Origin of the sequence: Deinococcus sp. QL22, assembly GCF_023370075.1 — a bacterium.
Classification (GTDB): Bacteria; Deinococcota; Deinococci; order Deinococcales; family Deinococcaceae; genus Deinococcus.
The window spans coordinates 1,512,501-1,624,921 of the sequence record NZ_CP097149.1 but is presented as its reverse complement, the minus strand read 5'-3'; the positions used below and the strand labels follow the sequence as shown (position 1 = coordinate 1,624,921).

The 112,421-nt window shown below is 63.1% G+C and carries 113 protein-coding genes, 4 tRNA genes, 1 pseudogene and 1 riboswitch (2 of these 119 cut by a window edge); of the genes and pseudogenes, 61 read left to right on the top strand and 57 right to left on the bottom strand.

The features are described from left to right. Together M1R55_RS07910 and M1R55_RS07905 are read left to right on the top strand one after the other, a co-directional pair. Window positions 1-241 carry the 3' portion of a hypothetical protein gene (locus M1R55_RS07910; protein ID WP_249391279.1) on the top strand. 38 nt of this gene lie to the left of the window's left edge, so only the last 241 of its 279 coding nucleotides appear in the window; its start codon lies beyond the left edge, outside the window; it ends in the stop codon at window positions 239-241. 512 nt (window positions 242-753) lie between these two features. Further along, window positions 754-1,101 carry a hypothetical protein gene (locus M1R55_RS07905; protein ID WP_249391278.1) on the top strand — a complete coding sequence of 116 codons (348 nt, stop codon included), beginning with the start codon at window positions 754-756 and terminating at the stop codon, window positions 1,099-1,101. Window positions 1,102-1,313: 212 nt separating this feature from the next. Here M1R55_RS07905 and M1R55_RS07900 read toward each other — a convergent pair whose 3' ends face one another. After that, entirely contained in the window at window positions 1,314-1,550 is a 237-nt protein-coding gene (locus tag M1R55_RS07900) for a hypothetical protein (protein ID WP_249391277.1), read from the bottom strand. A 258-nt stretch (window positions 1,551-1,808) separates the two neighbouring features. Here M1R55_RS07900 and M1R55_RS07895 point away from each other — a divergent pair, with 258 nt between their 5' ends. The 3 genes from M1R55_RS07895 (at window position 1,809) to M1R55_RS07885 (ending at window position 2,848) form a co-directional block, all read left to right on the top strand. Next, window positions 1,809-1,979, top strand: coding sequence for a hypothetical protein (locus M1R55_RS07895; protein WP_249391276.1), 171 nt, complete (start codon window positions 1,809-1,811; stop codon window positions 1,977-1,979). 113 nt (window positions 1,980-2,092) lie between these two features. After that, on the top strand, window positions 2,093-2,431 hold the full coding sequence (locus M1R55_RS07890; protein ID WP_249391275.1) for a hypothetical protein: 339 nt from the start codon (window positions 2,093-2,095) through the stop codon (window positions 2,429-2,431). Window positions 2,432-2,569: 138 nt separating this feature from the next. Then, on the top strand, window positions 2,570-2,848 hold the full coding sequence (locus M1R55_RS07885) for a kinetochore protein SPC24 (protein WP_249391274.1): 279 nt from the start codon (window positions 2,570-2,572) through the stop codon (window positions 2,846-2,848). Window positions 2,849-2,983: 135 nt separating this feature from the next. Here M1R55_RS07885 and M1R55_RS07880 read toward each other — a convergent pair whose 3' ends face one another. From M1R55_RS07880 to M1R55_RS07865, 4 genes and pseudogenes are all read right to left on the bottom strand, one after another. After that, window positions 2,984-3,205, bottom strand: a complete 222-nt coding sequence (locus M1R55_RS07880) for a hypothetical protein (RefSeq protein WP_249391273.1) — start codon at window positions 3,203-3,205, stop codon at window positions 2,984-2,986. Between the two features lie 533 nt (window positions 3,206-3,738). Further along, window positions 3,739-3,818, bottom strand: a tRNA-Trp gene (locus tag M1R55_RS07875). Window positions 3,819-4,082: 264 nt separating this feature from the next. After that, window positions 4,083-4,892 (bottom strand): annotated as a pseudogene (locus tag M1R55_RS07870) (IS5 family transposase). A gap of 226 nt (window positions 4,893-5,118) precedes the next feature. Further along, window positions 5,119-5,676: a hypothetical protein gene (locus M1R55_RS07865; protein WP_249391272.1), complete on the bottom strand. Its 558-nt coding sequence runs from the start codon at window positions 5,674-5,676 to the stop codon at window positions 5,119-5,121. A 119-nt stretch (window positions 5,677-5,795) separates the two neighbouring features. On the opposite strand from M1R55_RS07865, the gene M1R55_RS07860 reads away from it, so the two are divergent. Further along, complete coding sequence (locus M1R55_RS07860; RefSeq protein WP_249391271.1) at window positions 5,796-5,954, top strand: hypothetical protein; 159 nt, start codon at window positions 5,796-5,798, stop codon at window positions 5,952-5,954. Window positions 5,955-6,052: 98 nt separating this feature from the next. Next, window positions 6,053-6,289, top strand: a complete 237-nt coding sequence (locus M1R55_RS07855; protein ID WP_249391270.1) for a hypothetical protein — start codon at window positions 6,053-6,055, stop codon at window positions 6,287-6,289. Window positions 6,290-6,422: 133 nt separating this feature from the next. On the opposite strand, the gene M1R55_RS07850 is transcribed toward M1R55_RS07855, so the two are convergent. Next, the gene (locus M1R55_RS07850) at window positions 6,423-7,004 is read right to left on the bottom strand and encodes a RusA family crossover junction endodeoxyribonuclease (protein WP_249391269.1); all 582 of its coding nucleotides are present in this window, start codon (window positions 7,002-7,004) and stop codon (window positions 6,423-6,425) included. Window positions 7,005-7,039: 35 nt separating this feature from the next. On the opposite strand from M1R55_RS07850, the gene M1R55_RS07845 reads away from it, so the two are divergent. Further along, window positions 7,040-7,273 (top strand): hypothetical protein, encoded by a 234-nt coding sequence (locus tag M1R55_RS07845; RefSeq protein WP_249391268.1) that lies wholly within the window; start codon window positions 7,040-7,042, stop codon window positions 7,271-7,273. A 2-nt stretch (window positions 7,274-7,275) separates the two neighbouring features. Here the strand turns inward: M1R55_RS07845 and M1R55_RS07840 are convergent, their stop codons facing one another. From M1R55_RS07840 to M1R55_RS07805, 8 genes are all read right to left on the bottom strand, one after another. Continuing rightward, entirely contained in the window at window positions 7,276-7,419 is a 144-nt protein-coding gene (locus tag M1R55_RS07840; RefSeq protein WP_249391267.1) for a hypothetical protein, read from the bottom strand. A 125-nt stretch (window positions 7,420-7,544) separates the two neighbouring features. Continuing rightward, entirely contained in the window at window positions 7,545-8,090 is a 546-nt protein-coding gene (locus tag M1R55_RS07835; protein ID WP_249391266.1) for a hypothetical protein, read from the bottom strand. Between the two features lie 44 nt (window positions 8,091-8,134). Next, entirely contained in the window at window positions 8,135-8,497 is a 363-nt protein-coding gene (locus M1R55_RS07830; protein WP_249391265.1) for a hypothetical protein, read from the bottom strand. An 18-nt stretch (window positions 8,498-8,515) separates the two neighbouring features. After that, window positions 8,516-8,728 carry a hypothetical protein gene (locus tag M1R55_RS07825; RefSeq protein ID WP_249391264.1) on the bottom strand — a complete coding sequence of 71 codons (213 nt, stop codon included), beginning with the start codon at window positions 8,726-8,728 and terminating at the stop codon, window positions 8,516-8,518. A 20-nt stretch (window positions 8,729-8,748) separates the two neighbouring features. Beyond that, entirely contained in the window at window positions 8,749-8,961 is a 213-nt protein-coding gene (locus M1R55_RS07820; RefSeq protein WP_249391263.1) for a hypothetical protein, read from the bottom strand. Continuing rightward, window positions 8,948-9,430 carry a hypothetical protein gene (locus M1R55_RS07815; RefSeq protein WP_249391262.1) on the bottom strand — a complete coding sequence of 161 codons (483 nt, stop codon included), beginning with the start codon at window positions 9,428-9,430 and terminating at the stop codon, window positions 8,948-8,950. The genes M1R55_RS07820 and M1R55_RS07815 overlap by 14 nt, the downstream gene beginning before the upstream one ends. Beyond that, complete coding sequence (locus M1R55_RS07810; protein ID WP_249391261.1) at window positions 9,417-9,812, bottom strand: hypothetical protein; 396 nt, start codon at window positions 9,810-9,812, stop codon at window positions 9,417-9,419. Before M1R55_RS07810 ends, M1R55_RS07815 begins: the two co-directional genes overlap by 14 nt. Before the next feature lie 588 nt (window positions 9,813-10,400). Further along, a complete protein-coding gene (locus tag M1R55_RS07805; RefSeq protein ID WP_249391260.1) occupies window positions 10,401-10,559 on the bottom strand; it encodes a hypothetical protein in 159 nt (52 codons plus the stop codon). Between M1R55_RS07805 and M1R55_RS07800 the strand changes: the two genes are divergently transcribed. Then, on the top strand, window positions 10,560-10,943 hold the full coding sequence (locus M1R55_RS07800) for a hypothetical protein (RefSeq protein WP_249391259.1): 384 nt from the start codon (window positions 10,560-10,562) through the stop codon (window positions 10,941-10,943). It begins immediately after the preceding gene. A gap of 109 nt (window positions 10,944-11,052) precedes the next feature. On the opposite strand, the gene M1R55_RS07795 is transcribed toward M1R55_RS07800, so the two are convergent. Beyond that, window positions 11,053-11,505, bottom strand: a complete 453-nt coding sequence (locus M1R55_RS07795) for a hypothetical protein (RefSeq protein ID WP_249391258.1) — start codon at window positions 11,503-11,505, stop codon at window positions 11,053-11,055. A 16-nt stretch (window positions 11,506-11,521) separates the two neighbouring features. On the opposite strand from M1R55_RS07795, the gene M1R55_RS07790 reads away from it, so the two are divergent. Then, window positions 11,522-11,848, top strand: a complete 327-nt coding sequence (locus M1R55_RS07790; RefSeq protein ID WP_249391257.1) for a hypothetical protein — start codon at window positions 11,522-11,524, stop codon at window positions 11,846-11,848. A 36-nt stretch (window positions 11,849-11,884) separates the two neighbouring features. Beyond that, window positions 11,885-12,490, top strand: a complete 606-nt coding sequence (locus M1R55_RS07785; RefSeq protein ID WP_249391256.1) for a site-specific integrase — start codon at window positions 11,885-11,887, stop codon at window positions 12,488-12,490. A gap of 28 nt (window positions 12,491-12,518) precedes the next feature. Here M1R55_RS07785 and M1R55_RS07780 read toward each other — a convergent pair. Beyond that, window positions 12,519-12,593: transfer RNA gene (locus tag M1R55_RS07780), tRNA-Val, on the bottom strand. Window positions 12,594-12,634: 41 nt separating this feature from the next. Further along, window positions 12,635-12,710: transfer RNA gene (locus tag M1R55_RS07775), tRNA-Ile, on the bottom strand. Window positions 12,711-12,874: 164 nt separating this feature from the next. Between M1R55_RS07775 and M1R55_RS07770 the strand changes: the two genes are divergently transcribed. From M1R55_RS07770 to M1R55_RS07720, 12 genes are all read left to right on the top strand, one after another. Next, the gene (locus tag M1R55_RS07770) at window positions 12,875-14,239 is read left to right on the top strand and encodes a glycogen synthase (RefSeq protein WP_249391255.1); all 1,365 of its coding nucleotides are present in this window, start codon (window positions 12,875-12,877) and stop codon (window positions 14,237-14,239) included. Continuing rightward, window positions 14,236-15,063 carry a hypothetical protein gene (locus M1R55_RS07765; protein WP_249394087.1) on the top strand — a complete coding sequence of 276 codons (828 nt, stop codon included), beginning with the start codon at window positions 14,236-14,238 and terminating at the stop codon, window positions 15,061-15,063. The genes M1R55_RS07770 and M1R55_RS07765 overlap by 4 nt, the downstream gene beginning before the upstream one ends. A gap of 381 nt (window positions 15,064-15,444) precedes the next feature. Continuing rightward, window positions 15,445-15,645 carry a transposase gene (locus tag M1R55_RS07760; protein ID WP_249393569.1) on the top strand — a complete coding sequence of 67 codons (201 nt, stop codon included), beginning with the start codon at window positions 15,445-15,447 and terminating at the stop codon, window positions 15,643-15,645. A gap of 57 nt (window positions 15,646-15,702) precedes the next feature. After that, complete coding sequence (locus tag M1R55_RS32070; protein WP_371827157.1) at window positions 15,703-16,242, top strand: transposase; 540 nt, start codon at window positions 15,703-15,705, stop codon at window positions 16,240-16,242. 156 nt (window positions 16,243-16,398) lie between these two features. Continuing rightward, entirely contained in the window at window positions 16,399-17,151 is a 753-nt protein-coding gene (locus M1R55_RS07755) for an RNA methyltransferase (RefSeq protein WP_249394169.1), read from the top strand. Between the two features lie 106 nt (window positions 17,152-17,257). Beyond that, window positions 17,258-18,967 (top strand): GAF domain-containing sensor histidine kinase, encoded by a 1,710-nt coding sequence (locus M1R55_RS07750; protein ID WP_249394168.1) that lies wholly within the window; start codon window positions 17,258-17,260, stop codon window positions 18,965-18,967. 178 nt (window positions 18,968-19,145) lie between these two features. Further along, on the top strand, window positions 19,146-19,700 hold the full coding sequence (locus M1R55_RS07745) for an SRPBCC family protein (protein ID WP_249394086.1): 555 nt from the start codon (window positions 19,146-19,148) through the stop codon (window positions 19,698-19,700). A gap of 138 nt (window positions 19,701-19,838) precedes the next feature. Next, window positions 19,839-20,918, top strand: a complete 1,080-nt coding sequence (gene gnd / locus M1R55_RS07740; protein ID WP_249394085.1) for a phosphogluconate dehydrogenase (NAD(+)-dependent, decarboxylating) — start codon at window positions 19,839-19,841, stop codon at window positions 20,916-20,918. A 68-nt stretch (window positions 20,919-20,986) separates the two neighbouring features. Next, entirely contained in the window at window positions 20,987-22,618 is a 1,632-nt protein-coding gene (gene zwf / locus M1R55_RS07735) for a glucose-6-phosphate dehydrogenase (RefSeq protein WP_249394167.1), read from the top strand. Window positions 22,619-22,778: 160 nt separating this feature from the next. Continuing rightward, on the top strand, window positions 22,779-23,723 hold the full coding sequence (locus M1R55_RS07730) for a glucose-6-phosphate dehydrogenase assembly protein OpcA (protein ID WP_249394084.1): 945 nt from the start codon (window positions 22,779-22,781) through the stop codon (window positions 23,721-23,723). 82 nt (window positions 23,724-23,805) lie between these two features. Beyond that, complete coding sequence (pgl, locus tag M1R55_RS07725; RefSeq protein ID WP_249394083.1) at window positions 23,806-24,483, top strand: 6-phosphogluconolactonase; 678 nt, start codon at window positions 23,806-23,808, stop codon at window positions 24,481-24,483. 266 nt (window positions 24,484-24,749) lie between these two features. Further along, window positions 24,750-27,542 carry a pitrilysin family protein gene (locus tag M1R55_RS07720; protein WP_249394082.1) on the top strand — a complete coding sequence of 931 codons (2,793 nt, stop codon included), beginning with the start codon at window positions 24,750-24,752 and terminating at the stop codon, window positions 27,540-27,542. Between the two features lie 203 nt (window positions 27,543-27,745). On the opposite strand, the gene M1R55_RS07715 is transcribed toward M1R55_RS07720, so the two are convergent. From M1R55_RS07715 to minD, 3 genes are all read right to left on the bottom strand, one after another. Further along, on the bottom strand, window positions 27,746-28,813 hold the full coding sequence (locus M1R55_RS07715; RefSeq protein ID WP_249394081.1) for an FtsW/RodA/SpoVE family cell cycle protein: 1,068 nt from the start codon (window positions 28,811-28,813) through the stop codon (window positions 27,746-27,748). Window positions 28,814-28,924: 111 nt separating this feature from the next. Further along, window positions 28,925-29,185, bottom strand: coding sequence for a cell division topological specificity factor MinE (minE, locus tag M1R55_RS07710; protein ID WP_064015608.1), 261 nt, complete (start codon window positions 29,183-29,185; stop codon window positions 28,925-28,927). Window position 29,186: 1 nt separating this feature from the next. Continuing rightward, window positions 29,187-29,987: a septum site-determining protein MinD gene (minD, locus tag M1R55_RS07705; protein ID WP_136367606.1), complete on the bottom strand. Its 801-nt coding sequence runs from the start codon at window positions 29,985-29,987 to the stop codon at window positions 29,187-29,189. 277 nt (window positions 29,988-30,264) lie between these two features. On the opposite strand from minD, the gene rimO reads away from it, so the two are divergent. Next, complete coding sequence (gene rimO / locus M1R55_RS07700; RefSeq protein WP_249394080.1) at window positions 30,265-31,767, top strand: 30S ribosomal protein S12 methylthiotransferase RimO; 1,503 nt, start codon at window positions 30,265-30,267, stop codon at window positions 31,765-31,767. A 99-nt stretch (window positions 31,768-31,866) separates the two neighbouring features. Here rimO and M1R55_RS07695 read toward each other — a convergent pair whose 3' ends face one another. Together M1R55_RS07695 and M1R55_RS07690 are read right to left on the bottom strand one after the other, a co-directional pair. Continuing rightward, window positions 31,867-32,865, bottom strand: a complete 999-nt coding sequence (locus M1R55_RS07695; RefSeq protein ID WP_249394079.1) for an RIO1 family regulatory kinase/ATPase — start codon at window positions 32,863-32,865, stop codon at window positions 31,867-31,869. A 375-nt stretch (window positions 32,866-33,240) separates the two neighbouring features. Then, window positions 33,241-34,212 carry an ABC transporter substrate-binding protein gene (locus M1R55_RS07690; RefSeq protein WP_249394078.1) on the bottom strand — a complete coding sequence of 324 codons (972 nt, stop codon included), beginning with the start codon at window positions 34,210-34,212 and terminating at the stop codon, window positions 33,241-33,243. Between the two features lie 121 nt (window positions 34,213-34,333). On the opposite strand from M1R55_RS07690, the gene M1R55_RS07685 reads away from it, so the two are divergent. Further along, a complete protein-coding gene (locus M1R55_RS07685; RefSeq protein ID WP_249394077.1) occupies window positions 34,334-34,537 on the top strand; it encodes a hypothetical protein in 204 nt (67 codons plus the stop codon). A gap of 123 nt (window positions 34,538-34,660) precedes the next feature. Further along, entirely contained in the window at window positions 34,661-35,677 is a 1,017-nt protein-coding gene (locus M1R55_RS07680; RefSeq protein ID WP_249394076.1) for a hypothetical protein, read from the top strand. A gap of 210 nt (window positions 35,678-35,887) precedes the next feature. On the opposite strand, the gene M1R55_RS07675 is transcribed toward M1R55_RS07680, so the two are convergent. Beyond that, window positions 35,888-37,891 (bottom strand): S9 family peptidase, encoded by a 2,004-nt coding sequence (locus tag M1R55_RS07675; protein ID WP_249394075.1) that lies wholly within the window; start codon window positions 37,889-37,891, stop codon window positions 35,888-35,890. 431 nt (window positions 37,892-38,322) lie between these two features. Here M1R55_RS07675 and M1R55_RS07670 point away from each other — a divergent pair, with 431 nt between their 5' ends. The 3 genes from M1R55_RS07670 to M1R55_RS07660 all read left to right on the top strand — a co-directional run bounded on the left by M1R55_RS07670 (window position 38,323) and on the right by M1R55_RS07660 (window position 40,093). Continuing rightward, entirely contained in the window at window positions 38,323-38,514 is a 192-nt protein-coding gene (locus M1R55_RS07670) for a hypothetical protein (RefSeq protein WP_249394074.1), read from the top strand. Window positions 38,515-38,591: 77 nt separating this feature from the next. After that, the gene (locus M1R55_RS07665; protein WP_249394073.1) at window positions 38,592-39,701 is read left to right on the top strand and encodes a M20 family metallopeptidase; all 1,110 of its coding nucleotides are present in this window, start codon (window positions 38,592-38,594) and stop codon (window positions 39,699-39,701) included. A 92-nt stretch (window positions 39,702-39,793) separates the two neighbouring features. Further along, window positions 39,794-40,093 carry a hypothetical protein gene (locus tag M1R55_RS07660; protein WP_249394072.1) on the top strand — a complete coding sequence of 100 codons (300 nt, stop codon included), beginning with the start codon at window positions 39,794-39,796 and terminating at the stop codon, window positions 40,091-40,093. A gap of 73 nt (window positions 40,094-40,166) precedes the next feature. Here the strand turns inward: M1R55_RS07660 and M1R55_RS07655 are convergent, their stop codons facing one another. Next, entirely contained in the window at window positions 40,167-40,856 is a 690-nt protein-coding gene (locus M1R55_RS07655) for a PIG-L deacetylase family protein (protein ID WP_249394071.1), read from the bottom strand. Between the two features lie 187 nt (window positions 40,857-41,043). Here M1R55_RS07655 and M1R55_RS07650 point away from each other — a divergent pair, with 187 nt between their 5' ends. The 7 genes from M1R55_RS07650 to M1R55_RS07620 all read left to right on the top strand — a co-directional run bounded on the left by M1R55_RS07650 (window position 41,044) and on the right by M1R55_RS07620 (window position 46,588). Next, window positions 41,044-42,096: a GNAT family N-acetyltransferase gene (locus tag M1R55_RS07650; protein ID WP_249394070.1), complete on the top strand. Its 1,053-nt coding sequence runs from the start codon at window positions 41,044-41,046 to the stop codon at window positions 42,094-42,096. Continuing rightward, window positions 42,093-43,115 carry a GNAT family N-acetyltransferase gene (locus tag M1R55_RS07645; RefSeq protein WP_249394069.1) on the top strand — a complete coding sequence of 341 codons (1,023 nt, stop codon included), beginning with the start codon at window positions 42,093-42,095 and terminating at the stop codon, window positions 43,113-43,115. The genes M1R55_RS07650 and M1R55_RS07645 overlap by 4 nt, the downstream gene beginning before the upstream one ends. Next, the gene (locus tag M1R55_RS07640; protein WP_249394068.1) at window positions 43,112-44,164 is read left to right on the top strand and encodes a GNAT family N-acetyltransferase; all 1,053 of its coding nucleotides are present in this window, start codon (window positions 43,112-43,114) and stop codon (window positions 44,162-44,164) included. Before M1R55_RS07645 ends, M1R55_RS07640 begins: the two co-directional genes overlap by 4 nt. Then, a complete protein-coding gene (locus M1R55_RS07635) occupies window positions 44,155-44,880 on the top strand; it encodes an arginase (RefSeq protein ID WP_249394067.1) in 726 nt (241 codons plus the stop codon). Before M1R55_RS07640 ends, M1R55_RS07635 begins: the two co-directional genes overlap by 10 nt. A gap of 84 nt (window positions 44,881-44,964) precedes the next feature. Next, a complete protein-coding gene (locus M1R55_RS07630; RefSeq protein ID WP_249394066.1) occupies window positions 44,965-45,459 on the top strand; it encodes an NUDIX hydrolase in 495 nt (164 codons plus the stop codon). 176 nt (window positions 45,460-45,635) lie between these two features. Then, window positions 45,636-46,193, top strand: coding sequence for a VUT family protein (locus tag M1R55_RS07625; protein WP_249394065.1), 558 nt, complete (start codon window positions 45,636-45,638; stop codon window positions 46,191-46,193). Continuing rightward, window positions 46,190-46,588 (top strand): hypothetical protein, encoded by a 399-nt coding sequence (locus tag M1R55_RS07620; protein WP_249394064.1) that lies wholly within the window; start codon window positions 46,190-46,192, stop codon window positions 46,586-46,588. Before M1R55_RS07625 ends, M1R55_RS07620 begins: the two co-directional genes overlap by 4 nt. Window positions 46,589-46,662: 74 nt before the next feature. Here the strand turns inward: M1R55_RS07620 and M1R55_RS07615 are convergent, their stop codons facing one another. Further along, window positions 46,663-47,820 carry an A24 family peptidase gene (locus M1R55_RS07615; RefSeq protein ID WP_249394063.1) on the bottom strand — a complete coding sequence of 386 codons (1,158 nt, stop codon included), beginning with the start codon at window positions 47,818-47,820 and terminating at the stop codon, window positions 46,663-46,665. A 326-nt stretch (window positions 47,821-48,146) separates the two neighbouring features. Between M1R55_RS07615 and M1R55_RS07610 the strand changes: the two genes are divergently transcribed. After that, the gene (locus M1R55_RS07610; RefSeq protein ID WP_249394062.1) at window positions 48,147-48,992 is read left to right on the top strand and encodes a CoA ester lyase; all 846 of its coding nucleotides are present in this window, start codon (window positions 48,147-48,149) and stop codon (window positions 48,990-48,992) included. Continuing rightward, window positions 48,956-49,939, top strand: coding sequence for a carbohydrate kinase family protein (locus M1R55_RS07605; RefSeq protein WP_249394061.1), 984 nt, complete (start codon window positions 48,956-48,958; stop codon window positions 49,937-49,939). The genes M1R55_RS07610 and M1R55_RS07605 overlap by 37 nt, the downstream gene beginning before the upstream one ends. 102 nt (window positions 49,940-50,041) lie before the next feature. Here the strand turns inward: M1R55_RS07605 and M1R55_RS07600 are convergent, their stop codons facing one another. After that, window positions 50,042-50,740 carry a DNA-3-methyladenine glycosylase gene (locus M1R55_RS07600; RefSeq protein WP_249394060.1) on the bottom strand — a complete coding sequence of 233 codons (699 nt, stop codon included), beginning with the start codon at window positions 50,738-50,740 and terminating at the stop codon, window positions 50,042-50,044. Between the two features lie 109 nt (window positions 50,741-50,849). Between M1R55_RS07600 and M1R55_RS07595 the strand changes: the two genes are divergently transcribed. Then, window positions 50,850-51,344, top strand: a complete 495-nt coding sequence (locus M1R55_RS07595; protein ID WP_249394059.1) for a YbaY family lipoprotein — start codon at window positions 50,850-50,852, stop codon at window positions 51,342-51,344. 22 nt (window positions 51,345-51,366) lie between these two features. On the opposite strand, the gene M1R55_RS07590 is transcribed toward M1R55_RS07595, so the two are convergent. The 9 genes from M1R55_RS07590 to cdaA all read right to left on the bottom strand — a co-directional run bounded on the left by M1R55_RS07590 (window position 51,367) and on the right by cdaA (window position 60,679). Then, window positions 51,367-52,701 (bottom strand): GH1 family beta-glucosidase, encoded by a 1,335-nt coding sequence (locus tag M1R55_RS07590; protein ID WP_249394058.1) that lies wholly within the window; start codon window positions 52,699-52,701, stop codon window positions 51,367-51,369. A gap of 199 nt (window positions 52,702-52,900) precedes the next feature. Beyond that, window positions 52,901-53,545 (bottom strand): phosphate signaling complex protein PhoU, encoded by a 645-nt coding sequence (phoU, locus tag M1R55_RS07585; RefSeq protein ID WP_064015657.1) that lies wholly within the window; start codon window positions 53,543-53,545, stop codon window positions 52,901-52,903. A gap of 178 nt (window positions 53,546-53,723) precedes the next feature. Continuing rightward, on the bottom strand, window positions 53,724-54,707 hold the full coding sequence (locus M1R55_RS07580) for a cell wall metabolism sensor histidine kinase WalK (protein WP_249394166.1): 984 nt from the start codon (window positions 54,705-54,707) through the stop codon (window positions 53,724-53,726). Further along, entirely contained in the window at window positions 54,704-55,393 is a 690-nt protein-coding gene (locus M1R55_RS07575) for a winged helix-turn-helix domain-containing protein (protein ID WP_249394057.1), read from the bottom strand. Before M1R55_RS07575 ends, M1R55_RS07580 begins: the two co-directional genes overlap by 4 nt. Window positions 55,394-55,885: 492 nt before the next feature. Beyond that, window positions 55,886-56,329: a ribosome silencing factor gene (gene rsfS / locus M1R55_RS07570; protein ID WP_249394056.1), complete on the bottom strand. Its 444-nt coding sequence runs from the start codon at window positions 56,327-56,329 to the stop codon at window positions 55,886-55,888. A 63-nt stretch (window positions 56,330-56,392) separates the two neighbouring features. Continuing rightward, window positions 56,393-57,760: an LCP family protein gene (locus tag M1R55_RS07565; protein WP_249394055.1), complete on the bottom strand. Its 1,368-nt coding sequence runs from the start codon at window positions 57,758-57,760 to the stop codon at window positions 56,393-56,395. An 86-nt stretch (window positions 57,761-57,846) separates the two neighbouring features. Continuing rightward, the gene (yqeK, locus tag M1R55_RS07560; protein ID WP_249394054.1) at window positions 57,847-58,530 is read right to left on the bottom strand and encodes a bis(5'-nucleosyl)-tetraphosphatase (symmetrical) YqeK; all 684 of its coding nucleotides are present in this window, start codon (window positions 58,528-58,530) and stop codon (window positions 57,847-57,849) included. Between the two features lie 297 nt (window positions 58,531-58,827). Beyond that, window positions 58,828-59,850 carry a YbbR-like domain-containing protein gene (locus M1R55_RS07555; protein ID WP_249394053.1) on the bottom strand — a complete coding sequence of 341 codons (1,023 nt, stop codon included), beginning with the start codon at window positions 59,848-59,850 and terminating at the stop codon, window positions 58,828-58,830. A gap of 13 nt (window positions 59,851-59,863) precedes the next feature. Beyond that, window positions 59,864-60,679, bottom strand: coding sequence for a diadenylate cyclase CdaA (cdaA, locus tag M1R55_RS07550; protein ID WP_249394052.1), 816 nt, complete (start codon window positions 60,677-60,679; stop codon window positions 59,864-59,866). Window positions 60,680-61,085: 406 nt separating this feature from the next. Here cdaA and M1R55_RS07545 point away from each other — a divergent pair, with 406 nt between their 5' ends. Next, entirely contained in the window at window positions 61,086-61,820 is a 735-nt protein-coding gene (locus tag M1R55_RS07545) for a metallophosphoesterase (protein ID WP_249394051.1), read from the top strand. Window positions 61,821-61,879: 59 nt separating this feature from the next. On the opposite strand, the gene M1R55_RS07540 is transcribed toward M1R55_RS07545, so the two are convergent. The 5 genes from M1R55_RS07540 to M1R55_RS07520 all read right to left on the bottom strand — a co-directional run bounded on the left by M1R55_RS07540 (window position 61,880) and on the right by M1R55_RS07520 (window position 66,995). After that, a complete protein-coding gene (locus M1R55_RS07540; protein ID WP_249394050.1) occupies window positions 61,880-62,680 on the bottom strand; it encodes a VC0807 family protein in 801 nt (266 codons plus the stop codon). A 326-nt stretch (window positions 62,681-63,006) separates the two neighbouring features. Continuing rightward, the gene (locus M1R55_RS07535) at window positions 63,007-63,429 is read right to left on the bottom strand and encodes a hypothetical protein (protein ID WP_249394049.1); all 423 of its coding nucleotides are present in this window, start codon (window positions 63,427-63,429) and stop codon (window positions 63,007-63,009) included. Between the two features lie 245 nt (window positions 63,430-63,674). Then, the gene (locus tag M1R55_RS07530; protein WP_371827172.1) at window positions 63,675-65,057 is read right to left on the bottom strand and encodes a S41 family peptidase; all 1,383 of its coding nucleotides are present in this window, start codon (window positions 65,055-65,057) and stop codon (window positions 63,675-63,677) included. Between the two features lie 155 nt (window positions 65,058-65,212). Then, the gene (locus M1R55_RS07525; protein ID WP_249394048.1) at window positions 65,213-66,298 is read right to left on the bottom strand and encodes a M20/M25/M40 family metallo-hydrolase; all 1,086 of its coding nucleotides are present in this window, start codon (window positions 66,296-66,298) and stop codon (window positions 65,213-65,215) included. A 271-nt stretch (window positions 66,299-66,569) separates the two neighbouring features. Continuing rightward, window positions 66,570-66,995, bottom strand: a complete 426-nt coding sequence (locus M1R55_RS07520; RefSeq protein ID WP_249394047.1) for a hypothetical protein — start codon at window positions 66,993-66,995, stop codon at window positions 66,570-66,572. Between the two features lie 377 nt (window positions 66,996-67,372). Here M1R55_RS07520 and M1R55_RS07515 point away from each other — a divergent pair, with 377 nt between their 5' ends. Next, a complete protein-coding gene (locus tag M1R55_RS07515) occupies window positions 67,373-68,794 on the top strand; it encodes a DR2241 family protein (protein ID WP_249394046.1) in 1,422 nt (473 codons plus the stop codon). A 75-nt stretch (window positions 68,795-68,869) separates the two neighbouring features. Here M1R55_RS07515 and M1R55_RS07510 read toward each other — a convergent pair whose 3' ends face one another. Continuing rightward, the gene (locus M1R55_RS07510) at window positions 68,870-69,367 is read right to left on the bottom strand and encodes a flavin reductase family protein (protein ID WP_249394045.1); all 498 of its coding nucleotides are present in this window, start codon (window positions 69,365-69,367) and stop codon (window positions 68,870-68,872) included. 46 nt (window positions 69,368-69,413) lie between these two features. Continuing rightward, window positions 69,414-71,099, bottom strand: coding sequence for a family 10 glycosylhydrolase (locus tag M1R55_RS07505; RefSeq protein WP_249394044.1), 1,686 nt, complete (start codon window positions 71,097-71,099; stop codon window positions 69,414-69,416). 159 nt (window positions 71,100-71,258) lie between these two features. Between M1R55_RS07505 and M1R55_RS07500 the strand changes: the two genes are divergently transcribed. Continuing rightward, window positions 71,259-71,714 (top strand): hypothetical protein, encoded by a 456-nt coding sequence (locus M1R55_RS07500; RefSeq protein ID WP_249394043.1) that lies wholly within the window; start codon window positions 71,259-71,261, stop codon window positions 71,712-71,714. A gap of 74 nt (window positions 71,715-71,788) precedes the next feature. On the opposite strand, the gene dnaX is transcribed toward M1R55_RS07500, so the two are convergent. Then, on the bottom strand, window positions 71,789-74,284 hold the full coding sequence (gene dnaX / locus M1R55_RS07495; protein WP_249394042.1) for a DNA polymerase III subunit gamma/tau: 2,496 nt from the start codon (window positions 74,282-74,284) through the stop codon (window positions 71,789-71,791). A 349-nt stretch (window positions 74,285-74,633) separates the two neighbouring features. On the opposite strand from dnaX, the gene mutY reads away from it, so the two are divergent. After that, window positions 74,634-75,629, top strand: coding sequence for an A/G-specific adenine glycosylase (gene mutY / locus M1R55_RS07490; RefSeq protein WP_249394164.1), 996 nt, complete (start codon window positions 74,634-74,636; stop codon window positions 75,627-75,629). A gap of 73 nt (window positions 75,630-75,702) precedes the next feature. Here the strand turns inward: mutY and M1R55_RS07485 are convergent, their stop codons facing one another. The 3 genes from M1R55_RS07485 to M1R55_RS07475 form a co-directional block, all read right to left on the bottom strand. Further along, a complete protein-coding gene (locus M1R55_RS07485; RefSeq protein WP_249394041.1) occupies window positions 75,703-77,646 on the bottom strand; it encodes a hypothetical protein in 1,944 nt (647 codons plus the stop codon). A 133-nt stretch (window positions 77,647-77,779) separates the two neighbouring features. Next, window positions 77,780-79,402, bottom strand: a complete 1,623-nt coding sequence (locus tag M1R55_RS07480; protein ID WP_249394040.1) for a hypothetical protein — start codon at window positions 79,400-79,402, stop codon at window positions 77,780-77,782. 2 nt (window positions 79,403-79,404) lie between these two features. Continuing rightward, entirely contained in the window at window positions 79,405-80,139 is a 735-nt protein-coding gene (locus M1R55_RS07475; protein WP_249394039.1) for a roadblock/LC7 domain-containing protein, read from the bottom strand. Window positions 80,140-80,531: 392 nt separating this feature from the next. Here M1R55_RS07475 and M1R55_RS07470 point away from each other — a divergent pair, with 392 nt between their 5' ends. The 5 genes from M1R55_RS07470 to rdgB all read left to right on the top strand — a co-directional run bounded on the left by M1R55_RS07470 (window position 80,532) and on the right by rdgB (window position 87,648). Further along, window positions 80,532-81,722 carry a glycine C-acetyltransferase gene (locus M1R55_RS07470; protein ID WP_249394038.1) on the top strand — a complete coding sequence of 397 codons (1,191 nt, stop codon included), beginning with the start codon at window positions 80,532-80,534 and terminating at the stop codon, window positions 81,720-81,722. Further along, window positions 81,719-82,135, top strand: a complete 417-nt coding sequence (locus M1R55_RS07465; protein WP_249394037.1) for a GNAT family N-acetyltransferase — start codon at window positions 81,719-81,721, stop codon at window positions 82,133-82,135. The genes M1R55_RS07470 and M1R55_RS07465 overlap by 4 nt, the downstream gene beginning before the upstream one ends. A 91-nt stretch (window positions 82,136-82,226) precedes the next feature. Continuing rightward, window positions 82,227-82,970 carry a bifunctional demethylmenaquinone methyltransferase/2-methoxy-6-polyprenyl-1,4-benzoquinol methylase UbiE gene (gene ubiE, locus M1R55_RS07460; protein WP_249394036.1) on the top strand — a complete coding sequence of 248 codons (744 nt, stop codon included), beginning with the start codon at window positions 82,227-82,229 and terminating at the stop codon, window positions 82,968-82,970. A 527-nt stretch (window positions 82,971-83,497) separates the two neighbouring features. Next, window positions 83,498-86,095, top strand: a complete 2,598-nt coding sequence (locus tag M1R55_RS07455) for a polynucleotide kinase-phosphatase (RefSeq protein ID WP_249394035.1) — start codon at window positions 83,498-83,500, stop codon at window positions 86,093-86,095. Between the two features lie 917 nt (window positions 86,096-87,012). Further along, a complete protein-coding gene (gene rdgB / locus M1R55_RS07450) occupies window positions 87,013-87,648 on the top strand; it encodes an RdgB/HAM1 family non-canonical purine NTP pyrophosphatase (RefSeq protein WP_249394163.1) in 636 nt (211 codons plus the stop codon). A 248-nt stretch (window positions 87,649-87,896) separates the two neighbouring features. Here rdgB and M1R55_RS07445 read toward each other — a convergent pair whose 3' ends face one another. The 5 genes from M1R55_RS07445 to M1R55_RS07425 form a co-directional block, all read right to left on the bottom strand. Continuing rightward, the gene (locus tag M1R55_RS07445) at window positions 87,897-88,487 is read right to left on the bottom strand and encodes an HNH endonuclease (RefSeq protein ID WP_019010573.1); all 591 of its coding nucleotides are present in this window, start codon (window positions 88,485-88,487) and stop codon (window positions 87,897-87,899) included. A gap of 103 nt (window positions 88,488-88,590) precedes the next feature. Further along, the gene (locus M1R55_RS07440) at window positions 88,591-89,268 is read right to left on the bottom strand and encodes a MarC family protein (protein ID WP_249394034.1); all 678 of its coding nucleotides are present in this window, start codon (window positions 89,266-89,268) and stop codon (window positions 88,591-88,593) included. A 66-nt stretch (window positions 89,269-89,334) separates the two neighbouring features. Further along, on the bottom strand, window positions 89,335-90,024 hold the full coding sequence (locus M1R55_RS07435) for a hypothetical protein (RefSeq protein ID WP_249394033.1): 690 nt from the start codon (window positions 90,022-90,024) through the stop codon (window positions 89,335-89,337). 198 nt (window positions 90,025-90,222) lie between these two features. Then, window positions 90,223-90,627, bottom strand: coding sequence for a Fur family transcriptional regulator (locus tag M1R55_RS07430; RefSeq protein WP_249394032.1), 405 nt, complete (start codon window positions 90,625-90,627; stop codon window positions 90,223-90,225). 201 nt (window positions 90,628-90,828) lie between these two features. Next, window positions 90,829-91,185, bottom strand: coding sequence for an NAD(P)H-dependent oxidoreductase subunit E (locus tag M1R55_RS07425; RefSeq protein WP_249394031.1), 357 nt, complete (start codon window positions 91,183-91,185; stop codon window positions 90,829-90,831). 223 nt (window positions 91,186-91,408) lie between these two features. On the opposite strand from M1R55_RS07425, the gene M1R55_RS07420 reads away from it, so the two are divergent. The 3 genes from M1R55_RS07420 (at window position 91,409) to M1R55_RS07410 (ending at window position 93,936) form a co-directional block, all read left to right on the top strand. Next, entirely contained in the window at window positions 91,409-92,293 is an 885-nt protein-coding gene (locus M1R55_RS07420) for an EamA family transporter (protein ID WP_249394030.1), read from the top strand. A gap of 451 nt (window positions 92,294-92,744) precedes the next feature. Beyond that, on the top strand, window positions 92,745-93,284 hold the full coding sequence (locus M1R55_RS07415; protein ID WP_249394029.1) for a hypothetical protein: 540 nt from the start codon (window positions 92,745-92,747) through the stop codon (window positions 93,282-93,284). Then, on the top strand, window positions 93,268-93,936 hold the full coding sequence (locus tag M1R55_RS07410) for a hypothetical protein (protein WP_249394028.1): 669 nt from the start codon (window positions 93,268-93,270) through the stop codon (window positions 93,934-93,936). The genes M1R55_RS07415 and M1R55_RS07410 overlap by 17 nt, the downstream gene beginning before the upstream one ends. A gap of 161 nt (window positions 93,937-94,097) precedes the next feature. Here M1R55_RS07410 and M1R55_RS07405 read toward each other — a convergent pair whose 3' ends face one another. Continuing rightward, a complete protein-coding gene (locus tag M1R55_RS07405) occupies window positions 94,098-94,823 on the bottom strand; it encodes an ABC transporter ATP-binding protein (protein ID WP_249394027.1) in 726 nt (241 codons plus the stop codon). A 461-nt stretch (window positions 94,824-95,284) separates the two neighbouring features. After that, window positions 95,285-95,381, top strand: a riboswitch (cobalamin riboswitch). A gap of 203 nt (window positions 95,382-95,584) precedes the next feature. On the opposite strand from M1R55_RS07405, the gene M1R55_RS07400 reads away from it, so the two are divergent. The 9 genes from M1R55_RS07400 to M1R55_RS07360 all read left to right on the top strand — a co-directional run bounded on the left by M1R55_RS07400 (window position 95,585) and on the right by M1R55_RS07360 (window position 104,262). Further along, window positions 95,585-96,457: an ABC transporter substrate-binding protein gene (locus M1R55_RS07400; RefSeq protein WP_249394026.1), complete on the top strand. Its 873-nt coding sequence runs from the start codon at window positions 95,585-95,587 to the stop codon at window positions 96,455-96,457. Between the two features lie 122 nt (window positions 96,458-96,579). Next, on the top strand, window positions 96,580-97,548 hold the full coding sequence (locus M1R55_RS07395; protein WP_249394162.1) for an iron ABC transporter permease: 969 nt from the start codon (window positions 96,580-96,582) through the stop codon (window positions 97,546-97,548). 179 nt (window positions 97,549-97,727) lie between these two features. After that, window positions 97,728-99,134: a dihydrolipoyl dehydrogenase gene (gene lpdA / locus M1R55_RS07390; RefSeq protein WP_249394025.1), complete on the top strand. Its 1,407-nt coding sequence runs from the start codon at window positions 97,728-97,730 to the stop codon at window positions 99,132-99,134. Between the two features lie 239 nt (window positions 99,135-99,373). Beyond that, window positions 99,374-99,448 (top strand) — tRNA-Glu (locus tag M1R55_RS07385). A 153-nt stretch (window positions 99,449-99,601) separates the two neighbouring features. After that, window positions 99,602-100,663 (top strand): glucose-1-phosphate thymidylyltransferase, encoded by a 1,062-nt coding sequence (locus M1R55_RS07380; protein WP_249394024.1) that lies wholly within the window; start codon window positions 99,602-99,604, stop codon window positions 100,661-100,663. Between the two features lie 135 nt (window positions 100,664-100,798). After that, complete coding sequence (locus M1R55_RS07375) at window positions 100,799-101,215, top strand: peroxiredoxin (protein WP_249394023.1); 417 nt, start codon at window positions 100,799-100,801, stop codon at window positions 101,213-101,215. 101 nt (window positions 101,216-101,316) lie between these two features. Continuing rightward, a complete protein-coding gene (locus M1R55_RS07370; protein ID WP_249394022.1) occupies window positions 101,317-101,919 on the top strand; it encodes a DUF177 domain-containing protein in 603 nt (200 codons plus the stop codon). Continuing rightward, window positions 101,919-102,428: a cyclic pyranopterin monophosphate synthase MoaC gene (moaC, locus tag M1R55_RS07365; RefSeq protein ID WP_249394021.1), complete on the top strand. Its 510-nt coding sequence runs from the start codon at window positions 101,919-101,921 to the stop codon at window positions 102,426-102,428. Before M1R55_RS07370 ends, moaC begins: the two co-directional genes overlap by 1 nt. A gap of 79 nt (window positions 102,429-102,507) precedes the next feature. After that, window positions 102,508-104,262 carry a polymer-forming cytoskeletal protein gene (locus M1R55_RS07360; protein ID WP_249394020.1) on the top strand — a complete coding sequence of 585 codons (1,755 nt, stop codon included), beginning with the start codon at window positions 102,508-102,510 and terminating at the stop codon, window positions 104,260-104,262. A 288-nt stretch (window positions 104,263-104,550) separates the two neighbouring features. Here the strand turns inward: M1R55_RS07360 and M1R55_RS07355 are convergent, their stop codons facing one another. Beyond that, window positions 104,551-104,940, bottom strand: coding sequence for a helix-turn-helix domain-containing protein (locus tag M1R55_RS07355; protein WP_019010554.1), 390 nt, complete (start codon window positions 104,938-104,940; stop codon window positions 104,551-104,553). A 313-nt stretch (window positions 104,941-105,253) separates the two neighbouring features. Between M1R55_RS07355 and M1R55_RS07350 the strand changes: the two genes are divergently transcribed. Next, window positions 105,254-105,505, top strand: coding sequence for a hypothetical protein (locus M1R55_RS07350; protein WP_249394019.1), 252 nt, complete (start codon window positions 105,254-105,256; stop codon window positions 105,503-105,505). A gap of 210 nt (window positions 105,506-105,715) precedes the next feature. On the opposite strand, the gene M1R55_RS07345 is transcribed toward M1R55_RS07350, so the two are convergent. The 4 genes from M1R55_RS07345 to M1R55_RS07330 form a co-directional block, all read right to left on the bottom strand. Then, window positions 105,716-107,272 (bottom strand): carboxypeptidase M32, encoded by a 1,557-nt coding sequence (locus M1R55_RS07345; protein ID WP_249394018.1) that lies wholly within the window; start codon window positions 107,270-107,272, stop codon window positions 105,716-105,718. A 75-nt stretch (window positions 107,273-107,347) separates the two neighbouring features. Beyond that, entirely contained in the window at window positions 107,348-108,640 is a 1,293-nt protein-coding gene (locus M1R55_RS07340; RefSeq protein ID WP_371827171.1) for a folylpolyglutamate synthase/dihydrofolate synthase family protein, read from the bottom strand. Then, window positions 108,615-109,577: a manganese-dependent inorganic pyrophosphatase gene (locus M1R55_RS07335; RefSeq protein WP_249394017.1), complete on the bottom strand. Its 963-nt coding sequence runs from the start codon at window positions 109,575-109,577 to the stop codon at window positions 108,615-108,617. The genes M1R55_RS07340 and M1R55_RS07335 overlap by 26 nt, the downstream gene beginning before the upstream one ends. A gap of 112 nt (window positions 109,578-109,689) precedes the next feature. Next, on the bottom strand, window positions 109,690-112,421 hold the 3' portion of the coding sequence (locus M1R55_RS07330) for an S-layer homology domain-containing protein (RefSeq protein ID WP_249394016.1). It continues 118 nt past the right edge of the window; only the last 2,732 of its 2,850 coding nucleotides appear in the window; its start codon lies off the right edge, out of view; it ends in the stop codon at window positions 109,690-109,692.

Sequence of the window (112,421 nt, the reverse complement as noted above, 5' to 3'; positions counted from 1 at the left end):
TTTCCTTCCCACGCGGGCTTGGGCGACCGTCACTGCACTGCAGCAGCAGGGGGTCGAGGTGACGTGCTGGAGGGAAGATGGACGCTGGATCCTCCAGGGCCATCTGGAAGGCCGCACGGCCCGAACTCGGCCTGCGCAGGTGCTTACGGGGCGGAGCTTGGATGACCTCTGGCAACGGATGAAACCCGCCCTTGAAGAACGCCACCTCTTCCTCCACAAGCGTCAGCACTGGGGGTATTGAGCCATTGATCGGTGCCGTGTCCAGTAGGGCTCTTGCAGGGAGAGCCCGCATGGGTCTTGGCTCCACAGGAGGGCAGCTTCACACGCTCAATCCGGGGGGGTGGGCTGTTCGCGAGGCTGGCGTTTTGGTGCATCCTTCATGGGGTATGGGCATCGCGGGTCACCTCCTTGGTAGGGTGGGGAATGGTTCTTAAACCTGAGATCTACAGAGGCAAGACCATTGAAATTCGTGCTGTCCCCTCACACCAAACGGAAGGCGTCGGGAGTCCTGTTGTCGGACCCATGGTTGAAGTGTGTATAGACGGGCAAGCCATCGCGAAGCCGCAGCCACTCCCCACACCTGAGGTCATGGACATATACCTGCAGGGTGCGCGGAATCATATCGATCACACCCAATAAGATTTTTGGTGGATCAGGCAGGAGTCGAACCTGCAACCATTCAGCCGCATCCGGCGGCTGGTGTGAGTTCGGGCTGGGTCATACGGTTCACCTCCTCAGGTGTAGGGTGGCGGGATGGCAACGACCGAAAGAAGCTCAAACCCCCACGAGATTGACTTGGGGCTGAACGACAATAGTTACCCCCTGACCGGGGTCAGACAAATCGGGATGGAGTTGAGCCAAGGGGATGTGCTCTTCAATGCGGCTCTTCAGGAGGCCCGTGAACTTGGGGCGGATGACGTCGGCCTATACATCGTCGGCGGAGGGAGTGATCCTCAATTCGTTCTGGCTGGCTGGCTCGGAGATCAGGTGGTGAAATCACACCCGTCGTCTCAAATTTCGGATGAAATGGCCCGCGAACTTATTCAGGCTATCCAGGACGTTCAGAACAAAGAGCGGCAGGACACCGCCGCTTCCGAATAATCACCCCTGCCTGATATCTCGGCACGAGTCCCATGAACGGCTCGCACTCCAGCTCTAACTCTGGCAGGTACCAGGGCGCGGGGTCACGTTGCTTCCACTGTTTCGGCGTGGTCTGGACGTGGCCCCGCGCTTCCTGCTCCATCAGCCAGTCACGTCGCTCATCGGCAATCGGCTGGAGGTGGGCACGGCGGGCCGCACGGTTCAGTGACTTCTTAGCCACTGGCGAACTCAGCTGGGATCGGCTGGTCGATCACCTGTACCGTGGTGAGGCCCTCGTGACCATGCAGGAAAATCAGGTCATCAATGCTGGCGTAGAAAGCCGTAGAGCAAGGTGGCCTGTTCCAGCGCATGGCCGCTGAGCCGTCGCTGAAAATGACGCCTTCAGCCACTGCCCCGGTACCGCTGCAACCGCTGACATCCTCAGTCCTGATCAGTTGGAACCGTTGCATGAACATGGAGCCTCCGGGCAAGAAAAACCCACCGCCGTGGTGGGGATCATTGCTCTGAACTGAGATAAATCTTAATCACCACTCGCTTTCTGCCTCTCTGTCATGAGAGCTGACCCACATAAATCACCTTCCTGAGTGTGGTGAATAATGTCGAGATACCCCCATGGAATAGAGAAGGCGTGGTACGTCGCTTTAAGTCCAGAAAATCGGGAGCTCTTGGGTCATCTGAAGCGCCATGGGCTCTCCGTACAAGTTCAGGTGAAAGACGGTGAGCCCCAACCCCTGGGCGAACACCTGGTGACCGAACTGATGAATGGCGACACCTTGGTGTCCACCCATGTTGGGCAGGATGTAGAACAGCTCTTTGAGGCGGCCTACGAAAGTGCCTTGCCCTTGTTGACAAAGATAGATGCACTCCCGGAAGAGTAAAAAACCCGCCACAGTCGGCGGGCACAACTTGAATTGTTTGGGATGAAGAAAGCCTACTGAGAAGTCGTCACAGGAATGTCACCTATTCTGGTCAGATCTCGGGAGGTTGAACTATGACGCTTTTGGAGGAATTCAATGCCAGGTGGGAAATGTCCCTCACTGGCCTTACCGCTGAGGTCTGGCAGAAGATGAAAGCTCTCGGCGTCACAGCCCACTGGATTGATCCCTTGAATAGAGACCCCCGCCTCCTTCAACAGCAAATGAGCTTAATGGGGTGGAATGTCCAGGCCAGCGAGTTCTACACCTTTGCCGTGTACCACAACGATGAAATCTTGGTGGAGTACAGGCGGTACAGCACAGATGAAGCGGCGGTGGTGGTCACGGCCCTCAGTGATGCCGCCACCCAACTGGAAATGTATGGCCTCCAAGTGATTCCAAGCCTCAACTCTTGATGACCGGCTGGACGAGGACGGGGGCAAGAAAAAAACCGCCACAGTCGGCGGGCACAACTTGAATTGTTTGGGATACGGAGAGTCTAGCGAGAGAACGTCAGGGGAATGTCTCAGATGCTGTGATTGGTAGGCTGAGGGATGGAAGAAAAATCGTTGGCGCAGTTGGGGCAGGAGCTGGCTGAACTGGTGAAGGAATATGAGATAATTTCCGCCCGCATCTTGTCTCACCCCGTCTTTCCGTCTATGCCAAATCCAACAGGGGTAGAAGCTGTGTTGGGGAAGGGAGCAGATTCGATTCGCGCTGACCTTCAAGAAAGTGCAGAGCGCCTGAGCGCTGAGCTTGAAAAATTGAGGCAAGCACTCCAGACGATGGAGAACCGTTCTGAACAAGTGCCTTCAGATCCGTTGATGAACTGACACACTGGATCAGCAAAAAGCCCCGCGATCATCTGCGAGGCTGCCCACCGACTTCACCTGGTCGGCATAAGTTGTTGGGGATGCGCCTACTGTAGAGGTGAACCCGTCACAGGAACGTTATCCCTGCGATCACCATCAGCTGTCTGTCTCATCCTCTTGGTCATCGTGCTCTTGCGACAGCTCCAACCGAATGATGTGGCTGCCAGAGAGATGGTGCACCCACCCATTCTTCTCAAAGATCAAGACCCCCTTCTGGGTACTCAAGGCCTTCTGGGCTTCAGCAACGAATTCTTCGCTGGGGGATTTGACTACGAGCTGTTCGCCGTTCGTTTGGATGATGCGCAGTTTCGGTGTCATGACATGAGTTTAAGCTCACGGCGTGTGAGGAATGGCACTCCGTGAACGCTGGCTCCTACGACAAACAGCCCAGTGAGGGAGAGCCACCCGTCCAAAAAGGATTGCCTCGCAATCTTTAGCACGGACAACGCGCACTCTGAAGGAATGACATCTCTTGAGATTCCCTTAAAAGAAGCACTGGCTTCCCTGCCGCCATGGGCCCACCCCACCGTCGTCGCTCTACAGCAACAAGGGGTCGAGGTCACGTGCTGGACAGAACACGGGCAGTGGACTTTACAGGGACGTTTCGAGTGGATGGTGCGTCAGACGGAGCCCGCCGAGCTGCTCACTCGAGAGACAGTCGATGATTTGTGGCACCTGATGACGCCGTTGATTGCTCAACGAAACCGAACGAATGCTCGGGACAGGCGCAGGTAACGCTCAAAAAGCCCCGCTGGTGGCGAGGCTGCCCGCCGACTTCACCCGGTCGGCCTAAGTTGTGGAGTAAACCCACTGTATAACGCAATGGTCTCGTCACCATCAGCCGAAAGGTTTGGCAGGCCGTGGGAGATTCGAACCCGATCCGTCATCCAGTTTTGGAGATTGGCACTCTACCGAGCTGAGTTAACGGCCTATGCTCGGAGAGATGTTCTAACGCGCCCTCTCGTTCAGCACTCCGGCTTGATCCGCAGAGATAGCGCACCCCACTTCCGTCAACAGGAGTGAAATCTACGTAGAACTCTTTGCCCGGCTCAAAGTTCTTAGCCGCATCAGGCTCGCTGATATTCATGGTGATCTCACCAGCGGGCGTGTGGTTCCGGAACTCTTTGTTCTCCTCAGAGCCGCTCGTGATGGGGTGAAGCTTGACCGACTTCCCCAAATGCCGGATCACTAGAAGCTATCCGGCAAGCGAACCGAAAATCGGATGACGTGTGTTCAGGAGCAGAAGGCAGCCTGCAACGAAGTGAAAGCCGATGAGGGTGGAAGACAACGGTTCCAAATCTCTTCCAAGACGTCGAAACCGGGATGTCCAAGCAAACGAGCGTTCGACCATCCAGCGTTGGGGGAGCAAGATAACTCCCGTTTTCCCGCTGGGCCGTTGGATGACTTGTCGTTCAACCCCTCGCTCTGCGGCATCCAGAGCGGTTTGATCGCCCGTATACCCTTGATCGGCGTAGACCACTTCGACGTTCGTTCCGGTCACGTCCTGAACGTGGCGGCACAGGTCACGGACCTGTGCCCGGTCTTGTTCATTGGCTGGGGTTGCCAGCACCGTGATGAGGTTGCCCAGCGTATCGACAGCCCTATGAATTTTGGTGCCGTGACGCTTCTTGCCACCATCATATCCGGCTCGGTGGCCGCTCTCTGGCGTGCTTTGCAACGTTCGGCTGTCGATGATCGCCACCGTGGGTTCGTTGTTCTTCAGTGCCTCCTGACGCGTCAGGAGGCGCAAATCATGGCGCAGCGTCTCAAAACACCCCCGCTCAAACCAACGCATCGCCTGCTCATGGACGATCTTGTACGGTGGAACATCATGTGGCAAATAGGCCCACTGACTCCCCGTCCGGGCCATCCAAAACAGCGCATTCAACCCCTCACGTAGCGGATACTTTCGCTGCGCCGCATGTTCTGGCTTTCACACCAAATACGGCACCCTGAAGTGATACATGTCTTCGTCAATGTCACTGGGGGAAGCACGGCGGGTCACCCAACTATTCTGCTGGGATCAAACTCCGATAGCCAAACTACGTTCGCTTAACGGACAGCTTCTAGAGGCGAGCGTGACAGAGCTGCAATAGAACTTAGCGCGGGTCTTAGGCATGGTGATTCCTCCGAGAGTGAATGGCGGATCAGAACGGCAACAAAAAACGCCCCGAAGGGCGATCTGGACGTTTGAATTGAGTCAAGAATTTGAGACTACACATACACTAGCGTCAAGTAGGTATTTCTGCAACATCTGATCCGAAGGCGAGGCGGCAGGCCCGCAGGTATTCCGTTAACTGCGCGTGCGGATCCCCCAAGCGTGCAGCGAGCGACAGTGCTGCCACAGCGTAGGCGGCGCTCCGGGCACGCGGCCAAGCCCACCCGCCACGTGGGTGACTCAAACTGACAGGCGTGGGCTTGCTGCGGCTGTACCGCTCCAGAAAGCCCGCCAGTACGACCTGATCTGGCACCCCACTCAGCTGCATCTGGGCAATGTGCGCCACTGCTTCCCCCTCGCGCACCTCTCCCATCGGCGTGATGAGCGCGGTCTTCTGATCCGGCAGGAATTCTCCCAGCGTGCTGATGGGATCCAGCCCACCCCTGCTATAAGGCAAAGTGGGGCGCAAGATCACCGGCACGCGCACGCGCCACAGTCTCAAGGCCTGATGCCACGCCTCGGCATACTGGCGGGCGGCCTGCTGCTGGGTGCGCTCGGCCAAGAAGCGGTCAATCTCAGGGCGTTCACCCTGTACCCGGAAGGCGCGGGCGCGTTTGGTTGAGTTCGTCAAGTGCGCCTCCTGTAGGCGGGAAAGGATAAGGGTCATTGCAGCACCTGCCAACGCCCGAACGCCAGAAGGGCAGGTAAAACCAGGCGGCACTCATGCCTGCGAGGTGTAAGCTCGGCCTTATGAAGACAAAGCGAGAAGCGTTTACGTTGTGGTTGGCCATCGGTGTGGCGATCGGAACAAGTCTGGGCGTCGTCTTTGACAACATCGGAATGGGTGTGGCTCTCGGGGTCAGTCTGGGAGCAGCTCTTGGCGCAGTGACAAGTAAAAAGCTGCCCTAGCTTTGTCGCCTGATGCCCACTCACGGAGCCTACTTCCGTCAAGCTCATAGAGATCCCTGACTGCGTCACTGGCCCACCGGCTGAGGCACAATACAGGGATGATGTGCCGTGATGAAATTCTTGCTGTGGCTCGCAAGCTGAGCAAACAACAAGCAGACGGAACGTTTTCCGCTCAAGACGTGGTAGCCGCCATGCGCGCCAAGGGCACCCAACACCTCGACACCACCATTCGGCGTCATGTGGCCAGCGAGATGTGCCAGAACGCAGTGGGCCAGGGTGCGGGCAAATATCCAGACTTTGAACGGGTGGCGCGGGGCCGTTACCGCTTGCTGTAGCCTCATCCTCTTGCCTCGCTCATGTGGGCCAGCACGACCGCAACGATCTTAGGAGCGCTCGAGTTGATGTCAGTTGCTGTCACGTCAAGTTGTGACTGTTCGGCATTGTTCGGCATCCGCTCCCTCCTGAGTTTCACGCGCCACCGGCAAAGAGCGTGGTGGTCAACGGTGTGATCTGCACCATGGCCCGCCCACCGGGATGCACCGGGGCACGCCGCACGGTCAGCACATCGATCAGCGAGTCATCCGCCCAGACGCCTGCATGGGTCAGGGCATCTTCCAAGGCTTTGGGGATGTTGCTGAGGTCGCGTTTCCGCAGATCTGGCGGCGAGACGATCAGCAGCAGGGCCAGCCGCGCACCGGGTGGGGTCGTGGGCTGCCCATCGTTCTGCACGCACGAGATGACGGCTTTACGGTAGTTGCGACCCTCCTCGCTCAGCAGGACTTTGACCCGGTACGGGACGGCGTTCGGATTCTTCGGCGTGAAGCGCACGAGGATCGAACGCCAGATGCTATTCAGAGAAGGCGGGTAAGGCAGGGTGAAGGTCAAGGTTGCGGGTGGACTCGTTTCGAGTACTGGCTGGAGCGCTTCCAGCAGGCCCAACTTCAGCCGGGTGTTGGCCCGCACCGTCGGGTCAGCAATGCTGCTCAGATAGCGCTCGACGTGCGCGAGGCTCGGAAAACGTGCCTGCCAAGCGAGAGAGGTTTTGACCACGATTACTGACCCACCAATCGGATCAAATTACGCCCATGACCTGCCGCGACGAAGCCCTCAAAACCGCCAAGGCGTTGGTGGAAGACCGGACGTCCAAAACGTTTCATGTCAGCGAATTGCTGGATGCGATGCGTGCCAACCGCACCAAATACTCCGTCTCGACGATTCGGACGCAGGTGAGTTCGAAGATGTGTCGAAATGCTCCGAACCACACATCGGGCTATGACGATTTTGAACGGGTGGGCTATGCCCTGTACCGCTTGCTTTAGCGTCACCCCTTGACCTCTTCGACCAAGTTCATCACGGCTTTCTTCAGGTAGGGGGCCATATCTCCATATGCGACAGTGGCATGTGATTCCGAATCGAAGATCAAGGCCTGCACCTGAACGTTCCCGCTGGTGTCCTTCTTGACCACGATCCGCAGCTCCTGGGTGTCTGTCAGTTGCTGCTGGGCATAGTTCGGGCACCAATCCGCCCAGCCCCCTTTCCCGGTGCTGTTGGTCTGTTGGATGCTGGTTTGGATGTGGCCTTCCTGCCGCTTCAGCCGTTCATACGTTCCAGTGGTGCAGTCGCCCGCTGTTCCCCGGTCAGAGCATAGAAGGGCACCTCTGTGCCGGTATCTGGATGCGCCACCGTGCCGTGTGCATCAATGGCCGCTGCCACCTCTGCCGCTGCTTTCACTTGACTCGTGCTGGGCCGCTCGCTGCCGGTGGCCGTCTTCAAATACGTGGCCACAGCCACCTGCAGTTCGGGTTCCAGAGTCGCCACCACTTTGGCCGCGTCCTTGTACTCGCGGGCCTGCCGTTCGTTCTCTGAGCGTAAACCAATGGTTGTCAGCGTGTGGCTGGTTTCCGCTGCGTCCATCAACTGCTGCGCCCGCTGGCGAGACCAACTCCACACCTGTTCGGAATAGTCACCAAACGTCTTGTACTCGGCACGGTAGAGGCGAGCATCCCGGATGCTCAGCAGGGCTTTTCCGACACTGATAAACCCCGCCCAGCCTTGCCGCACCACAGCTTCAAGCCGCATGAGGGTCTCTTGTTCTTCCGGGGCCAGTGGCGTCACGCCTTGCTCAGTCATCGTCATAGGGATCTCCAACAGGGCGGGCCTTCGTGCCCGCCCCAGTTTGTTCAGGCGCTGGGTCTGGGGCCGAAGTCGTCGCCGCCATCGGTGGGGAAAGGCATGTCCTCTTCCAGATCCGGGCCAAGCGGAATGTAAGGGGCAGGTGTCTCAGGCTTCTCGAACAGCGCCTTCGTGTCTTTCAGCACGTCAGCCACGTCCTCTTTGACCTGCGCTTCTGCCTTCAGCTCAGTTCGGATCTGCTCGTCTAGCGTTGGCTGATTGCTCACCGTGCATTCCAGGCAGCAGCTGGCGGTGAGCAAGGCATCCACGCCCAGGCCCGCGTTCTCCAACTCAGAGAACTGCACCCGCAAGTTGACCAGCACGTCTCCGGCTTCATCACTCGTGATGTTCCCGCGCAGGATCACCGGCACATCGACGGCGGGGAAGGCCTAGCCGTCCATCATGGGGGTCACTTCCAGGCGCAGCTTGCCGCCGTCCTGTTCCGCACCCTTGAGGACAGGCACATGCTCCAGCATGAATCGGCACTCAGCCCGAACCCCAGTAGCGAACTTGTATTTGGCATCCAGCACGCGTCCTGCGTCGTTGTCGGTTTTGATGGTGGCGGTTTTGAAGGTCAGGCCAAAAATTCCGTAGGTTTGCATGGTGGTTCCCCCGATGGCGGTTAGAATAGGGCGGAGCAAGAGTGGATGGCGGGAATCCAAACCGTCACATCACGGCCCTTGGGAGAAACGTGGTGATACAGGCGGGGTTCTTCGCCGCAGCGGGCACACGTGGCGGCTTGCATGGTGTTCAGTTCCAACGCCTCGCCTTCCTTCGCTCCCACCGCCTCACCAAACGTCACAGGACGGTTCATGCGCTCGTTACTGGAGAACACGGGCCACCTCCGGCATAGGGGTCAGGGCAGGTGTGTTCGTACGGGCTTCGGTCAGCGGCTGCTGGGCGTGCCGCTCCACAAATTCTTTTTTCAGGAACGGGAAGTGCTTCATGTCAACGATGCCCAGGGCTTGGCCATTGCACACGCTGTTGAGCAGGCTCCGGACGGGGCCGGGTTCAGTGGTCGCCTGCTCCCCACGGGCCACCCGCTCGACGAGTCCATCCCAGACACTGAGCGCACGCGCTTGGAAATCGCCTGCACCGAGGCCGTAATCAATCAACTTCTGCGGGCTGGGCATGAACTGCTCGAACCGGAACGCCGCGCGGCACGCCTCGGCAAACTGATCGGCCGTGAGTTCAGCCGCCAAGATGTCGTGGTAGATCTTGACGGTCTGCGCGTTGTGCTTCCGGTTGAACCGGTCTTCGAGCACCGTCCAGGCAGCGGCAAAGTGTTGATCAGAAAACGGCATGGGTTCCCTCCTGCAAGGTGGCATAGATGTCATTGGCCCGGTCTGCGGCCTGCTGGTTGGCCTGCTCCGTGGTCTGTGGGCGGGGGGTGAACTTGACGACGTGGGCGGCCTTCACGGGTCGGGCTGGAAGTGACCCCCTGAGGACAGCCCGCCATGCTGGGGCGCGTTTTTCGAGCACCTGGGGCGTCACGGCGTCCCGCCAGCTTTCGGTCTGGTGCAGCCAGGCCACCAGTTGCGGGATGTCGCTGGCCACGAATTTGGCTTTGTCGAAGCTCTTGGCAGCGCTGGCCAGACGGACGCTGGCGCTGTTGGTCAGGTCTTCCTGACCCCCATAGCAAGCCAGCGCAAGGGCGGCAAAGAGTTCCTGAAACGGCGTGGCCACCTCGGCGCGGCGCGGAACAGTTGGCTTGTCGGTGGCTTGCTATGGGGGTATGGCGTGCCGGGCCTTGAACTTCATCCTGAACAGGAGCAGCAGGATCTTCACCCCACGGCGCAGCGTCTTCCTGCGCCTGTGGTTTTAAATTCTTGTCTTCCTTTCTTCCTTTCTTCAGGGGTTGTTTTTCTTCGTCCTGTACGCCATATTCAGCGTTTTGGGCGGGGTATATTTGCACGGGCGTTGCAGCAGGCTTGCGCGAGGCTTGCACCGGCGTTGCCGCCGCCTTGATCTGGCTCGGGGTCAATCGGCTGTGGGCATCCACCGAACAATGCAGCCCATCGATGCTCAAGATGTGCCCGGCCTCGCGCAATCTGACCAGTCCATCTCGCACCGTTCTGGGATCAAGCTCCAAAGCAATCGCCAGCTGCTTGGTGCTGTAACTGTTGGCGCGGTACTGGCGGTGGCGGGTGAGCCAGCCCAGCAACTTGGCGTCACTCATCAGGGTCAAGGTGTCGAAGGCTTCAAGTGCCCAGTTGGGCATGACGGTGTCCTGACCACGCTTGAGAGCCGTATGCACGCCGGGAATAGGGGCGCTCATCGCTGGGCCTGCATTTTCGGGAAGATGCTGTAGAACTGGTGGTCGCCGTCAGGGATGAGCGTTGACCCCAGTTCTGCCCGTGGCGTTACCCTCGCCGCGCCTTCGCCCTCGCTGTGCTGCGTCCAGTCCATCCGGTTGGGCGTACCCTCAGTCACATGGCGTTCTTGGTGTATCCCATCACTTCGGAAACCTTCCCGCGAACAGGCCTCATCGATGTGCCCTGTTTGAGTACCGCGTCCTATGACGGACATACGGCCGTCCTGCAGCCCAAGGGAATTAGCGTGCCGCTGGACTTCTCGGCACTCACGCCGGAAGAATTTCAGAAGGCGACCGACAAGCCAGGGCGTGATGTGCAGCTTCAGGGTCTCGCCGCTCTGGAGACCCGCTGGTTGCAGGAGGTACCAGAGGTTACCTGGCATCCTCCCTACCAGAAGCCCTTGGGGGCGCGGGTGGAGGGGCGCTGGTACTACGTGACCCCTCTGTGCCCGGACATCATGCTTGAATCGAGGGAGCACACCGTGGTGGGGCTGTTTGGCTAGCCTGACCCCAGCCCTACCGTGCCAAGGCCGGCGTTCAGACGGTTGGCGGTGAGGTCAAGAGCATTCATCAGGATCCGGCGCCCGTGTTGCCAAAGAGAAGGGGGAGCCATCACGACGCAGCCACCATGAATTTGGTGCGGGCTTCGGTGAGGCACTGGGCACGCTCATCCGGATTCATGGCGCTGAAGGTGTCCAGCAGATCGGCGGCCTGGTCTGCGCTCAGATTGTTGGTCGCCATCGGCGTGGGGTGGTTGAACATGTACCCCCACAGCGCGTACCGTTCCTCACTGCTGAGAGCGCCGCTGGCTTTGACAACCGCTTGCAACTGTCCCCGCTGCTCTGGGGTCAATATGGTTTCGGCGGTCATGGCGGCCTCAGTGGCCCGCTGGGCCTCTTCTGCCGCCTGATCCTTCAGCGCCTTGCCCCACTGATTGAGGTAGGCCACCGCCGCTCGGGCGTTGTCGTCACTCCCGCGCCAGGGTTGGAGGTTGTTCAGCGCCACATCCACTTCTTGTCCCGTCACGCCGTACCGCTTGAGACCCTCGCGGCGGGCGGCCAGCAAAGAGAAAGCTCGCGCCGTGCGAACCTACGAGATTCAGGCCGACCATCTCAAGCGCTTCATCTCCCCGACCATCGGCACCAAGCGCTTGCAGAAGCTAGTTCCGGCTGACCTGCGCCGCCTCTTCGACCATCTCAACAAAGAAGACCTCGGCGCGTCCAGTCAGCGCCAGGTGCATCAATTCCTGATCTCTGCTTTAGGTGACGCCTTCCGGCTGGAACTGGTGACGCGTAATGTGGCTGAGATCGTGAAGCCTGCGCCGCTGCGGGGCAAAGAGCGCAAGGGGCTGCCCACCTTCACGCCGGAGGAAGCCGCCCAGTTCCTCGCCGCTGCGAAAGAGGATTAGCGCGGCGGGGACTTCATCTTTGCCCTGAGCACCGGCATGAGGCGCGGTGAGGTGGCGGGCCTGCGCTGGCAGGATGTGGATCTGGCCAGAGGCACGGCAGAGGTGACCGAGATTGTGGCCGCGGCGAGCAAGGGGCCAATTGTCACCACGCCGAAAACTAAGGGCAGTCAGCGCACTGTCTATCTGTCGCCGGATACAGTGACGCTGCTGAGGGAAGTGCAGGCTGATCAAGCGGTGCAGCGGGAGGCGCTGGCTGGCTCGGTGAAGGGGCACCCCAAAGGGTATGAGCGCAAGCGGGTGTGGAGAGAGCGTGGGCGCATTTTTACCAACAGTTACGGGGCCACGCTGGATCCGAACAACCTGAAGCGGGATATGGAGCAGATCTGTGACAGGGCGGGCATCAGGCATTTGCCGATTCACGGGCTGCGCCATACCTATGCCAGTCTCACCTTGCGCCGGGGCATTCCGGTGGAAGTGGTGAGCAAGCAACTGGGTCATGCTTCAGTCGCTTTTACCTTGACTCAGTACCGGACGGTTTTTCAGTCGGAGCGGGAGGGGTGGGCGCTGAATCTGAGTGATCTTTTGGAGAGGAAGAAAGAGGCGGTTACGCACGGCGCACCGTTGACCTTTTTCCCAAACTAAAAAAACCCGCGCTGGGCGGGTTTTTCTTTGGTGGGCGGTATAGGACTTGAACCTACGACCTCTCGCGTGTGAAGCGAATGCTCTACCACTGAGCTAACCGCCCGGAACCGTGTTGCTGTTCTGCACTTGCCGCCCCAGAAACCGTGGTGGGCCCTGCCGGATTTGAACCGGCAACCAATCGGTTATGAGCCGACTGCTCTGACCGTTGAGCTAAGAGCCCGGACTGCCACAGGGTTGAGCAACACAGGGCAAGGCAACCTTGTTCAGATTGACCAGACGAGCGAGAGGAAGTGTAGCAACGGGGGCGGGCCTTGTCAAACTGGGGGCATTGCTGGACAGCGGGCCGTGTCAATACAGTCAGTCAGACGGGGTAGAGTGCGACCTATGCGGGTCATGCATGTGGGAGCAGAAGTCTTTCCTTTTTCGCGTTCGGGTGGTCTGGGCGATGTGCTGGGCGCACTCCCGGCAGTGCAGGCCCGACTTCTCACGGGCACGGACGATGAGGTCACGGTGGTATCTCCGTGGTACGCCAGCCTCAGCGGAACGCCGCAGGAGCTTTGGCGCGGGCGTTTGCCCGAACTGGGGGACGATGCGGGCGACGTGACGCTGGGCGAGATCCGTCAGGACGGCGTGCGCTATCTGTTTATCGGCCTGCGTGAGTTTCACCGACCGGGGCTGTACCACCCCGACGACGTGTGGCGCTACTCGCTGTTCGGGCGAGCCGTGCTGCCAGTGTTGAAGCTGCTGGACGCCCTGCCAGACGTGTTGCACGGTCACGATTGGCAGGCGGGCCTGACGGTGGCACACGCACACTTGGCTGGAATCCGCACCACCTTCAGCATTCACAATCTGGCCTATCAGGGCAAGTGGAATCTGGCCGAAGCCTCGCGCTGGACGGGCCTGCCTGCCTGGGCCTTTGGGCCGGACGGCTTGGAATTTCACGGCGACCTGAACTATATGAAGGCTGGACTGATTTTTGCTGACCACGTGACCACCGTCAGTCCCACCTACGCGCTGGAAATTACGACACCGCAGTACGGAGAAGGGCTGGAAGGGCTGCTGATTCGCCTGAACCGCGAAGGCCGCCTGAGCGGGATCATCAACGGGCTGGATCAGGAGCGCTGGGATCCCCGCACCGACCCCCATGTTCCGGCGTTTGGCGACCTTGAGGGCAAAGAGGCGGCGCGGGCAATATTGCGGGCCGAATTTGGACTGGACGAGGCGCCCATTCTGGCTACCGTGAGCCGCCTGGCCGACCAGAAGGGGATTGACCTGCTGATCGAGGCGATGGGCGACCTCGTGCCCCATTGGAATGTGGTGGTGCTGGGCGGCGGCGACCCCTTGCTGACGGCGGCCCTGACCGGGTGGAGCCAGCATCCACGGGTGGCTTTTGCACAGGGACTGAACGAAGCGTTGGCGCACCGTATTTACGCCGGGGCCGACGCGTTTGCCATGCCCAGCCGCTTCGAGCCGTGCGGCCTGTCTCAGATGATTTCCATGCGCTACGGCACGCTGCCGGTGGTGCGCGAAACGGGCGGACTGGTAGACACTGTGCCGCAAGATGTCGGATTCCGCTTTGCCGACGCCACACCGGAAGCCCTGGCCGCCGCCTGCCATGAGGCCCGCCAGGTGTTCGATGACCGCGCCGAATGGACAGGACGTGCAGAACGGGCCATGTCGCTGGATTTCAGCTGGGATGGCCCCGCCGCGCAGTATCTGGCGCTGTACCGCCGATTGGGTGAGGGGTGAGCGCGACTCTAAGCGTGCTGGCCCTCTTGCCCGAAGACCTGCCGCCGCTGCTGGCTGGCCTGTACGAGGCCCCCGAAGAAGCGGTGGCGTGGATGGCCGGGGCGAGTGTGGCCGCGTGGGTGGCCCTGAACGACGAAGAAGTGGTGCTGGGGGCCGTTGGCGCACGCCCCAGCCCCCGGCACGGCGCGGAATTGGTGGGCGGCGCGTTTCCGGGGCCGACCCAGCACGCGGCGGCGCTGGCCCTCGCCCACGCGGCACAGGCCGACCTGGGCCGCGTGTACGCCTTTGCCGAACCGCACCTGTGGCCCTACGAAGCCCTGATGGGTGCAGGCTGGGGCGAGGTGGGCGCATACCGCCGCCTGACTGGCAGGATGCCGCTGCGTCACCTTGACCCGCCACCCGGAATTGTGCTGCACCCGCTGGCTGCCGTACAGGATTTGGCCGTCCGAATGGACGCGCTGTCTACTTTTGAAGACCGGGTAGGCCATCACGCCGTCTTGCCCGAATTTGCCGCCGACGGCGCAGCGGGCTTCGATTCGCACCTCAGCATCATTGCGCTGGACGAGCAGGGCCAGGGCATCGGCCTGTGCCGCGCCAGCATCGAGGACGGCCTGGGGCGCATGGATTCGCCGGGGGTGCATCCTGAGTGGCGGGTCAGTGGGCTGCGGGCCGCCTTGCTGGACGCCGTGAATGCGCGGCTGCGGGCGGCGGGCATCACGCAGATCAGCCTCGATTCCTGGGGCGATACGGCGGCGGAACTGGCGCACGACCTGAGGCTGGGGCTGCATGTGGTGGATGAAACGCCGATTTATTCGGCTCCCTGATCCAGCTTGGTTTTTGGAATGGCCTGTTGGGGCTTGTCCTACGTTTCCCCCGCCCCCCAAGAGGATGCAGGGACGTTGGTCGCTCTGCTGAGGAGTGATCTTGTCGCCTCCAGACTCGGCTTCCCCGTTCATCTGAAGCGGTCGTCTTTGAATTGGAATTGGCCGGCGCGTTGCACGCACCTTGGGGCCTCACACGGAATTGGGCGGGGACGATCTGGGGTGGTGGTGTTTGCCCCTGCTCCCCTTGCGGGGGACTCGCAGAGCTGCGAAGCAGAGGGCGCTGCACAGCAGCGGGAGAGGGGAAATAAGCGCCAGCGATTGCCCTTGCCTTTCCTTAGAGCGTGTTTATAAAGGGTCAGGGAATCGGACATGCTTCAAGGTGTGAAACGCAAGGCATACTCGACCGACCTGACCCAGAAACAGTTCAAGCGCTTGGAGCCGTACTTACCGCACGCCAAGCCGAGAGGTCGACCGCGCACGGTCGACCTGTACGAGGTGTGGTGCGCGATGATGTACATCTTGCACGGGGGGATGGCGTGGCGCACTCTCCCCCATGATTTTCCGGCGTGGGAGACGGTGTAGTCCGACTTCCGCCGTTGGGAAGCGGATGGGACTTGGGAAGCCGTCAACCACCTCTTGGTGAGAAAGACCCGCGCAGCGGCGAGGCGCGACCCAGAGCCAAGTGCGGGCATCATTGATGCCCAACCGGTGCGCTGTCGCCCGCAAGCGGGACGACGTGGAGTGGAGGCGGGCCAGAAGACCCATGGACGCAAACGTCATGTGCGGGTTGACACGATGGGCTTGCTTCTGGTGGTGTGGATCACGACGGGAGATATTCAAGATCGTGATGGGGCTCAAACGCTGCTCCAGCACGCTCAGAGGCGCTTTCCGCGCCTCTCTTGGTTCTGGGCCGATGGTGGGGATGCGGGCCAATGGGTGGATGGGGTGAAGCAGACCCTGTGCTGGACACTTCAGATCATCAAGCGCACGGATAACGCGAAGGGATTCGTTGTCCTCCCGAGGCGTTGGGTCGTGGAACGCTCCTTGGCTTGGTTGACACGCTCACGTCGCTTGAGTCGAGACTCCGAGGGCCGAGGTCAAACCTCGGCCACTTGGTGCTATATCGCCAGTATTCGCCTCATGCTCAGACGCCTTAATCCTATCAGTGACCCTTTATAAACACCCTCTTAGACCCTCGACCCTTAGACTGCCCGCAAAGCGTATCCCACCCCCGTCCCACCCCTCCCCCGCCCCAGATGCTCTAGCATTCCCGGCGTGAGCGGCGACGAAGGTAGCAATGGAAGCAGGAGCGGGGGCAACACCGAGAGCAGTCATCTGAATCTGGCGATCGTGCTGGTTTCGCCCAAAACCCCCGGCAACATCGGTTCTGCGGCGCGGGCGATGCTGAATATGGGGGCCAGCGACTTGCGGTTGGTGGCCCCGCGCTGCAACCATCTGGATGCTCAGGCGGTGGCGATGGCCGTCCACGCCGATACTCTGCTGCGTTCGGCCCGCGTTTATCCGACCCTGCGCGAAGCGTTGGCAGACCGCGATATCAGCGTCGGAACCACCGCCCGGCAACGCGGAGACCTTCCACCGCCGCGTCATCCAGCGCAGTTGCGACCCCTGGTGCGGGCCGCCGCCGCCCCCGCCTTGGTGTTTGGCCCCGAAGAAACCGGCCTGATCAACAGCGATCTGGAGCAGTGCCAAGCGACGGTCAGGATTCCGACGGGCGATTACGCCAGCCTGAATCTGGCGCAGGCGGTGCTGCTGGTGTGCTACGAATTCCTGCAAGGGCTGGACGACGTGCCCGATCTGGAGCGCAAAACCGCCACCCGCGAGGAAATGGAAGCCATGTACAGCCATCTGCACGAAACCATGCACCTGATCGGCTACACCGACGCCGTGCGTGCCCGCCATACGCTGCGGCTGTGGCGAGCCATGCTTGACCGCGCCCTGATGAACAGCGCCGAAAGCCGGTTGTTCCGGGGCTTTTTGCGTCAGGTGCATTGGAAGATAGGCGATGCGGGGCGGCGGGGCACGGAGGCAGTGGCCGAAGGAGAGGCCAGCGACACGCCGGAAACCTGACCCCACCCCCGCATCCATTACCCTTCCTGGCCCCCGGTTTGCCTATGCTACTGTTATGACCGACGCCCGCCCTTCACCCATGCCAGCGCCGATAGCACCCGCGCCCATGCCCGCCGCGCCGCCTGCCCATATACCGGGCGAGGTGAAGTTGTCTGACCGGGTGCGCTTGGTTCGCAACACGCTGCCGCCGCTGATCGTGTTGGTGGTGGTGGTCGTGGAAGTGCTAATTACCCGGCTCCCCAATACGGCGGGTCAGACGTGGGCGCACCTGCTGTTTTACGGCCTGCTGGGGCCAGCCGTCACTTTTTTCAGTGTGGAATGGATTGCAGAAGGCACGAGGGCGCGGGAGCGGGCCGAGCGGGAACTGCGCGACCTGTACGGTCAACTGAGTGCGTCCCATGCGCGGTTGCGGGCGGTGCAGGAACTGATGCGCGACCTGACCGACGCTCCCGATATGGGCGCTGTCGTGGAAGTGGCGGCACGGGGCGCGGTACGGGTCACGGGGGCCACGTACGCCACCCTGACCGTACCGGGTGGGCTGAGCGGCACGGCACGCGGCGACACCCTGCTGGCCTCTCCCAGCGCCGATCTGTATACCCTGAAAGTGGGTATTCCCGGCGGCGGCGCGATGGCCCTGCACTTTGAAACCCCGCCCACGCCGGAAATGGAAGCCCTGGCCCAAGCCCTAGCCGCCGAGGTTGCCAACGGTGTAGAAGCCGCCCGCCAGCGCACCCTAGACCTGATGACGCTGTATTCGGTGGATCAGTCTATTCGCGCCGAACGCAATATGCGCCGCCTGCTGTCGCGGGTCACGCGGAATATGGCCGGACGCCTGCGGGTGGATGCGCGGGCCGCCTACCTGACCGACCAGGACGGGCTGCTGAGGCTGGAATACGCGCAGGATAAAACCGGAGAATCGGGTGCAGGGACGCCAGCTCCAGCCTTTGCCTTGCGGGTGGCACAGGCCGGAACGCCGCTGGTCGCCACCCCCGAGGAAGCCGCCGAAGTGTTTGCCGGAGCCGCCAGTGCGCTGGGCTTCCCGATGCGCGACGACGAAGATTTGGTGGGCGTGCTGGTGCTGGGAGACGCCCGCGCCGATGCCTTCGACGACGCCCGCATTCCGCTGCTGGCCCTGATGGCGGGGCAGGCTACGCTGGCCGTTCGCAACGCCCGCGCCTACCTGTACTCTGAAGAGCTCGCCATCAGCGACGAACGCGCCCGGATTGCCCGCGAGATTCATGACGGTGTGGCACAGTCGCTCGCGTTTGCCGCCCTGAAACTGGATGTGGTGGCCCGCCAGGTTCGTACCCAGCCGGAGCAGGCCGAGGTCGAGGTGAAGGCCGCCAGCGCCCTGCTGCGCGAACAGATTCGGGAAGTCCGGCGCTCTATTTTCGCGCTGCGTCCGATTGATCTGGAACGCTATGGCCTGCTGGAAACCGTGCGGCGCTATGTGGAGGACTTTGGGCAGCAAAACCGCGTAAAAAGCGTGCTGAGCGTGACCGGAGACATCACCCTCTCTCCCAGTGACGAGGCCGTCGTGTTCCGAATTTTGCAGGAAAGCCTGAACAATATCGCCAAGCACGCCCGCGCCCATGAGGTGAAAGTGAGCCTGCACGGAGCCTCCCAAGTGACGCTACGTGTGCAGGACGACGGCGCGGGCTTTGACCCGGAGCAGGTCAGTGGGCGGGTCAGCAGTGCGGGCGGCCTGGGCCTGATGCAGATGCGCGAGCGCGTGGAGGCCAGAGGCGGCAGCTACCGCGTGCTGAGTGCGCCCGGACACGGCACGGTGGTAGAGGCGGAAGTCCCGCAGGCGTGAGGAACGGGGAGTGGGGGAGGCCTGGAGACTCGGTATTCAAAGCTGTTGCTCCCTCTGCCTTGGCTGGTCAAGCTCCGCAGGAGAGGGGGTGAGTCAGGACAGCGAATGCCTTGAGGCCGCACACCCCTAACCGACACCCCCGCTCCCTTGGCCTCCCCGCGCTACAGTAGGGGCACTCATGTCGGAAACCATCAGTATCAAGCAAAATATCGTGGTCAGGGCGCGCCCGGACGTGCTATACCGCCTCGCGCTGGAACCCAAGCGGCGCGTCAAATGGGATCCCAACCTCACCAAAGCGGAGTATTCGGAGGCCGACGCCCGCCTGACCAACAACGTGCTGGTGCGCTTTAAGTTTTCGCGGCGCTTGTTGGGGCTGGGATTCACCGCCAAATACGGCCAGTTGCAGGCCCCGCAGCGGGGCGGCTGGGAAAGCGTGCGGAATGTCGGCCCGCTGGAAAAACTGACCCAGGGCTGGACATTTAAAGCCACGCCCGGCGGCACCGAAGTCACGATGACCCTGAATGGCCGCGTGCGCTACAACTGGATCAAAACGCCTGTGGAACGCATGCTGAACAACATGGTGGTGTCTACCCTGCTGGCATTGCAACGCACCGTAGACGCGCAGGGCGCACAACTGATGGAAGACGTGGGCCGCGACATGCAAAAGAAACAGGAAGAGGAACGCAAGGCGCTGAAAGAGGCCCAGAAAGCCGCCCGCAAACGCAAAAAGTAAGACTGCGGTCAGCCTGCAACGGGTCAACTTGATTAAGCGACTCTCTACATGGGCCGTCCGCCCACGTGGAACCCCGCGTATATTGCCTGACAGTGATGGCACGAGGGCTGGAAGCGGTTCCGTGCCGGGAGGTCGCGCATGAAAATAGGCATGATTGGTCTGGGAAAAATGGGCGGCAACATGGTGCTGCGCCTCACGCAGGGTGGTCAACAGGTGGTCGGCTATGACCGCACCGAGGCGAACGTCGTCAACATCGAGACGCACGGCGCTCAGGGCGCACGCAGCATGGACGAACTGATTGCCGGACTGGGCGAGCCGGGATCGCGGGCGGTGTGGATGATGGTGCCTGCCGGGCAAATTACGCAGGCGGTGATCGACGATCTGGCGGGCCGACTGGCTCCCGGCGACATCATCATCGACGGCGGCAACTCCAACTTTAAGGATTCCAAGCGCCGCGCCGAGGAACTGGCCCCCAAAGGTATAGAGTTTGTGGATGTGGGCACGTCGGGCGGGATCTGGGGCCTGAAAGAAGGCTACGCCATGATGATGGGCGGCACCGTAGAGGCCATCGAGCGCCTGCGCCCCGTGTTCGAGGTGTTGGCTCCCGCACCGGATCGGGGTTGGGGCCGCATGGGGCCGTCTGGGTCGGGGCATTACGTGAAAATGGTTCACAACGGCATTGAGTACGGCATGATGCAGGCCTACGCCGAGGGCTTCGAAATGCTGGGGGCCAAAGAGGAATTCGGACTGGACTTGGCCCAGATTGCCGAACTGTGGCGGCACGGCAGCGTGGTTCGCAGTTGGCTGCTTGACCTGACCGCCGAAGCCCTGCACAGCGACGCCTCCTTCCATGACCTGTCCGATTACGTGGCCGACAGTGGCGAGGGCCGCTGGACGATCATCGATTCTATCGAACTGGGCATTCCGACTCCGGTCATCACCCTCAGTACCCAGATGCGGTTCCGCAGCCAGCAGGAAGTGAGCTACGCGGGCCAGATGCTGTCAGCCATGCGCCGCGCCTTTGGTGGACACGCCGTGAAGAAGCTGGAAGTCGGCAAGCAGGAAAGCGTGGTGCCCAGCGTGAAGGCCGGGGAACACCCCAGCGCTGCTGCCCCGCAAAACATTTCTACCAAGCCCACCCTGCCCGATGACGGCAGCGTGCGTGAGGCGCAGGAATTGGGCGAGGCAGGCCAGCAGCGCGTGAAGGACGGGGCGTGACCCGCAAGGCGAAAGGGGCGGAACAACCGGAGAAGCCTGCGCCGAACGCTGCGAAAGCCAAAGCCGCAGTGAAGGCCACCGCTACAGCGGCCAAGACTTCTACTGCCAAAAAATCCGCCCCAGCCGACAAAAAACCCCGTAAGACTCGCGCCCGCACTCCCAGCGACGCGGGTGCAGACGGCCAGAATCCCTTCCGCGCCCTGATGCGCCGCAGCCGCGCCCCCGAACCCGCCACGCTGGTTATTTTTGGCGTCACGGGCGACCTTGCCAAACGCAAACTCTTGCCCGCCGTGTTCGGCCTGTGGCAAGACGGCCTGCTGGGCAGCGCCTTCAATATCGTGGGTGTGGGCCGTCAGGACATGACCGACGAGGCGTTTAAGGACTTTGCCATAGAGGCGCTGAAAAGCAGCAAGGAAACCGACGCCATTCAGCCCGGCAACCTGGAAAAGTTCCGCGAACTGCTGTACTACGAGTTCGGTGATTTTGCGGGCGACGACGTGTACGACCTGGTGGGCAAGGAGCTTGACCGCGCCGAGGAAGCGCATGGCGGACGCAAGAACGCGCTGTTTTATCTGTCCACGCCGCCCAGCTTGTTCGAGCCGATCAGCAACGGTTTGGGCCGCCTGGGGCTGGCGGACGAATCGGAAGGCTGGCGGCGAATTGTCATTGAAAAGCCGTTCGGACACGACTTAGGCAGCGCCCGCGCCCTGAACGACGCCATTCACAAGGTCTGGGACGAGTCTCAGGTGTACCGGATTGATCACTATCTGGGCAAAGAAACGGTGCAGAACCTGATGGCGATCCGCTTCGGCAACGCCATTTTCGAGCCGATCTGGAACCGGGGCTACGTGGATCATGTGCAGATTACGGCCTCTGAGGACCTGGGTCTGGAAGGCCGCGCCGGGTACTACGAGGAAGCGGGCGTGGTGCGCGACATGCTGCAAAACCACTTGATGCAGCTGTTTGCCCTGACCGCGATGGAAGCGCCCGCCGCCTTTGACGCCGACGCGATCCGTGACGAAAAAACCAAAGTCTTGCGGGCTGTGAAGCCCATTCCCAAAAGCCGCGTGAAAGAGGTCGCGGTGCGCGGGCAGTACGGCCCCGGCACCATGTACGGCGACAAAGTGACCGGCTACCGCGAGGAACCCAACGTGCGCGTGGGCAGCGCCACGCCGACCTACGTGGCCGTAAAACTGGAAGTGGACAACTGGCGCTGGCAGGGCGTGCCGTTCTTCCTGCGTACCGGCAAACGCCTGCCCAAAAAGGTTACCGAAATTGCCGTGGTGTTCAAGCGCCCGCCGCTGGGCATCTTTCCGGGCGGCCTGGAGCGCAACGTCCTGGCCTTCCGCATTCAACCCGACGAGGGCGTGAGTCTGAAATTTTCTTCCAAGATGCCGGGCCAGGAAATGGTGCTGCGCGAAGTGGTCATGGACTTCCGCTACGACGCGTTCGGCGCACAACTGGAAAGTCCCTACAGTCGCCTGATTCTGGACGCCCTGCTGGGCGACGCCACCCTCTTTCCGCGTGAGGACGAGGTGGATCATGCGTGGCAGATCGTGTCGGGCATTCTGGAAATGTGGGACACCAAGCCCGGACAGGCTGACCACGCGCCTGAATTCCCCAACTACACCAGCGGCACGTGGGGGCCGGAGGCCGCCGACCAACTGATCGGCCCGGATCGGCGTTGGCGGCGACTGTGACGGCGTTCGGGAGTCTGGGGGCTTTGTCTCAGGGTCTAGGGTCTAAGAGTCTGAGGTCAAGAGATTTAGGATTTGGAGGGTTATGTGTTCTTAGACCCTCAGACCCTTTGAACATTAGACTTGCCGCCGCCGAACCGTCAGACCTCACCGGAGGCACGCCATGACCTACGCCACCGACCTGAAACCCATCGGCCCCGTCGATACCACTGTGCGCCTTGCCCAAATGGCCCTTGATGAGCTGTGGGGACAAACGCAGGTAGAAACGCGGGCCTACACGGGCAATATCGTGGCCCTGACGGTAAAAAAACATCTGGGGCGCGTGGAAGAAGCCCTGGCCGGACTGGAAGGCCGCTACGCCGGACGCCAGATTATCGGCGTGATGGACGGCACCGAAGACGTGGTGGTACACGCGACGTTGGTGCCGCAACCGGGCGGCCTGTACGTGGAGCGCCTGATTCTGAATGCCAGTGCCGAGCAGCTTCAGGGCGCGATTTTGCCCCTGCTGCGGCCTGCCACCGTCAATCATGTGTGGTGGGGCGCAGATTCCCAGCCCACCGGCCCGCTGCTGGCCGAACTGACAGATATTGCCGATCAGGTCATTGCCGACAGCCTGACGCTGGATATTCCGCCTGCCCGGCACTACGCACTGGCCGACCTGGGCTGGAGCCGCAGCGCAGGCTGGCGTGAGGCGCTGGCACAGGTCTTCGATTCGGGCGACGCGGCCCGCCAACTGCCACGCATAGACCGCCTGACCGTGCGCTATTCCGGCACCAAGGACCTGCCTGCCCGCCTGTTTGCCGGATTTATTGCCGACACGTTGGGCTGGAAAAACCTAAATGACGTGGAACTGAAACGCTCGCGCTGCCACCGCGAAAACGGTGACCTATGCGGTGCAGAACTGAGTGGCGACGGTGTGCGCTTTGTGCTGAGCGCCGATACGGGCGACCTTGCCCGCGTGGAAGCCCACTGGGACGACCTGACCCGCGCCACCGAAGTGAACGTGCCGCAAATGAGTTTGGCCGACGGGCTGGCCCGCGTGATGGCCCGCCCGGAACGTGGCGAGGTGTTCGAGCGGGCGTGGAAACTGGCGAGGGCGAGCCTATGAATGGGGGATGCAACGTGGGATCTGGAACATGGATCGTGGGCCAAGTTGACGACACGGCTGTTGCCGTCTTAGGGGTGCAAGCATGAACATCCGAACCTTTCCTACACCCGAGCTGACCGCTGCCGCCGCTGCCGAAGCGTTCGCCCAGACTGCACGGGCGGCGGTGCGGGATCGGGGAGCTTTTCATGTGGCCCTGTCGGGCGGGAGCACACCCAAACTGATGTACAAGGTGCTGCGCGACATGCCCGAAATGCCGTGGCAGTCGGTACATATCTATTTCAGCGATGAACGCAGCGTGGGGCCGGATAGCCCGGAGAGCAATTACAGGTTGGCGCAGGATGAACTGCTGAACCATGTGCCGGTGCCCACCGCGCAGGTTCACCGGATGGGGGGTGAGGTGCAACCGCTGGACGCGGCAGCCGAGGCTTACGCCGCGTTGCTGCCCACCCAACTGGACGCCGTGCTGCTCGGCATGGGCGACGACGGCCACACCGCCAGCCTGTTTCCCGGCACAGGCGCGTTGGGGGCAACCGGGCGTGTGGCTTCCAACTTCGTGCCCCGGCTCAACACGGGCCGCCTGACCTTCACCTACGCTGAGATCAACGCCGCCCGCGAACGCTGGATTCTGGTCACGGGTGCGGGCAAGGCTGGGATTTTGCGGCAGGTACACCAGGGCGAGGGCGGCCACCCCATCGCAGGCGTGCAGGACGCGGTGTGGTTTGTAGACGCGGCAGCTGGGGCTGAGTTGGCAAATATTTAGATTTTTCCCCTCTCCACCTGTGGGACTCGGAGAGCTACGCAGCAGAGAGGGGCGCTGTGAAACAGTGGGGTGAGGGGGCCACCCAGCAAGCATGACAGCCCCACTCAAGGCCGCTCCCCCAGCGGTCTTTTTTCTGCCTCTGCCGAATACACGGCCCCTAAACGCTCAGTCATTTGTCACATTTGGGGGCGCTAGTGTGGCCGCAGTTCTGTATGTTGGAACCTGTACCCGAAACCCATTCCTCTCCCCTACCCACCGGAGGTTCCATGCGCGTTCTCACCCTGCCCGCTACCCTAGTTCTGACCCTGGCCCTCAGCTTCGGCGCCGTTTCTTTTGCTCAGACCGCCGCGCCTGCACCTGCTGCCGCCGCCACTGTCCTGCAACTTCCGGCGGGCGTCTCTTTGGTATCCGAGGTAGAGGGCATTCGTGAATACCGCCTGCGTAACGGCCTGCGCGTGCTGCTGTTTCCCGACAATTCTCAGCAGACCTTTACGCTGAACGTGACGTACTTGGTGGGTAGCCGCCACGAGAGCTACGGCGAAACCGGCATGGCGCACCTTCTGGAGCACATGGTGTTTAAGGGAACCCCCACCAGCGGCAACATTCTGGAAGGGCTGGGCAAGCGCGGAGCCGACTTTAACGGCACCACCAGCGAAGACCGCACCAACTACTTTGAGACGATGACCAACACCGGAGACAATCTGGAATGGGCCATAAAAATGGAAGCAGACCGGATGGTGAATTCCAAAATTGCCGCCGCCGACCTGAAAACTGAGATGCCGGTGGTGCGGAACGAATTCGAATCGGGCGAAAACAGCGCATTTGGGCTGCTGTACAAGCGGGTACGCTCGGTGGCCTACGACTGGCACAACTACGGCAACACGGCCATCGGCAACCGCAGCGACGTGGAAAATGTGCCGATTGGGGCGCTGCAAGCCTTTTACCGCAGGTACTACCAGCCTGACAACGCGGTGGTGACGCTGGCGGGCAATTTTGACGCGCAGGCCACACTGAACCTGATGGCACAGACCTTCGGGCAGATTCGCCGTCCCTTTCGCAGCCTACCCGCCCTGTACACCGAGGAAACTCCGCAAGACGGCGAACGCAGCCTGACCGTGCGGCGTGTGGGCGACGAGCAGATCGCGCTGGCCGCCTACCACATGCCCAGCGTGCGTCACTCCGACATGCCCGCGCTGCTGGTGCTGGATGAAATCCTGGCGAATGAGCCTGCTGGACGCCTGTATGCCGCGTTGGTGCAGTCCAAGCAGGCCACCGCTATGGGCAGCCTGACCAACAGCGCCAGCGATCCGGGCCTGCTGATGTACGCGGCGGTGCTGGGCAAAGACGATGATATGGCGAGAGCTCAGGCGACGCTGCTGAGCACGCTGGAAAACGCCTCCAAGACGCCCTTTACCGAAGAAGACGTGACCCGCGTGCGCACCCGTGTCGCCAACGGGTTTGAGCAACTGCTGACCAAACCCGAATCGGTGGGCGTGACTCTCAGTGAGTACATTGCTGCCGGAGATTGGCGCCTGCTGTTTAAACTGCGCGACGATCTGGGCAAAGTGACGCCCGCCGACGTACAGCGCGTGGCCGCCACCTACCTGAAGCCCACCAACCGCACGCTGGGTCTGTTTGTCCCCACCCCCACGCCCGACAACGTGACAATAACCGCTGCCCCCAGCGCCGCTGAGCTGCTGAAGGGCTATCAGGGCCGCGCCGCAATTGCCGCCGGAGAAACCATTGCGCCTGAACCTGCCGCCATCGAAGCCCGCGTGACCCGAGAGAAAATTGCGGTAGGCGTAGCGCAAGCCAACACAGTGCAGGCCGACGTGGCCCTGCTGACCAAAAAGACGCGCGGCGAACGGGTGGAATTCGTACTGAGCGTGGATTTCGGCAACCCCGACACCGTGAAGGCCGACCGGGGAGCCGCCGACTTTATTGCGCCGCTACTGACTCGCGGCAGCGCGGGCCTCACGCGCCAGCAACTGAGTGACCAACTGGAAGCCACCAAAACGCAGCTGAACGTCAGCGGCGACGCCACCGGAGTCAGCGTGAGCGTCAGCACTGACCGGGCCAACTTGCCGGGCGCTTTGGCCCTGGTTCGCAAGGTGCTGCGCGAACCTGCCTTCCCGCAGGCCGACTTTGACGAACTGAAGAAAGGCAGTCTGGACGGGCTGGAATCGGGGCGAGGCGACCCCCAGAGCGTGGCGAGTCTGGCGTTGGCACGGGCCTTTATGCCCCCCGGAGCCAAACCCGGCGACCTTGGCTACGCCCCCACGCTGGATGAGCAACTGGCTGACCTGAAGGCCGTGACGCTGGAGGGAGTGCAGGACTACTACCGCCGCGTCTGGGGAGCCGCCCGGATTCAGGTTTCGGCGGTGGGCGACTTCGACCCGCAAACCGTCCGGGCCGCCGTGCCCGAAATCCTGAACGGCTGGACGAGTGGCGTGCCGTATGCCCGCGTGATCACGCCTCTGGTCACGCCCGCCGCCCAAAATCTGGTGCTGAAGGTACCCGACAAGGCCAACGCGATTTATCTGGCCCGCCTGAATTTCCCCCTGCGCGACGACCAGCCCGATTACGCGGCCCTGCTGGTGGCCATGCGTGTGTACGGCAGCGGCACCGACTCGCGCCTGTTCAACCGCCTGCGCCAGCAAGACGGCCTGAGTTACGGCGCGGGCGGCAGCACCAGCGTGTCTTCGCGTGATGAAAAGGCGAGCTTCACGGCCTACGCGATCTTTAACCCGGACGTGACGGCAAAGGTGGAAACCGCCATGCGCGAGGAACTTGACCGCGCCCGCAAAGACGGCTTTACCGCCACCGAAATCGCCACCGCCAAAACCGCCCTGCTGCAAGAAGCCCGCGTCGCCCGCAGCGCCGATGGCACGCTGGCCGGAAGCCTCGCCAACCAACTGGATCTTGGGCGCACTTACGCCTTTACTGCCGATCTGGAAGCCAGGATCAGCGCCGTGACGCCCGAACAGGCCACCGCCGCCCTTGTCAAGTACGTGAACCCGGCGAATCTGGTCATCGTGCGAGCGGGGACGTTTAAATAAGGGTCGAAGGGTCTAAGAACTGCTTCCTACTGTACCTAAGCTGTTGCCCTCTCCACCTATGGACTGGAACAGCTCGAAGAGAGGGGCGCTGTGAAACAGCGGGGTGAGGGGGCTACCCAGCAAACGCACCCGCCCCACCCAACCAAAAGGAAGGCGAGAAGCTGAGATTGCGCTTCTCGCCTTCCTTGTTTAGCTTTCCATCCCTAAATCATGCCGCCGTGCCGATCCCGGTACATTACATACGCCAGCCCCAGCGTACTGAGGGTACTGACCAGACTGCTGAGACCGTAGCTGATCAGCGGCAGCGTGATTCCGGTCAGCGGCAGCACACTCAGGGCCGCGCCCACGTTTTCGATGACCTGAAATCCGATCTGGCCCAGAATGCCTGCAAACAAAATCTGGTCTTGCAGCCGGGGCGCTTCGGCGGCCATGCCTGCCAGTCCCCAGAACAGCATGCCGTACAGCACCAGCACGGCGAGGCCGCCCACCAGACCCTGTTCTTCGGCCCATGTGCTGAAAGCAAAATCGGTGTGCGCTTCGGGCAGGAAGCCGTTGTGAGACTGCGAGCCCTCCTTGTAACCCTTGCCCTGCAAGCCGCCCGAACCCACCGCAATCGTGCTTTGAATGACCTGATACCCGGCCCCGCGTGGGTCTTGGTAGGGGTCCAGGAAAATGGTCAGGCGCTTTTGCTGGTACGGCTCCAGCTTGGGATACAGCACGGTAGGAAAAGCCACGCCCAGCGCCAAAACTGCCAAGACAGCGTGCCACCACGGAATGCGGGCGGCCAGCATGATGACGCCGAACATCACGGCCAGCACCAGTGCGCCGCCGAAATCCTGAATGACCACGAGGCCAATGGCAGGCAGGAAGACCGCCAGCGCAAAAGCATACGTTTTGATGCCCTGATAGCCGCTCCGCAGCACCACCGGAAGCATCAGGATCATGGCAAATTTCAGGATTTCCAGCGGCTGAAATTGCAGCGGCCCCAGTTCGATCCAGTTTTTCTGGCCGTTCACTTCCTTACCGATCACAAAGGTACTAGCCTGCATTAATAGCGCGAGACCGTATAAATACGGCGCAACGCTGTAAATGCGGTCACGCCCGGCCCACCACAGCAGCGCAATCGGCACGGCGGCCAGCGCTACCCCGATCAGTTGCTTGTTGAACACGCCGGGGGCCACGCGGGGAGCCAACGCCGCCGTACTGACCGTCAGCAGGCCCACCACCAGCAGGGCCAGAATGATTACCGGAAAACGTAAGTCGTACTTCACAGCACTTGCCTCAACACAGTTGCAGCCGTCACGCCACTAGGCTAGGGCACGGGGCATGGACTGTGTGTGAGGCTGGCTGGACGGTCTAGAACTTGATTGGAATAAAGAGGGTCAGCGCCCCCGGTTCGATGTGTGCCCCGGCGCGTTCTCATCAATCGGAATGTTCGCCATCAGCACGACCATATCGCCGCGCTGCTCTATTTCGATGCTGCTGCTTCCCGTGGGAAAGTAGCGCTTGACGACTTCCAGCAGGTCTTGGCGCAGGGCATCTACCTTGCCGGGCGGAATCTGGGCGCGGTCATAGGCCAGCACCAATTCGAGGCGGTCTTTGAGGGTCTCTTTGGTGCGGCCCCGCTTCATCCATGAAAACATCTCACGCCCCCCCAAACAGACGACGCCACGCCGACCAGAAGCCCTTGTCTTCATCGAACTTGGGATACGGCACGTCTTCGCCCTTCATGCGGCGGGCGGTATCCATAAAGGCCTGTCCCGCCTTGGTTTTGCCCAGTACCGCAGGCTCCCCGACGTTGGTACTCACAATGATTCCCTCGTCTTCCGGCACCACGCCAATCGGCTTGACGCCCAGAATGTCCAGAATATCGGCCTCGCTGAGCATGTTGCCGCTGGCGACCATTTTGGGCCGCAGGCGGTTGATCAGCAGGCGGATTTCATTGACCTGTTGAGATTCCAGCAGGCCAATAATCCGGTCAGCGTCGCGCACGCTGGAGACTTCGGGGTTTACGACCACCAGCGCACCCTCGGCGGGGGCGGCAGCGGTGCGGAAGCCCGACTCGATTCCGGCGGGGCTGTCGATCAGCACGCGGTCAAACTTCTCGTCTTCGATCAGGCCGCGCACCACCGTTTTAAACACTTCGGGGTCAAGGGCGTCCTTGTCGCGGGTCTGGGAGGCGGGCAGCAGATACAGGTTCTCTACGCGTTTGTCGCGGATGAGAGCCTGACTCATGCGGCACTTGCCTTCCAGAACGTCGATCAGGTCAAAGACCACACGGGACTCGAGGCCCATGACCACGTCGAGGTTTCGTAGACCCACGTCCACGTCGATGACAACCACTTTTTCGCCCAATTTGGCAAGCGCCGCACCGATGTTGGCGGTGGTGGTGGTTTTGCCCACGCCCCCCTTCCCGGACGTGACCACGATGACCTTCGCATTCATATGCGGCGCAGTCTATCAACTGACTCGCCCGATTGGGTGACATGTCTCTCAGCCCGCCCCCGTATGACCTCGTCATGTGACCTGTGTCCTTCTCGAATAGGTCTGCGCCCTGTATAATGCCGGGTTGAAGCCGCTGCAGTTCAGCCACAGCGCCCCCAGCAATTGGGACAAGAACGGGCGTGGCGCGTGAGCGGGCGGGCATCAGGAGCATCAGATCAAGCAGGCACAAGGCGGCGGGCGGCCCCATCAGGAGCCACACACGGCGCGAGGAGAACACATGACGGCAACAACCCAGCGCCCAGCAGACAGCATGTTGGTGGCCCCTAAAAAAGTAGGATTCATCAGCCTCGGCTGCCCCAAAGCCCTCGTAGACAGCGAGCGCATCCTGACCCAACTCCGGGCCGAAGGCTATGAAGTGGCCGCCAGCTACGAAGATGCCCACGCCGTGATCGTGAATACTTGCGGCTTTATTACGCCCGCCGTAGAGGAAAGCCTGAACGCCATTGGCGAAGCGCTGGACGCGACGGGCCGCGTGATCGTGACCGGATGCCTGGGCGAGCGGCCCGAAAAGATTCTGGAGCGCCATCCCAAAGTGGCCGCCATTACGGGGTCTGAGGCTGTAGACGACGTGATGGAGCATGTGCGGCGGCTCTTGCCCATAGAAACCGACGCCTTTACCGGGCTGCTACCTGTGGCCGCCCCCGGCATGCGCCCCGACGTACAACTGCCTACCCGCGAGGACACCCGGCACGGCGACGTGTTCGCCCCCAGCGTGCGCCTGACCCCCCGGCATTACGCCTACGTGAAAATTGCCGAGGGCTGCAACCACACCTGCTCGTTCTGCATCATTCCCAAATTGCGCGGCCTGCAGGTCAGCCGGGATGCGGGCGCGGTGCTGTACGAAGCCTTCCGCTTGGTGGCGGGCGGCACGAAGGAACTGATGGTGATTTCGCAGGACACGAGTGCATACGGCGTGGATGTGCGCCACCGTGAAAGCGAGTTTCAGGGCGAGCAGGTGCGTGCCCACCTGACCGACCTGGCCGTGAAATTGGGCGAAATGGGCGCGTGGGTGCGGATGCATTACGTGTACCCCTACCCCCATGTCGACCGGATCGTGGAACTGATGGCGCAGGGCAAAATCCTGCCTTACCTGGATATTCCCCTTCAGCACGCCTCGCCCAAGATTCTGCGTTCTATGCGGCGACCCGGTGCGGGCAAGCAACTGGACACCATCCAGCGTTGGCGTGCCATCTGCCCGGAGCTGGTCATTCGCTCTACCTTCATCGTTGGCTTTCCCGGCGAAACCGAAACCGAGTTTCAGGAGTTGCTGACCTTTCTGGAAGACGCCCGCCTCGACCGCGTGGGAGCCTTCCCCTACAGCGATGTGGACGAAGCCGACGCCAATAAGTTGGAAGGCGCAGTGCCGCAGGACGTGAAAGAAGCCCGCCTCGCCCGCTTTATGGAAGTCGCGCAGCGCATCAGTGCCGAAAAGCTGGCCGAGAAAGTGGGCCGTGTGATGGACGTGATCATCGACGAATTTAATGACGACGAGGACGACGCCCCCGGCACCCGCATGATTGGCCGCACCAAAGGCGACGCGCCCGGCATCGATGGTCAGGTGTACCTGTTTGCAGGCGAGTTGGCCGGGCAACTCAAGATTGGCGACATCGTCAAGGCCCGGATTGAGGACAGCGACGAATACGATCTCTACGGCGAAGTGCTGGAGCGCCCGGAGTGGAAGCCGAATGTGCCGCAGCTGGGCCACTTCGGCAAGCACTGATCGGGAAGCACTGAGGCTGAGGTTCCAGGTAAGACCTCAGCCTGCTTCGCCACTCCTAGAGTCTGTTCGTGTGGGCCAAGCCTGCGTGTGCCGACTGTTTTAGGGCAGGACTACACGCGGCGTCGGCGCAGGCCCGAGCGCACGCTTTTGCACTTCTTTCAGGGTGGCTTCTCCACCTTGCTGGATGCCGTGCCGACGGAAGCTCATGCTCAGGCTGTCGGCGTCGCGGCGCAGCAGTTGGGCAAAGTTGGGGTTTTGCCGGGTCGTAAGTTGCGGAAAGTCGATGATGACCACGGTTCCTGCCTCCTCGTTCTGAATCTTGTTGTTCGTCATGATGTCGATGTGCTGCATGTCGTTCTCGTCTTGCTCTGAATCGCCCTGTTTTGAATCGCTCTGCTGTGAATCCAGTTGCCAGAGCAGGTTGTAGGTGCTGTAATCGCCGTGCGCGTACCCCAGCCTCAGCAGATGCGCCATTCCGTTCAGGCTCTGTTCCCAGGCACTGCGGGCCTGCGTGGGCGTCAGCACCGCGTCGCTAAGGCGGGGGGCGGGGGCGTCTTCGGTGCCGATCAGACGCATCAACACGGCGGGAGTGGTCTTCTCGTAATCGAAGGGGGACGGCCCCACGAGGGGTTCCGGCACGCTCAGGCCTGCATTCCACAGCTTCCAGAGATGGGCGTATTCCGCCGTGACCCATCCCATCTGCAGCATCGCCAGCCCTTTCAGGCTGCGGCTCTGCATCGCTTTTCTGGCCCGTTCGTCCAACACAGTCTGGCCTTCGCGGTAAATGGCGTCGTTCTTGAAGCTGCGGGCTTCCAGTTCCCGGTACAGCTTCACCAGAATGCTGCCGCGTGGGCCGCGTGCCACATACGCAGTGGCCTCTTTGCCGCTTTTCAGTTCGGCCACGATCTCGGTAATGTGGCCCAGATCGGTCAGCCGCTTGATGATCTCATCGGCCTCGCCCTCCGCGCCCTTCTTGAGCGTGGCCAGCTTACGGCGGCCCAGCGGTTTTTTGACCTTGTGCTTCTCTTTGCGCTCCAGCCCCGTATCGAGGTCGTTCAGCTCTGTATCTAGCCAGTCCTGGCCGCCGCGCTCGCTCATGGGCGGGCCTGCGGAGGGTTAAGGGGTCGGCGATGCTGTGTTCTCAAAAGTTGGTGCTGCAAAATCACTCCAGTGGGCAGGGGCGAGGGTTCCTTGGGCAGTGGTCAGAGAATCAAAGATGTTGTTGGTCATGTTTGCAGCACCTCCTTTCGGTGTAGCCCCACCGTAGCAGGTGCGGGGTGCCTCGGCCAAGACCACCCGGCAAGGTAAGCCATCACGCCTAGGGGCAACTGCTGTTTTGACCCTATTTGCCCATCTGGCCCTCTTTACTCATCTGGAATTGGCAGTTCGAATCGATGACGAGGTTAAAGAAAACAGAGGTGGCCCGGCGTTACGCCCAGGCCACCCCTTCTTTTGTCCGGTTCAGCGCCCCATTTAGCGAATAGTCTTGCTGACCAGCGTATTGGTATAAAAGTCGGTGGCTTTGGCCCCGGCGGGCAGGCTGCCCTGCTTGATCAGCGCGGCCACCGCCTTGTTCCATGCCGTGGGATCGCTGGCCCCGATGCCGTTGACGCGGGTGTACGTACCCGTCATCAGGGGCGTGCTGGCGCGCAAAATCTCCAGTGTGCCGCCGCCTGTGCCGAAGGTGGGCTGGGCCAACCGGAAAGCGCGGGCAGGGTCGGTAACCGTGAATTTCAGGCCGCGCTGACTGGCCCGGACTACCTTGCGGGCCAGATCGGTCTTCAGGTTTTTGTCGGCAGTGATCAGGCCCACGCCCACCATCGGGTAGGCCGAAGTCACGTCCAGCGTGTACACGCGGGTTCCGGCGGCCCGCAACTGCACCACCTCGTTGTTGATGTACCCGGCGGCGGCGTCCACGCGCCCGGCCCGCACCGCGTCAAGCTGCGTAAAGCCGATGCTGGCAAGTTTCACGTCGCTGCCTTCCTTCAGGCCCGCGCTGTCCAGCAGGGCCTGTACGGCGTTATAGGTGCTTCCAAAAGGGCCGGGAATCCCCAGCGTCTTGCCTTTCAGGTCGGCCACATTGTTCAGCGGCTTGGTGCTAAACACGGTGACTGGAATCTTCTGGTACATAGCCATGATGTACTTGACCTGTGCGCCCTGATTGCGGGCAAACACCGCGTCTTCGGGATCGCCCACAATAAAGTCCAGCTTGCCTTGCAGCAGCAGAGGCATCAGTTCCGAGACGAAGCCGTGCTGATACTTCACGTTCAGGCCCTCTGCCTTGAAATACGCCAGCGTGTCGGCCACATAGAACGGCGTGAACTGCACATTAGGAATGTAGCCGAGGCCGATATTGACGGTGCGCGGCGCGGCCTGAGATGTGGTCTGGGCCGACGCCGATCCAGCGGCAAGCAGGGCGAGAGTGGTCAGCACGGCGCGTTTCATGAAGCTGATTATAAGACTGATCAACAATTCAACTCTGACGGAAGTCCCATATGGCGCGGGTTCGTCCTGGGTCACCGACTGGCAGGGCATTGATCTGTAGCAGATATGACAGGCTTGGGGTATGGATTTAGAGTCTTGGAAACCCGACGACAATGCCCGGCGGTTGGCCACATTGATCGGCTCGTTTGGCGGCGTGTTCGCGTTTGTGGCGCTGTGGATGGGCCTGAGCCTGAATCCGCTGCTGGCCCTGCTGTGTGGTGTGGTAATTGGCCTGTTGGTGTTCGTGGTGCTGCGGCCCCTGCTGCGAGGCCTGTTTAGACGCTGATCCCTGAACCCTCTGGTACACAACGGTCAGTGGGACAGAAGTGGTGTTAGACTACGGGGTACGATCCACGCTTTTTCGCGCACGAACAGCGCAGCAAAGGGCGCAGGAAAAAGGAGTATTCGCATGACCGACAGCAATGACCAGCGCATGGACGCCCCCACCGACGGGCAGAATCCGGCAGAGCAGCAAGTAGAGAGCAGCACCGAGGCGCAGGCTATGGCCGCGCAACCTCACACGCAGGAAACTCCCGCAGAACTGCGCGACATCCTGCCCCAACTGGAAGGCGAACCCGACGAAGACCCCGTTCTGGACGCACAGGAAGAAGAAGCCGAGCGCGGCCTGAGTGCCGAGGGCGACAGCGAAAGCGATGACGAAGAAGAGGGCGAAGACGAGTACATCGACGCCGATGATCTGCTGGCCTTGCTGGGCGAGTTGAAGGAACTGCTGGAAGCGCAGGGCAAAGAACTGCGTGGCCTGCGCCGTGAAGTGCGCGAAATGCGTGAAGGGCAGGGTGCCCAGACCACCGGATTCAAGCCCCGCGAAGACAAGCCCCGTGAAGATCGCGGCGGCTATCAGGGCGGCGGAGACCGTGGCGGTCAAGGTGGCGGCGGCTTCCGTCCCCGTGAAGACCGTGGCGGGCAAGGCGGCTACCAAGGTGGCGGCGACCGTGGTGGATTCCGACCCGGTGGACAGGGCGGTTATCAGGGCGGCGGAGACCGTGGCGGTCAGGGTGGCGGTGGCTTCCGTCCCCGTGACGACCGTGGTGGGCAAGGCGGCTATCAGGGTGGCGGAGATCGTGGGGGTCAGGGTGGCGGCGGTTTCCGTCCCCGTGATGACCGTGGCGGGCAAGGCGGCTATCAGGGCGGCGGAGATCGTGGGGGTCAGGGTGGCGGCGGTTTCCGTCCCCGTGATGACCGTGGCGGGCAGGGCGGCGGCGGCTTCCGTCCCCGTGACGACCGTGGCGGACAGGGTGGTGGCGGCTACCAGGGCAGCAACTTCCGTCCCCGTGAGGAGCGTGCTCCTTCCGCGCCCAGCGACTTCCGCCCCCGCGAAAGCGCTGGCCCCGACCAGAGTACGGATCGTCCCCGCGCCCGGCCTGACCGTGGCTGGGACAACAACAAGCGCCGCGACGAAGACTAAACACTTCTGAGCAGGACTAAGCGAGAGGGCCGGAATTAATTTCCGGCCCTCTTTGCTGTGTGTTGTTGGGGAATGGGTGGCGTTGGGAGAAGTCCAAGGGTCTAAAGGTCTAAGGAAGGTCAAGGGCAATGCTTTAGGCCTGCGCTGTCATCTGTTCTTAGTCCCTTAGACCCTTGACCCTTAGACAAAGCATCCTTAGACGCCTCTCCCCTATCGCCCCGCTCCCAAATACCGATCCAGCCACCCCAAATACTCCTCTAGGCGCTGAATTCGGCGATCTGGGCGACCCGAGCGGCTGAGTTCGTGGTTCTCGCCGGGAAAACGCACCATCCGCACAGGCACGCCCATCTGCGTCAGGGCCGCGTACCATTGCTCGGCCTGCTCTATGGGGCAGCGGTGATCCAGCACGCTATGCACGATCAGGGTGGGCGTCTGCACTGCTTCGGCAAATTTCAGCGGACTCATGGCCCACAGTTGTTCTGCGTCGGCGCTGCGGTGGGCCTCTAAACCCAATTCATCGTGCCAGAAGCGCAGGCCGATGTCCGATGTACCGCTGAACGACACCAGATTGCAGATGCTCCGGTCTGTGATGGCCGCCCGGAAGCGGTTCGTGTGGCCCGTGATCCAGTTGGTCATGTAGCCGCCGTAACTGCCGCCCATCACGGCTGCATTCTGGCCGTCCAGGCGGGGGTGGGCGGCCAGCGCCGTATCGAAAAAGCCCAACAGGTCGTCGTAATCCACGCTGCCCCAGCGTCCATAATTTCCACTTGACCACGCCTGGCCGTAGCCCACGCTGCCGCGAGGATTGCTGTAGGCCACGCCGTACCCGCGTGCAGCCAGGAGTTGAAATTCGTGCATGAAGGCGTGACCGTAGGCAGTGTGCGGCCCACCGTGAATGCTGAGCAGCGCGGGTACGCGGGCGTCTCCGTGGGGCAAGAGTACCCAGCCTTCTCCCTCTCCGGCGTCGGTGGAGAAAGAAACCCGTTCGGGCGTTCGGGCGGCAAAAGGCAGGCGGGCATGCAAATTCGTGACCGCCGCTCCGTTCAATTCCACTTCCGGAAACTGGGTGGCACTCTCGCGGATCAGAGCGAGGCCGCCCGCGACGCCCGTAAACGCGGAGATCACGCCTTCGGGTTGATGATCGTGCGGCGTGACCGTTCCGTCTGGCCCTACCCGGAACAGGCCGCAACTGCCGCCCACCGTACTCAGCACCAGCAGCGATTCGCCGTGCCACACGGGGCGGGCGGGAAAGGCTCCCACATGGCAATCCCCCCCCACCAGCGGCGCAACCGGAGAGTCCCACCCTCCATCCAACCGCCCGGAAGTTCCGTCTGCGTGCAGCACGAACAGGTGGTCGTCTTCGGGGCTGCCTTTGCCTTCGGGCCGCCCAGTCACGGCCACACGCTGCCCATCGGCGTGCGGGGCCAGGGCCGAAATCGAGGAATTCCAGCGCCCGAACTGGCTGACTTCACCTTGCAAGTTCAGCGTAAACAATTCTTGCTGCCACTGGCTGGCCGCCCTGTCATCCAGGCTGGAGGCAAAGACCACGCCGCTGGAATTGGGCCACCACGCATAACTGGTCAGTTCCACGGACGGCGCGTGCCACTCGGTCAATTCTTCTGCGGCCACGTCGTAGCGCCACAGGCGGGCGGGCGTTTCGGGCAGCCAGTCGCGGCCATTGAAGCGGTAGCGGGGCTTGGTGATGATCCGGGCCTCGCCGCGTTCGTCGCGGTTGTCCTCGTCGTCGCCCGCACTCAGGAAGGTCAGAAATTGCCCGTCTGGACTCCACTGTACGTCCTGCACGCCCTGCCCGAAATCGGTGATTCGCTGGGCCTCGCCGCCCGACAAGGGGAGCAGATAAAGTTGTGGCTTGCTTAGAGGCGCTGTGGCTCCGGCTGCTGCCCGCGTAAAGGCCAAGGTTGCGCCATCGGGTGACCAGCGGGGCGAGGCGTCGCTGCCATCCCCACGGGTCAGGGGTGTGGCCTGCCCGCCCGCCGAATGCCAGATCTGCGAGCGCAGACGCGGTTTGGCGTAGGCCGGGTCAGGTGTGCGGGGGTCTTCTTCCTCGCTGCGGGTCAGGACAAAGGCCACCCGCCGTCCACCGGGCGACACCTGCGGGTCAGAGGGAAAGTGCAGGGCCAGCAGCGAATCGGGCTGCGCCGTTGCAGCATCAATCCTTAAATTGAGTGGAATCACGCCCGCAGTCAAGCACATTCTGGTGAGGCAGAAAAGCGGGGGCCGCCTGATGTCCTTTGAAGCCAAACTTCTCTAAGGGGCCTTGCGAGTGGAGTTGCGATTTGCCTAGAACACTTGCCAGTTCTGATGAGCTTTCACATCTTTCGTCAGCTTCGGCCCGGATTTGAATTCGTCCACAACGTGCACAAATGCCAGCCACAGCAATGAGGCCGGAGATTTATGATGGCTGACTCAAGGCCAACCCTATTTGTTCTTTCCTTTCTCGCAATTAAAAATCTTATGCTCGTCTTACCGGTTTTCTTCTGCCTGCCCAGCGTAATTCAGGTGCAGGCCCGGCAAGGTCATTGCCCTCAGTGCGCCCCGTTTGTTGCGGCGCATTGCCCTGTCCTCTCTCGCCCCAACCCCCACCGTCTCACTCTTGGCGTCCTGCGCCACCTTGGAGGTTGACTATGCAAGAACTCTCCTGCACCTGGGTTCCCGGAACCATCGATATCGTTCGTCTGAAAATTGGCGGGCGCACCATCGAATTGACCAGCACGCGCCTGGCACGCATTTTTGGCTCGCAGGCCCTCAATGATCTGTACATGCGGGGCCGCGCCGTCGTGCGAGCAAACCCCCAGCAAGTGCAACTGCTGACCTGACGCTTCTGCTCACGCGCCGCCTGTCCTTATACGAGGTGGGCGGCGTGTTCTTTGCCCGGTGGCGCTAGCATGACCGCATGACCGCTTCCGCCCCCTTACCTGATGTGGCCCACCTGCTGCCCGATCTGCATGAGCTGGTGGAAATAGAATCGCCGTCCGGCAATGCACAGGCCATAGCCCGCGTGATGGACGTGGTAGAAGGCTGGGCACGCGCACTGGGCGCAGAAGTCGAGCATCTGCCGGGTGGCACGCGCTCGTTTCTGTTTGGCAAGCAGGATCGCCCCGCTTTGATCCTCACGCACGCTGACACGGTTTGGCCGTTGGGCACGCTGGACACCATGCCGTTTCGGGTGGAAGGCAACCGCGTGTACGGCCCCGGCACCTACGATATGAAAGCCGGAATCGTGTCAGCTATTTACGCGCTCCGCACGCTGCACCAGTCGGGTGGTTGGCCTGCGGGCGGCGTGCAACTGCTGATCACGCCCGATGAAGAAGTCGGGTCTCACAGCAGCCGCGCCCACATCGAGGCCGCCGCCCGCCAGGCCCGCGCCGTGTTGGTCGTGGAGCCGCCTGTGGCCGATAGCCACGCCCTTAAAACCGGACGCAAAGGCGTCGGCTCGTTCATTCTTGCGCTGCACGGCGTTGCCAGCCACGCCGGAAACAAGCCCGAAGAAGGGGCCAGCGCTATTGCCGAAGCCGCCCGCCTGATTCCGGTCATTCACGCTCTGGCCCAGCCGGAAGCGGGGACGACGGTCAGCGTGGGCCTGATCCGGGGTGGCAGCGCCGTAAACGTGATTCCGGCCCTTTGCACACTGGAAATAGATGTGCGGGCAGGCAGCTTGGCAGAAGGCAAGCGCGTGACAGCTGGCATGCACGCCCTGACCGCCACAGATGCGCGTATTCGCCTGGAACTCAGCGGCGGCCTGAACCGTCCCCCCTTCGAGCGCGGGCCGCACACGATGGCGCTTTATGCACGGGCGCAGGCTCTGGCAAGTGGCCTCGGCTTTCAACTGACCGAGGAAGTGGTGGGCGGCGGCAGCGACGGCAATTTCACCGCGCCGCTCTCGCCCACCCTAGACGGCCTCGGTGCACCCGGCGACGGCGCACATGCTACCCACGAGCATGTGCGCCTGGATCGCTGGCCCCTGCACGTGGCGCTGCTGACAGGGCTTCTGCGGGAGGTGTGAAGGCCAGCATTGCCCACTCACACCTTCCATCAGCCCGCCCTCAACCCCTTGACCCTTAGATACCTTCCCCCGCACCCATCAGGAGACCCACCATGTTCGGACTGTTCGGCAAAAAACCAGGCAAGAACCCCAACGTCAAGCAAGACGATATCCATACCTACCGCGTGCGTGTGCGAACCAAGTTGCACGGCGAAATCGTGGAATTCCGCTTTACCAAAAGCGCCCACATCGGGATCAATGACGACGGAACCTACCTGTTCCGCAAAGCCGTCGTGTCGCCCAAGCACTTTGACAGAGGCGAACTCCTGGTGACCTTCGACAAGCGCTACAACGTGACGGCCACGACGGGAGAAGGCGTGGAATTTGTGCCCGTGTCGGAGTGGGAAGACTGAAGGCAGAGCGTAGAAGGTGGATCGTGGTTTGGCCTTTCCCACACGCCAAGATTCACCTTCTACATTCGATTTTTTACACTCCCACCTCGTAAAACGTTTCCTCCACAATCCGCTCCGGAAACTTGCGAATAAAATCCACGGTACTCAGCGCCTGCGTGCGGTGACAGGCGATGGCCTGCAGCTTGCGCGTAATAAAGGGCGTCACGTCGCGGCGGAGGTTGGCGGGGAGCCACTCCGGGCGCAGGGCCTCGTTTTCGGGGGCGGTATCGCTGGCGTAGTACCACAGGCGCGGGCGTTCGGCGGCGGGCAGGGCGTCCCAGGCGGCTTTCACGGCGCGGTGGGTGGTCACATGATCGGGGTGGCCGTTGCTGCCGTTGGGCGGAAAAGTCAGCACGATTTCCGGACGGTGGCGGGCCATAGCCTCGCGTGCCGTTTCAATAATTGGCTCTAGGGGCTGGTCTTGCAGATACTTGTCGGGAAAATTGTGCTGCTCGAAGCTGCTGCCGGGGGTGGTGGTCAGCCCAATGACGGCCAGACAGGCCCGCAACTCCGCGTCCCGCAGTTTGGCCAGTTCTTCCGGCGTATTGCACAGCCCCAGCATCCGCCCTGCTTCCCCGTGCGTCAGGGTCACAAGGCCGCAATTGTGGCCCTCGGCCAGCAGCGTCATCAGCGTGCCCGCCGCGCCGTACACCTCATCGTCGGGGTGCGGCAGGATCAGCAGGAGTTTCAGCCGGGGAGATTCTGTGTCGGGGGCGTGAGTCATGGGGGTCAGGATAGGGCGATTTGAGGAAGGTGGGTTGTGGGATGTGGAAAAAGATGAACGGCAGGGAACAACGGCAGAGCAAGCTGTGCGGTTTTGACATTGCTCCTTCCTACACCCCCAGCGCACCACGCTCCCCTACGTTTCTTGGCCGATGCGCTCCCCACCCTCCATCCTTCAGCATAGGGGCATGACTGATTCCACCATTTCTTCAACTGAAGGTTCTGCCCCGGCAAGCCCGCCCGCCTTCCACCTGCGCGAGTTCCGCAGTCCCGGCGATTACGTGGACGCCGCGTGGGTGCTGACCGCCGCCAGCCCGGAATGGCCCGTGACACCCGAACTGCTGCAAACGTGGGACGAGGCCGAAGACAAGAACCTGTTCCGCACCGATATCGTGGCCGAACAGGACGGGCGCGTGGTGGGCGTGGGCCGCGTTGGGCACGATGATTTTGCCTTCGAGGAGTGGCGTTACTGGGGCAACCTGACTGTTCACCCGGAGGCACGCGGGCAGGGCGTGGGCGGGGCGATGTACCGGGAACTCCTGGGACGGGTGCAGGCGCGTGAGGCGCGTGAAATTCGCACCATGCTGTCGGACGGAGCGCACCACAAGGCGGGCCGCGCCTTCCTTGCGGCACAGGGTTGGAAGGAAACGTGGCAAAGGTACGAGAGCCGGATTCAGACGGGTGACACCGATTTGTCCCGCTTTGGCCCACTGATGGACGGGGTGGCCGCGCACGGCATAGAACTGCATTCGGTGGCGTTGCTGGCCGCCGACCCGGAGCGCAACCGCAAGCTGTGGGAACTGGACTGGCTGCTGTTTCAGGATGTACCGATGGGCACGGTACTGACCAAACGATCCTTTGAGGCCTGGGTCAAGCAGGAATTGGAAGACCCCACCTTCAGCGCCGACCTGTCTTTTGTGGCGGTTCGCCCTGACCTGAACGACCCCCTGACCGGAAGCTACGTGGGCTACTCCACGCTGATGCAAAATCCATCGGGTTTTTATGTGATCGGCATGACGGGCGTGCGGCGCGAAGACCGGGGCAGAGGCGTGGCGAAAGCGCTGAAAGTGGCAGCGATGCAAGCCCTGAACACACGCGGCGGTGGCGAAATCCGCACCTTCAACGACGCGCCCAACGCAGCCATGTTGGGCATGAATCAGGCGCTCGGCTTTGTGCGCGGGCCGACGCACCTGCGCTACGAACTGCAACTGACAGAGGAAGGGACTGGAGAAGCAAAATGACCGCACCTTCCCCGCTGACCGTGAAGATTCGGGACTTCACCGACGCCGATTATCCCGCCCTTGCCAGTTTGCAGCAGGCCGTGTGGCCCAAGCAGACGGTGAGTGCCGAGTACCTCCAGCACGGCGATCAGGAGTTGCGTGAGCATCCCCGGCAGCCCCATTGGTGGCGAATTGTGGCCGAAGACGACGCCGGACAGGTGGTGGGCGCGGCTTCGGCGGTGCAGTGGCCCGGCATGTACGACCCCCACCGCTACCACGCCGAATTGATGGTGATGCCCGCTGCCGAGAGGCGGGGCGTGGGCCGTGCCCTGGCCGAAGCAGTCTGGGCACACCTACAGGAACGCGGCGCACGCGAGATCCTGGCAGGCACGCAGGAAGACCGGCCACGCGGTTTGGCGTTTCTGGCACACTGGGGTTTTGCCGAAGCCATGCGCTTTTTCGACAACGTGCTGGACGTGGCAACCTTCGACCCCACGCCGTTTGCCGCCGCGGCCCAACTGGCCCCCGGCTACCGCGCCGTGTCTCTGACCGACCTGAGCGCCGAACTTGGCCCCGACGCGGCATGGGCCGCCTATTTTGCCGGATTCGTGCAGGCCCGCGCCGATGTGCCGCGCACTGGAGAAGCCAGTCCCGTGCTGGAATCCGAGTTCCGCAAACGGGGGACGCATCCGCAGTTCTGGCCGGAAGCAGTGCTGCTGGCGGTGCATGACACCCGTGCTCATCAAACAGGTGGCGAAGTGGCGGCCCTCACCGAACTCTGGCTTGACCCCGCCGACGATGCCCGCCTGAATACTGGCCTCACCGGAACCACCCGCAATCACCGCCGACTGGGGCTGGCGCTGGCGCTGAAGCTGAAATCGATAGAGCAGGCAAGGGCGCGGGGCGCGGCAAAAATCTGGACGGGCAACGCCACCTCCAACCGCCCCATGCTGAACATCAACGAGCGGCTGGGCTTCGTGAAGGAACCCGCGTGGATAGAGATGCAGTGGTTTGCGCCGGGAGGTGAGGGCAAAGAATGAGCCGCTGGCCTGTTTCTGAATGGAATGTGCGGGGTATTCAGGACACCGACTGGGACGCCGCCGCCGAGGTCTGGACGGCGGCCCACCCACACGACCCCTTCAGCGGCCCGGAACTGAGGCACCAGACAGCGCAGCAAACCACCTGGGGCTACCGTCATACGGCGCTGGTGGCCGAAGCTGAGGGCGGAGCAACTTCGGGAAGCACCGTAGTCGGCCTGGGCCTGCTGTCGCAGAATCCGGGCATGTACCACCCGCAGCGGTTTGGGCTGGAATTGGCAGTGTGCCCGGAACGGCAGGGGCAGGGCGTGGGCGCGGCGTTATGGGAAGCACTGGAGGTGCAATTGCGTGACTGGCACGCCCTATCGGTTCGCACACTGGCCCGCGAAGATCACCCGCTCGCGCCCCATTTTCTGACCCGGCGCGGCTTTACTCGCGGCAAGCGGTACTTTACCAGCGCCGTGAACTTGAGTCAGGCCTCTGACGCAGCGCCATTTGACGAAGGGCCGTTTCTGCCCACCGAAGCGCGGCTGACCGCTCTGGGCGTGCGCGTCCGAAGCCTCGCGGAGGTGCGCGAATCTGGCACGCCCGACCTGCCCCGCCGCCTGCACGCCCTGATGTCCGATGTGCGCCGGGATGTCCCGCGTTCGGAACCCGCCACACCGCTCACCTTTGAAGTGTTCGACGAAGCCGTGCTGAACGATTCTTGCCTGTTGCCCGAAGCCTACCTGATCGCAGAAGCACCCGGCGGCGACTGGATCGGCCAATCCACCCTGTTCCGGTCTGAGGCCAGCGCCGACCTGTTGACCGGACTGACGGGCGTGACGCGGGACTGGCGCGGGCAGGGCGTGGCGACACTGTTGAAATTGCATGTCCTCCGGGTGGCACAGGCCCTGGCAGCCCAAACAGGCGGCGAGGTCTTCCTACGAACCGACAACGCCAGCGACAACGCGCCTATGCTGGCAATCAATGACCGCTTCGGCTTTGTGCGCGACCCCGCCAGCGTCAGTTGGGTGCTGGCGTTTGAAACGAGTGAGCGCCTTTGCTGCTGAGCATCGATTGGGACGCCTACAGCGGGTGCGCCGATCTGGTCTTTGATGCACCGATCTGGGGCACCCGCGACCTGCCCGCAGACCGAGAGGAGGCCTGGCAGGCCCGCACGCTGAGGCGCAATCCGCTGGCCCAGGACTGGACACCCCTGGCCGCCGACTTCCCGCTGTATCCCGGCTGGGAGGCGCTGGCACGCTACGCGGGATGCCCGGCCTGGGTCACGCTGTCCCACGCCGACGCCTGGGGCTGGCTGGAAGACCACGCCCGGCGGACTGGAGCGCCCCACGACGTGCTGAACATAGATTCCCACCATGACCTTGCCAGCAGGAGTGGCGACGGAACGCGGGTGCGGCCCGGAAACTGGGCGGGCCTCGGCCTCGGCGCGGGCATGATTCAGAACTACACCTGCCTGTATCCGGCGTGGCACACGACATTGGCGGTGGCCGAGGGCTTTGATCTGGAGCGCACCCACGCCGAGGTTGCTGGCCTGCTTTCCTCTGAACTGCTGCCCCGCCTTGCCCTGCGCCGGATGGCCGACCCGACTGGCGGCCTGCCCGACCCGGCAGAGGTCAGCGGCGTGTTGCTTGTGCAGTCGCCCGCGTGGACGAACCCGGCCCATGACCCGGCCTTCTGGGCACTGACCGAACACTTGAATGCACATGTAGTGGTGGCCCCCCTGTACCGACAATGGGGTGGGTGTGGCGCGCCTCCAAGCTGAACCGTTAAACTGGGGGCTGATTGTCTGCAGGCTGCTGGTCTGGCGGCCCCTTGCCGTTTGCCCACCCTCATTTCAGGAGAAGTTGTGACCACGTCCCCCCCAGAAACCGCCCGGCTCCTCGCCTATCAGGTGGGCGTGTTCGCCCTTGTGCACCAGCGAAATCAGTATTTGCTGGTGCGCCCGCGCCGTCCCATTTTGCCGGGCGGAAATTACGGTCTGCCGGGCCTGGTTCTCGACGCCGAAGCGGGCAGCGGGGTAGTGGAAATGGGACGGCGCCGCGCTCTTTTGGCTCAGGTGGGGATTTCGGTTTCGGGACTGCGCCTGGTGGGCAGCCACGCCGCACGCGGCACCGAACATGGGCAGGCCGACGCCCGCCTGTACCTTATTTTTGGCACCGAATACTGCTCCGGCATCCTGAATCCTCAGCCCGCCGAACTGTACAGCGCCGAATGGATGGCTGCCTCCAGCTTCGATAACCGCACCCCAGAATGGCTGCACGCCGCCGTGCGCGAATACCAGACGACTGCCGCGCCCACGCCGCCGCCCTCGGTGTCCTCAGTGTTTGGCCGCAAACGCTAAGCCAGTCAGAGGGGAAGACACAACACCTAGTCTTCCTTCTCTGCAGGGGAAGGCAGTGCGCCAGTAACGGGGGGGTAATCTTCCAATTCAGGGCGCACTTGCCTTTTTCTCCGCCCCATTCCTGCTAGGCTTTCTGCCTGCCCGTGACCTGTGTTGTCGCTGCGGCTGGAGGCTGTATGAGAAAGAGTTCTACGATGGCGGCCCTGACTGGCCTGCCCCTGCTCCTGATCGCCCTGTACGCGCTGAGCATTTTGCTCGCCAACCTGACGCTCAATAGCTTTATTCCACTGCCTGTTTTCGGTCTGCTGAGTGTAGGCACTATTTTCTTCGCGGCAGTATTCACCCTGCGAGACCGGATTCACCAAGCGGGCGGGTTGCGGGCCGTGTATATCGCTCTTGCGCTGGCGTTGGTGGTCAATACGCTGTTTGCTCTCGTCACAGGCACCCCCTGGCGCTTTATTGGGGCGTCGTTTCTGGCCCTCCTGATCGGAGAATTGGCCGATACAGGCGTGTATCAGCGCCTCATTCACCGCAACTGGTGGACACGGGTGCTGGCGAGCAACGCTGTGAGTGTGCCGCTGGATTCCATCCTATTTACGGTGCTGGCCTTTTACGGCGATATGAGCAACCGCGACATCGCCCAGATCATCTTTGCCGACATTCTGGCTAAGTTCCTGATCGCAGCCCTGTTCGCCTTCCGGGTACGCTCGGTGGCTCGCCCCACCACATCATGACCAGTGAATGTCCAGTGGCACAGGCCGCCCCTGAACCCATTCCCGCCGAACTGCTGAAGACGATTGCCAACGCCCGGCCCCACTTGCCCACCCTTGTAGAACACATCCTACATCTGCCCGAACTGTGCCCCGCCACGCAGAATCCGGCCCCCGGCAGCACACTTACGGTCAGCTATAGGGCGGGAGAGTGGCTACTGGAACTGTTCAGTTTGGATACCTATATCGACGCTTTTTTTGCCCACCCCGTCGTGCGTGATATGGAACTGTTCGTACAGACGGTGGCTCAAGACGCGGCCAATGCAGCGCGGGTAGAAGTGACTGTGTTGGCCGACGTGCGCCTGAACAGAGTGCGGCAGGGCCAGCGAATTACAGTGATGGCCCTGCCGGAAAGCTGAGGCCGAAGCATCGCAAAAACTCAGGCCCCGAATGTCAGGACGATACGGGGCCTAATTCATTAGCCTTGCAGTCTTTACAGCCCCAGCATCCCCCGGTAGCTCTCCACGATCGCCGCGCCCCAGATCAGCGCCACCACTGCGCCGAGGGCCAGATACGGCCCGAACTTGACGCGGTTTTCACTCTTGAGGGCCAGTTGCACGATGCCGAACAGGGCCCCGGCAAATACAGCGACGACCACCGCCACCAATAAGCGCTCCCAGCCCAAAAACGCACCGATCACGGCGGCCAGTTTCACGTCGCCAAAGCCCATGGCGCTGGGGTCGTAGGGGGCGTCGTCTTCGGCTGTGTCTGCTTTGGCGGTGCGTAAATATTGAATCCACCAGTACAGGCCCGCCACCAGCGATACCGCGCCGGCTGCGGCCAGTGCTCCCTGCACCATCAGAATCAGGCCCATGCCGTAGCCTGCGCTGCCCAGCATCACGCTGACCAGAAAGCCGCCGATGGTGAGCAATTCGGGAATACGCACCACACGCCGAGCCGCCAAATTTATGCCCACCGCCAGCAGGCCCACGCCCGCGCCCCACCACGGCCCCAGCCACGCCCCCGCCAGCAGCGCCAGACTGATCTGCTGGTAGCCGATGGGAAAATCAGGGTATTGCCGCTCCTTGAACCGCCGCAGCACCCATGAAGCCAGCAAGTCTATGGTGACCAACAGACCCGCGCCCAGCAGCGCCCCGTTCACGGCTTCCGGCAAGTTGGGTAGGTTGTATTCGGCCCCCGCCGCCCGCGCCCCGAAGAAGGCAAACACCAGCCCCAGCACCACGCCGGGCAGGGTCAGTTCGTCGGGAATGGTGTAGGTGTCGAGGTCTATGGCGCTGGCGACCAGCAGCAGCGTAAACAGCACCATCAGACCCAGTGTGCCCACGCCGTAGACGCCCAGCGGGAATAGGGCCGCGATGACGCCGTAGCCGAGGCCCGTCAGCAATTCTACGACCGGATACCGCCGCTTGATGGGAGCGCGGCAGTAGCGGCATTTGCCCCCCAGCGCCAGCCAGGAGGCCACAGGCACGAGGTCTAGGGGACTGAGGGCGTGGTCGCAGTGCGGGCAATGACTGGGCGGAAAAGCGATGTTTTCACCGCGTGGAAGCCGCCAGATCAGCACATTGGAAAACGAGCCGACCAACAACCCGAATACGGCGGCGCACACTACGATGAAGACGTCGAGATTCACCCGGAGAGTGTAGGGGAAGGGGCGTCACACGGGTCTGTCAGGGCGGGGTTGGGGCTGGATTGAAAGGCCTGTTCAGAATTCACGGCACTGGCCCCCATTCTTTGGCGTTATTACTGTCCCTATACGGCGGCGAGGACAGTGAATGTAGCTCAGCAAATGCAGCCCTGGCCCTCCTCTCTCCCCCAGTTCATACAACCCCGTTAGACTGCCCCTATGCCCCGCCTCCTTTCCCTCCTGCTGGCCCTGCTGCCCTTCTTGCTGGCGTCTAGCGCGGCCAAAGCGGCCCGCCGACGCCCCAGCGCCATTCATCAGCAGGCGCGACTCGAATGACCGCCCCAACGTTGTGGCGATCCGTGCTGTACGTGCCCGGCGACAAGCCGAGGGCCATAGAAAAGGCGCGTGGGCTGGGGGCCGACGCCATTATTTTGGACTTGGAAGACGCGGTGGCCCCCGAAGCCAAAGCGCAGGCGCGGGAGAATGTGCGGCTGGCGCTGCGGGCGGGGAGCTGGCGCGTGCCGGTGCTGGTGCGCGTGAACGGCCTGGGCACCGAACACGAACATGCAGACCGGGAAATGGCGTTGCTGTCGGGCGCGGCGGGGCTGGTGCTGCCCAAGACCGAGGACGCCAGCGCCGTGGCCGCACTTAGCTTGGGCCTGCCGCTGTGGGCCATGATCGAAACGCCTGCCGGGGTACTGCACGCCGCCGCCATTGCCGCCGTGCCGGGTGTGGCGGGCCTGTTGGTGGGCGCAAACGATCTGGCCCGCGCCCTGCGAACTGGGCCGCACCCCGAACGCTTGCCACTCTTGCACGCCCTGTCTGCGGTGGTGCTGGCCGCCCGCGCCGCCGGAAAATTGCCGCTGGACGCCGTGTTCAACGACATCACCGATGGGGAAGGCTTGGCCCGCGAATGCGCTCAGGGCCGCATGCTGGGCTTTGCGGGCAAAACAGTGATTCATCCGGGCCAGATTGCGGCGGCCAATGCCGCGTATGGCGTGACCGCTGCACAGGCCACCGACGCCCGCGCCCTGCTGAGCGCCTGGGAAACCGCCCGCACCGAGGGCAAAAGCGTCGCCACCTACCAGGGGTCACTAGTCGAACAGATGCACGTGGACGCAGCACGGGATAACCTGACCTTGTGGGCACAGCAGACGCAACCGGAATCAACCCCTTGACCGCTCCAGCTTCGGCCCCGGCCCGCGTGGTCGTGGTGGGCGGCGCGAACGTGGATCTCAAGGCCCACACGCTGGCCCCGGTTATTCTGGGCACCAGCAACCCCGGCCTGACCACCCAGACGGCGGGCGGCGTGGCCCGTAACATTGCCGAAAATTTGGCGCGGCTGGGTGTGGCTGTGTCGCTGGTCAGCGCGGTAGGCCGCGACAGTCTGGGCGACGCCCTGCTGGACGATTCCAAGCTGGCGGGTGTGGATGTGCGCTTTGTGATGCGGGTCAACGAACACCTGACGGGCACATACATGGCGACCCTCGATCATGAGGGAGAACTGTTGGTGGCCGTGTCTGACATGACTGTGCTGAGCGTATTGACCCCCACCACCCTGCATGACCGCCGGGCCGTGCTGCGCGGCGCAACCTGGGTGGTGGCCGACGGGAACCTGACCGAACCCACCCTCAACCACCTCATGAAGCTGGCCGCCGAAGTTGGTATCCCAGTGGCCTTCGAGCCAGTCAGCGTGCCCAAGGCCCTGCAAATCCGTTCCTCTGTTGCGGCTGGGTTCCCCCCACACACCATCACACCCAATCTGCTGGAGCTGGGCGCACTCGTAGGCCGCGACGTGCCTGACCGGTTGGCCGACATCCGCGCCGCCGCAGAGGAGCTGCACGCACAGGGGATTGACACCGTCTGGGTGCGGCGTGGGCAGTTGGGCAGCCTGCTCTCTATGCCCGGAACCTACACCGAACTGCCCACTATTCCCGCCAAAGTCGCCGACGTGACCGGAGCCGGAGACGCGATGCTGGCCGCCTACCTCGCTGCGCTTCTGGCAGGAGTGGCCCCCGTCGGAGCCGCCCGCCAGGGGCACGCCGCCGCCGCCCTGACTGTGGAAAGTACCCATACGGTTTCCCCCACAATGACGCGGGAAGCGGTGGTGGAGAGGCTCGGGTAGGAAGGTGGGAACAGCGCGGGTGGGCATGAGCGTCAACATCTTTGACTCTGAACTGGAGCAACTCACCTAGAGATTCATTTCACATCGCCACGATCCACACTCCTACCCCGCCACCGGTTCCCCGCCGCCTTTGACGCGGTGGTTTTCGGCCCATATATAGCGGGCGGCCAGCGTGCGGTACGGTGCCCAGCCTTCCAGTACCGCGGCGGGCGGCGTGTGCGGGTGCAACCTCGCCAGCCCTTGCCTGAGCACGAGGTCGCCCATGCTGAATACGTCGGGGCGGGCCAGCGCGAACATCAGGAACATCTCCACCGTCCAGCGGCCTATGCCGGGCAGCGGAATCAGGGCGGCGATCACGGCCTCGTCGGGCAAGGTGGACAGGTGGGCAAAATCTACCCGGCCATCCAGCGCGGCGGCGGCCAAGGCCTGCACCGTCCGGACTTTGGCCCAGGACAGCCCGAACGAGCGCAGGGTTTCGCCGTCTGCGGCAACTAAGGCTTCGGGGGTGATGGTGATCGGAACGCCAGTCTGGGAATCCGGTTCGCCCAGTATAGGTTCGCCCAGCGCAGCCACCAGTCGCCCATGAATGCTGGCCGCCGCCTTCACGCTCAGTTGTTGCCCGTTCACACTGCGAATGAGGGTGCCGAACGAGTCGGCAGTGGGCGTCAGCACGGGCACACCGCCCACCTGGGCAATGACCTGGGCCAGCAAAGGGTCACGCGAGAGGTGCAGCAGGGCCGCCGCATGGTCGGTAAGCGGCAGGTCGGGCAGCGGGGCAGGCAAAGGCAGAGCTTCGGGCATCTCTGTATTGTGCAGGCCAAAAGAAAGCCCTGTTTAAACTCTTGCTGTATCCACCTGGGCTAAACACCCAGTCATCCTCCCATCACATTCATCAGGTATGGATAGAGGCATGAAGCCCTCACGCTTAATGCTGCCCGCCCTCGCCGCTCTGCTGCTGGCCGGAGCCTCGGCCCAGACCACCATCGGCGGCATGACTATTACCCGCCCGGCCCCAACAGCTCGCCCGGCCACCGCGCCCAGCGCCACTTCTTCCAGCACAGCTGCCAGCATTCCGGCAGGCTGGCGCGAGTTGCGTGGGCAGGTGCTGACGCCCAACCGAATGGCCCTCCCCGCGGGCAGCACGGTCACGGTGGTCATCGAGGACGTGTCGCTGCAGGACGTGGCCTCGCGCCAGTTGGTCAGAATCCAGTTTTCCGCGCCGCGCTTGCCCACTTCTTACCAGATCGTATACAACCCGGTGCGTTTTTCGGCCAGCCGCAGCTACGCCGTCCGGGCCACCGTGACCGACAAGAACGGCAGGTTGCTGTACGTGACCGACACCCGGACGGAACTCCCCAGCGGGAGCCGTACTGTGCTAGACGTGAAGGTGGTCAGGGTTCGCTGAGCAGGGGGAAAAGGGCTAAGGCTTACCGCTCAATTCGCCGTTTCAGCCAGTAAAAACTGTCTTTGGGCGTGCGCTCCTGTGTCTCGAAGTCCACGTACACCAGCCCGAACCGCTGCGAGTAGCCCTCGGCCCATTCAAAGTTGTCCATCAGGCTCCACGCGAAGTAGCCGCGCACATCGGTTCCCTGCGCTATGGCGGTGGCAACGGCGTCCAGATGGGCCTCGTGGTAGCGGCTACGGGCCTCGTCGCGCACCCGGCCATCTATCAAGACATCGGGCTGAGAGCAGCCACTTTCGGTAACGTAGAGGGGCGGGCAATCGTCGCCGTAGCGGGCCTTCAGGTCGGTCAGCGTTTGCGTCAGCGCTTCGGGCACCACCGACCAGCCGAAGTTGGTGCGCTCGCGGCCCGGCACACCTTCCACCTTGGCCCCAAACGGTGACTGCGGATCGGCGGTGACATGATCGGGCTGATAGTAATTGACGCCCAAAAAGTCCAGCGGCGCGGCAATGGTGGCGAGGTCACCCGATTGGATCAGGTTCAGGGCTTGGGGTGCGTGCGTATTCACCAGTTCCAGCACCACCGCCGGGTATTCGCCGCACAGGAGGGGATCGGTAAAGAGGTGGTTGTGCAGCGCGTCCAGTTGCGCCGCCGCCCCATGATCGGCATCACGGTCTGTGGCGGGCCAGGCGGGGGCGTAGTTGTTGGCGATGCCCACCTGCCGCGCCCCGGCCTCCCGCAGGGCACGCACCGCCATGCCGTGCGCCAACAACTGATGGTGCGCCGAAGCGAAGCCGCCCGCCAGCCCCAACTGATGCCCCGGCGCGTGCATGCCCAGCATGTAGCCCAGCGCCATGACCACGAAGGGTTCATTCAGGGTCATGAATCCGGCGGCGCGGTCGGCCAGTTTTTCGCCTACTACAAAGGCATAGTCTTCAAATCGGTGGGCGGTATCGCGGTTCAGCCAGCCGCCGTTGTCTTCCAGGGGTTGCGGCAAATCCCAGTGGAACAGCGTGGGCCAGGGTTGAATGCCCGCGTTCAGGAGTTCGTCGGTCAGGGCGTCGTAAAAGGCCAGTCCCGCCGCGTTGGTGCGCCCCTTGCCTTCTGGCTGCACCCTCGGCCAGGCAATGCTAAAGCGGTAGGCCGTGAGGCCCAATTCCTTCATCAGCGCCACGTCTTCCTTGTAGCGGTGGAAATGGTCGCAGGCCACGTCGCCCGTATCGCCGTTCTTGATCCGGCCCGCCGTGTGGGAAAAATTGTCCCAGACGCTTGCGCCGCGCCCGCCTTCCTGCACGCCGCCCTCGATCTGATAGGCCGCTGTCGCCGCTCCCCACACGAATCCCGCCGGAAGATCGCTCATGGAGTTCAGGGTAGCGCGGGGAGCAGGGGAATGAAAAACCGCCCACTGAAGGGCGGCGATTCTGTCTAGTGCGGTGTTCTTTCGGCTCAGAGCAGTTCTCCGAATTACGTGATCAGAGAAAAGACTTCTGATCACTCCATTCTCCGTCCTGCTCGGTAAAATTCACTCGCTCCGCTCGGTCATTATTATGACAAATGCTCTAGGCTTCCCGCTGCCCCGTCACCCAGTACCGCACGCGCTCGGCGATGTTTTCCATGTGATCGCCCACGCGCTCCAGGCTGCGGCCCACGCGCATCAGCATCAGGGCCTTGGAAATGTTGCGTGGGTCTTCCAGCATGTAGGTCACCAGTTCGCGCTGAATCTGCTCGTACAGGTCGTCTACCTCGTCGTCCATGCCAATCGTCGCTTCGGCGCGGGTCACGTCGCGGTCTGCGAGGGCAGTGCGGAGATTCTGGCTCATTTCGCCGAGGCGTTCCAGCATCCGGGCCAGATTCACGTAGCGTTTGAGGGCCGGAGCCTGCGCCAATTCTGAGCCGTCTTTGGCAACGTGGACGGTGTAATCGCCCATGCGTTCTATGTCGCTCAGGCTTTTCAGGATCAGGGCCACCATCCGCAGGTCGCGGGCCACCGGCTGATGCAGCGCGATGATCCGCAGGCATTCGGCCTCGATCTGGGCTTCCTGCGCGTCTACTTCCCGGTCTAGAGCGCGAATTTCCTCCAGGCGCTCGGTGCGCTCGTGCAGCAGGATGTCGGCGGCTATAGGCAACATACGTTCGACCGTGCCCAACATGTTCAGTGCGCCGTTCAGCACAGCACGGAGATCGGATTCGAGGGCTTCACGCATAGGGCACTCCTGAAGAACAGTCCGGGGGAGCCGGAACAGTGGTGAACTAGAACAAGGGGAAAGATGGACACAGCGGGGGCGAGTCAGAGGCGAGACTGCACGCCGTATGAGAGAAAACTTACCATCTGGCGGGGCGGTTGCGGGTCAGGGCCACGTCAGCCATACCGACCAGGTCGGTTCAGCCGATGCCTGCCACCCCCGGCAGCGTAAAGCAAAAAGCATTCTGCTGGCCTTCGCGCTCGGCCCACGCCTGACCGCCCCAGCCATGCACAATGCTACGCACGATATACAGCCCCATGCCGCTGCCCTGCCCGGTGGCTCCCTGCCCGCGTGTGTGGGCGCGAAACAGGTTCTCGGAATCCGAAATGGCGGGGCCGTGATCCAGCACCGCCACCTCTATCCAGGTGCCGCGCTCGGCAGTCCGGACATGAATGGGCTGCCCGTCGGGGCCGTATTTCAGGGCGTTCTCGATCAGATTCAGCAGGACTTGCAAGAGCTTGTCGGGATCGGCCCGCACCAGATGGTCTTGCCCAAAGGTCAGGGTGGCCTGCCGCGCCAAGAGGTCGGTTCCCAGCAGGCGTTCGGCGCGGGCAAAGGCCTCGGCCAGCGGCAGGGTGCGGGCGCGGGTGGGCCGGAAGCCTACCGCGAGATCTTCCACCAGCCGGGCCAATCGCTCTGTTTCCTGCAACCCTTGCCGCACAAAATTCTGGGCGAGGTCGGTGGGCATGTCGTATTCCAGCGCCTCCAGCACACCGCGCAGGGCAGCCACCGGGGTACGGAATTCGTGCGACAGGACGGCGGTGGCCTCGCGCAATTCGGCTTCGCGGCGGCGGTGGTCGGTCACGTCCTCCACGATCAGGGCGCTATGAATGCCGTCGCGGGTGGCGGTGCAGCGCAGGGTGCGCCCACTGACCTCCAGTTCCATCTCGCCGCCGCGCTCTGCCAGGGCTTCCAGCGTGTGCCGCCGCACGATTTCCAACACCGGGCGTCCGGCGGCGCGGTCTTGCGGCACGCCCCACAACCGGGCGGCGGCGGCATTCACGCGGGTCACGCTGCCCGATTCGATCAGCAGCACGGCCTGCGGGAGGGCGTCCAGCCAAGCGCCCTGTACGGGATCGCCCTGTGCAGAATTACCCTGTGTGGCGGGGGCCTGCGGGGTCATGGGGCGTCTGTCCATGGGCGCATCCGGTAGCCTTTGCCACGCACCGTTTCCAAAAAGTCGGGCCGGGTGGGATCGTCGCCCAGATGCGCCCGCAACTGCGTCACATGCTGATCCACCGTGCGCTCTCCGCCCAGGAAATCCGCGCCCCATACGCGATCCAGCAGTTCAGTGCGCGAGTAGACCCGGCCCGCGTGCTGCGTCAGGAAGGCCAGCAGATCGAACTCGCGGCGAGTCAGGTTCAGGCGTTTGCCACCCATCCGGGCCTCAGCGGCGCTGATGTCCACGGTCAGCGGGCCGTTGGTCAGGGTCTGGGGCGTATCGGGCAGGGTGCGGCGCAGCAGGGCACGCACCCGCGCCACCAATTCTGCGGCGCTGAAGGGTTTGGTCAGGTAATCGTCTGCTCCCGATTCCAGCCCCTCCACCCGTTCGGCTTCGGCGGCGCGGGCGGTGAGCATCAGCACGGGCAGGCGGCGCAGTTCGGGGTCGCCCCTGAGCCGCCGCAGGAATCCCAGCCCGCTTTCTCCCGGCAGCATCCAGTCCAGCACCAGGGCGTCGGCCTGCGCCAGCGCCTCTTCGGTACCGCGTGTGGATTCAAAAGCTGTGACGCGCAGGCCTGCCCGTTCCAGATGAAAGCGCAGCACGTCGCGCACCGTGCCCTCATCTTCAATTACAACCACGTGGCTCATTGCCCTCATTCTGCCGTGTCAGGTCAGGCGGGTGTCAGGTCGGGCGATTTGTACGGGTATCAGGGTGGTCTAAGGATCAAAGGTCTGAGGAACAGCACAACCCACGACACCACCCCAAATCGTCCCCGCCCAACTCCGTGTGAGGCCGTCATCCGCGCAGCGGGTGGGCCAATTCCAGTTCAAAGACGGCTGGCGATTCCGCTTCAGATGAGCGATCGAGCCGACTCAAAACACGACAAGATGAATCCTCCTCAGCGGAGCGACCACTCCCCTGACCCCTTTGGGGCGGGGGCTGGCGGGTGGGGGAATCCAACCTGGGAGAAGGCAAGAAAACTAAATAAGAATGGATGCGTAAGCTTGAGCAGGAGTTCTGCCTTTCTCCAAGCCTAAGTCCACGCCAAGCACCAAAATAGCCCGCACGCCCACACCACCCCAACCGAGGGCCATGCAGGCGCACAGGCCAATATTTCTTGTTCTAACTCAGATCAGCAGTTACTCGGCCTGAGCAGAGTCGATAGAGTCGGCCTGCGTAGTTGCCGTCACGTTGGCTTCGGGGTCGCGGGGCGCTTCGGCAAATTCCAGCTTGCGGGCGTCGCTCCACAGGCCCTCGAGGTCGTAATACTCGCGGGCGTCTTTGGTCATAATATGCACCACGATGCCGCCGCCAAAGGCCAGCAGCAACCAGCGTTCGCTGGGGCCTTCGACGCTGGGGCGGGGCAGGCCAGATTCCTGCGCCTTCTGACGCACGTTTTCCTGAATGGCGTTGAGCTGCAACCCCGCGCTGGCGGTGCAGATGATGAAGTATTCGAGGGTGGAAGACACGTCGGTCAGGTCGAGGACGACGACATCTTCGGCGCGGCGTTCGCGGGCGGCGTCCACGATGGCGCGGAGTTGGTTCTGGACGGTCTGTGCAGATTGCTGTGATGCTGGATTCATTGGGTTCTCCGTGATGCTGTGTGCCGCCAGTTGGGACACAGGGCCTAGCTAATGGACTTCAGTCTAATTTACTCCGGTCTGACCTTCGCCGCTCTGATCCATTCCCTCCAGATCGGTAGTGGAATCGGGGCTGATCAGTGCGGGGCCATCCGGAGCAGTGCCATCCGGGTACGCATTCAGTGCCGCGAGGGTGTCGCGGGCGTCCGTTCCCAGCAGAATACCGATTTCTCCAGCCCCTACGGGGAAACGCTCACCTTGCAGGCGGGGGAGGCCTAGGGTATCGGCGAGTTCGCTGGCGGCCCGTACGTCGCTGCCCGTAAAGACCTGACTGGCTTCGGGGCTGGCTGGCACGGCTTCGGAGGTCACGGAGGTGTAGTCCAGCGCCGCCAAAGCTTGGGCCAATCGGGGGCCAAGTGCAGCTCCGCTGGCATCCTCTATTCGGATGCTGACTGGGCGTGCAGTCCCCGCACCTGCCAAGTTCGGCGCAGTATTGCCCCAGACCTCGGCCAACCTTTCGCGGTTCACGGCCAGATTGAACGAGCCGCGAATGTCATCGGTGGGCAGGGTGGCAAAAGTCAGCTTGAGCTGGGGCAGATACGGCAGCAGGGTGGGCAAGAGGTTGGGGTCGGCGTTGGTTTCTACGCCATTGCCGACACCGCCCAGAATAGTGGGCAGGGCCGCCAGCCCTTTGGCCGATTTCAGGCGCGAGGCCAGTTGCGTGAGGGCCTGCTTCTGGTGATCTATGCGGCCCCAGTCGTCGCCAAAGCCTTTGCGGACGCGCAGGAACAGTACCGCCGTCGCGCCGTCCAGGTGATGGTTTCCGGCGTCCAGCTTCAGGTTCACGCCCGCCGCCTGATCCACCCACTCGATGCCGCCCTTCGGCACAGTCACGTCCAGACCGCCCAGCGCGTCTATCACGCGGGCCACGTAGTCGGTTCGCACGATCACGTGGGCGTCTACCCGCTCGCCCGTAATTTCCTCTACAGCGCGGGTCAGACCCTCCGGCCCCCCCGACCAGTAGCGGCTGTTCACCTTCTGGGCGGCAGGAGATCCCCGGTAGTCGTACTCGCCCACGTTGGTGTCGCGGGGAATGCTCAGCACACTGACCCGCCCGGCGTCCACTTTCACCAGCATCAGGGTGTCAGTGTTGGGCGGCTGAATAATGCCCGTGCGCTGCTCCTGATCTTTGCAGGGCTGGCGGTAATAGCAGTACACGATGTCGCGGCCTGCCAGCAGCAACGTAAAGTGCGGCGCACTGCCCGCCATCAGCGCACTCGCCGGAGTAGACGCGCCCGGCGCACTGAGTACCGCCATACCGCCCAGTGCTAAAGCCGCCAACGACAGGCCGAAGGCTTGCAGCGCCCTCAGACGCGCCAACGGGCGGGGATTGGCAGCAGCGTCGGGCAGAAGATTAGGCGGTAACAAACTCACGTCCCACAGCATAGCCAGCAGGTACGAGGGGCGCTGTCAGGGATACGGCGCAAGGCAGGGTGGTCGTCACACTCACAGGGCCGCACTCACGAAGCGGGGCGACTGCGGCGCAGTGAAAGCCGGGGGGCCGGGGAATCGGCAGTTGGGATGCTCTCAGAAGGAACGCTGTGACAAGCAGAATTCCCGTGATCTACCCGCACCAGCGGCAGCGCGTAGTAGGCCTGCAAAGTACGCGGGTGAACCTGAATGCCGCGCCCCTGAAGGTAGGTGACCTTGGAGGCGATGGCCCGGTGCAGGGCGGCGTCCAGATCACGTAGGGCCAGTTCGCGGATGTCCTCGTTTACACCGCGTCCAGGTTCCGAGACATCGGCCACGTACACGCAGGCCGACACCAGATTCCCGCCACGTGGCCCAGTGGTGTGGTCTTCTACGGCTTCCAGCACCACCGGGTCACGGTAACCCCAGCGTTCCAGCAGGGTGCGGGCGGCGCGTCCATGTAGGGCCAGCGGGTGGGCGGCGTCTATGGGGTGTTCGGGCGGCGCAAGGCGCAGGAGTTCGGCGTCGGGAAGGTCACGGGCAATATCGTGCAGGATGCCTGCAGCATAAGCACGCGATTCGTCGAGGCCGTTGGCACAGGCAATCTGGCAGGCGAGTTCTGCAACGCGCAGGACGTGCTGGTAACGCTTGGGGCGTACCATCAGGCGAACGCGGTCTTCCCACCCGACCAGATCGGCGAGGGGGTGACGCGGTTGGGGCAGTGCGGCAATCATGCGCGCATGTGGACAAGGCTCCACACCATAGAGGCGAGTATACGCCACGCTTGTGTGTCCAAGCTGACGCAAAATATGGAATCGGTTCCAACTGGGTCGGGTTTTTGGGAATGGCGTTGGGTCAACAGGTTACCGGGGTGGCTGGTCTAAGGGGCGAAGGTCTAAGGTGTTTGGGCGGGGGTGCTGCGGAACTGCCCGCTGATGCTCATTCACCCACTCTCCCCTGGCGCGAGGGGTGAATGAGCGCCAACGATTGCCTTTCTCAGATCCTAGACCCTTAGACTTGCCCTTCCCCACTCAAGGCGCATCCCCATTCCCCGTACCACTCGCAGGAGGACGGGCGGCCGGAGTCGCCACCACCCGCTCCACGGTCAGGCGCACGCTGACTTCTTCTAGCGCCTGTGCGCCCGCCGGAATCCGTAGGGCCACGGGCGCGGTGTAGGTGCCCACGCGGTAGGTCACAGTTCCCGCCGCCTCGCGCAGTCGCCCCAGCAGTTCGGGGGCGGCCACCACGCGCACAGTACTGGGCTGCACGCTGACTGCCGTAACCCGCAGACCTGCCGGGGGGTCGTTCAGGACGACGCGCAGGCTTTTCACAGGCAATTCTCCGGTATCGATTCGGCGCACGGTCACGCTGGCGGGGCTGGTCTGCACGCCCTCTACCGGATCGCCGTTCTCGTCCAGGGCGATCAGTTTCACTTCACTGGCTTCTCCGGGCAGCAGGGGCGCGGGGCTGGTGATCAGGCGGCGCACGGTGGCGACCACGCGCCCCGCACCGCTCACGGTGGCCTGTGCGGGGGCCACCTCATAGCGCAGCAGGCTGGTATCGGACGGAGAAGCCACGCTGAGGGTCACGGCCAACGTGCGGGTCAGTTGCGCGTCGACAAAGCCCTGCACCCGCTCTGGCGCTTGCCTCCGCAGGGTGGTTCCGCCCGGCACCTGCACGGCCACCGGGCGGTTGAAGCTGCCTTCGGGCACGCCCGTCACGTCTACTACGGCTTCAATCGTTTCGCCGCTCAGTTCGCGCAGGCGTTCGGGGCGGCCCGACAGCGTCACGCGCACGGTGCTGGGGTTCAGGTCGCTGGTGGCGCGGCGGGTGCGGCCCCCGGTGGTGTCGCGCACGGTCACGGGCACGTCGAAGCCCTGCTCCACGTTGGCGCGGCGATCCGCAGTCGCCACGAACCACAGCGTCAGGGCCACCACCAACGACAGCACTTTGGGCAGCAGGTTGTGAACGATCCGGCCCCATACGTAGCGCGGCCTGAGCCAGCGCTGGGCCGCGCCCCACAGGCCGCCGTCATGCCCGCTGCCGCCGCTCACGCCCGCTCCGGGTTCATGCTCTCTCCGGCGGGAGAATTTCTTCTGGTTCAGGTGGCCCCTGATCCTTGCGGTTCCTTGGGGGCGAATCGGGTTGATCGTAGACCAGCGCCCGCAATTGCTCGCGGAGTTCGGTGCCGTTCAGGTCTGGCCCCAAGCGGCCTCCCAGCGCAATTCTCATGCTGCCGCGTTCCTCGCTGGCAATCAACACCACCGCGTCGGTCAGTTCCGACAGCCCTATGGCGGCGCGGTGGCGCGTGCCGTAGCGCCTGTAGGTGCCGTCTCCGGCCTGTAGGGGAAACAGGCAACCCGCCGCCACCACCCGCGGCCCCTGCACGATCACGCCGCCGTCGTGCAGGGGGGCATTGCGGGCAAACAGGGCTTCCAAAAAAGGCACACTGACCACCGCATCGAGCCGCACGCCTGTATCGGCGTATTCGCCCAGCGGCGTGCGTCGTTCTATGGCGATCAAGGCCCCGGTTTTGCGCTCTGCAAGGCGTTCCAGCGCCCGTGCAAGGTCTTGCAGAGCGGCCCCGCCGCTGGCTTCCCGGCCTCTGGGCCGCCCCACCCGCTCCAGTGCGCCGCGCAATTCCGGCTGAAACAGCACGATCAGGGCGAACAGACCCACCGTACCCGCCCGCCCCAGCAGATAACTGAGGGTGGTGAGGCCAAGCAGTTGGGCCGCCACCCATACGCCCGCAAACACCAGAATGCCGCGCACCACGTTCACGGCCCGCGTGCCCACCACCAGCATGTAGGCCTGATACACCAGAAACGTGACCAGACCGATGTCCAGCACATCACGGGCACTCAGAGAACCGAGGGGCGGCACGGGCGTTGACAACTCCTTCCCGCCGCAGCACGACAACGCGGCTGGGCGGCACGGCACCTACTATACAAGCCTGCACCGTACACGCCCCCGCTGCGCTGCCGAGGCTGTGTTGGCTGAGTACGGGCAGGCTGTCAAACTAGATGCTGAGGCACCGGATGTGAAGGCGCAGGCCCACGCGCCTCTACAAGCTTCAGAATGGATCCCACTGCCAGCTGTTCTGGTCAAACCTGTCTGAGCAAACCCATCTGATCAACGTGGCCGAATCAAACCAACTGCCGAGTTAAACGTCTGAACGTGAGGAAGTTTGAATTGCAGGCTTATGGGACGTACCAGCCTTAATCTTTATCTTCTGCTTCTCTTTAGTTTTGACCGGTACGATACAGAGGGGTAGGCTAGACTGCCCGCCATGATGCGTCTAGCCATTCTCGCGGACCTGCACGCCAACCTGGCGGCAACATTAGCGGTCCACGCGGACGTGCAGCGGCGCGGTATTTCTGAAGTGTGGGTATTAGGAGACTTGGTGGGCAAGGGCCCGCGCCCAAAGGAAGTGGTGGAGTGGACAGAGGCCCACGCCTCGCGCGTGATTCAGGGCAACTGGGACGCAAGGGTGGCGGGGGCCACCAACCGCCCGCAAGACCTGTGGCCGCGCAGCCGCCTCACGCCGGGGCAACTGTCTTACCTTGGAGCATTGCCCTACGGCATAGAGGAACAGTTTAGCGGCGCGTGGTGGCGGTTCGTGCATGCCAGCAGCCGGGGCCTGTTTCACCGCCTGTACCCTCACAGCAGCCTTGCCGAGCAACTGGACGCCTTTTTACCCAACAGCCAGTATGGACTGGCCCAACACGCCGACGCCCTCGTGTACGCCGATGTGCATGAAGCCCTGATGCTGGATGTGGAAGGCCGCCCGCTGATCAACTGCGGCAGTGTGGGCAACCCGCTGGACAGCACTCTCCCCTGCTACCTGATTCTGGAATTCGACCCCCACAGTCCGGCCCACAGCGCAACTTTTGTGCGCCTGACCTATGACCGGGATGAAGAAATTGGAGCTGCAGAGGCCAGCGGCATGCCCTTTACACGGGAGTACATAGCCGAGCTGCTGACCGGGGCATACCAGAAACGGCGGGCGAGAACGGGGGAGTAGGGGAAAGTAAAACCGCTCTGACCCCAACTGAGGCCAGAGCGGAACACTCCTGCTGTGGCTTAGGCCTGCAATTCGCCCTTTTCGCGCATGGCCTGAGTCAGTTTGGCGGGTTCAAACAGGTTGGCCTCTGCGCCGTAGCGGGCCTTGACGGCACGCTGCACCAGCCATATGGCGGCAAACACGCCCACCAAGCTGAGTACCAACGAGGGCACCCGCATCAGCGCATTCACCTCGGCAATCTGGCCGTTAAAGGCGTCCGAGCCGAATTTGGCGACCACCCGCTGATAGTTCACGACGCTGTTGATGACGCCGCCAATCAGGTCGAACACGGCAAATACGACGGTGCCCAGCGCCAAGCCCTTGTGAACCGCAGGGTCGCGCATGGCCTGCTGCGTGGCGGCGCGGTGTTCGGGCGTTTCTCCGATGCTGCTGGCATCCAGAAACACGCGGAACAGGGGCACACTGGTAGCCGCCGAAATGAGGAACAGAATGCCGGTGAGGTAAGAGCGGGCGCTGTCTTTGATGGCGTACCAGAACCCATCGACGTACCAGAAGGCCAACGCGCCGCTGAAGATTGCGCCCGCCCCGCCAATGAGGGCCACCGGGCTGACGTTACGGTTGACCAGCAAATCCCACAGCACATAGACCACCGGGATCAGGGCGGCCAGCAAGTAGGCACGGACGTTACCGGTGGTGCCGCCGCCAAACACCGTATCGGCCACGCTGACGCCGCTGCCCAGAATATTAGGACTCAGAATCAGGATCGGAATAACCAGCGTAAACACCAGATCCCACACGGTTTTGGGCACCCGCGCCCGCGCTTTGGGGGTCACAGCGGGTGAAGAAGTAGGGTCAGACATGGGACGCATTCTCTCATCTCCGGATGAGGGGCGGCGAGAGGAATCTGACCCCCGCAGGGTGATGAGGTGGGGGATGAAGTGGAGTGATGGCCTGGGCTGAGGGCCTGCGTTGCTGCGGCTGCGGCTTGGATCAGTTGCCCGAATTACAGCGTCAGATAGCAGCGCCCGAAGTAAGACTCCTGACGCTTGACCTTCTCCCCACTGCTTCCTGAAATTCACTCCGTTCGGTCAAAAACCAGGAACACTGTCGGCAACTGCTCCAAGCCTGTCCACTGACCCACATTCATGCTGCCTCGCCCAGAGCTTCAGGGTCGGAGGTGATTGCCCTACGCGGCGCGTTCGCTGCGTTCGGCCTGCACCAGCACGCGCAGGAGCGCACCCAGAGGATCCAGAGCGCGGGCAGAAGCTATGATCATGCCGCCGTGCAGACTAGCCTCGTAGACGCTATGATCGCCGTTTTCATCGAATTCGTTGGCAAGTTCTAGGCGCACCCGGTGGTTGCGACGGGCGGCCCAGTGCATCAGGTGCAGCAGCAAGTTGGGAGCGTCACCGCGCAGCCACTGAATATCTTGCGTGCCGTGCGCCACCGACATATGAATCCGGGGTTGATCGGGAAGACCACTATCTAAAATGCTGCGGTGTCCGGCATAAAAGTTTTCACTGCCTGTTGCAGCCACGCGGTGCAGTGCGCCCATATCCGGGGCGGCAAGGGCGCGCAAATCAGGAAGGAGCATGTCCACAAGAGGCATGGTGTCAGGCAGAGGGAAGGGCGGCTGTGAAATTTCTCACCTTTCGAACTATCCCCAGATCAAAAAGCAGTTTTTATACCGTCTTAAGAAACCAATCGGTCACAAAATTGGAGGGAGGTCTAACTCTTGTCGAGATTCGTCCCACCGTCCTACTACAACTAGGGAGAGGCCCCGTTGATGACTGCGCCTCCCCCACCGGGATGTCCTCTGTGGCAAAGTTTAGGGCTTGAGTTTAATGACTGCGCTTAAGGACTGCCGGGTTGCACGCGGTCTTGAGACAGCATCGGAGCGCCGTCCAGCGCCTTGACGCCCAGATTCAGCAGTTCGTCTCGGCCCTCGGTCAGCAGGCGAATATCGGCCTCATCCTGCTCGTCGGCAATATCGGGGGTCAGGCGGGTGGGATACGGCGTGCCGTCGGGCTTGGCGTAATTCAGAATGGTCAGTTGCAGCGCGGCGTCTTCTCCGACCGGAAACACACGGGTCGCAGTGTTGCCCACGCCCGCCGTCACTTCGCCCAGCACCGGGCCACGCGCCGCATTCTGGATCTCAAAGGCAAAGAATTCACTGCACGAGGCGCTGCCGCCATCGACCAGCACCGACAGCGGCCCCGTCCACAGTTGCGGATTGGTGACGATGCCGCTCGTTCGGCCTGCCTCGACCCGCGCTCCCCGGCTGACCAGCGTGCGGCTGTTGCCCTCGGCGCTGCGGGCCACCCGCGTAAAGCTGGGCACAAAGGCACTGACCGCGCCGTCGCACTCGCTGAGGCTACCGCCGCCGTTGCCGCGCAAATCTACGATAATGCCCCGCACGCCCCGCGCCCGCGCCTGCGCCACCAGATCATGTACGCCCTGCGCCACACCCCCGCCCGAAATAAAGGTGGGAATCCGCAGCACGGCCACATCCTCGGCACCAGTAGGCGAGGCGACGTAGCTGATGCGCGGGAGGTCGCGGGTGCTACTTTCCTGCGAGGTCAGATCGACTGTGCGCGCCACGCCGCGTGTGGTGACGCCCAGATTGATGGGCCGCCCCGCCTCCCGGGCGGCCCGGAGTGCGTCGTAGGTGTAAGGCTGGCCGTCGATGGTGGTCAGAACGTCGCCGCGCAGCAGTCCGGCGGCCTCGGCCACACTGTTGGGCACGACTTCCAGCACCACCCGCTGTTGCCCATCCAGCAGCGCCAGTTTCACGCCAAATTGCCTGCGGTTGCCGCCTGTGGCACTCGCCACAAATTCCTCAAAATCTTCAGGGTTCTGAAAAAAGGTGTGTTCATCGTCCAGCGCCGTCAGTTCGGCCTCTATGACCGGATAGGCTTTTTCGGCGGCGCAGTCAGTCGGCGTGGGCGCACACACGGCGTCCAGCCTCGTCTGATAGTCACGGTTCAGGCCCTCACGGTCTACGGTAGACAGGCCGCCATACGAGTTTTGCAGCAGGCGGTTAACCTGATCGAACACCGCCTGCGCGGGCGACACTGCGGCAGCCGAGGCCCCGGAAGACTGCCCCACAGAGCGGCCCACTCCGGGCTGGGCCAGCGCAGGCAAACTGAACATCAGCGATAAGGAGAACGAGAGCTTGAGAGCGGGAGACAGCGCCGACCTGATGGCGCGTGGGGAACGGCGCTGCGGAGTCTTCATATTGACCCTCATTCTGCTCTGAACAGATGGGAAACAGGTGGGAAACAATCCCCGCTCAGATTACAAAAAACCCGTGTGATTCGGTACTTTTGGGGGGCCGTAGCTTCTGACTGAGCCCTCTGGCGGTGACCCGGTGCCTATCCCCAAAAATCTGTTTAGGACAGCGGGCGGTGTTGGTACAACTCCACCATGCGGCGCAGGAACCGCAGGCCCGGTGTGAGGCTGCTGTGCTGCACCCATTCGTCTTCGCGGTGGGCATTGCCGCCCCGGTACACGCCCACCGCAATGGCGGGCAAATCGTGTGGGACGGCGGCGTTGGCATCGGTGCTGCTGGAGGCGAGGCGCAAATCCATGCGGCCTTCGCGGGCGGCTTCGTGGGCCATGTCCAGCAGCGGGCCAGAGCGCAGGTCGCCGCCCGGACGGTCTCCGACACGCTCCAGACGCACATTCACGCCCGCTTCCCGCGCCGCGCTGTGCAGCACGCCCTGAGCGCGGCTATCGAGTTCGGCCAGAGCTTTGGCATCCAGCGAGCGCAAGTCAAGGAGCAGTTCGGCGCTTCCGGCAATAGAATTGACGCTGTTGCCGCCCGACGCGAGGCCCACATTCAAGGTGGTGCGCGGTGTATTGGGACGGTGCAGGGCATACAGGGCCGCAATGGCAATCCCCAACGCGTGCAGCGCACTCGGAGCCTGATCGCCCCAGGAATGGCCCCCCGGCCCAATAAACGTGGCCCGGTAGCGCCGCACGCCCACCGCCCGCGTGACCGCGATGCCCAGATACCCGTCTACCGCCACAAACGCACCCAACGAGGCCCGGTGCCTGGCAAGCAGATGCTTCGCGCCGCGCAGGTCGCCCAGCCCTTCTTCTCCCACGTTGGCTGCCACCCAGAGGGGCCGCCGCAGGGCCACCGGTTGCGCCGCGTAGCCTGCCAAGAGCGCCGTGACTACCGCGAGACTGGCGCTGTTGTCGCCCACGCCCGGCCCCACCAGCCGCGTTTTTTCGTCGCGCACGGTGACATCGGTTCCTGCCGCGAACACCGTGTCCAGGTGGGCCGCCAGCAGCAGCGCGGGCTTTCCCTCGGTGCCGGGGGGCGTGATGCGGGTCAGCACGTTGCCCACCTCGTCGCGCTCGCAGGCAAACCCCAATTCTTCCCAGAGGTGAGTCATCAGATCAGCACGCGCCCCCTCCTCGAATGTGGGGGCAGGCGTCTGCGCTATGCGCGGGAGGTACGACAGAGGCATTAGGGGCGATTCTAGCGGGTGCAGGCCGGGAAACAGTAAGGCGCGTGGTCAGGCGTTGGGCGATGCTTTAGGTCTGGGCTGGAAAGTGAACTTCTCCGGGCCACCTCTGCTACGCAACTCTGCGAGTCCTCTTATAAGGGAGGCAAAAGCAGGGGGCAAAAAGCTTTTATTCCCCACCTCTTGGGGGGCGTCGCGCTAGCAACGGGGGGTTCACCTTCCAACCCCAAGTAAAACCCCCAACCTGTGTGGTTGGGGGAGGGATTTTAGATTCTCAGCGGCGCAGCATCTTGCTGCCGATCATGGCGGCGAGGCCCACCAGTCCGGCTTTTACCATCGGGTTGCCCAGCATGCCGCCCTGACCAAATGCAGCTTCCAGGGGGCTGCGGCCATCCTGAGCAGGAGCCTGAGCCGTGCGGGTAAACGCGTCGGCGAGGTCGTTGGGATCGTCGGCCCGCACGCTCTGCACGGGGTTGGCGCTACTCTGCACAATCGCGTCGCCCATCTGCTGACGCTGATCGGGGGACATCTGGGTCATGTAGCCCCGCAGCAACTCGTCGCGCTCCTGTGGGGAGGCGGTCTGCAGGTAGTCCTGAATGTAGGCGGCGGCTTCCTGCGGGCTGACCACGCCGTCGGCGTTGGTGTCGCGGGGATCCAGGCGGGCCATCTGCTCGTGACGGTCTTTTTGTTGAAAGAACATGGTGAAACCTCCTGAGGAAGTGCGGCGGCGTGGTCGGCAGGTTGCCGAGCGGCACGGCACCGACAAACTGTGTGCGCTCCTTACGCTACGGAGCCGCCCGGTCAAATGGGTGAGGAGACACTAAGTACAGGCTTTACAACGCCTGAACCTCGCGTTGGGTGGGCCGGGTCACAGGGGACGCACTGGCTCCGGTTCCCGACTCATCGCGCAGACACCGGAGAGCCGTCATCTGCGCCAGCCCCCGCCATGAACGGCCTCGCCTGAGCAGGCCACTCCTCCCCTCCGTGTTGCCACCCGCTCCGCTCGTCTTCGACTCATCGCAATCCGCAGCAAGAGGGACAATTCGGTGGTCTGCACGGCGCTAGATTGACAGGCGTATGCGTTCTCTCGTCCTAATCGGTCATGGTTCCCACCTCAACGGCGAGTCGGCGGGCGCGGTCTACCGGTACGCCGAGCTGATTCGCGAGCGCGGCCTCTTTGATGAAGTGGTGGAAGGGTACTGGAAAGAAGAACCCTCGCTGCGGCAAGTGCTAAAAACCACCGCCAGCACGGATGTCACCGTCATTCCCATGTTTATCAGCGAGGGGTATTTTACCGAAACGGTCATTCCCCGCGAAATGGGCCTGGGCCATCAGGGGCCAGTGCCGCCAGAAGGCGTGGCCCGCGTGCTGGGCGGCAAAACGGTGCGCTATACCCTGCCCTACGGCGTGCATTCCAGCATGGCCGACGTGATTCTGGAGCGGGCGCGGGAAGCCCTGCCCGATCTGGGAGAGGAAGGCACGCCGCCCACAGCTTTGGTGGTGCTGGGCCACGGCACGACCCGCAATGAAAACAGTAACCGCGTGGTGTACGAGAACGCCGAGCGGCTGCGCCATAGTGGGCTTTTTTCGGAGGTGGAAGCCCTGTTCCTCGATGAAGACCCCAAAGTCGGCTTGTGGCCGGAGCGGGTGCGTGCGCCGCGTGTGGTGGTCGTGCCCTTCTTTGCCTCCGAGGGCTGGCACACGCTGGAAACCATCCCCGAAGATATGGGCCTGACCGGGGCCGTGACCGAATTCCCAGACAACCCGCACGGCCCGCAAACCGTGCATTACGCCCGCCCGGTAGGAACCCACGCCCGGATTGCCGAGGTGATTTTGCAACTGGCCGAGGAAGCACGCGGTACGGGCGGGCGGGGCGGCGACGAAGACCGGCTGCACGCCCAGGCCTGGGCCGCCTTTATGACGATGGCGCGGCGTGGAATGCGCGTGGGCGAGGTGATGATTACGCCGCAACTGGGCATGTTCGAGGTCCGCCACGCGCTGGACGAGGGCATTCCCGGCGGTGACCTGACCACCACTGTGACGCCCGAAGGCCTGCGCGACCAGACCCGCCGCGACGAGGGCGGCCACCACCGCCCAGTGCATACCCTGCGTAATTTGCCGCGTGGCTGGCGGGCCGTCCTGAGTGAAGCCGACCTGCCCCGCGCCATGCACGCGCTGTATCCGGCTATTGTGGAAGAAGGCTACGCGCACCAGCAACACGCCCTGCGGGCCACGCCCTGGGCCACCACCGCCCGCCGCCAGACCGGGATTTACGCCAAGGTGCAAAAGGCCACGCCCGAACAGGTCGAACACGTAGCCGAGGACGTGTGCAGCGGTTGCCTCCGCACGCGCCTGTGGGCTTCCGAACAGTTGCCGCGCACCTTCTTTGACGGCGTACCGGGCGCCATTCCGTGCGCCGAAGCCTGCACCTATCTGGTGGCCGAAGTGCGCGAGGAAGTAAGCGGCAAGCGGGGGAGCGGGTCAGGGCATAGCCACTGAGCAGGGATAGACCGAAACTGTTGTCAGGACTGTAGAGGAGAGGCGCTGAGGAATTGGCCCTCTCCTCTACAGGTTTTAGCCCAACTCGTGGTACTGGCCCCGGAAGTACACCAAGGGGTCGTCGTCGGTGTAACGGGCATATTCCACGAATCCCAGGTACAACGTATGATCGCCCGCCACGATGACTTCATGTTTGCGGCACACCAACTGGGCAATACAGCCGCCGATCAGGGGCAGGCCTTCATGCTCGAACCAGGGCACGCTTTCCTCGGGGCCGGGCCGTCCGGCAAAGTGGTCGGAGAGATGGCGCTGCGTGCTGCTGAGCAGGTTCACGCCGAAGCGGGTGGTTTCGGGGCGGCCCAAGACCTCGTGCATGTGGGCGCGGTGATCCACACTGACCAGGATCAGCGGCGGCGCGAGGCTGACCGACACAAAGGCGCTGGCCGTCATGCCCCGGCGCTGCTGGCCGTCTAATGTGGTCACGACGGTGACGCCACTGGCAAACCGCCCCAGCGTCTGGCGGAATTCAAAGGGCGTCAGGCCGCCGTCGGCCTCTGCATTCGGAAGGGTCATGACGGCCAGTGTAACGCGGCGGGCAGGTGAGTTTAAGAGGAGAAGTTCAGGGCTGAGCAGGCGTCACGACTGGTGCAGTCTTCGCCGGCGGCAGCGCTGGAACAGGTTGTAAATCGCGCACCAGCAGGTTGGGCAGGCGCACCACGCCACGTGCGGGAATGGTATCCACCCAGCGCTGCCCACTCACACGGATTTCGGTACTGCCTGCTTTGAGGGCCGCAAAGCCGTAGTAGCCGTTGCCGTCAGTGAGCGAGCGGGCCACCACTTCGCCGCCTTGCAGGGCTTCTACCACGCGGTTTCCCAAGATGGGCGTCCCCGTGACACGGCCCAGCAACCCGCGTGTGGTGGGCGGGCCAGCCGTCCAGCGGGTCGGCACGTTTAGGGCGGCTCCGGGGGCGGTCAACAGGGCACGGATCACCTCTAAACCCTGCGCGGTGGTGGCTTTGCTGCCGTACACATCGACGTTGGGGGTGCGGTAGGAGTAGCCCACCCAGCCCAATCCTGAATTCACGGCGCGGGCAGCCTGTGCCGCAATGACCGCTGGAGAATTGAGGTACAGCGCCGTGCCCACCGCCAGTTCAGCCTGCCCACCATCGGCACGGGGGCGCATGGAGGCGGCAAAGGCATTCCAGCCGTCAAACCAGGAGGCCTGGTCGGCAATGCCGTCGCGCTTGTAGTTCATCAGGACGTTCAGGTCAAGCAAACCGTCGCGCATCCAGGTGGGCCAGTCTTGCAGCACATCGTTGTAGGTGCGGGTACGCCGGAACGACACGAGGTCGCCCGCACGCGGCGGTTGCAAGTAGGTGATGGTGGCCGCACTGACCCACAAATTGGAGCGAACGCCCTTCACTTCCAGCGCGGTGCGGCGCACGAGGGCGGTGACCTGATCGCGCTTCCAGTCCTGCCACGCGGGATCGGCGGCAGCGGGGATACCAGTGGCCCCGGTTTCGGCATTGAAACGGGCCATGACTTTGGGGTCGTAGCCCCACACGCCGCCGTCGGGGTAGCGGATTCGGTCAAGCTGAATACCGTCTACAGCGTAGTTTTTGACCAAACTGACCACGCCCGCCACCATGTAATCGGCGGCGGCAGGAATGCCCGCGTCCAGCCAGGCGTCGCTGCCTTCCAGATAACTGCCGTCTGGGCGGCGGGAATACCACGACTGCGCCCCCATGTTCGGCCCATGCGTGCGCGAAATATGCGCCGGATTGCTGTTGGGCACGGCAGCGTTGGCGACGCCTGTGACGCTGGCCCACGCGATCACGCGCATTCCACGTGGCCTGGCAAGCTTGATCACGGCTTCCAGAGGATCGAAGCCCGGTTGCAGGTCGGCGTCGGTAATAACAGGCAGGCTGGAGCGGCGGCACAGGCAATCGGCGCGGCGAATGGCCTGCACGAACAGCGTATTGATGCCCATCTTGGCGGCGTCGTCCACCATGCGCCGCACCTGCGCCGAGGTTTTCAGGCCGGGGCCGAAGGCGTCTATCCACAGGCCGCGCACGCCGACGCCCGCCGGGGCCGCCACCGAGGTTGCGCTTGGGCCGGGTTCGGGGGCCACCGGAACAGGCTGTTTGGGCGCGTCTGTGGTGGCCGCAGGGGCAGCAGGCACGGGCGCTGGCTGAGTCGGGGGAACTGCCGCAGATGCTCCCGCCAGGCCGCCAATACTGGGCAGCACCACCGCCAGAGAGAGGGCAAGGGCGGCGGCGCGGCGCAGGGATTGGAAAGGGGGCATAGGTTCGGCGTTCAGGCTAGCGCACTGCGGCTGAGCCGTGATGAATGGCCGTACCCCTCTCTGCCGTTCTGGGCCCTTCCCACACCGCATACACGTTTGCTCGCGCCCTCTCTATTTCCGTGTTAACTTACTGGTAGGTCAATTAAGGGAGGTATTTACATGAACCGAATCGCATTGATGGCCGTTGTCAGCGCCCTCGCCCTTTCCGCCTGCAACCAACCCAACGTGGTGGGCACCAGCGTCAGCAAAAACTTTGCAGGTCAGCTGAATACCACAGCTGCCAGTGGCTACACCGCCGCTGCCGGGACTGCCGTGTACGTAGATGTGACGGGCGGAGACCGCCGCACCATCCTGACGGCCACCGGCCTGAAAGCCAAGACCGACTACATCGCCCACTTTCATTCCAAGGGCACAGCGACAGGCAGCACCAACGACTGCACGTCGGGCGGCCCTGTGGTAGGCGGACTCATCGGCGGTGCTTCCTTTACCAGCGACGTCGACGGCAAGCTGACCATCAAGGGCTTTCAGAGCACCGACGCCCTGAAAGACGCGGCTTACATCAACATTCATGAGAGCGCAACGCCCAGCGTGATTCCTCTGTGCGCCGACATCTGAACGAGTCGGAGCAATGCAGGAGCGGGAAGCGAGGCACGACGCCAAGCTTCCCGCTTTTTGCTGTCCTCGTCGTCTTAGATCTCGCCCGCTTCTTCCTCATCTCCGTCTGTTTCGGCCACCACTGGGGCAGGATTGCGGTTCTTGCCGATTTCGCGCACGCGGCCCGAAAATCTGCCTTTGATTTCCTCGTACATGGGGTGGGCGCGGATATCGGCGGGGCGGCCCTGCGCAGCTTTCAAGGGTGCGGCCTTCGATTCTGGCGGGGCCAGCTTGGGCGCGGGCTGCACAGCTTCGGGGCGCGGAGTCGGGGCCGGACGTTCGGGCATAAAGGAGGCGTAGGGCGCGTCGTCCAGTGCGGGCGGGGCAGCACTGGCCTGAGCCGTAGGGGCTTGAAACTCGCCGCCCACATCGCCCCAGTCAGGTTCCTCGGTAATCGCCTCCACGATGTACAGTTCGCGGCTGGCCCCCACAGGCGTGATTCTGTCGCCGCCTCCGGCATCGCTGGGCGCGGGCGGTGCGTCGGCTACGTGTTCGGCCTCCCAGGGCGCGGGGGAAGCGGTGGGCAGAGACGCGGCGGCCACGTCATCAGGACTGGAACGCTGCGGTGGGCGCTGTGCAGTCGGCTGTTGGGCGCGGGCGGGTACAGCAGCGGGCGGCTCCATCGTGGCCACTGGGGCAGAACGGGGCGCGGGCTGAGAATGAGCGGCTGTGTTTTGCGCGGTGATGGTCTGGGCAGGAGCAGTGTCTATCGGCGCAAACTCTGGCCCCCTGTTACTGGCCGCACTGCTGCCGGCCGGACGCTGGGTGCGCGTGGGTTGGAAGGCGGGCACTTCGGAGGCGGGGGGAATGGAGGCAGCAGGCGCGGGACTGGGTGACGCTAGGTTGGGTGACGCTGGGTTGAGTGAAGCAGCGCTAGAGGCGGCAGCCTTGGCACGGGCCGGGGCCTGAGTTGGGGCGGCCTGAGCCACCTCTCCAGTGCTCATTGCCCCAGTTCCCATTGCTCCAGCGCCCATCTTCTGGCGCTTCGTGCCTTCCGGCGTCACCAATTCAAATGCCACCGGGCCGAAGACCCGCAGCACCAGTGCGGCCAATTCATCGTATTTGCTGACCACCTGCTTGGCATGGAAGGCGTTTTTGTCGTCGTAGGTCAGGCTGACAAATCCGGCTTCGGCGTGCGTGCGGGCAGGCTTCAGAAAGGCCCGGAGCTGCATGCTGGCCTGCCGGGTCACCTCGGCCCAACTGCCCTGCAACTCCATCGGCGCGGCTGCCTCCAGCTCACCCGCTTCCAAGTCATTCAGTGCGGCGTTTACAGCCTCACGCACAGGCGCAGGCCCCGTGCTGCTTCTGCCGCCCCCACTCTGCCGCGCTCCCGGATCAAAGTCGGCCACTGCTGGGCCAGAAGCCGCCGCCCGCGCTCCGCCTGCTTTCAGGCTTGCCAGCTCCTTTTCCAGACGGTTCAGGCGTTGGGTCACGTCGGCGGGAACGGCAGCGGCAGTCTGGGTGCGCCCCGCACTGGCTGAAGCCGTACCACCCGTTCCGGCATCGGCGGCCAACAGGGCGTGTGTCAGCGCGAGTTCCAGGCTCAGGCCATCGGCAGAGCGGGCAAAGCGGGAATCCTGTTCGTCCAGCGCGGCCTGCAACTTCAGCAGTCGGGGCACGTCTGCGCCGTCCATCTTCTCGCCGCCCAATCCCAGTTCGGCGTGCAGAGCCAGACCAAAGGCGGCCACCAACCCCTCTACTACCGTGCGGGCCGCGAATCCGTCGCGGTAGAGCTGGCCTGCGCCCTGAATCGCGCCGCCTGCGTCGCCCAGCATCAGGGCCGAGGCGATGCCGCGCACGCGCTCGCTGGGGGGTAAACCGAGGGCGTCTTCGACTGCCGCCCGCGTCACTGCCGTGCCCGCCGCCAGCATCCGTTCCAGCAGGCTCTCGCCGTCGCGCATGGCTCCATCGGCCAAACGTCCGATCAGTTGTAGGGCGTCCGGGTCGGCATTCATGCCTTCCTTCTGGGCCAGACCCGCCAATTTTCCGGCAATTTCTTCGGGCGTATGGCGGCGAAAACGGTAGTGTTGGCAGCGGCTCAGAATGGTCGGGATGATCTTTTCCGGCTCGGTGGTGGCGAGAATAAAAATAACGTGGCTGGGCGGTTCTTCCAGCGTTTTCAGCAGCGCGTTGAAGGCGTTGCGCGTCATCATGTGCGCTTCGTCGAGGATGTAGATTTTTTTGCCGCCGCGCATGGCCGCCAGACCCACTTTTTCGCGCAGGTCGCGCACATCGTCCACGCTGTTGTTGCTGGCCGCGTCGATTTCCAGTACGTCGGGATGGTTGCCAGAGCGCACGCTGAGGCACGATTCACACTCGCCGCAGGGCTTGGGCAGCGGCCCGGTGCAGTTGGCGGTCATGGCGATCAGGCGGGCGGTGGTCGTTTTGCCCACGCCACGCGGCCCCGAAAACAGGTAGGCGTGCCCGACTCGGCCCTGTTCCAGCGCAGCTTTCAGCACATCCTTGACGTGTTCTTGCCCTATCACTTCATCCCAACGAATGGGCCGCGCCCGCTGATAGATGGCGCTCATCGGGGGGCCTCATCCGGGTTGAATCCCGTCTGTCTGGAATTCAATCCGACCAGTTGGACGGAATCCGTATCAGCGGGGGCAGGTGGGGTGTGGGGTGTGGGATGTAAGGCAAGGCCCAAGGCCGAGATTGGCCCCAGCAGGCGGCTTTTTTCTTCTGACCACAGACCACGTTGCACTGACCCTTGCCCCCACAATTCATTCACCTGCACAGTCTAAAGCGGGGGCGCGGCGGGCGGGGTGAGGTAGGCGGGAGTTGGTTACGGAAGCCCCGCCCCTCCCCCTCTAGACTCGGCCCGTGAAGGCTGCCCCCATCCCAGAAGTCAAACCGATTGCCGCCGTGCGCGAGGCCATGCTGACCTGGTTTGACCAGCATGGGCGGGCGCTGCCTTGGCGGCTGGGAACGGAAAGCGCCCGCGATCCCTACCGCGTCTGGGTGGCCGAAATTTTGCTTCAGCAGACGCAGGTGGCACGCGGGCTGGTGTATTACGAACGCTTTCTGACCGCCTTTCCGAGTGTACAGGCGTTGGCCGAAGCACCTATAGACGCCGTGCTGAAAGCGTGGGAAGGCTGCGGCTACTATGCCCGCGCCCGCAATTTGCACAGAGCGGCGGGCGTGATGGTAGCAGGCGGAATCCCCAGTACCTACGAAGGTTGGCTGGCCTTGCCGGGCGTAGGGCCGTACACGGCGGCGGCGGTGTCCAGTTTGGCCTTCAACGAGGGGCGGGCTGTAAACGACGGCAACGTGCGGCGTGTGCTGGCGCGGCTGTACGGCGAGCGCCTGCCGACTGAAGCGTGGGTGCAGGCGCGGGCCGATGTCCTGCTGGATCAGGCTCGCCCCGGAGCCTTCAACGAGGCGGTCATGGACTTGGGGGCCACCATCTGCACGCCCAAAGCGCCGCGTTGCGAGGTGTGCCCGTTGGCCGCGTGGTGTGAGGCGCGGGCCAGTGGCGAGCCTACGGCCTTTCCGGCCCCCAAAGTGCGGGCAGCGGTGCGGGAAGTGGGGGCGGTGGCCGTGCTGATCGGCAACGAGACGAGCGCCGTACTGGAACGCCGCGAGGGGGCGCTGTTAGGCGGCTTGATGGGCTTGCCGTCCGAACTGCGGGGGCCGGACGAAACAGCGGCAGAGGCTCTGGCCCGCCTCTGCACCCGTTTGGAGGCCAAGCCGGGGGCTTTGCTGGGCACAGTCACGCACGTCATGACCCACCGCCGAATCGTGCTGCACGTGTATACCGCCGAATCAGCGCATGCCCGGACACCTGTGCAGGACGCGGCCCTGTCGCGGTTGGATCACAAGGCGCTGGGATTGCTGGAAGCGCGGCGGGGATCGTTGTTCGGGGTGGAATGAAGAGATAAACAGAACGCCGCAGCGTGAGCCACGACGTTCTTTCGGTTCGCAGATGGAGAGTCTTGTGTCTCCCCTACCCCTGCTCTACCCAGCGCCCGGCGTTCAGGCTCAGGCTGGCTTCGTTGGGGGCGCGGGCCAGTCGCCAGCGGCCCTGCGCGTCTTGCTGGGCCACCCACGCCAAAGCCCCGCCTTGGGCACTGAGGTGACGCAGGCCGAGGGCGCTGGCCTGATCCAGCAGGCTCGCCAGTTGCACGGCTCCGGCGTCATGCACACCTTCTAAAATCACGCCGCCCTGCACCAGCCAGGCGTCGTTGGGGCGCGGGGATGCAGAAGCTGAGGCCGGGATCGCCGCTTCCATGCCGAACGCACCGCCCAGGCCCTCTGTGCCCAGTCCCCCACCAAAGTCGAACACGTCCAGCAGGCCACTCAGGGCGTCTGCGCCAAAGGTAGACGTGACTTCCTGCGCGGCGCGGTACTCGGCGCGGGCTTCTTGCAGCATGGCTTCGGCTTCGGCCAGGGTTTGCGCATAGTTTTCGCGGGCGTCGGCAGACATCGGGCCTAAACGGCGCTGGGCACGCAGACTATCGGCCAAGCGGCCAAGTCGCTGGGTGGTTTCTCCGGCCAGATGGCGCACCGTGTCGTATTCGTTGACCACATGGTCGGCGCGGGCGTCAAAGTCCTCGCGTTGCTGGGCGGCCTCTCCCATCCGGCGTTCCAGCAGTGTCCAGAGTTTGGCCGGGTCTACATCTTCGCCGCGTGCCAGCGCAGCGCGGGCGGCCTCCAGTGCGGGGGCCAAGTCCATGTCTGCGCCGGGTACGTCGCGGGCGGCGCGTTCCACGTCCATCAGTTCGCGCTGGCGGTCTAGCAGCAGTTCTGCGGCGGCCTGATCCAGGTCTGGGCTGGTCAGGGCGTTCAGGGTGGCGTTCAGTTCGCGCAGTTCGTCGGTAGCCAGTCCGCCGCCCGAGAGGGTCATGCGGGCCACGTCCAGCATCACGCGGGCGGCCTGCACCGACGCCGTATTGGGCAGACCAGCAATCTGGGCGGCAATGTTGTCCAGTTCAGTTTGTTGCCCGCCCAGCGCCGCGTCACGGGCCGCTTCCAGTTCTGCGCGCCAGGCGTCTACAGCTTCAGGCAGCAGCGAGCCACCGTGCTGCTGATTCTTCAGTTTGCTGTGGCGGGCGTCCAGATCGGCGCGGGCGTGCAGCAGCGGCCCAAACTCGCGGCCCAGATCGGCCAGTTGGCGGGCCGCGTGTTCCTGTTCCAGCGCCAGCACCCGTGCCTGCACTTCGGCCTGAGTTTCGGCCATTTGTGGGGCGTCCACCAGACCTTCGGCGGTCAGCGTCTGCACCACCGAAGATTCCAGCTGCTTGCGCAATTTAAAGGTGATGTTGCGGGCGCGTTCCACCTCTGCGGGCAGCAGCGTGCCCTGCTTCTGGGCGTCGGCCAGCTGCGTAATCAGGTTCTCCAGACGGCGCACGTCTTTGCCGCCCATCGCCTCTACACGCCGGAAGGTCGCCTGCAATTCGGCCAGATCCTGCGCCTGAGACACCAGGCCTTCTTGCAGGCGGCGCTCCATGCGGGCAATCAGGTCTTGGCCTTCTTGCACCAGCATGGCGGTGTCTTTTCCAGCCTCTTCTTCTTGGCGCGCCACGCTGAGCAGGCCGCGCAGCCGCTGGGCTTCGGGCCAGTCGAAGTACAGCCCGAACCGCTTGGCCCCGTCTTCCAGTTCGGCCACGCCGCTCTCTGCAAAACTAGGTAGCACCCGTTCCTGCGTGGTCTTAGACAGCTGCTCGATCACGTCTGACACGCGCCGTTTGGCCAGGGCCGCCGGGACACTCAGTTGCAGGCGCTTAAACACCTCACGCTTCAGAATGTCTTCCATGGTCGCGGCGTCTAGCCGTTCGGGGATGGTATTGCGGGCATGTGCGGCGTCCAGAACAATGCGTTCCAGGGCGCGGGGCGACACCAAGTCACCCAACATCCGCACGGGGAGGCGGTGCAAGGCGGAAGGACTCATAGGCTCAGCCTACTGCCGCGCCCTGAAGCTGTCTTTGCAGCATTCGGCATTCCAGCATGGGGCACTGTGGCTATGGTGACTGGGAACGCCGTTACTGAAGTCGCCGTCAGCGGGCCGGCCTGACGCTTTTGCCTCATACCTCTTCATCCCAGTCGAGGCTCTGGTGGGTGGCATTTTCGGCCACCGTATGCTTGCCGATCAGTCCAAATTGTTCGCACAGTCCCCGGAACCCGAAGGCAGTCAGGCCAATCGCCAGCGCACTGGTCAAGGCCCACAGCGGCAGCCCATACGCGCCCTGCATGAAGGTGAAATTGGTGGCCGAACGCAGGAAGCCCACGCCCGCCGCGTCGCCGATAGCGCCCAGGAGTCCCATCAGACCTTCCAGCAGCAGGGGCAGCAGCAGCAGCACCAGCCCCCCGGCAATGGCCCGCCAGTAGGTATTGCGGCCCCCGAACGCGAGGTTGAGCAGGTACAGCGGCACAAAGGCCAGCAGCGCCAGCAGCGCAAAAATGCCGACCCGCAGCCAGCCGCCAAACGAACGGGCCACTCCCGCCGACGCCGCGTTCAGGGCGCTGGCAGGCTCTCCGGCCACCCGCCGCTCCAGATTGCCGACCTCGCCGATCAGGGCCTGAATATCGGTGGGCCGCAACGCCTGCCGGTCTTGTGCAGCGGTCAGGTCTTGCACCAGATCGCTGTAACCGCTGTCGCTCCGGACTGTCTCGGAGGTGCGGGCAAGGGCCGAGTTGGCCGCAGTGAGCGCTGTGCGAACGGTGGGGCCGTCGGCGTGGCTGGCGGCGTTCAGAGCACGTCCGAGTGCGCCGTACACGCCGTCCATATCCTGTGCAGCCCCGCCCAGCGCCGTCTGCGTGCCTTTCGGAACTTGTGGGGCAGGCGTCGGCGCAGGATCAGGGTCGACAGCCGGGGTGGAAGGAGGAGGCAGGGGCGTGGAGGGCGGCGTGCTGGCCGTGTTGGCCGCCGTGACCAATGAACGATTCAGGGCCGCTGCACCGCTGCGGAGCGCCGTCAGGGACTGACCCAATGCCGCCGTATCGCCCGCTGTCAGTTGGCCGAGTGCATCGGTAAACTGGGTGACTTTGAGCGTTCCCACGCCCTGTGCGTTTTGCACCACCGTAAACCAGCCGGTGGCCCGCGCCAGATTGAGGTAGGCCGTGCCGCTGCGAACCGGGCGGGCCGCCGCAAGGGCCGCGCTGACATTCTGGGCTGCCGAACGCTGCAACCGCCATGCCACGCGCTCCAGCCGTCCGGCCCGTGCATCGGCGGTCAGGGCCTGCGCGCCCGCAGCACTCAGGCCAAATTCACGCGCCAGCACCCGCAGTTGGGCGTCACCGTTGGCAGATGCGCCTGCCAGCAGGGTCAGGGTCTGGTCTTGCAGGGCGCGGCGCATCAGGCCACGTGCCAGCAAAATCTGCGCCTGTACTTCGGCAGGGGTGCGGGCCAGTGCGGCGCGTGCGCCTGTCAGTGCGTCACTGATGCCGCCCGCAATCTGGCGGTTCCGCAGCGTCGGATCAAGCTGCTTCATGGCTTCGGAGGCCCGGTCTAGCTGCGTGAGGGCCGCCGCCGCGCTGGTATTCCGGGCCTCATAGGCGGCCTCCAGGCTGCGGGCAACGGCGTTGTAGGCACTGAGGTCTTGTGCGCCAGCGGTGCCCAGCACAGCCAGAACCAGGGAACCAGCTACGGGGGCAAAGGCTTTCGTCCAGCCACTCGGCGTAGGACTCGGCCTGGAACCCGGCTTCATGCTCACAGCGCCACCTGAATCTGACCCAATTCGGCCAGCAGGCGGCCCACATTCACGTGCGGCCCGGCCACCACAGCCACGCAGTACTGGCCGAGCGGCCTCATGCACACCGTTTGGCCGCCCAAATCTGCGGACATCAGGGTCAGGGCGCGTTTTTGAAACAACAGGGCCGTGGCCGCCACCACACCGCTCAGGCCAGCGGCGTCACGCAGCGCCCGCACGCGCAACACTTCGCCCGTAGAGCGGCAGACCATCACGCCCATCACGCCCTGCATGCGGGCAAAGTCCAGAATGACATCATCCTGACCGCTGGTGCTGCCAAGGTCATACAGCCGCACGCCTACCGGCCCGGTGTAATCGGGGTCGTCGAACTCGAAATCGTCTGCATTGAGGTCGTGAGGTTCTTGCCAGTGGGTTCCGGTATTGGTCATGACTGCTCCCTCGTCCCACGTCGCCACCGGGATCGTTTCAGAAAACAGGGTGGGCGCTTTGGGGTACTGCACTTCTAATTTGCTGGCAAGCACCCTCAGTTCGGCGCGGGCGCGGGCCTGAGGCAACACCACGGACAACCGGTTCAGCAGGGGCCCCGACAAGACCCGCTGCATCTCTAGGGCGCTGACGCCTTCCGAGGTCAGGTTCTGTTCGCGCAGCGCGGCCCGCAGCATCGTTTCAGCGGCACGTTCAGATACGCTGCCCGCAAGGGCACGCACAATCATGGAGTACACGGCGTTCGTCATGGGAAAAACCTCGGAGGAAGGGCAGACAACAAGGAACGGGGCAAGAAACGAAAGCGGAAAGCCCGGCAGCCTGCCTCAGCATTCCGCCCCAAAACACAGAGGGCAGCCGCAGACGGCGGAAGTGGATTCGGCCCCGCTGCGGCAAAACAAGGCATAGGGAGGCAAAGCGGGAAATACACACGCGAGTATAAAAAGACCTGCCTTACATTTTTGTTTCACCAGCGCCACTTTTAGAGCATTTATCACAAAGCTTCAGGCACTCTCAATGCGGAGTGTGCCTGAATTCTAACTGACTGCCAGAGGAATTCGTGTGGACGGCTTGGCTCTGTAGCTATGGCGGTGCGTCTGCCCGAACCGGACAAGTGCCGCGACCACGCCCTAAACTGCACAGCATGTCTGTGACCCTGTCTGCCCGCCTCAGCACCGAACTTTCGGCCCTGCGAGACAGCGGCCTGCTGATTCGCCCCCGCGTGCTGGAAGCCCCGCAGCGTGCCCGCACCCGCGTAGACGGCGTGGACGTGGTGAACCTCGCCAGCAACAATTATCTGGGCTTTGCCGACCACCCCGAGATCAAGGCGCGGGCCGCCGAATACCTGCAGACGTGGGGCGCAGGCGCAGGCGCGGTGCGAACCATCGCCGGAACGCTGCAAATTCATGAAGACTTTGAAACGCAACTGGCCGCCTTTAAGCACACCGGCAGCGCACTGGTGCTGCAAAGCGGCTTTACGACCAATCAGGGCGTGCTGGGTACCCTGCTGCAACCCGGCGACGTGGTGGTCAGCGACGAACTGAACCACGCCAGCATCATCGACGGCTTGCGCCTGACCAAAGCCACCAAGAAGATTTACAAGCACAGCGACCCCGCCGACCTGAACCGCGTGCTGAGTGAAAACGACACCGAAGGCCTGAAAATGGTGGTCACAGACGGCGTGTTCAGCATGGACGGCGACATTGCCCCGCTGGACGAACTGGTGGCGGTGGCCCGCAAACACGGCGCGGTGACGTATGTGGACGACGCTCACGGTTCGGGCGTGCTGGGCGCAGAGGGACGCGGCACGGTGCATCATTTTGGGCTGGAGGGCGCAGAGGACGTGATTCAGGTGGGCACGCTGAGCAAGGCGTGGGGCGCGGTGGGCGGCTACGCGGCGGGCCACGCCGACCTGCGCCAACTGCTGATCAACCGCGCCCGGCCCTACCTGTTTTCCACGGCCCAGCCGCCTGCAGTGGTGGGCGCGTTGGCGGCGGCCCTGGAACTCGTGCAGCGCGACCCCAGCCTGATGGAGCGCCTGTGGAGCAACACGCGCTACTTCAAGGCAGAACTGGCGACTCTGGGCTTTGACACGATGGGCAGCCAGACGCCCATTACGCCCGTCCTGTTCGGCGAACCCGAAGCAGCATTCGAGGCCAGCCGTCGCCTGCTGGCCGAGGGCGTGTTTGCCGTAGGACTGGGGTTTCCCACCGTGCCGCGTGGCCTGGCCCGTATTCGCAACATCGTGACCGCCGAACACACCAAAGAAGACCTCGACTTTGCGCTGGGAGCGTATGAACGGGTAGGCAAGGCGCTGGGCATCATCGGGGCGTGACCGCCCACCCCATCAAACACCGTCCCATCAGTTACCGCATCCGGGCCACCTTTGACTTTGCCGACTTGGGCAAGCTGCGGGAAGCCGCATGGGGCGGGCAGAATGACGGCTCCTGGTGGAAACCTGTGTTGGAACGCAGTCTGACCTGGGTCACGGCCCACGACGGCGCGGCGTTGGTGGGCTTCGTGAACGTGGCGTGGGACGGCGGCACTCACGCCTTTTTGCTGGATACGACGGTACATCCAGACTGGCAACGGCGCGGCATTGGCAGGCAACTGGTGCGCCGCGCTGCCGAAGCCGCCCAAACCGGAGACGTGGAATGGCTGCATGTGGACTTCGAGCCGCACCTGACAGAGTTTTACGCCGCGTGCGGGTTTCAGACCACGTCGGCGGGCTTGCTGCGGTTGAAATAAGTATCCAAATCCCAAAAACTCAGATCGGCGCGTTCACACAATAAGTACAGGGCCACACGCCCCCGCCCGCCGCGCCTATCATCAGGCCCATATGACTGCCCCGCCGTCCATGCCACCCGTAGGAGACAAGCAAGACAAGGGCCGCGACGTGCAGGCCATGTTCGCCTCTATCGCGCCCCGCTACGACCTGCTGAACCGGGTGCTGAGCCTCGGCATAGACCGCTCGTGGCGACGGGAGGCCACCCGCGAGGCGTTGGCGTTGACAGGGCCAAACGGAACAGGCGCACGGGTGCTGGATGTGGCGACAGGCACTGCAGATTTTGCTCTGGAACTGAAAACCGCCGCCCCAGAAGCCGAAGTGATCGGCAGCGACTTCGTGCCCGAAATGCTGGCGATTGGCCGTGACAAGGCCAAATCCCGCCAGATAGACATTGTGCTGGAGGAAGGCGACGCCCTGCATCTCCCCTACCCCGACGCCAGTTTCGACGTGGTTACCTGTGCGTTCGGCTTCCGCAACTTTGCCGACTATGCACGCGGGCTGGCCGAATTTCACCGAGTCCTCTCGCCGGGTGGACGGCTGGTCATTCTGGAGTTTCCGCCCCCACGTCCGGGCCTGTTCGGAAGCATTTTCCGCTTCTATTTCCGCCATATTTTGCCGCGCATCGGGGCGCTAGTCAGCGGCAATGCCGGGGCTTACACCTACCTGCCCGAAAGCGTGCTGGCCTTCCCTGACCCCGAACGCTTGGCAGGCCTGATGCGTGCCACAGGCTTCCGCACAAGATTTAAGCTGCTGAGTTTCGGGATTGCGGCGATTCATGTGGGAGATAAGGGATAGGGCAATCGCGGCGCTCACTCACCCCCTCTGCGAGTCCCCAGCCCTCCCTCACTCAAGGTGGAGGGAGTCAAAATCACGACCCCCCACCCTAGAACGTCCCCGCCCAAATACGTGTGAGGCCGTCGTGCGTGCAACGCGCGGGCCAATTCCATCTCAAAGACGACTGGCAATTCTGCTTCAGAAGAACGATTAGAGCATTTGTCATAATAATGACCGAGCGGAGCGAGTGAATTTTACCGAGCAGGACGGAGAATGGAGTGATCAGAAGTCTTTTCTCTGATCACGTAATTCGGCGAACTGCTCTAGGCCGAGTCGGGACGCGACAAGAGCAATCCTCCTCAGCAGAGCGACAAACTCCCCTGATCCCTTTGGGGGCAGGGGCTGGGGGTGGGGGAACCCAACGTGGGGCAAGCCCAAAAAACCCTGTCGTCCTCCACCTAAGCCACAGCAAAAGCAACACCCTCAGCCACCTAGCCCATGCCCACCCGCCCCACCATGTGCGAGGATTCGGCCCAGAGGCCCACCCCATGACCGACACCCCCGCCGTAAACACCCCCACTGGCACCATCACCGACATCGCCCTCCCCGAACTGGCCCTGGTTGCCCTGATCGGCGCGTCGTCGGCGGGCAAAAGCAGCTTCGCAGCGCGGCATTTCCTGCCCAGTGAGGTGCTCAGCAGCGACGCCTTCCGCGCCCTGGTCAGCGACGACGAGAACAGCCTAGAAGCCACCGCCGACGCCTTCGACAGCCTGTACTACATAGCGGGCAAACGCCTGAGCCGGGGTCGCCTGACCGTGATAGACGCGACCAATGTGCGCCCCACTGACCGCCAAAAACTGGTGGACTTGGCGCGGGCGTATGACGTGTTGCCCGTCGCCGTCGTGCTGGATTTGCCGCGCAGCACGCTGGAAGCTCGGCACGCGGCCCGCACAGACCGGGACTTCCCGGCGTCGGTGATCGTGCGGCAACTCACGGAGCTTCGGCGGACGCTGCGCGGGCTGGGCAAGGAGGGCTTCCGGCACGTGTGGGCGCTGCGTTCGGAGGCGGAGGTGGACACCGCCCATGTGCGGCGCGTGCCTCTGCACACCAACCGCCGCGAGTTGACCGGGCCATTCGACTTTATCGGCGACGTTCACGGCTGCCTACCCGAACTGCGCGAGCTGCTGACGCGGCTGGGCTATACGGAAAACGGAGACAGCCCAGAAAGTGAACACTTCACGCCGCCGCAGGGCCGAACCGCCGTGTTCGTGGGCGACCTCGTAGACCGGGGGCCGCACAGCGTGGGCGTGCTGAGGTTGGTCATGAACATGGTCAAAACGGGCGCGGCGCTATGCGTTCCCGGCAACCACGATGAAAAGCTGAAGCGGGCGCTGGACGGCAAAGCGGTGCGTGTCCTGCACGGGTTAGACGAAACGTTGGCTGCACTGGACGAGGCAGGCGAGGACTTCAAGCGGGAAGTCAAAACCTTCATAGAGCGCCTCGTCAGCCACCTCGTGCTGGACGATGGGCGAGTCGTGGTGGCGCACGCGGGACTGCCCGAAAAGTATCAGGGCCGCAGTTCGGGGCGGGTGCGGAGTTTTGCCCTCTACGGCGATGTAGACGGCAGCAAAGACGAATTGGGACTGCCCGTACGCCGCGACTGGGCACGCACCTACAAGGGCGCGGCGCAGGTGATTTACGGCCATACCCCGGTGGCCCGCCCGGTCTGGGTCAACCGCACCATCGACATAGATACCGGCTGCGCGTTCGGCGGCAGCCTGACCGCCCTGCGCTACCCCGAACAGGAACTCGTCAGCGTGCCTGCCCATGCCCAGTACGCCGTGCCCCCGCGCCCGCTGGCCGAAGCCGAGGCCGAAGAAATCGCCGCCTTCGATCTCGCCACGTTCAGTCAGCCGGGCAAGATTCACACGCGCACTTTTGGCGGAATCTTGGTGAAGGGCGGCGAGCGGATGGCCGCCGTGGAATTGTGGAGCCGATTTGGCATAGAACCCGGCTGGGGCGTGTATCTGCCGCCCACCATGAGTCCGGTGGAGACCAGCAGCCTGCCCGACTATCTGGAACATCCCACCGAGGCGTGGGCCTATTACCGCGCTCAGGGTGTGCCCAGCGTGATTTGCCAGGAGAAACACATGGGCAGCCGCGCCGTACTGGTGCTGGCGCGAACTGGGCAAGCAGCGCGGCGGGTGTTTGGGATAGAAGGTGCGCCGGACAGTACAGGCCGCATCTACACACGCACCGGGCGGGCCTTTTTCGCCGGAGAGAAGGCCGACTGGGAAGCTCCCATTCTGGCCCGCGCCCACGCTGCGGCCGAAGCTGCGGGCCTGTGGGACACTCTAAAGTCGGATTGGGCTGTACTGGACGCCGAAATTCTGCCGTGGAGCCTGAAGGCCGGGGAGCTGCTGCGCGGGCAATACGCTGCGGTAGGGGCCGCCGGAAACGCCGTGCTGCCCGCTGCTGCCGCTGCTTTGGCTGACGCCGCAGAGCGTGGACTGGCCCATCTGCCCGAACTGACCGAACTGCAGGCCAGCATCCATGACCGCGCCGCCGCCCTGCACGCTTACCGCGACGCCTACCGCGCCTACGTGCGCCGGGTCGACAGCGTAGATGACGTGCAGATCAGGCCTTTTCACCTGTTGGCCTCGGAAGGCACAGTCCACACCGACAAAGACCATCTGTGGCACCTGAATACGCTGGGCACGCTGGCCGACGCCGATCCGGGGCTGTTTGGCCGCACCGATTCCCGCGTGGTGGACTTGGCCGACGCCGCAGCAGTCGCCGGAGCAGAAGCGTGGTGGCACGCGCTGACGGAAGCGGGCGGCGAGGGCATGGTGGTCAAGCCACTGACCTTTTTGGAGGCCGAGAACCGCACCCTGCAACCCGCCATGAAGGTACGCGGACGCGAATACCTGCGAATTATCTATGGCCCGGAATACACCCGCCCCGACAACCTGAACCGCCTGCGGGCGCGGGCCTTGGGAGCCAAGCGGGCGCGGGCCCTGCGCGAATTCCATCTGGGGCTGGAGGGCTTGGCGCGGCTGGCAGAGGGCGCGGCCAGCACCATCATTCAGGAGTGCGTATTAGGTGTGTTGGCGCTGGAAAGCGACCCGATAGACGCCCGGCTGTAAGGCTTGGCCCGACTGGGGCTCGGACACTTCCGGCGCAACACGGCTGCCGTCCCAATTTAGTCAGAGCCGAACGTTAGACTTTCTTCATGTCCGATTCAGCTTCAGCCGGAACTCAACCGTCTGGCCCGCCCCCACCCATACTCCTCGGCCACCCCGATCAGGAAACGAAATTTGCCGTGTACCTGTGCCCCCCGGCAGTCAGCGACCTGTACCGGGTGGGGTCAGGGCTGCTGGGATACGACGTGCGGGCGGGCCAGACGGTGCCGATGCCTGAATTTATGCGTCCGGAATGGCAAACCGATGCCTCTCCCTACGGCTTTCATCTGACAGTGACCGAGGCGTTTAGCACCGACCCCGCCAACTGGCCCCAAATAGAAGCCGAGGTGCGGGCGTGCGTGGCCTGCCTGACGCCGGGGGCATTTTTGGGCCTGTCGGGGGGGCGGGTGGAGGAATGGGAAGACGGCAAAGTCTGGGTGCAGCGCCTGAATGCCAGCCCTGCCCTGACCGTGCTGCACACCCTCTTATCGGCCCGCCTCGCGCCCTACGTGAGTGCCTCGCCGTTTGACTGGGAAGTGCGCGAAGGCAAATATTCCCGCCCGCACGAGCAGGCCCGGATGGAACTGCTGCACACCCCGCGTGGACTGGATTCCTGGCAACCGCACTTTACGCTGGCGCAGCCCTACAGCGGCCACGACCCCGAGCGTATGCGGCATGAACTGGAAGCTCGGATGAGTCCTTTTCAGACCCAGAGCTACGCGGGCGTGACCCTGTTCGAGCGGCGGGCGGGCGAGCAGCGGTGGCGCGTGCGGGCCGACATTCCACTGGTAGGCCCCCTGATGGGGGCAGCAGCATTGGCGGGCATGGATCACGAAACTTCACGCGCAGGGGCAGCGGCCTCGCCTACACTCGGAGAGATGATGAACGACAGCACCACCAACACTGGCCCTACCCGCAAACGAATCGTGGTGGCGACTGGTAACGCCGGAAAAGTCCGCGAAATAGAAGAAGCTCTGGGCGACCTGAACTGGCAACTGGACGACATGGGAGCCTTTCCGATGCCCGAAGAAACTGGCGTGACCTACGAAGAAAACGCCGCCATGAAAGCCTGCGCCGCCGCCATTACGATGAATCGCACCGCGCTGGCCGACGATTCGGGCCTGGAAGTGGAAGTCCTCGGCGGCGAGCCGGGCGTGTACTCGGCCCGCTACGGCAACCGACCCACCGACCTAGACCGCAACATGTATCTGCTGGAGCGCCTGCGCGGAAAATCCAACCGCCGCGCCAAATTTGTGAGCGTGGTCATTTTGGCCTACCCGGACGGCCATCTGGAGTCTTACCGTGGAGAAGTGCCGGGCGTGATTCTGGAAGGCCCACGCGGTGAGGGCGGCTTCGGCTACGATCCGCTGTTCGTGCCCGACGGCGAAACCCGCACGCTGGCTGAAATGAGCGTGGCCGAAAAACGCGCCATCAGCCACAGGGGCCGGGCGTTGGCGGCGCTGATAGAAGCGCATAAGGGCGGAGAGCCGGAGCGGGAAGTGACGAGACTGGAATAAGAACGTGGTGGGTAGATCGTAGAAAGGTCAAACCCAAAACGGAGGGGCAAGCCAATTGGTCTGCCCCTCCATGCTGTTCAACTTTTAACCACGATCCACGTTCTAAGTTCCACCTCTACGAATTCCGTAGGATTCCCGTGCAGTCAGGAAAGTGCCGCCTGTCCGTCCATTTCCCGGAATTCGTCCTTTCTCATAGTCGCTCCGCTCAAATTGAATCCCGTAGTTTTGGGATTCGATCAGAGTTTGTCTTACTGCCCGATGTACTTGGCCCACCCCGGTTGCCAGTGTGCAAACTGCCCATGCGCGTACACGCCGAACGTTGGGGCGCGAGGCCGGGTGCGGAGGTGCATCCCGGCCTCGTCGGGGGTGCGGCTCCCCTTGCGCTGGTTGCACACCCTGCAAGCGGTGGTCACGTTGTCCCAGTTGTGCCGCCCACCACGCGAGCGGGGCATCACATGATCGAGGGTCAGGTCGTCGGGCGAGCCGCAGTACTGGCAGGCGAAGGTATCGCGGCGCAGCACATTGCGGCGGTTGAAGGGCACCGGATGCACGCGGGGACGGCGAACATAGCGGCGCAGCCGGATCACGCTGGGCACATTGATGGTGGTGCTGGGCGACCTGACCACATCGGCACTGTCCTCCAGCACCTCGGCCACCCCGTACTGCACGAGTGTGATGGCGCGTTTGGCGCTCGTGACATGCAGCGGCTCGTAGGAAGCGTTCAGCACCAGCACTCGCGGGGCGTTCAGATCCGGCGCAACGCGGGCGGGCGGCCTCGCTGCTTCCTCTCCTCCATTCACGGTTTTGATCACACTCGTCGGGGTGTTCATGCCCTGCATAATACGGCCCCGTTGTAAGCCAATTGTTGCGCCGGGTGGCTTATCGGTGGCCTATCTGGTCTTCAGAAAGCGTGGGTAGAGCAGGCCCATCTACTTAAACCAATTAACCCAGTCCCGGCAATCCCAGCCCTGTCACCTTCAGGCCGCCGCGCATAAATTCCAGTACCCCATCGGCCACGTACTGCACGGCCAACGCGCCCAGCAGCACGCCCAGCACCCGCGTGACCACATGGACTCCGGTCAGGCCGATCACGCGGGCAATCTGGCCCGATAGGCGCAGGGCGAGGTAACACAGCAGCAACACGCCGAACGTGACCAGGAAAACAGCGCCCAGCAGGATGCCGTCGCCGTGCGCGTCGCTGGCGAGAATCATGATGCTGGCGAGGGTTCCGGGGCCAGCGATCAGGGGAATGGCGAGCGGAAACACGCTGATGTCCTGACGTTCCTGGGCTTCCTGTTCTTCTTCCGGCGTTTCCTTGGAGCCGCTGGGCCGCGCAAACACCATGTCCAGCGCAATCAGGAACAGCAGAATGCCGCCCGCCACCCGGAACGCGCTGAGGCTGATGCCCAGATGCTCCAGCAGTTCTCGCCCGAACAGACCGAACAGCAAGATGATGATGCCCGCCACCACCGACGCCTTGAGGGCCACGCGCCGACGTTCGAAGGCAGGGCGGTTGCCTGCCAGCCCAATAAAAATCGGGGCAAGGCCAATCGGATCCATGACCACCAGCATGGTCAGGAAGGTTTGGAGACTGATGCTGGAGAGTTCGGCCACATTCACGCCCCGTAGCGTACCCCTACAGGCGTCACGGAAGCGTCACCCAAACCGGGAACGCCAACCAGAATTTCAGGGCCGGGCGTTGACTTCCAGCGTGCCCACCGCCGCCACCGATCTACCGTCCACAATTTGGCGGGCCTGCACGCCCACCGTGTAGCTGTTCACGCCCGTATCGGCTTTGATACTGACCGTGACCGGGAACACTTCGCCCGCCCGCACCTGGGTTTTGGGCAAGACCACCGTGATACCGGAGGTGTTGCTGTCGGCGGCCAGCGCAAACAGGCCCGGATGCGTGGTGGGCGTGTAGCCGCCAACCCGGCCCGTGAGGGTGCGCGACTCGCCCACACGCAGGCTGAGGGTGCTGATGGACGAACTGCGGTCAGTGGGGCCGCCCGACGCCGACAGCACCACGTAGCCGCCCGCACACCCGCTACCGCGCAATGCCCCGATATCCCGCGCCCCCACCGACAGCGCAGGCATCAGCGAGGCCACCACCAGCCCCAGCCCCAGCGCCGCCCGTCTGGGCCGCCGGAAATTGAAGGCCGTAAAGCCCAGTCCACCCGGCCCCAGCACCAGCGGCATGATGAGGGCCAGCAGCGTATGGCCCTGACAGGGATCGGGCAGCAAGGCCATGCCCAGCGCCCGCACGCCAAAGACCAGCGCCGCGCCCAATCCCCAGCCCAACAAAAAAGCGGGCAGAAATTCCGCCATACGGTAAGACGGAAATTCATGGGGAGCCGGGGAAAGCGGCAGACTCATGAAAATTCCGATGGAACAGATTCACCAGGGATCTTGGAATCTGAGCAAAGCAAATGGGGAGGGAGACGGGTTCCGGGAAATGGACACACCCTTGGTGATGTGCCAAAGGTGGGGGAATTGAACGGAATCCGGATCATGGGCTGAGGCTAGCGCGGCAGCGTGGGGACAAATGGGCAGCCCAGCGGAATAAATCTGTTTCTAGTTGTCTGAGGCGGCTTTGGCGGCGCAGGCCGTACACATGCCCATAAATTCCAGCCGCACTTCTGTGACGGCAAAGCCTGCGGGCAGGGCCGCCGCTGGAATGCTGGGAATGGCCGCCGCGTCGACATCAAAAATTGCGCCGCAGCCCCGGCAGACCGCGTGGTGGTGGTACTCGCCGCCATGTTTGTAGTCGTAGCGGGTGGCCTGCCCAGCACGTTCGATGGTCAGCAGCACACCGTCTCTTACAAGGGCGTCGAGGGTGCGGTACACGGTGCCGAGGCTCACGCTGGGCAGCGATTGCCGCACCTGACCATGAATCCACGCGGCGTCAGGGTGGGCACGCGAGGCCCGAAGAACCTCGATCACTGCCTGCCGCTGCCGAGTTTGCCGCACCATCGTCATGGGGGGAGGATAGCAAATGGGGACGGGCGGAAATGGAATGGGGTGTGGGTTGGGGGCGGAGGTCTCCGGGTGGGGCAGGTTCGGCTGCTGCGCTGGGGCCCCGCAGAACTGCGCAGCAGAGGGGTGAGTGAGCGCCAGCGATTGCCCTTTGCCCTTCTGAGACCTTCAGACCCTTAGACGCCCCACCACCATCCCAACGCCCTACGGCCCGTACTTTCCCCCTTCCGGCAACGCCTCCCCTGCGTGGATGGCGCGGGCCACACTCAGGGCTTGCGGCAAATCGGTGGCGGCGTACCAGCCTTCTTCCAGGCCGCCTTCAGGCCTGGTGCGGTAGGCACACAGGGTCGGGCCATAGCTGCACGCGCCCAGGCAGCCGCTTTCGGTGAGGCGCAGGCTGCCGCCCTTTTTGTAATAAGCAAGCGATTCGCGCTCCAGTGCGTTCCAGAGGGCGCGGTGCAGCAGCGCGGAGCCTCGCGTCTGGCAACTCTGGCCCTGACAGACCAGCAGGTGTCCACGCGTAGAAAAATAAAGGGGGCCGGACGCAGAGGAACCAGACATAGGCGTACAGGCTACAGACCAAAGCGCACAACATTGGCCTGCTCCATTCCAATCTCATACAGACTGGCTCTGATTCCCGAACATTCGCAAAGACACCGATAGGGTCGTCCATCGCCGCCAGCCCGTACTCTCTGCCACTCGCTCTGCTGCACAGCTGTTCCAGTCCGCTCGGATGATTCTCGCAAATCATCGCAATTGCTTATGCGGCGGGTAGATTGGGGTAATGCCGCTCCGAAGCCTGCTGTTGGCCCTGCTGATTACCTTCATCTGGGGCGTCAATTTTGTGGTGATCAAGCTCAGCGTCACCGACGCCCCGCCGCTGCTGGTGGCCGCGCTGCGTTTTGCGTTGGCCGCGTTGCCCGCCGTGTTCTTCATTCCGCGCCCGGTAATGCGTTGGCAACTGCTGGTGGGCTACGGCCTGGCGGTGGGTGTGGTGCAGTTCGGGCTGCTGTATCTCGCCATTCAGTTGGGCATGAGCGCGGGCCTGGCCAGCCTCCTCATGCAGATGCAGGCCTTCTTTACTGCGCTGCTGGCGGCAGCCCTCTTGCGCGAGCGGCTGGGCGCAAATCAGGTGGTGGGGATGGCGCTGGCCTTTGCGGGCATGGGCGTCATTGGTCTGCTGGCCGACCACCAGACCAGCCCCATCGGGTTCGGACTGGTGCTGGTCGCGGCGGGCGGCTGGGCCGTCAGCAACATTCTGGTCAGGTCGGCGGGCAATGCCAACATGCTGAGTCTGGTGGTCTGGTCGGCGCTGATTCCGCCCCTTCCCCTGACGCTACTGGCAGGCATGACCAGCGGTTGGGACGCAGTAGGGCGCACCCTGACCAGCAGCGGCCCTGGCTTCTGGCTGGCGGTGGCCTTTATGGGTTATTTCAACACCGTGCTGGGCTTCGGCATCTGGAACTGGCTGATTCAGCAACACGGGGCCAGCCGGGTCGCGCCGCTGTCCTTGTTGGTGCCCGTGTTCGGCATGGTCAGCAGCGCCCTGTATTTTCAGGAAACCTTCCCGCCATTAAAACTGTTGGGCGCGGCGTTGGTGTTCGTGGGCCTGATCGTGCATGTGTTCGGGGGCACGTGGTTGGGACGTTGGCGGGCGGTGCAGGGGTAGGTCTAAGATAGATCTTTGATCATGCACATCATACTTTTTGGAGAGCGAGGGTTACAGCTGGATTGATTGTAATCCCAGTACTTATTGTAAATAATTGGCGCAAACCATTCGATACTATCTAGCCCAAACTTAGCGATTGGAGGGGTATCTTCAAATATCCAATGGTCTAAGATTTCGCCAGAGAGAGCATAGCAATTGACTTCCACTTGGAAGGTCACTCTTTTGTAAAACACTGTCGTTTTAGAATGCCACTCTTGTCTTGGATAAATTAGGCCACTTGTCTCAGTCTGACCACGGCTGGTAATAGTTGCATCCATCCCGCCTAAACAGTTGCTTTGAGGATATCCCTCCATAGTCGCTTCTTGATTTTCAAGAGAAAGTGAACTTCCCTCCCCTGATGGCCTGACACAATTTATGAGAAAGCGTCCCCGGTAGGGGACACTTTCTGTTTGTGAAGACCGAAAATGCCACCGGGGACGCCCCCCGACTGTACCAAGCGATCCTGCCCCACCTCCACCCCGCCCTGTGGAACGACGTCCGCAACGCCCGTACGCTGGCCTGGATGGTCAGCGGCTTGGTGCTGTCCCAGAGCGTTTCCATTCCCTCCTGGCTGCCGCACATCCACTCCCAGGCCACGGTCGCCCAGAGCACCGAACGTCGCTGCCGACGGTGGCTGGAGAATCCAGCCATCGCCCCTGGCAGTGTGTATGGCCCCCTGATTACCCGAGCCTTGCGGGATTGGGGCCCGCATTCCCTGACGCTGGCGCTGGACACCAGCATCCTGTTCGGACGCTTCTGTCTGATCCGGGTGGCCGTCCTCTACCGGGGACGCGCGGTACCGCTCGTCTCCCGCGTCCTAGAGCATGCCAGTGCTCAGGTCGGCACCGAACAACTCCTGCCTGTCCTCGCCGAGGTCAAAGGCCTGCTGGATTTTCTTGGGCTGCACGATGTTCGACTCCTGGCGGATCGGGGTTTTGCGACACGGCCTTGATGGGCTGGCTCCGCGTCTGCGGATGGCACTTCCGCATCCGCATCAAATCGAGCCTGATTCTGGCCGCTCCAGACGGGCAACGGGTCTGCACCATCGGGAAATCAAACTCGCAGCGCGCGAAACGCGCTGCTTCCACAACGTCACGATCACCGGACACCGATTTGGGCCGGTGCATGGTTTCGGGCCGTCCACGGACGGCCCAGAGCAGTGGCAGGTGGTGAGCGATGAACCCACCAGTCGTGCAACGTTTGCTGAGTACGGCGAGCGCTTCCAAATAGAGGAAGGATTCTTGGATGATAAGAGTGGCCTCTTCGGTCTGGAGGACTCCAAACTGCGTGATGCCGCCAGCCTCGAACGCCTGATCCTGGTGATCTCTGTGGCCACGCTCCTGCTCGTCTCCGAAGGACTCCAGCTCGTGCAGCAGGGTGTGCGCAGAACCATTGATCCCCATTGGAACCGCGCCCTGAGCTATTTGAAACTTGGTTTACGCGGCGTCCACTTCGCGCTGAGCCGGGGGCAGGCAGTACTCAACCGCCTGACGCTCCAAGGAGGCGCCGATCCGGCGCCTCCCGGACGTCGCAAGAAATCGCATGTCAGTTCTGTGGACGCTTTAGAAGGCGGCTGGGTGCTCAGATTTCGCTCTCCCTCATAAATTGTGTCAGGCCGTCAGCTTCCCTCCCAGGGCTGAGGTGGGCCGAGAAGACCACAAGCGGAGAGGGGCACTAGCCCAAAAACCAGTACCATCCTATGAACGAAGCGCATCTATCTAGTCTATCGGTTATTTATATGTGGTGGGGCGACTACACGTCATGCTTATTCCTGCGGCAGCACCACCAGCCGCCCATCGTGCCGGATGATCTGCGCGTGAATGCCGTAGGCCGTGTGAAGCAGCGCGGGCGTCAGCACTTCTTCGGGCGATCCTGCCGCGAGCACACGGCCCTGATGCAGCAACACCAAAGCGTCGGCGCGGGCCGCAAGATTTAGGTCGTGCAGCACGGCCACCACGCCCAGGCCCCCGGCCACCTCACAGCGCACGTAGCGAATCACGTCCAGCGCGTAGGCCAAATCCAGGTGATTGGTGGGCTCATCGAGCAGCAGGAAGGTGGGGTGCGAGGCCAGCGCCCGTGCCAAAGACACCCGTTGCCGTTCGCCGCCCGACAATTCCGACACGCGGCGGTGTTCGAACCGGAGGGTATCGGTGCGGGTCAGGGCGTCGGTCACGGCGGATTCGTCGGCCTCTGTCCACGGACGGGTGGGAATCAGACCCCAGCGCCACGCGCCCGCGCCCCGGCCCAGCGCCACCACGTCGCGCACCAGCGTCGTATCGGGCAAGCCTTCACCCTGAGCCAGATACGCCAACGTGCGTGCCCGCTCAGACCGGGGCCAATCTTGCAACCTGCGCCCCAGCAAGCGCACTTCACCGCGTTCGGGGGGACTGAGGCCCAGCAAGGCCCGCAGCAGGGTACTTTTGCCCGCACCGTTGGGGCCGATAACAGCGGTAAACACGCCCGCCGGAAAGCTGGCACTTACGTCCTGCACGGCGGCAAAGGTTCCGGCCCGGACGTGGAGGGCGTGGGCTTCTAGGGTCTGTGTTTCTGGAATTTGGATTGTTTGAATTTGGGGAATGTTGGTTCACCTCGCTTGTGGGGGCGGGTCTAAGGGTGCTTTGTCTAAAGGTCTAGGGTCTGAGGTGCAGGGGCGGGTTTGGTTGCGGGGTGGCTCTCTCTGCGTTGCAGCTCTCTGAGTGCCGCAGAGGCGAGGGACTCAGAGAGCTAGACGGACAGGCGGCGTGGGGTGTGGATGAGCAGGGCCGACTGTACGGGAATCATACGGAATCCGTATCACCCCTCTTCTGCTGCGTATGAAGCGGGATGGCTCGCAGAGCTGCGCGGCAGAGGGGGGCCGCCAGCAACCGAACCCGCCCCTGCACCTCAGACCCTAGACCCTTAGACAAGACCCCATCCAACCCAGTCCGCCTTATACTGCTCCCGATAGGCGTGGGGGAAGCCGGTGACTGCCAATAAGTTCGGCACAGTCCGGCACTGTCGCGCAACGGTAAGCCCTGATCCCAGCATCGGCGGCGAAGTCCGAACACCCTGCCTGTCCATGCCCCGCACCCATTGTGTAAACGCTCAGTGTGTAGACAGAGAGTGCGGGCGTGCGGCCATACCTCTCGCGGAAGGAGGGACGCCTAGGGCAAGGCTCCCCTACGTGGGCAGCGGCCCCGGACGTGTTCACTTTCGCCCCCACTGCGGGGCGTTTTTTATTCTGCGGAGGACTGCCCACAAGGGAGATCCACCATGAAGACCGTTTCAGCATTTGTTTTGACTTCTGTTCTGGCGCTCTGTGCCTCGGCCTCTGCCACCACCTACCCGCTCACCATTACCGACGATCTGGGCCGCAAAGTGACCCTGAAGGCCGAACCCAAGCGCATTGTCAGCGTGTTGCCCAGCTCCAGCGAAACGCTGTGTGCCATCGGCGCGTGCGACAAGTTGGTGGGTGTAGACGATTACACCGATTACCCTCAACAGGCCGCGAAATTGCCCAAAGTGGGCGGCCTGTACAACCCCAACCTAGAGGCGATAGTGGCCCTCAAGCCCGATCTGGTACTGATCAGTCAGTACGGCAAGTTGGCTGAACCACTGGCGCAGGCCGGGATTACGGTTATTGCCATCAACCCCGAAACCTACGACGAGGTGTTCAGCAAAACGCTGTTGCTGGGGCGGTTGGTGAACCGGGAAGCGCAGGCCAAAGCGTTGGTGCTAAAGATGCGTCAGGATATTGCCCGGATTGAGATTCTGACCAAGAACGTGGTGAAAAAGCCCACCGCCTACTATGAAATTGACCCCACGCCGTACTCCATCGGCCCGAATTCGTTTATGGGCGTGCTGCTGACCAAAGCGGGCGCACGCAACATCATTCCGGCCAGCATGGGCGATTTTCCCAAGGTTGACCCCGAATTCATCGTGAAGGCCAACCCACAACTGATTCTGGGTGTAGATGCCAAAACGGTGGCCGCCCGCCCCGGCTGGAACACTCTGGCAGCAGCCAAAACGGGCCGTGTGGTGAGCCTCCCCGCCGGACTGGGCAACATTTTGTCTCGCCCTGGCCCCCGCCTGCCGGAAGCCCTGCGTGGGCTGGCAAAATTGGTTCATCCGGGCCTGTTCAAGTAGGTGAAACGACGTGAGTGGGAAGGGCTGAGGCGTGAGTGCGAAAAGGGGGAGCGTTGCCGTTGACCACGATCCACGATCCACGATCCACCACTCTCCCGCCCCGCCGCTTGCTGCCACGGACTCTGGCGCTGCTGGCTGTGCTGCTGGCCTCCATTGTGCTGGCCGTCGGCCTTGGCAGCGTGTTCATTCCGCCTGCCGAGGTGCTGGGGGCGCTGTGGCGCGGCGTGCTGAGCCTCGGCAGCGGGGCCGAACTGAGCGGCAACGACATCATCGTGTGGCAGATCCGGCTGCCCCGCGTGGTCATGGGCCTCGTGGTGGGCGCGTGCCTGTCGGTATGTGGGGCGGCATTTCAGGGCGTGTTCCGCAATCCGCTGGCCGATCCGTACCTCCTGGGTGTGGCCAGTGGCGGGGCGCTGGGGGCCACCGTGGGCATCGTGGCAGGCTGGCCGCGCTCCAGCATTCCGCTGTCGGCGCTGGCTTTCGCGTTGGCGGCGGTGGGCACAACATTGGCCCTCTCGCGGGAAGGGCGGCGCTTTCCCCCCACGCGCCTGATTTTGGCGGGCGTGGTGGTGGGAAGCGTCCTGAGCGCGTTTACTACCTTCCTGATCCTGCGCGGAGAAGACCGGGCACGGCAGGTGCTGGCCTACACGCTGGGCGACCTCGGCTTTAGCGGCTGGCGCGACGTGCTGACCATCTTGCCCTACGCAGTTATCGGCTGCGGCGTGCTGATGGCGCTGGCCCGCGCACTGGATACCCTGCAACTGGGTGACCTGACCGCCCGCAGCCTCGGCGTGCCTGTGGAACGGCTGCGCCTGCTGGTGGTCATTGCGGCGAGCGCGGCTACAGCGGCGGCGGTGGCCTACGTGGGCATCATCGGCTTTGTCGGGCTGGTGGTGCCCCATCTGGTGCGGCTGGTGTGGGGCGCAGGCCACCGCGTCTTGCTGCCAGTCAGTGCCGTGGCAGGCGCGGCGCTGCTGGTGCTGGCCGATCTGTTGTCTCGCACGACCATTCTCAGTCAGGTGGGTGTGGTCACGACGTTGCTGGGCGGGCCGTTTTTCCTGTGGCTGCTGGCGCGTGGGCGAAGTGATTGAGGGGCGAAGGGCATCTAAGGGTCGACGGTCGAAGGAAGCGCAATCGCTGGTGCTCACTCCATCCTTCCTCAAACCCCCAGCGCCCGTGCACCTTCGACCCTTAGACGCCTAGAACTGTCCCCATTACGGGAACGCGCCACCATCTCCATGAGAGCCGGGTGCTACGCTCCGGGGCGGTTATGGATACTTTTGACGTGATGGTCATCGGCGGCGGCCCAGCAGGATATGTGGCCGCGATTCGCGCCGCGCAGCTCGGCTTCCGCACCGCCTGCGTGGATGAATTTACCCGGAACGGCAAGGGCAGCTTGGGCGGCACCTGCCTGAATGTGGGCTGCATTCCCAGCAAAGCCATGCTGGATTCCTCCGAACGATTCGAGATGATTCAGCACGACGCCGCCGAACACGGCATCGACGTGGACGGCGCACGGGTGAACCTGTCCAAGATGCTGGGCCGCAAGGCAGGCGTCGTGGACAAGCTCACGGGCGGCGTGGCGTACCTGTTCAAGAAGAACAAAATTACTTCCTTTCACGGATTAGGCCAACTGGTGCGGCAGGAGGAGGGCGGCTGGGTCATCAATGCCGCCGGAACCGAAGTGCAGGCCAAGCACGTGATCGTGGCGACGGGCAGCAGCCCCCGCGCCCTGCCGCTGGCCCCATTTGGCGGCCACATCGTCGAAAATAGTGGCGCACTCGAATTTACCGAAGTTCCGGCCAAGCTGGGCGTGATCGGTGCGGGCGTGATCGGCGTGGAACTGGGCAGCGTGTGGCGTCGTCTGGGCGCACAGGTGACCATTCTGGAAGCCTTGCCCGGATTCCTGATGGCCGCCGACGACGCTGTGAGCAAAGAGGCGCTGAAGCAGTTTCAGAAGCAGGGGCTGGACTTCCACTTCAGCGTGAACATTACGGACGTTCAGCAGGACGATGCGGGCGTGACCGTGACCTACACAGAAAAAGACCAGACTGTGACCGCGCAGTTCGACAAGCTGATCGTCAGCATTGGACGTGTGCCCCACACCGCCGGACTTGGAGCCGACGCGGTGGGCCTCGCGCTGGATGAACGCGGCTTTGTGAAGGTGGACAGCCATTACCGCACCAATCTGGCCGGCATCTACGCCATCGGGGACGTGATCGGCGGCGCGATGCTGGCGCACAAGGCCGAGGAAGAAGGCGTGGCGTTGGCCGAAATGCTGGCAGGTCAGGCCGGACACGTGAATTACGACGTGATTCCCTGGGTGATCTACACCAGCCCCGAAATTGCCTGGGCCGGCCTGACCGAAAAGCAGGCCAAAGAGAAGGGCCTGACTGTCAAGACCGGGCAGTTCCCCTTCAGCGCCAACGGACGCGCCCTCGGACACGGCGACCCTCGCGGCTTTGTGAAAGTGGTGGCCGACGCCCAGACCGACCGCCTGCTTGGGGTGCATATGATCGGCCCCAATGTCAGCGAACTGATCGGGGAAACAGTAGCCATCATGGAATTCGGCGGCAGCAGCGAGGATCTGGCCCGCACCGTGCATGCTCACCCGACCCTCTCGGAAGTGGTGAAAGAAGCGGCGTTGGCCGTCAGCAAACGCGCCCTGCACATGTAAACCGGGCGGCGAGCGGTTTGGGAAAGGGGTCTTTTTAGCCCCCAAATCCGAATCGCCCGCGCCCAGATTGTGTCTTTGGCTATGCCTTCCTGCGGGTGGGGTTGACGTTCTCACCTGTATAACGCTATAGTTCCGCCTGTCCGAAAGGACGCCTTGAGAGGCAGTCAGCGAAGCCGTTCGTGTACTCAACCGTAATCTTACGGGGGATTCATACCGCGCCAAGCAAACTGAAGTGGTGTGGCCCCATCGTCTAACGGTTAGGACACTACCCTTTCAAGGTAGCGATACGGGTTCGAATCCCGTTGGGGTCACCAACCTAAGCCTCCGCCTCGGCGGGGGTTTTTGCTTTGTGGCGTCTTGTGCTGCCTGACTTTTATGCTCTCTGGCACCTCTGCCAGCTTTGAGACCAACTTTGAGATACGTTGACCTTCAGCGGCCATCCGCCCACCCTGTGACATCATTCCGGGGTGAAAGCCATCATCCCCGCCGCCGGACTGGGCACGCGCCTTCGTCCGCTGACCTTTACGCGCCCCAAACCCGTGCTGCCTGTGGCCGGAGCGCCCATCATCGTTCACGCCCTGCACACGCTTCAGGAGGCGGGCATTACGGAAGTAGGCATCGTGGTGTCGGACGCCACCCGCGCCGAAATCGGACACGCGCTGGCCGATCAGACCGACCTCCAGATCACCCTGATTGATCAACACGAGCAGTTGGGCCTGGGCCACGCGGTGCTGACGGCGCGGGAGTGGGTGGGCGACAACGATTTTTGCGTGTACCTGGGCGACAACCTATTTGAACACGGCGCGAAACCGTTTACCGAAGCTTTTGCCGCAAGCCGTCCTGCCGCCCTGATCGCGCTCGTGCAGGTAGCCGACCCCACCGCGTTTGGCGTGGCCGAACTGGACGGCGACAACCAGATCAAGCGTCTGGTGGAGAAGCCCAAAGTGCCGCCCAGCAATCTGGCGGTGGCGGGTCTGTACTGCTTTACACCCGAGATTTTTGAAGTGCTGGACGGCATGCCGCCTTCTGCACGCGGCGAATACGAAATCACCGACGCGATTCAGGGTCTGATCGAGCGTGGGCGGCGCGTGGTGGGCCAGCGGGTCGAAGGCTGGTGGAAGGACACGGGCCGCCCCGCCGACCTGCTGGACGCCAACCGCCTCCTGCTGGAACGCATCGAATCCGACGTGAAGGGCGAGGTGAGCGAGTCGCGCCTGACGGGCCGCGTGATCATTCCAGCTTCTTCCAAGGTGATCCGGAGCAAGATCGTGGGGCCAGTGCTGCTGGGCGAAAACGTGCTGATCGAGGACGCCTACATCGGGCCATTTACCAGCATCGGGAACGGCACAGTGGTCAGGATGGCGGAAGTGGAACACAGCGTTATTGACGCGCAGGCCCGCATCGAGCATCTGAATACCCGCCTGCAAGACTGCCTGATCGGCGTAAAAGCCGAGGTACGCGGTGGACGCAGCCTGCCGCGCACACACAAGCTGACCATTTCGGACGCGAGTTTGGTGGAGTTGGCGTAAGAATGGGAGAATGACCGACTTTCAGCGGTTGCCCAAAGACTTGCCTGTGCCGACAGATGACGGGGCCTGTGACCACCTCACGGGCCTGAGGGTTCCGGCGGTGAGGTCACTCTCTCGGCGCTGGCTGGGCGCACTGTGCTGTACATCTATCCGCGCACCGGCACGCCGGGACTGCCCTCGCCCCAGGACTGGGACAGCATTCCGGGAGCGAGGGGCTGTACGCCGCAATCCTGCGCCTTCCGCGACCATCACGCCGAACTGCAAGCCCTAGGCGCACGGGTTTTTGGCGTCAGCACCCAAACCACGCCCCAACAAGCCGAGGCCGCCGCACGCCTCCATCTGCCTTTTCCCCTGCTCTCCGATATGGCGGGCGAGTTGGCGCGGGCGCTGAGGCTGCCGACGTTTAGGGTAGAAGGCGAACAGGACCCTCTGCTCCGGCGCGTGACGCTGATCATCACAGACGGCGTCATAGAGAAAGTCGTCTATCCGGTGTTTCCACCCGATCAGAATGCTGCCGATGTGATGGACTGGCTCCGGCAGCATGAGTCGTAAAGCGGCGGTGCAAGCCGGGCAACATCAGCCCTAAGTCTTCTGGCCTGCCGTATCGTGTGCAACTCCCGGTACGGCGGGGCGGCGCGGCTTATCATACGGGGATGAGTGACACGCCCCGGATTCACCTTGGTTCCCTCCTGCGCACGGCGGGCGACGCCCACGCAGAGGGTGAACTTGACCACCTGACCTACTTGCAGGGCGACCTGACGCAGACCCTTCAGTTTGCCGAACCTGCCCCCTTTGAGATAGAGATCAACAGCCTTGAGGGCGATGAGCTGTACCTTCAGGGCACCTTTGAGCCGACTCTGATTATGGAATGTGCCCGCTGCCTGCGCGAGGTGCAGGTTCCGTTGGACATTCAACTCGGAACGCTGATGCGCTATGACCCCGCCGTGCAGGAACCCTTTTTGGAAGAGGCCGACACGGGCGAGGAAGTTCTGGTGTTTGGCGACCCCGACCTGAACCTGAGTGCGTACTTGGCCGAAACGACCCTGCTGGCCGCCCCCCTGAGCGTGGTGCACGACGAAGCCTGCAAAGGCCTGTGCCAGATCTGCGGTCACGACCTGAACGACGGCTCCTGCGAGCATATGGCGCAGGTTCCAGTGGAAGAGATCGACGACCAGTTGGGCATTCCCGAAGGCACCACGCACGCCAGCCAGAACCCGTTCGCGGCCCTGCGTGACCTGAAATTGTCCGACGATTGATGGCCGATTCCACTTTTCCCGAACTGACACCCCCTGAACTGACACACTTCCGAGACGGCCTGCCGCGCATGGTGGACGTGTCGGATAAGGCAGCGACCACCCGCACGGCCACCGCTGAGGGCTGGGTGCGCCTGCCCGCCGAGGCCCGCGCCGCACTCGTTGCGGGAATCAATCCCAAAGGCGACCCCCTCACGGTGGCGCGGTTGGCAGGCCTGGCCGGAAGCAAGCGTACCGCCGACCTGATTACGCTGTGCCATCCCATTCCAGTCACGGGGGTAGATGTGCGGGTCACGCTGGAAGAGGGCGGCGTGCGGATTGTGGCCACCGTGAAAACCACCGCGCCCACCGGGGTAGAGATGGAAGCCCTGACCGCTGTGACGGTGACCGCCCTGAACGTGTACGACATGCTAAAGGCGGCCAGCAAAGCCATCGAAATTACGGGCGTGCGCTTGCTGACCAAAACGGGCGGCAAGAGTGGCGACTACAGGGCGGCGGAACTCGGCGGCTGATTGTCCGGTCATCTGGGACAGCTTGCCCGGTCACAATAGCCTGGGAACCTTCACCGGTCTTTTAACGTAGAGGGAACGTATGGGCGCGGAGCATCTTAATCCACTTCAGGCAGCGTCGACGGGCCACCGTCCGGCGTGGCTGGAGTTGCTGCACCGTGAGGCCGAGGGAGATTTGGCTCCGCAGGAACGCGCCGAGCTGGAAACCCTGACTGAGAATGCAGACGTACAGGCGGCGCGGGCAGCCCTGGCACACATCACGGGCCTGCTGTCTACGCTCGACCCACCCGAGATGCCTGGCAGCGTGGCTGCAGTGGTGGCGCACGACATCGGCTGGAGTCTGCAACTAGAGCCGCCCTCTCTCCCAAATTCAGTGGCCGCACAAGTCGCCAGCGACATTGCCTACTCGCGCCAACTGTCCCCCCCTCTCCTGCCCCAATCGGTGGCGGCTGCGGTGGCCTCCAGCGTGCGCGTCGGTGCGGTGCTCTCGGTGATCCCGCCCTTGCCGCGCAGTATCGCCGCCAACGTCATGCAGGACATTCAGGCTTCCCGCTGGCTCACTCCGCCCACGTTGCCCCGTAGCCTCGCCGCCGAGATCGCTTCGGATGTGGCGGCTTCGGCACGCTTGGGCCAGAGCTTGCCGCCCGCTGTGCCGTCCGTTGCCGTACAGGTTACGGCCCGGATTGCCGCGCCGCCCCTTCAGGCTGCACCCGTTCAAACCGGTCGAGTTCAGACTGTGCCTTCTGCTTCCACCTTCATCGCCCAGCCCATTGCCCCGCTGATTGCACAGCCGCAAGCCAGCAATCCCGCGCCGCTGCTGCTGGTGTCGGCCCTGCTGGTGGGCCTGATTCTGCTGGCCATCACCTCTGCCTGGCCCAACCTGGCGGCGGGGGCGCTGGTGATGCAAACCCTGCTGGCACAGGTGTCGCCGCTGGCAGGCGTGGGGCTGGCGCTGCTGCTGGTCACCAGTGCGCTGGTGGCGTGGCGACCCCGGCCCACGGTGCAGCGGTTCGGGGCGGCAGCGTTTGCCCTGTCTGCCATCCTGACTGTGCCTGCCATGTTCGGTATGGCCGGGCGCAGCGGCGTTACGTTTGGTCAGAACGTGACCGTCAGTGGGCCAGTCGCCGGAAACGTGATCGCGGTGGGCGGCCAGATTACCCTCACAGCCAACGCATTGGTGCGCGGCGAAGTGGTGACCCTGCTGGGTGACGTGCGGCGCGAACCGGGCGCACAGGTCACAGGCCGCGTGAATGCCCTGCTGGGCCGCGCCCCCGGAGACCGGAACGCCCTGCAAACGCCACCGCCAGTGGGTCTCGGCATGGCGACTGCCGCCGCCTTCCGCCCCGTGCTGGGCTGGCTGGGCGCTGCCGCGTGGCCGCAGGTGTTCCTGACCCTGACGGGCGGTGTGCTGCTGCTGCTCTTTGTGGGTGGCATGGCTCCGGCACTGGCGCGGCGGCAACGTCACGCCCCGGTACGCACGCTGGCGCTGGGAGTGCTGGCATTGGCCGCCCTGATCGGCCCCGCTTTTGGCCTGGCGCTGGCTGGAATGCTTGGCCCTGCTCTGATCGCCACCGCCCTTGCTGCTCTGCTGATTGCCACCGGCCTCAGCGTCAGCGTGTATGACCTGGGCCGTGCGGTGGCCTACCGGGTGCGCCTGCCTGTGCCGGACGCGGTTGGGGCACTCGTTGGCCTCAGCAGCTTTGCCGCCTGCCTCAGCGCCCCCACGTTGGCTTTTGTGTTGGCTCTGATCGGCGGCACCTGGGGTGCAGGAACCCTGCTGCTGACGCGGGGGCAGGGTGCAGCCAAGCCGGAAGCTGGGTGGGTGGAGGCGGCGTAAGGCGCCTAAGGGTCAAGGGGCCAAGAAGGGCAACCGCTGGCGCTCATTCACCCCCTCCCCGCTCAAGGGTTAGCAGCAAAAACCAATACTCTAGCTTTTGCCATCGCTCCTTGTGGGACTCACAGAGTTGCGGAGCTGAGAGCGGCGCTGAGCATCAGCGGAGTGAGGGGGCCACCCACCACCCAGCAACTGTTCCCGCCCCATAACAACCCTATACAAGAAGGGCCAGAAACTCGACGCTTCCGGCCCTTCTTCGTTATTCAGAATTCCAACACCAACCCGATTGGATCAGTTCAGGATGCGTTTCAGGTGCAGGTAGATTTCGTACCAGTCCTGCTTGTCGCGGGGGCGCTTGCCACGCAGTTCGATGCGGGACAGGGTGCGAACCCAATCGGGCGTGATTTGTGGCCCCAGCGTGGGGTCGGCCACCAAGTCCGATAGACCTTTGGGCAAAGCGCCTTCAGTAGACGCGCCGTAAAATTCGACGCCCTCCAGAAGATCGTGAACCGTGATGGCGTAAGCCCCGGCCAACGTTTGCAGGGTCTCCAGGCTCGGGTTGGTACGCCCGCGCTCCAGATCGCTGAGGTACGGAACGCTGATTCCGGCGGTCTCGGCAATGTCCTTGAGCCGCAGCCCGCGTTCACTGCGGAGCTCGCGTAGTCGTTCGTGCAGTTTCATATGTCACCTCCTAGGCTGCGGCGTGCGTGCTATTGGGCTTGTTGGGCCATACAGCACGGGTTGCCTGGGGATGCGGTCGCTTAGAAAGGCGCGGCGATGGCATTTGCCTGTGAGCAGAATCAGGCATCCTTGGTCGGAGTGTAACACTGCTTTCCGCTACGGTCAATACAGAATGTAGCCTCATGCTTCTTGTCAGCTCGGAGCCGCTCTGCTATTATCGTAATTAAGAACAGGATTCGCCGCCATCCATTTCGGCCCCATCAGCACCACCCAGTTACCTCGCAGCGCCTATACCGCTGGAAGGAGTACCTCTATGCGTGCCCTCGATACCATTGCTGAAAGTATTCGCGTTGGTTTTGTTCATCCCACCACGGTCAAAAATACCCTGATCGAAGCCGAGAACGAGGGCGGTCTGAGCGCCGTGCGCCGCATCGAACGCCAACTGAGCCTCGGTGCCAATGCCCTGCGCGAGCGCCAGCACCCGCATAGCGCCCTGGCCCAGACGTGGCTGAGCGCCAGCCGGGCCTACCTGATTACCCAGGTGGAACGCAAGCACGCCGTTTGACTGAAACGCAGATAGGCAGAAGGCCAGAGCCGGGAATCTCCCACGCTCTGGCCTTTCTGCTTGATCCTAAAGCAGTTCTCCGAATTCCATGTGCAGGGGTGGTGTTCCCGTGCACACTCCATTCTCCGCACTGCTCCGTTAAATTCACTTACGGTGTTCGGCCAGAAGAACAGGAGAATGGCACCTGTTCTTCTGTCAAATGCTCTAAATTTAGCTCAGTCCGTAAATTCCCTCGTACTTCTCGTGCAAGTACGCTACATACGGGTCGGCAGTCAGCGGGCGGCCCGTGGCAGCCACCGTAATCTGCTCTGGCGTGCGGCTCCGGCCATGCTGATGCACATTATCGGCCAACCACGCCAGCAGCGGCGCGTACTCGGCCTGATCAATGCCCGCCGCGATCTCGGGCGTCTGGCGGGCGGCTTCCAGCAGTTGCACGCTCAGCAGGTTGCCCAACGTGTAGGTCGGAAAATAGCCGATCAATCCCGCAGACCAGTGCACGTCTTGCAGCACCCCCTCGGCGTCATTCGGCGGCGTGAGGCCCAGATACTCGCCCATCTTGGCATTCCACGCTTCCGGCAAGTCGGCCACGTTCAGGCTGCCTTCCAGCAGCGCCAATTCCAGTTCAAAGCGCAGCATCACATGGAAGTTGTAGGTGACTTCATCGGCTTCCACGCGGATCAGGCTGGGATTCACGCGGTTGACGGTGCGATACAGCGTTTCGGGATCCAGGCCCGCCGTGACTTCGGGGGCAGCTTCGGCCAGCGCCGCAAAATGACGGTTCCAGAACGGACGCGAGCGGGCCAGCAGATTCTCGAACATGCGCGACTGGCTTTCGTGGACGCCCAAACTCGTGCCGCTGGACACCGGAGTCCGCTCCCAGCGCTCGCCCACGCCGCGCTCGTACATGGCGTGGCCGGTTTCGTGCCAGGTACCGAACAGGCAGGCGGGCCAGTAAGGTTCCACGCGGGTCGTGATTCGCAGGTCACTGCGGCTGAAATTGGTCTGAAAGGGGTGCGCACTCTCGTCTTGCCGCGCAAAGTCGGACTTCAGACCAAACGCCTCGCCCGCCATGCGCCACGCAAAGGCTTTCTGTGCCTCTGGTGCAAAAGGGCGGGTCAGCACGCTGTAATCCGCGGCGTCGGGCGCGGCCACGATTCGGCGCAGCAGCGGCAACGTGCGGTCACGCAGGTCGGCAAACACCGTTTTGACATGTGCGGCCCGCATGCCCGGCTCGTAGTTGTCCATCAGCGCGTCGTAGGGGTGGGCCTCGTAACCCAGCAAGTCGGCCTGCCGCCGCGCCAGGTCGATCATCTTGGTCAAGTGCGGCGCGAAGGTGGCAAATTCGCTGTTCTTACGGGCCTCTATCCACGCATGGTGGGCCTCGTTGCGGGCGCGGGACTGTTCCTCTACAAACTCGGTGGGCAACTTGGTGGCCTTGCCGTGATCGCGGCGCGTGACCTGCACGATGGCGGCGTCGGTGGGGTCAGCGGGTTCGCCCGCCGCAACCAACAGTTCGGCGGTACGGGGGTCGGTGAAAATCTCGTGCGCCAGCCCCTCCAGAGTCGCCATCTGCTGCCCGCGCACCCGCGCCGCCTCGTCGGGCATCTGCGTTTCCTGATCCCAGGACATCAGGCCCGCCGCCGCACCCAGGTCGCTGATTTGCCCCAAACGGCGCTTCAGTTCGGGCAGCGCCACATCGGGTGAGTTGAGAGGAGGAGCAGTCACATCAGTCGGCTGCACATCTGGCGTCTGCGATGAGGTTGTCATGGCCTCTCAGGGTAGCGTGTCCGGGCAGCGGTGAGGCCAGATGGCGGACAGTCCGGCCTCTGATGTGGCTTGTGCCTACTGCCACCGCTCCCGTTCCTCACCTGCCCCCCCCAGCAGGAGGGGACGCACTTCTCCGATCAGATAGAGGCTGCCGCACACCACCGCCAACGGCCCAGCGAGGCCATGGAGAAGGGCCAACGCGTCGGCGGGGGAATGGGTCAGGTGAATGGGCAAGCCCTCAAACAGTGGCGCGAGGGTGGCGGGGTGGGCCGCGCGGGGACTCAGCACGGCACGCGTCAGGATGACCCGCGAGGCCAGTGGGCGCAGAGCCTCAGCCACACCGCCCAAATCCTTGTCGGCAGCGGCACCGAAGATGAACGACACACGCTCCAGACCCAGCTCTGGCAACAGCTCGCGCAGGGCGGCGGCCAAAGCCTGTGCGCCCGCCGGGTTGTGTGCGCCGTCCAGCAGCACGCGCCCACCCGCAGCAGTTGGGATGACCTCCATTCGTCCGGGCCACCGAACTGCTTCCGTACCCTGCCGAATGGCCGACTCGGACGCACCTAATCGGAACGCCGCCAGAGCCGCCAACGCCGCGTTTCTGGCCCCATGTGCCCCCAGCAGTGGTGTGCGAAAGCTGAAGTGTTGGCCGTTTGGCAGAGGCAAAACCACTGACCAACCTTCCCACCCCAGAGACTCGGCCCGCACGTCGCCCAGCGCCCACAGGTCTGCCCCTTCCCTGTCCAGAATGCTTCGGACTCCAGCAACGACATCGGTTACGACAGGCCGCCCAGCACGCAGAATCCCGGCTTTCTCGGCGGCAATAGCCTCCAGTGTATCGCCCAGAATCTCGGTATGATCGAGCGCCACGTTGGTGATGACACTCAGCACCGGGTCAAGCGCGTTGGTGGCGTCCAATCGCCCGCCGAGGCCCACTTCCATTACGGCTAGGGTCACGCCCGCTTCGGCAAACAGCAGGCAGCCCAACGCCGTCACGATTTCAAAAAAAGAGGCATCTACGGCTTCGGCATGGGGCCGCACCCGCATCAAAGCCTCGGCCACCGCGCTTTCGGGCAAATCTTGATCCCCCACCCGGAATCGCTCGGCAAACTGGGTCAGGTGCGGGCTGGTGAAGAGGCCCACGCGCTCGCCGGATGCGGCCAAGATGGCGGCCAAAGTTGCGGCGGTGCTGCCTTTACCATTGGTGCCGCCCACTAACACCACGCGGTAAGCCTGCTGGGGGTGGCCCAACCGTGCCAGCAGCACCCGCACCCGCTCCAAGCCGGGATGAATGCCGAACCGCTGGCGTGCAAACAGCCAATCCAGGGGGGTTATGGCTGGCTCAGACAGACGGAGTTCCGGGGGCAAAATAGGCTTCCAGCGCAGGCACAACCTGCTTTTTGCGGCTGATGCGTGCGCCGAGATCGGCCACCTGCCCATCAGTTTCCACGCCGAACGCTTCACGCATGAGCTTTTCTTCGGTGGCACTCAGAACCAAGGTGCGGTTAGATTCGTTCAGAATATCCACCACGCTCAGCAACACGCCGTTCAGTCCGTCGGCGGCCTTGACCTGATCCATGGCGGCCAAAAGCTCGGCCTGCCGCCCAAACACGTAGGCGGGATTGGTGGTTTCTATGACGCCCAGGCCCCAGCGTTGTACCGATTGGGGTTGGGCGGGGTCGCCAAAGGGGAAGACTTTGTAATCCATCCGGAGCAGCGTTTCGGCAGGTGTATCACCCAGATCGCTCTTGGCAGCAAACATCGCCAGTGCGTACGCCTCCACATCAGTCACGCCCGCAATGGGTGCAAGGAAAGCCACCGCTTCCCGGTCTGCCTGCGTGGTGGTCGGACTACGGAAATGCAGCGTATCGCTCAGAATCGCACTCAGCATCAGCTTGGCATCCATGACTTCTACGGGTAGATGTGCCTCTAAATGCAGCTTCAACAGCAACGTTCCCGTGCAGCCCACCGGCTCGAAGCGCAGGTAAGCGGGCTGCGAGGTGGTCAGGTCGCCCAGTTTATGGTGATCGACCACCCGTGTCACGTCCAGTTCGCTCAGGTTGGGAACCGACTGGGCACTCTCATTGTGATCCACGAGCGCCACCGCTGAACCGGGCGCAAGCTGGGGCAACAGCGGGGGTGCCTCCACCCCCAATTCGCGCAACACAAACGCCGTTTCAAAATTCAGGTCGCCTAAGCGGTAAGCCTGAGCCTCCACGCCCTGCCGGGTGAGAAGCCGGGCATAGACCAGAGCGGCAGAGATGGCGTCAGTATCGGGATTCAGGTGACCAAACACAGCAAGCATAGGCAGCAGTTTAGCGGTTCTCTAGGTCAAAGGTCCAAACTGAAAAGCAGAAAGGCCACCCCGAAGGATGGCCTTTGCTGACACTGAACCTAATGGCTCAGGGAGAAGCGGTTTAGAACTTGAAGGTGTAGTTGACCTTGAAGCCCTGAGCAACGCTGGTCGTGTTGTCGTTCAGGTTGGTGTTGCGGAACACGCCGTAGTTGGCAGCAATGCCGTTCCACGAGAGTTGTCCGAAGACGCCGTCCACCTTGCCGTTGGCCGTACCGAAGCCAGAGGTGTTGATGAAGGGGCTTCCGCCGCCGCTGAAGGGGCTGGAGTAGATGCGGTCAGCAGCAGCGCTGTAGGTTGCGCTTGCAGCACTCGCACTGCTCGCATTGATGGTCGAAGCAACGTTGAAGCCCTGGTAGTAGGCGTAGCCCAAGCTAGCCTTCATGTTGGGCACCAAGAACTGGTTCAGGGTAATGCCTGCCTGACCAAACAACTCGGTTGCGCTGGTGGTGATGACCTGCGTCTGGCTGCCGGGCGTCGTGAGGCGATTGGCAAAGTTAGCGAAGAAGCTAGGCTGCAAGGGCACACCGGTGAGGGGCTGAGTGCTGAGCTTCACGCCGTACTTGACCGTGTTGTAGGTCGAGGTGCCGATGTTGGCAGTCGTTGCAGTCGTCGTAGCGTTGGCTGCAGCGTTCTGATCAAAGACACGGGCATCGTTGGTCGTCTTGAACAAGTGGTAGCGAGCAAACGGCTCGATCTTGACGCCAGCGAAGGTGCCACTGTAGCTACCGTAAACCTGAAGGTCATTGGCACTGCCATCCAAAGTGTCGTTGACCGTGACCGTTCCCGCGTTGTCGCGGCGCAGACCGTAGAAGTAAGCGTCGGCAACGGTAAAGCTCAGGCCGGGAATCAAAGCGTTGGTTGCAGCGCCGTCATGCTTCAGGACGCCACCGAACGTGCTGGAGAAAGCGAAGGGCACAGTTGCGGTATCCATGTAAGGAGTACCCAAGTTGTACGCAAAGTTGTTAGCATCAATTGCAAGCTGGCGAGTGGACGTACCGGTGGTGAGGGTAGCGCGGTTGTAGAAACCGACTGCCGACAGAGCGCCGAACTTCACACCGCCGCTGACGCCGAAGCTGGTGTTGCGGTCGCCGTTGTTGTAGGGCACGTAGGAATCGCCATAAGCGCCCAACACGACAGGGCCGAGGTTGGTGGACAAAGCGCCGCCGAAGCCGACCTGATCCGCACCGTAGGGCTGGCTGGTCTTGTAATCGGTGTAGTACGCCGAATCATTGCCGGACATGCTGGCTTCACCGTTGGCGTATGCAGCTTCAATGGCGCGGTAGTTGGCTGCGGCCTTCACGACGCCGAAGTCAGCTTTGACATCGGTGTAGAAAGCGTAGTCGGCGCTGTTCACAGCATTCTGGAAGGTTCCGCCACTCGACACGAAGGTGGCAGGAGAGGCTTGAACGCTAGCAACGCCCGCACCAGTAATGCCGACGGGGCCAAACTTGACGTCGTAATCTACGCCGTAAGCACTGCGTCCAGCAGAAGTCAGGCCGTCCATTTGCGCGAACGAAACTCCAACGGTACCGATGCCACCGGGGTTGACGCTGGCACGGACGCCGTAGTAGTTGCCTTCGAGGATGCTGCTGCCTTTGTTATCTCTGGCGTTGCCAGCAACGACAGTCAACTTGGGAGCAAGGGGCAACTGGGTGGCTTCGATGTTGATGACCGCACCACGCCGGGTGACTGCGCCTTCAGTATCGTTGTCGTTGGCGAACAAGTAGTCATTGAACTTGAACTTGCTGTTGCCGTTGTGATAGTTGACATCGAACTTCTGGCCGCTGATGGTACCGCTGGCGCTCGCGTTGTCTACGTTCACGGAAACGTCGTTGCCAACAGCAAAGGAGTTGTTGGTGTAGAAGTTGATAGCAGCGTCGTTGACGACAATGGTGCCGTTAGCGGTGACCAAATTGCTGGCTTTCACGCCGAAACCGATGCCACCGGTGAAGGTTTGGTTGTTGGTGTCGGTGCAGCTCACTGCGTTGCCGGAAGCAGCGTAGGCTCCGGTGGGGCAGTTCACGCCGCTGCTGAACACGCCGTCAGCAAAGGTCTGGCGGGTCAAACGGTCAACGTCGAAGTGCTGGGTGCCGCTGATCAGGTTAATGCGCCCATAAGCAGCATCAATGTTGCCGGAGATGCTGAATTTGGGAGCGTTCTCCAGGGTGGTCACGCGGCCAGCAACGCCGGTCACGCGGTTGTCTACGGCGGTCACGCGGCCCGACAGGTTGTCGAAGTCGGTGCGCGTCACGAAATCGGCCTGAGCAGCTTCGGCGGCGCTGACACGATCCTGAAGGTTCAGGATGTCTTGGTTCAGCAACACGGTCAGGTCGTTCAGGGCGGCGATGGAGCTGGCGTTGTCGTCAATGTCGGCACGCAGGGTGTCGTACTCGTCGGCGCGGGCGGTCAGCTCGTCGATCTGGGTCTGGATGCCAGTGATGGCGGTTTCGTCGCCACCGGCACCGGCGATTTCTTCCACGCGGGCTTCGAGGCGGCTGAAGTCGTCGCGGTTGACAGCGTTCTCTTCGAGGTCGCTAACGCGGACGCCGAGGGCGGTCAGGTCGGCAGCGAGTTCCTGAATGGCGTTCTGCAACGCGGTCAGGTCTTCGGCGGTGAAGACACTGGTTTCAGTGACAGTCACTTCACCGGTGCGGATTTGATCCAACACGCGGGCGATGATCACAGCGGCTTCGTAGCGGGTCAGGTTCTGCGTGCCACGGAAGGTTCCATCGGGGTAGCCGAGGATGATACCGCGCTCGACCAGACGGTCGATGGCGTCTTTGGCCCAGTGAC

Bases quoted from the DNA above. Each gene is read 5' to 3' on its own strand.
- M1R55_RS07525 (WP_249394048.1), bottom strand. From the start codon at position 66,298: ATGCCTCTGTCGTACCTCCCGCGCATAGCGCAGACGCCTGCCCCCACA.
- M1R55_RS07350 (WP_249394019.1), top strand. From the start codon at position 105,254: ATGCGTGCCCTCGATACCATTGCTGAAAGTATTCGCGTTGGTTTTGTT.
- M1R55_RS07355 (WP_019010554.1), bottom strand. From the start codon at position 104,940: ATGAAACTGCACGAACGACTACGCGAGCTCCGCAGTGAACGCGGGCTG.
- M1R55_RS07455 (WP_249394035.1), top strand. From the start codon at position 83,498: ATGACCGACACCCCCGCCGTAAACACCCCCACTGGCACCATCACCGAC.
- rimO (WP_249394080.1), top strand. From the start codon at position 30,265: ATGACGGCAACAACCCAGCGCCCAGCAGACAGCATGTTGGTGGCCCCT.
- rdgB (WP_249394163.1), top strand. From the start codon at position 87,013: ATGAACGACAGCACCACCAACACTGGCCCTACCCGCAAACGAATCGTG.
- M1R55_RS07500 (WP_249394043.1), top strand. From the start codon at position 71,259: ATGAACCGAATCGCATTGATGGCCGTTGTCAGCGCCCTCGCCCTTTCC.
- minE (WP_064015608.1), bottom strand. From the start codon at position 29,185: ATGTTTTCATGGATGAAGCGGGGCCGCACCAAAGAGACCCTCAAAGAC.
- M1R55_RS07800 (WP_249391259.1), top strand. From the start codon at position 10,560: ATGGCGTTCTTGGTGTATCCCATCACTTCGGAAACCTTCCCGCGAACA.
- yqeK (WP_249394054.1), bottom strand. From the start codon at position 58,530: ATGATTGCCGCACTGCCCCAACCGCGTCACCCCCTCGCCGATCTGGTC.
- M1R55_RS07855 (WP_249391270.1), top strand. From the start codon at position 6,053: ATGATGTGCCGTGATGAAATTCTTGCTGTGGCTCGCAAGCTGAGCAAA.
- M1R55_RS07530 (WP_371827172.1), bottom strand. From the start codon at position 65,057: ATGAAGACTCCGCAGCGCCGTTCCCCACGCGCCATCAGGTCGGCGCTG.
- M1R55_RS07730 (WP_249394084.1), top strand. From the start codon at position 22,779: ATGACCTACGCCACCGACCTGAAACCCATCGGCCCCGTCGATACCACT.
- M1R55_RS07655 (WP_249394071.1), bottom strand. From the start codon at position 40,856: ATGACTCACGCCCCCGACACAGAATCTCCCCGGCTGAAACTCCTGCTG.
- M1R55_RS07535 (WP_249394049.1), bottom strand. From the start codon at position 63,429: ATGCCTCTTGTGGACATGCTCCTTCCTGATTTGCGCGCCCTTGCCGCC.
- M1R55_RS07510 (WP_249394045.1), bottom strand. From the start codon at position 69,367: ATGACCCTTCCGAATGCAGAGGCCGACGGCGGCCTGACGCCCTTTGAA.
- M1R55_RS07770 (WP_249391255.1), top strand. From the start codon at position 12,875: ATGCGGGTCATGCATGTGGGAGCAGAAGTCTTTCCTTTTTCGCGTTCG.
- M1R55_RS07595 (WP_249394059.1), top strand. From the start codon at position 50,850: ATGAAGCCCTCACGCTTAATGCTGCCCGCCCTCGCCGCTCTGCTGCTG.
- M1R55_RS07545 (WP_249394051.1), top strand. From the start codon at position 61,086: ATGATGCGTCTAGCCATTCTCGCGGACCTGCACGCCAACCTGGCGGCA.
- M1R55_RS07815 (WP_249391262.1), bottom strand. From the start codon at position 9,430: ATGCCGTTTTCTGATCAACACTTTGCCGCTGCCTGGACGGTGCTCGAA.
- minD (WP_136367606.1), bottom strand. From the start codon at position 29,987: ATGAATGCGAAGGTCATCGTGGTCACGTCCGGGAAGGGGGGCGTGGGC.
- M1R55_RS07580 (WP_249394166.1), bottom strand. From the start codon at position 54,707: ATGACCCCGCAGGCCCCCGCCACACAGGGTAATTCTGCACAGGGCGAT.
- M1R55_RS07400 (WP_249394026.1), top strand. From the start codon at position 95,585: ATGAAGACCGTTTCAGCATTTGTTTTGACTTCTGTTCTGGCGCTCTGT.
- M1R55_RS07520 (WP_249394047.1), bottom strand. From the start codon at position 66,995: ATGTTCTTTCAACAAAAAGACCGTCACGAGCAGATGGCCCGCCTGGAT.
- M1R55_RS07680 (WP_249394076.1), top strand. From the start codon at position 34,661: ATGACCGACAGCAATGACCAGCGCATGGACGCCCCCACCGACGGGCAG.
- M1R55_RS07345 (WP_249394018.1), bottom strand. From the start codon at position 107,272: ATGACAACCTCATCGCAGACGCCAGATGTGCAGCCGACTGATGTGACT.
- M1R55_RS07590 (WP_249394058.1), bottom strand. From the start codon at position 52,701: ATGAGCGATCTTCCGGCGGGATTCGTGTGGGGAGCGGCGACAGCGGCC.
- M1R55_RS07860 (WP_249391271.1), top strand. From the start codon at position 5,796: ATGAAGACAAAGCGAGAAGCGTTTACGTTGTGGTTGGCCATCGGTGTG.
- M1R55_RS07420 (WP_249394030.1), top strand. From the start codon at position 91,409: ATGCCGCTCCGAAGCCTGCTGTTGGCCCTGCTGATTACCTTCATCTGG.
- M1R55_RS07470 (WP_249394038.1), top strand. From the start codon at position 80,532: ATGTCTGTGACCCTGTCTGCCCGCCTCAGCACCGAACTTTCGGCCCTG.
- M1R55_RS07370 (WP_249394022.1), top strand. From the start codon at position 101,317: ATGAGTGACACGCCCCGGATTCACCTTGGTTCCCTCCTGCGCACGGCG.
- M1R55_RS07825 (WP_249391264.1), bottom strand. From the start codon at position 8,728: ATGCAAACCTACGGAATTTTTGGCCTGACCTTCAAAACCGCCACCATC.
- M1R55_RS07885 (WP_249391274.1), top strand. From the start codon at position 2,570: ATGGAAGAAAAATCGTTGGCGCAGTTGGGGCAGGAGCTGGCTGAACTG.
- rsfS (WP_249394056.1), bottom strand. From the start codon at position 56,329: ATGAATCCAGCATCACAGCAATCTGCACAGACCGTCCAGAACCAACTC.
- M1R55_RS07430 (WP_249394032.1), bottom strand. From the start codon at position 90,627: ATGACGATGGTGCGGCAAACTCGGCAGCGGCAGGCAGTGATCGAGGTT.
- M1R55_RS07445 (WP_019010573.1), bottom strand. From the start codon at position 88,487: ATGCAGGGCATGAACACCCCGACGAGTGTGATCAAAACCGTGAATGGA.
- M1R55_RS07720 (WP_249394082.1), top strand. From the start codon at position 24,750: ATGCGCGTTCTCACCCTGCCCGCTACCCTAGTTCTGACCCTGGCCCTC.
- M1R55_RS07360 (WP_249394020.1), top strand. From the start codon at position 102,508: ATGGGCGCGGAGCATCTTAATCCACTTCAGGCAGCGTCGACGGGCCAC.
- M1R55_RS07620 (WP_249394064.1), top strand. From the start codon at position 46,190: ATGACCAGTGAATGTCCAGTGGCACAGGCCGCCCCTGAACCCATTCCC.
- mutY (WP_249394164.1), top strand. From the start codon at position 74,634: ATGCTGACCTGGTTTGACCAGCATGGGCGGGCGCTGCCTTGGCGGCTG.
- M1R55_RS07335 (WP_249394017.1), bottom strand. From the start codon at position 109,577: ATGCTTGCTGTGTTTGGTCACCTGAATCCCGATACTGACGCCATCTCT.
- M1R55_RS07650 (WP_249394070.1), top strand. From the start codon at position 41,044: ATGACTGATTCCACCATTTCTTCAACTGAAGGTTCTGCCCCGGCAAGC.
- M1R55_RS07625 (WP_249394065.1), top strand. From the start codon at position 45,636: ATGAGAAAGAGTTCTACGATGGCGGCCCTGACTGGCCTGCCCCTGCTC.
- M1R55_RS07745 (WP_249394086.1), top strand. From the start codon at position 19,146: ATGTCGGAAACCATCAGTATCAAGCAAAATATCGTGGTCAGGGCGCGC.
- M1R55_RS07890 (WP_249391275.1), top strand. From the start codon at position 2,093: ATGACGCTTTTGGAGGAATTCAATGCCAGGTGGGAAATGTCCCTCACT.
- M1R55_RS07640 (WP_249394068.1), top strand. From the start codon at position 43,112: ATGAGCCGCTGGCCTGTTTCTGAATGGAATGTGCGGGGTATTCAGGAC.
- M1R55_RS07785 (WP_249391256.1), top strand. From the start codon at position 11,885: ATGAGGCGCGGTGAGGTGGCGGGCCTGCGCTGGCAGGATGTGGATCTG.
- M1R55_RS07645 (WP_249394069.1), top strand. From the start codon at position 42,093: ATGACCGCACCTTCCCCGCTGACCGTGAAGATTCGGGACTTCACCGAC.
- M1R55_RS07880 (WP_249391273.1), bottom strand. From the start codon at position 3,205: ATGACACCGAAACTGCGCATCATCCAAACGAACGGCGAACAGCTCGTA.
- M1R55_RS07480 (WP_249394040.1), bottom strand. From the start codon at position 79,402: ATGAAGCCGGGTTCCAGGCCGAGTCCTACGCCGAGTGGCTGGACGAAA.
- moaC (WP_249394021.1), top strand. From the start codon at position 101,919: ATGGCCGATTCCACTTTTCCCGAACTGACACCCCCTGAACTGACACAC.
- ubiE (WP_249394036.1), top strand. From the start codon at position 82,227: ATGACTGCCCCGCCGTCCATGCCACCCGTAGGAGACAAGCAAGACAAG.
- M1R55_RS07670 (WP_249394074.1), top strand. From the start codon at position 38,323: ATGCAAGAACTCTCCTGCACCTGGGTTCCCGGAACCATCGATATCGTT.
- M1R55_RS07695 (WP_249394079.1), bottom strand. From the start codon at position 32,865: ATGAGCGAGCGCGGCGGCCAGGACTGGCTAGATACAGAGCTGAACGAC.
- M1R55_RS07610 (WP_249394062.1), top strand. From the start codon at position 48,147: ATGACCGCCCCAACGTTGTGGCGATCCGTGCTGTACGTGCCCGGCGAC.
- M1R55_RS07660 (WP_249394072.1), top strand. From the start codon at position 39,794: ATGTTCGGACTGTTCGGCAAAAAACCAGGCAAGAACCCCAACGTCAAG.
- M1R55_RS07675 (WP_249394075.1), bottom strand. From the start codon at position 37,891: ATGTGCTTGACTGCGGGCGTGATTCCACTCAATTTAAGGATTGATGCT.
- M1R55_RS07425 (WP_249394031.1), bottom strand. From the start codon at position 91,185: ATGTCTGGTTCCTCTGCGTCCGGCCCCCTTTATTTTTCTACGCGTGGA.
- M1R55_RS07540 (WP_249394050.1), bottom strand. From the start codon at position 62,680: ATGTCTGACCCTACTTCTTCACCCGCTGTGACCCCCAAAGCGCGGGCG.
- M1R55_RS07575 (WP_249394057.1), bottom strand. From the start codon at position 55,393: ATGAGCCACGTGGTTGTAATTGAAGATGAGGGCACGGTGCGCGACGTG.
- M1R55_RS07475 (WP_249394039.1), bottom strand. From the start codon at position 80,139: ATGACGAACGCCGTGTACTCCATGATTGTGCGTGCCCTTGCGGGCAGC.
- M1R55_RS07750 (WP_249394168.1), top strand. From the start codon at position 17,258: ATGCCCGCCGCGCCGCCTGCCCATATACCGGGCGAGGTGAAGTTGTCT.
- pgl (WP_249394083.1), top strand. From the start codon at position 23,806: ATGAACATCCGAACCTTTCCTACACCCGAGCTGACCGCTGCCGCCGCT.
- M1R55_RS07505 (WP_249394044.1), bottom strand. From the start codon at position 71,099: ATGCCCCCTTTCCAATCCCTGCGCCGCGCCGCCGCCCTTGCCCTCTCT.
- gnd (WP_249394085.1), top strand. From the start codon at position 19,839: ATGAAAATAGGCATGATTGGTCTGGGAAAAATGGGCGGCAACATGGTG.
- phoU (WP_064015657.1), bottom strand. From the start codon at position 53,545: ATGCGTGAAGCCCTCGAATCCGATCTCCGTGCTGTGCTGAACGGCGCA.
- M1R55_RS07485 (WP_249394041.1), bottom strand. From the start codon at position 77,646: ATGAGTCCTTCCGCCTTGCACCGCCTCCCCGTGCGGATGTTGGGTGAC.
- M1R55_RS07435 (WP_249394033.1), bottom strand. From the start codon at position 90,024: ATGAGTCTGCCGCTTTCCCCGGCTCCCCATGAATTTCCGTCTTACCGT.
- M1R55_RS07905 (WP_249391278.1), top strand. From the start codon at position 754: ATGGCAACGACCGAAAGAAGCTCAAACCCCCACGAGATTGACTTGGGG.
- M1R55_RS07690 (WP_249394078.1), bottom strand. From the start codon at position 34,212: ATGAAACGCGCCGTGCTGACCACTCTCGCCCTGCTTGCCGCTGGATCG.
- M1R55_RS07600 (WP_249394060.1), bottom strand. From the start codon at position 50,740: ATGCCCGAAGCTCTGCCTTTGCCTGCCCCGCTGCCCGACCTGCCGCTT.
- M1R55_RS07665 (WP_249394073.1), top strand. From the start codon at position 38,592: ATGACCGCTTCCGCCCCCTTACCTGATGTGGCCCACCTGCTGCCCGAT.
- lpdA (WP_249394025.1), top strand. From the start codon at position 97,728: ATGGATACTTTTGACGTGATGGTCATCGGCGGCGGCCCAGCAGGATAT.
- M1R55_RS07685 (WP_249394077.1), top strand. From the start codon at position 34,334: ATGGATTTAGAGTCTTGGAAACCCGACGACAATGCCCGGCGGTTGGCC.
- M1R55_RS07835 (WP_249391266.1), bottom strand. From the start codon at position 8,090: ATGACGATGACTGAGCAAGGCGTGACGCCACTGGCCCCGGAAGAACAA.
- M1R55_RS07515 (WP_249394046.1), top strand. From the start codon at position 67,373: ATGCGTTCTCTCGTCCTAATCGGTCATGGTTCCCACCTCAACGGCGAG.
- M1R55_RS07900 (WP_249391277.1), bottom strand. From the start codon at position 1,550: ATGCAACGGTTCCAACTGATCAGGACTGAGGATGTCAGCGGTTGCAGC.
- M1R55_RS07845 (WP_249391268.1), top strand. From the start codon at position 7,040: ATGACCTGCCGCGACGAAGCCCTCAAAACCGCCAAGGCGTTGGTGGAA.
- dnaX (WP_249394042.1), bottom strand. From the start codon at position 74,284: ATGAGCGCCATCTATCAGCGGGCGCGGCCCATTCGTTGGGATGAAGTG.